Raw genomic sequence first — 112234 nt, 5'->3', positions numbered from 1 at the left:
TGGTCGGCTGATCGCCAGGCCTCGAAGAGGACGCCGGCGACCCAGCCGCCCGTCGCCTCGACGACGTCCTCTGCGGTGGTGTCGCCGCGGTTCAGCCCCTCGAGCACCTGCGCCGCCTCGGTCACGGTGAACGCGAGGTCGCGCTCGGCGACGTAGCCGATGCCGCCGACCTCACGCGTGCCGCCGAGGTGCAGCGACATGTCGCGCCGTGAGATGAGGACGACACGGACCGCGGGATCCAGCGCCCGCACGAACGCGGACAGGACGACACGAGCCGGCTCGGCGTCGGCGAGCTTCTCGACCTCGTCGAGCACGACGACGACCGGGCGGCCGGCGAGCGCCGCCGCGAGGTATCCGGCCGCCTCGATGTGGGGGACCTTGGCCGCGAGCGCCTGCGTGGCGACCGGCGGCAGCTCCGGCAGGGCCTCGTGCAGCGTCCGCTCGAGCTCGAGGAGCAGCCGGCCCGGGGCCGCGTCGGTGGCGTCGAGGGTGAGCCACGCGGTCGGCGGGCCGAGCGAGGCGACCGCGTCGGCGACGGCGGTCGTCTTCCCCGAGCCGGCGGAGCCGAGCACCCACACGACGCCGAAGCGACCGACGAGATCCGCGATCCGGCGGCGCAGGCGCGGCCGCGCGACGACCCACTCGTTGAGCGTCTGCGTCTGCGATCCGGGCGGCGACGCGACGGAGGACCTGTGCGGGGTGAAGGACATGGACGGGGACGCGGGCCACTCCGATTTCGATCGGATTTCGGCACCCAGCCTACGGTCCCCGACAGTCGCCGTCCAACCGGAGGCACCGGCTTCGAACAGCCGTCGTCTCCGGTCTCGACACCGACTGCACCTGTCCCTCCTCGCAGCCACCGCCCGGTCGCCGCGCGTCATGAAAGAGAACGCAATGTCCAAGAAGATCTGCGGGGCCCTGCTCGGCCTCTGCCTCGTCCTCGTGATCGGAGCGTGCGGCAGCAGCAACGACTCCTCCAGCGGCAGCTCCCAGGCCGCCGCGCCCACCGCCACCACCGGCGGCACGGCCGGCCTCGCGGCCATCAAGGCCCAGGTCGCCAAGGACAAGGCCGGCGCGGTGACCTGGCCGGCACCGACCGAGGCCTTCGATCCCGGATCGAAGAAGGCGATGATCATCGCCTGCGGCTTCCAGGCCCCGGTCTGCGTCGAGGCCGCCAAGGAAGGCGTGAAGGCCGTGAAGGCGATGGGCTGGACGACCCCGGCCCCGCAGGACGGGCAGCTCGCTCCGCAGACGCAGTCGGGTCTCGTCAACAAGGCCACGCAGCAGGGCTACGACGCGATCGTCATGTACGGCATCGACGTCAACAGCATCAAGGCCGCGATCGACCAGGCGACCGCCAAGGGCGTCGCGATCGGGTGCATCGTCTGCAACTCGGGCGCGCTGCGCGGCAAGGTCATCGACGCCACGCCCGACTTCGAGAAGCAGGGCGAGCAGATGGCGCGATACCTCATCGCCAAGAACGACGGCAAGGCGAAGGTCGCCGCCTTCCAGGACAGCGCGTTCCCGCAGACGTCGCTCCGGGTCAGCGGCGTGAAGAATGTCATGTCCTCCGACTGCCCCGCCTGCTCCCTGAGCGTCAAGCAGGAGTCCGTCGCGGAGACCGCGAAGCCGGGCCCGCCCGCCTTCACGGCCCTGCTCTCGGCGACGCCGACCGGCAAGCTCACCGACGTCGTCGCGCTCTACGACGGCATCGGCGTGCCGATGGCGACGACACTGAAGTCGCGTGGCCGCAAGGACATGGTCATCGACGGCTATGACGCTGAGCAGCCGGTCCTCCAAGCGCTGGCCGGCGGGACCCTGCCCTACGGCGCGACGATCGGCTCGCCGGTGAACTACGCCACCTGGGCGGCGGTCGACGAGGTCGGGCGCAAGGTCGCCGGCAAGCCCACCTGGGACGCCACCGCGCTGCCGACCGTCCTCATCACGAAGGACAACGCGAGCAAGTACATCGGCAAGCAGTTCCAGCCCGCCGGTGACTGGCAGAGCACGTTCACGAAGCTCTGGGGCAAGGGCTGAGCGACGCGACACCGGTCGGCCCGGGCGCCAGGCGCCCGGGCCGGCCGAGCCCGTGAGCGCTCCCACGACCATGACCCAGTCCATCGCCCCGGCCCCCCCGCTGAACATCCGCGGGCTGACCAAGACCTTCGGCAGCACCACGGTGCTGCACGGCGTCGACCTCCACATCGGCCCCGGCGAGTTCGTCGGGCTCATGGGGCCGAACGGCGCCGGCAAGTCGACGCTCATCAAGATCCTCGACGGCGTCCACACCGCCTCCGGCGGCACGATCCGCGTCGGTGACGAGACCGTGTCGTCGCTCGGCGGCCGCTCGGACGTCGGGTTCATCCACCAGGACCTCGGCCTCGTCGAGTCGATGTCCGTCCTCGACAACCTGCGTCTCGGCGAGCGGCCGCTGCGGACGTTCGGCCCGCTGCTCGATCACCGCGCCGAGCGCGCGGCGGCGCTCGCCGCCCTCGAGCGGGTCGGCCTCACCTGGGCCGTCGACGAGCTCGTCGCGGCCCTCGCCCCCGGCGAGCAGGCGCTCGTCGCGATCGCCCGGGCCTTCGGCCGCGGCGCCCGCATCCTCTTCGTCGACGAGGCGACGTCGACGCTCCCGGTCGCGGACGCGGCCCGCGTCATCGCCGCGCTGCGCGAGAACGCGGCGCAGGGCGCGACGATCGTCATGGTCACGCACAAGCTCCACGAGATCCTCGACGCGACCCACCGCGTCGTCGTCCTCCTCGACGGCCGCCTGGCCGCCGACCAGGTGACGGCCGGCATGGACCGCGCCGCCCTCGTCGACCTGCTCCTGCAGCACGAGGCGGCGAAGGTCGAGCGCGTGCCGCGCGGCGCGGACACGACCGCAGGCCGCGACGGCGCCGCCCCGGTCCTCGAGATCAGCGGCGCGTTCGCCGGCCGGGCGGGCCCGGTCGACCTCGTCCTCCGTCGCGGCGAGGTCCTGGGCCTCACCGGGCTGCCCGGCTCGGGCCTGCACGACATCGCCTTCCTCGCCCATGGCTCGCTGCGCCCGGCGCGGGGGACCGTGCGCCGCGGCGACGGCGTCCGCGTGGCGATCGTGCCGCCCCACCGCGAGACGCAGGGGGGCTTCGACCACCTCAGCGTCCACGAGAACATCACGCTCTCGTCGCTCGGGAACTGGACGACGAAGCTGCGCCTGCTCGCCCTCGGGCGTGAGAAGCGCGACAGCGCTGAGATGGTCGAGCGCCTGAACGTGCAGCCCCCCGGCATCGACACGCCCTTCGGCGTCCTCTCGGGCGGCAACAAGCAGAAGGTCATCTTCGGGCGCGCGTTGCTCCAGCGCCCCGCGGTCTACGTTCTGTGCGAACCGACCCGCGGGGTCGACGTCGGCACCCGGTCGGAGATCTACCGCCTCATCGAGGAGCTCCGCGACACCGATGCCGCCGTGCTCGTCGTGACGTCGGACTCGGAGGACCTCTTCGCCGTGTGCGACGCGGTCGCCGTGGTGGAGGACGGCCGGCTCTCGGAGAGCCGGCCCATCGAGCACATGCAACCCGCCGATCTGGAGGTGATGGTCTGATGGCCGCCCGAGGAATCCGTACCCCTGCCCCTGCCCCGGCCGGGGCCGCCCAGGCCCCCGCCCCGTCGCGCCCCGCGCGTCCCGCCCCGTCCCTGCGCCGGTTCCTCGCCCGGCCGGAGATCGAGGGGTCGGTCACGTTCGTCGCCTTCGTCCTGCTCTTCGCGGGCTACGGGATCTGGCTTGGCAGCTCGTTCCTGAACATCGACGACCGGCTGCTCGACGTCCACCAGAACGTGCCGATCCTCCTGCTCGGCCTCGCCGTCATGGTGACGCTCGTCGCCGGCGCGTTCGACCTGTCGGTCGCCTCGATGGCGACCCTGACGACGTTCCTCTCGATCGGGCTCGCGAGCAAGGACGGCTGGCCCTTCGGCCTCGTCCTCGTCGTCTGCCTGGCGGTCGGCGTTGCCGGCGGGCTCATCAACGGGTTCCTCGTCGAGCGCCTCGGCGTGAACACGTTCATCGCGACGCTCGGCACGTCCGGGCTCTTCGTCGGCGCGTCGAAGGTGTACTCCTCGGGGACGCAGCTCTCGCCGCTCCCCGGTCACGAGCTCCCGACGTGGTTCACGGACGTCGGCTCGTTCAGCCAGAAGCCCCCGGCCGCGGTCATGTGGGTCGCGGTCGCCCTGGCCGCCGTCGCCGCGTTCGCCGCGCTCGAGCGGCTGAAGCCGGCCGGGCGTGACGCGCGCAGCTGGACGGTGGCCCGCGTCGGCATCGTCGCCGTCGTCCTGCTCGTGCTGACGGTCGCGGCGAACCTGCCGAAGATCGTCGACCGCTGCTCCTATCTCGTCGCGGTGACGATCATCGTCGGGGCCGGGATGTGGATCCTCATGCGCTTCACGACGTACGGCCGCTACCTCCGGGCCGCCGGCGCGAACCGCGGCGCCGCCCGGCTCGCCGGGGTGCACGTGCAGCGCGAGGTCATGAAGGCCTTCGTCCTCGGCGGGGTGCTCGCCGCGCTGGCCGGGGTCCTCCTCGGCGCCTCCCAGGGGTCCGCCGCGCCGGACGTCGCCGCGGGCTTCCTCCTGCCGGCGTTCGCCGCCGCGTTCCTCTCCACCGTTGTCTTCTCGACCGGTCAGTTCACGGTGTGGGGCACGATCATCGGCGGCATCTTCGTCGTGTGGACGAGCCAGGGGCTCATCATCGGCGGCGTCGCGCCGCAGTGGACCGACGTCGTCAACGGCGTGGTCCTCGTCGCCGCCGTCGCGCTGTCCGCCCTCATGAAGCGGCAGAAGGCCTAGCGCCGCCACCCGCGCGGAAAGGACCACCGGGATGCTCTACGCCCGCCTCGGCACCACCGGCCTGATCGTCTCGCGCCTGTCGTTCGGCTCGATGACGTTCACCGACGGCGACACCTCGCTCGCCGGCCTCGCGAAGGTCGGGGCCGGCGCGGCCGACACCCTCGTCGGCCGCGCGCTCGACGCGGGCGTGACGCTCTTCGACACCGCGAACAACTACTCGGGCGGGGAGGCCGAGCGGCTGCTCGGCCGCGCGCTCCGCGGCCGTCGCGACGAGGTGGTGATCGCGAGCAAGGTCGGCTTCCGCACGGGGCCCGGGCTCACGCAGTCGGGGCTCTCGCGCGGCAACGTCCTGCGCTCGGTCGAGAACACCCTCCGGCGCCTGGACACCGACCACCTCGACGTCTACATCGCCCACCGGGAGGACCCGTGGACGCCGCTGGAGGAGACGCTCGCGGTGTTCGACGAGCTCGTCCGCTCCGGGAAGGTGCGGTACCTCGGCTTCTCGAACTGGTCGGCGTGGAAGGTCGCCGCCGCGGTCGAGCACCAGCGCGCGAACAGCCTGGCGCAGTTCACCCACGGGCAGATGTACTACTCGCTGCTCGGACGCGACATCGAGCGCGACGTCATCCCGATGATGGCGCGCTACGGCCTCGGCCTGACGGTCTGGAGCCCGCTCGCGTTCGGCTTCCTGTCGGGGAAGTACACGCGCGCGTCGCTCAGCGACCCCGACAACCGGTACGCCGCGATGGACATGCTCCCGTTCGACAAGGACGCGGGCTTCGCGCTCGTGGAGCGCATGCGCGCGATCGGCGAGGAGCGCGGCGCGAGCGTCGCGCAGGTCGCCGTCGCCTGGCTGCTGTCGCGGCCGGCGGTGACGAGCGTGACGCTCGGCGCGAGCAGGCCCGAGCAGCTCGAGGACACCCTCGGCGCGATCGGTCTCACGCTCGACGCGGAGAGCCTCGCCGAGCTCGACGCGGCGACCGTCCCGGCGCCCGTCTATCCCAACTGGTACGTCGCGGCCCTCGAGGACGCCGACACGGCCGCGGCCGTCGCGCGGCCGGCCGCATGACCCGTCACCGGCGATTTCGGCCCGATTACGGACCCCTCCGTAGCGTCGCCGTCATGGTCACCAACCCCGCAGCCCAGGAGGACCCACGATGATCAAGGCCGAGGACTTCGAGTTCCACGAGCGTGACCCCGAGACCTGGGACTGGACGGAGACGGTCGTGCTCATCTTCGCGGTGCCCGAAGCGAACATCATGGGCAACGCCTACATCCTGGCCCGCCCGAACCTCGGCGTCGTCTCCTCGTCGGTCATCGTCTTCCAGGGCTGGTGCGAGCACCCGTTCGAGATCGACTTCCTCGACTCGCGCATGCACCTGCCGTGCCCGGAGTCGTTCCTCGACCAGGAGCTCGCCAACGGCCTGCGCTTCCGCGCCATCGACTCCCCGCGCGAGTTCCAGGTCACCTACGAGGACACCCACGGCGCCTGCAGCTTCGACCTCAACTTCCGTGCGCTCCACGAGCCCTACGACACCCACGACCCGGCGCACAACCCGCTCATCGCCGCCGGCGAGACCGACACGGGTCTCGGGGACGCCTGGGCCAACGGGCACCTCGACGCGATCGGGCACATCACCGGCGAGCTCGAGCTGCGCGGCGAGCGCTACTCCGTGGACTGCTACGACGCGATCGAGCGGTCCTGGGGCCCGCGCGAGGAGTACGGCGGCAAGGCCGTCTCGTGGGTGCACATCCCCTTCGGGGAGCGCTTCGGCGCGCACGTCGCCGTCACGATGAAGATGGAGGACGGCGTCATCGTCTACGACGAGCTGCGCTTCGGCTACGTCCACGAGAACGGCGAGATGTTCGGCGTCACCGAGTGCCGGATGGAGGCCGAGCGCGTGGACATGATCCCGGTCAGCACGCGCATCTGGCTGAAGGACACCCGCGGGAAGGAATACGAGTTCTTCGGGACGGCCGCGGCCGGCTCGCCGTGGTACCAGTTCATCCCCGCCTACGTCTGCTACCACACGCTGATGCGCTACCAGCACCCCGAGTACGGGGTGGCGCATGCCGAGATGGGGGACATCTTCGGGATGGACTGGCTCGGCGATCGCTACTCGCGTCACGCCCGGCTCGGCGCCGGCGCGAAGGAGGCGCAGTGAACGTCGCGCCGGAGCGCCGGATGCCGACGGTCCTGCCCGCCCCGAGCCACCGCCCCTCGTCCTCACCATCCCCGACCGCCGGCACGCCGGCCTGGAGCCACTGAACCATGTCCACCACGTCCACCCATTCGATGGAGCGCACGATCGAGGCGACCCTCGAGCGCAAGATGGAGCGCCGCGGCGTCGTCGTCCACGAGGCGCCCGTCCTGTCCGTCGTCGACGAGCGCCTGCGCCACTTCCTCGCGTCGCGCATCGACGGCGACTTCACGATCTCGAACCTCGACCGCCTCCCGGGCGGGGCCTCCAAGGAGCAGTTCGTCTTCGAGCTCGCCTGGACCCAGGACGGCGTCGCCCGCCAGGACAAGATGGTCCTGCGGATGGACCCGCCGGCGTCGATGGTCGAGTCCCCGCGCTCGCGCGAGTTCGAGATGCTCCGCGCCCTCGACGGGACCCTCCCGGTGCCGAAGGTCTTCTGGGTCACCGAGGATCCGGCCGACCTCGGCGCGCCCGCGATGGTGTGCGGCTGGCTCACCGGCGTCGCGAGCCCGGCGGACGCGGCGAAGACCGCCTCGGGCCTCGGCACGACGTACGGCCCGCGCCTGCGCCCGCTGCTCGCCGAGCAGTTCGTCCGGTACCTCGCGGAACTGCACCGCTTCGACTGGAGCGGGAAGGACCTGCCGTCCTTCGACCGGCCGGAGGCCGGTACGACGCAGGCGGTCGACTGGCGCCTCGCGGCGTGGGACCGCGCGTGGGAGCAGGACGCCTTCGAGGCGCACCCGACGATGATGCTCACGCGCCAGTGGCTCTGGGAGCACCGGCCGGTCGTCGACCACGTCTCGGTCATCCACGGCGACTACCGCAACGGCAACTTCCTCTTCGACGAGGACAGCGGCCAGATCACCGCGCTGCTCGACTGGGAGATCACCTACCTCGGTGACCGCCACCACGACCTCGCGTACGTCATGACCGAGGGCTGGGGCCAGCGCGACGAGAACACGGGCGAGTTCTACTGCTGCGCGCTCGTCACGAAGGAGGACCTCATCGCGCAGTACGAGGAGATCTCCGGGCTCACCGTCGACCGTGAGCGGCTGCACTACTACGCGGTCATGAACCTGTACTGGGCGGCGGTCGCGCTCATCGCCACCGGCCCCCGCAACGCCGCCGAGCGCATGACGCACCTCGACGTCATGCAGAACTTCCTCTCGGGCCTCGGCGCCCTCTTCCTCGACCAGCTCAACGCCCTCGTGGGCACGGAGGACTGATCCATGGTTCCCACCGTCAGCCAGCAGCTCGCCGCCATTCGCCACACGATCGCGAAGACGATCATGCCGGCGCTCGACCCGTCCGCCGACTTCGCGCAGGAGCAGGCGGGGCTCGTCCTCGCCTCGCTCGACTGGGCGATGGACGTCGTGGAGTCCGAGCACCGCTACGAGCTCGTCGAGCACGCGGAGTACCGCACGCTCCTCGAGGCGCTGATCGCCCTCGAGCCGGGCGCCGGGGAGGACGAGGCCCGTCGCGCGATCGACGCGGCCGCCGCGCCGCCGGCGGACCTCGCGGCGCTGCGCGCGGCGACCGTCGAGCTCAAGGCGCTCGCGCAGGAGGCGTTCTTCGCGCTCACCGCGACGCCGGACGCGCCCGGCGCGCTCGAGGCCCGCCGGCTCGTCACCGCGGTCGCTCGCAGCCAGTCCAAGCGCGAGTCGGCGTGGGCGCGGATGACGGGCTTCCCGGCGAACGTCGACGGCAGCGTCGGCGAGGTCCTCGCCGCCCAGGCCGCCGCGTAGGTCGCCGCCGTGCCCGACCTGTTCAGCCCGCTCGCGCTCAAGGACGTCACGCTGCGCAACCGCATCGCGATGTCCCCGATGACGATGTACCAGTCGGTCGACGGCAAGCTCGACGACTACCACGTCATGTACCTCGGGGCGCGGGCGGCGGGCGGGTTCGGGCTCGTCTTCGCGGAGCAGCTCGCGGTCACGCCCGACGGCCGGACCGGCACGACATGCGGCGGGATCTACGACGACGACCAGCTCGAGGGGCTGCGGCGCGTGACCGGCATCGTGAAGCGCATGGGCGCGGTGCCGGCGGTCCAGCTCGGGCACACGGGCCGCAAGGGCAGCCGGGTGCGGCCGTGGGAGGGCGGGACGATGCTGGCCCCCGACGAGCCCGGCGGCTGGGAGACGCGCGCGCCGTCGCCCATCCCCTACGGCGGCAAGCGGAACATCGTGCCGCGCGCGCTCACCCGCGAGGAGATCAAGGACCTGCACCGCGACTACGCGGCCGCGGCGGTGCGCGCGCTCGACGCGGGCTTCGAGTGGCTCGAGATCCACTTCGCGCACGGGTACCTCGGCGCGAGCTTCTTCTCGCCGCTGTCGAACCGGCGGACCGACGAGTACGGCGGCTCGCTCGAGAACCGCGCGCGCTTCCTCCTCGAGACGCTCGACGCCGTCCGCGCGGTGTGGCCCGAGCGCCTGCCGCTGACGATGCGCCTCGGCTCCGAGGACTTCCACCCGGACGGCGTCCAGTTCGAGGACGCCGTCACGACGATCGGCTGGATGAAGGAGCACGGCCTCGACCTCGCCGACGTGAGCATCGGCTCGAACACCGACGACATGGTCGACCCGCCGTTCAACGAGCCGGGCTTCATGGTCGAGCGCGCGGCCCGGGTGCGCTCGGAGGTCGGCATCCCCGTCGGCGCGAGCTGGAACCTCGGGGTGCCCGCGGTCGCCGACGCGGCGATCCGCGACGAGCAGCTCGACCTCGTCTACCTCGGCCGGCCGGCGCTCGCGAACCCGCACTGGCCCGTGTGGGCCGCGCGCGAGCTCGGGCGCGAGGATCCCTTCGGCCTCGTCCCGGAGGACTGGGCGTGGTGGCTGCGCAACTTCCGCGGCGACGCGGCGAGCATCGGCTGGCCGGCCCCGGTCCCCCTGGGCTGAGGGCGCCGCCACCCGGCGAGGAGGAGCTCGAGGCCCCCGCGCCGATGGCGGCCCTGGCAATCGGGGCTTGCCCCACATATCAATATCTATTAGGATGATGATATGGCCGATCACGGGGAACTCCTTCACATCGACGAGCCGTCGGCGACGCGGATCCGCGCGGCGGGCCTGCCGGCCGGCGAGGCGGAGCGGATCGCCGGCGCGCTCAAGGGTCTCGCGGACCCGACGCGCCTCGGCCTCGCGATGGCGCTGCGCGACGGGCGGGAGCTCTGCGTCTGCGACCTCTCGTGGATCGCGCAGCGCGCGCAGAACCTCGTCTCCCACCACATGAAGGTCCTGCGGACCGAGGGCCTCGTGACCGCGCGCAAGGAGGGCAAGATGACGATGTTCACGCTGACCTCGGCGGGGCATGCGCTCGTCGCCGTCGCCGGTGAGCTCGCGGGACGGGACGCCTGATGCGCGGCGTGGCCGACGTGGTCTGGATGGGCCTGAAGGACAGCTTCCTCATGGCCTACGAGGTGTGGTGGGCGCTCGTCATCGGCTTCGCGATCTCGGCGATCGTCCAGGCGTGGGTCCCGCGGGAGCGGATCGAGGCGGCGCTGTCGGGGTCCGGCCTGCGCCCGATCGCGAAGGCGACGGGCCTCGGTGCCGCGTCCTCCTCGTGCTCCTACGCGGCGATCGCGATCGCGAAGTCGCTCTTCCAGAAGGGCGCGAGCGCCTCCTCGGCGCTCGCCTTCCAGTTCGCCTCGACGAACCTCGTGTGGGAGCTCGGGCTCGTGCTCTGGGTCCTCATCGGCTGGCAGTTCGCGCTCGCGGAGTACGTCGGCGGCCTCGTCATGATCGCCCTCATGGCGGTCGGGCTGCGGTTCTTCGTCAGCCGGGAGCTCGAGGTGGAGGCGCGGTCCCGCGCGCTCGCCGCCGACACCGGCCACCAGCATCACATGGCGGGCGAGGAGCTCACCTGGCGGGCGCGGCTGACGAGCGCCACGGCCTGGTCGGACGTCGCCCACAACTTCCGCGGCGACTGGCAGATGCTGTGGAAGGAGATCACCCTCGGCTTCCTGCTCGCCGGGTACGTCGCGCAGCTCGGCGACGGGTTCTTCAACGCGCTGTTCATCACCGACGCGCCCGCCGGGATCAAGACCGCCGAGAACGTCCTCGTCGGACCGGTCATCGCCGTGCTGAGCTTCGTCTGCTCGGTCGGGAACGTGCCGCTCGCCGCCGTGCTGTGGTCGGGCGGCATCTCGTTCGCGGGCGTGATGGCGTTCATCCTCGCCGACCTCATCGTCCTGCCGATCATCGCGATCTACCGCAAGTACTACGGAACCGCGTTCGCGCTGCGGATCGTCGCGCTGATGTTCGTGACGATGGTCGTCGCGGGCCTCGTCGTCGACGGCCTCTTCGGCGGGCTCGGGCTGCTGCCGTCCGGGCCGCGCCCGACGCGCGACGACGTCTTCGGGACGGTCGGGGTGAACTACAAGCTCGCGCTGAACGTCGTCGGCGTGGCGGTCTTCGGCGCCCTCTTCGCGCTCACGGCGCGGCGCGGCGTGACCGACCCGGTCTGCGGGATGAAGGTCGACCGCGCGAAGGCGCTGACCGCCGAGCGCGACGGGCACACGTACCACTTCTGCTCGGCGCACTGCCGGGCGACGTTCCTCGGCGAGGGACATGGCGGGCACGAGGGGGACGGCGGGCACGAGGGGGACGGCGGGCACGAGGGGGACGGCGGGCACGAGGGGGACGGCGGGGACGGCGGGCACGAGGGGCACGGCGGGCACGGGCCCGGGTGCGCCCACCGGGTGGCCCCGTCCGCCACTGAATGAAGGTTCACGGTGCTCAGGGCACCGTGAACCTTCATTCACCCGGCGCGAATCGCCGCGCGGGCCGCCCGCCCGTCTGACTTGTATTATTGGCTTTACATACTGTAAAGTCGATCGCGGCAGTCAGAAACCGGGAGGAGACCCTGATGTCCGCCGTGACCTCGCAGGACCTGAGCAACGTCGATCTCGCCGATCCGCGCCTGTGGGACGCCGGCGTGCCGTGGGACGTCTTCGGCGCGCTGCAGCGCGAGCAGCCGATCCACTTCAGCCCGCAGGCCAGCGCCCCGGGGGAAGGCGGCTTCTGGTCGGTCGTGAACCACGACGACGTGCACAAGGTCACGCGCGACTTCACGACCTTCTCCTCCGAGCTGCGCGGCGAGAACCCCCGACGAGGCGCTCCTGACCGCGCTCATGAACGCCGAGGTCGAGGGCGAGAAGCTGGGCGACCACGAGATCGCGCTCTTCTTCATCCTGCTGATGGCGGCCGGCAACGACTCCACCCGCGCGACGTACAGCGGCATCATGAAGTCGCTGCTGGAGGACCGCGAGCTGCTCGAGCCCGTCGCAGCCGACCCGTCGCTCATCCCGCACGTCGTCGAGGAGGGCCTGCGGATGTACCCCGCCTTCGCGTCCATGGCGCGCGCCGCGACCAAGGACGTCGAGCTCGGCGGACAGCAGATCAAGCAGGGTGACCGCCTGCTGCTCTGGTACCTCGCCTCCAACCGCGACGAGACGAAGTTCGAGCGCCCGCACGTCTTCGACATCGACCGCGCCAACCGCGGCGAGCATCAGGCCTTCGGCGCCGGCGGCCGGCACTTCTGCCTCGGCGCCGCGCTCGCCCGGCTCGAGCTGCGCGTGTGGATCGAGGAGACGCTCGAGCGCATGCCCGACCTCCAGCTCGACGGCGAGCCCAACCGGGTGCGGGCCCTCTTCCTCCACCAGTACAACCGCATCCCCGTGCGCCGGATCCCGGTGGCGGCATGACCACCCACGACCACGACTGGCTCGTCGTCGGCACCGGCTTCGGCGGAAGCGTCAGCGCGCTGCGGCTGGCCCAGAAGGGCTACCGCGTCGGGATGCTCGAGTGCGGCCGCCGCTTCCGCGACGAGGACTTCGCGAACACGACGTGGGAGGCCGCGAAGTACTACTGGTTCCCCAAGTTCGGCATGAAGGGCGTCTTCCGGACGACGCTCTTCAAGGACATCTTCGTCGTGTCGGGCAGCGGCGTCGGCGGCGGCTCGCTCGGCTACGCGAACACGCTCTACCGCGCGCGGCCCGGCTTCTACCGCGACCCGCAGATCGCCGGGCTCGCGGACTGGGAGCGCGAGCTGGCCCCGCACTACGACGAGGCCGAGCGGATGCTCGGCGTCGTCACGTACGACGAGGACGCCGGCCGACCTCCTGCTCAAGGAGTACGCGGAGTCCATCGGCCGCGGCGAGACGTACGCGAAGACGCGCGTCGGCGTCTACCTCGGTGAGGCGGGGAAGACCGTGCCCGACCCGTTCTTCGGCGGGGAGGGCCCGGACCGCACCGGCTGCATGCGCTGCGGGCAGTGCATGATCGGCTGCCGCTTCGGCGCGAAGAACACGCTCGTGAAGAACTACCTGTACTTCGCGGAGAAGCTCGGCGTCCGCATCACCCCCGAGCGGACCGTCACCGACATCCGGCCGATCGGCCCGGCCGACGGGTCCGGCGGCTACCGCGTCACGCACGAGCGCACCGGCGCGTGGCTGCGCCGCGACCGGCAGACGACGACCGCGAAGGGCGTCGTCCTCGCGGCGGGCGCCCTCGGCACGAACAAGCTGCTGGCGACGTGCAGGCTCCGCGGCTCGCTGCCGCGGATCTCCGACCGCCTCGGCCACCTCGTGCGGACGAACAGCGAGTCGATCCTCGCCGTCACGACGCCCGACGACACGCGTGACTTCAGCCGCGGCGTCGCGATCACGTCGAGCATCTACCCGGACCCCGACACGCACATCGAGCCGGTGACGTACGGCAAGGGCGCCGACTCGCAGTCGCTCCTCTACACGCTCATGACCGAGGCCGGGAAGCGGGGGACGCAGCCCGTCGCCCTCCTGCAGAACCTCGCCCGCCACCCCGTGCAGGCGCTCCGCGCCACGCGCGTCAGGAAGTTCTCCCAGCGCACGATGATCCTGCTCGTCATGCAGTCGCTCGACAACTCGATGCGGCTGAAGGTCAAGCGCCGCTGGCCCAACGGCAACGTCGTGCTGACGACCGAGCAGGACGCCGCGAACCCGAACCCGGACAAGATCCCCGCGGCCTACCGCGCGGCCGAGTGGATCCAGGCGAGGACCGGCGGGACCGCCCAGGCGATCGTCACCGAGGCGCTCCTGTCGATCCCGACGACCGCCCACATCCTCGGCGGCGCCGTCGTCGGCGCCACCCCGCAGACCGGGGTCGTCGACGAGCACCACCGCGCCTTCGGCTACGAGAACCTCCTCGTCTGCGACGGCTCCGCGGTCCCGGCGAACGTCGGGGCGAACCCGAGCCTGACGATCACGGCGATGACCGAGCGGGCGATGACGTTCGTGCCCGACGCGGGCGGGACGGCGGCGCAGCTCGGCGTGACGGCCGCCGCCTGAGGCCCGGGCTGCTACTTCCAGACGCGGACGTAGTCGATGCTTGTGGTGGCGGGCAGCGGGGTGGTGGCGGGGTCGAAGGCGTTGGTGCCGATGCCGAGTGCCTGGGTGAGGGCGATGATGAACGGCTGGTCGAAGGGCTGCGGCTTGACGAGCGGGGAGGCCGGGTTCCAGTCGTCGACGAGGCAGGTCTGCCCGTCGTAGATGACCTTCAGGGTGCTCGTCGTCCACTCGACCGCGTAGCTGTGGAACGCCGCGATGTCCGAGATGAAGCACGAGGTGTTCGTGACGTTCGGGTCGAAGGCGGCCGCGTTGTAGTGGATGTAGGGAATCGCGCGGTCGGCGTACTGGCTGTAGACCTCGGCCATGTCGATCTCGCCCGAGCCCGGCCACGGGCCGTAGAGGGCCGGGTTGGAGGGCCACAGCCAGAACGATTCCTGCAGGCCGGCGACGGTCGCCGCGGGGAGCTTGGCGCGGACCTCGAAGCGGCCGTAGGCCTGGGCGAAGCGGCCGTAGGTGGAGACCATGCCGCTGGTGTACTGCGTGGTGAAGTTCCCGTAGGGGTCGGTGCAGGTGAACGGCGCCGCCTCCTTGCGGGCGGTGAGGTTCAGCGTCCCACCCGCGACGGAGATGTTGTCCGGGGTGTTGACGAAGCATGCGGTCAGGCCGCTCGTGTAGCCGCTGTTCGCCGTCTGCTGGGCGATCCACTTGGACCCGTCGAGGCTCGTGCCGCTGAACTCGTCGTCGAAGGTGCAGGTCCACGGGACGCCCGCGCTCTTGTAGATCGTCGTTCCGCAGGACGGGCCGCCGGAGGCGGGCGGCCTGGCCTTCGCCGCGGCCGAGGCCGGGGCCGACGTCACGGCGCCGAGGGCGAGCGCGAGGACGGTGAGGAGCAGGCCGGCGAGCCGGGAGCGGGCGGGGGTGGTCATCGGGGGAAGGATCGGCGGCGGGGCCGCCGGACTTGAAGGATCGGCTCGGCGTCTGGCCGCTCCGGCCCCTCGGTAGGGTCGGCGCCATGACCCGGTCACGCCAGCTCCTCGCCGCCTTCTTCCTGTTCACCGGGGTGGCGCACCTGACCTTCGGGAAGCGCTTCTTCGAGGCGATCGTCCCCGGCTGGGTCCCCGGCTCGCCCGAGGCGGTGAACGTCGCCGCCGGCGTCGCCGAGGCGGCGGGCGGGGCGCTCGTCCTCGTGCCGCGCCTGGAGCGGCTGACGCGCCTCTACCTCGTCGGCCTGCTTCTCGCCGTCTACCCCGCGAACGTCCAGATGGCGGTCGCGCCGCAGACGATCCGCGGCGCGAAGGGCGTCCCGCGCTGGCTGCTCTGGGCCCGCCTGCCGCTGCAGGTGCTGCCGATCCTCTGGGTCCGCAGCGCCCTCCCGGACCGCGAGAGCTGAGTCGCGGCGCTCAGGCCGGCGCGTGCGCGTCGCGCCCGGGGGCCGGCCACCCGGGGAGCGACGGCACGGAGAGCAGCGCCACGAGCGCCAGCGCGAGCAGGACGACCCACGTGCCCGGCCAGCCGTCGGTGTGCGCGATCGACGCCCACAGCGCGAGCGGCAGGACCCAGGCGAGGCCGAAGCGCGGCCGGTGGAGCGCGAGCGGGACGGCGAGCAGCGCGTAGTAGTGCAGCCAGATGAGCGGGGTCGCGAGCAGCGTCACCGCGACGGCGAGCCCGAAGCACGTCGCGTCCCCGCCGCGGCGGCCCGCGCGGACGCACGCGACCGCGGCGGCGACCGCCACGACCGACGCGAGCGCGTAGGCCCCGCCCCGACCCAGGTCATGGTGCTCGGCGAGGGCGACGACGCTGTAGCTGTACTGCTCACGCGCGCGGGTGAGGCCGCCGACGACCCCGCGGTAGCGGCCGACCTCGTCGAAGCCGACGGTCGCCCAGGCCGCGAGGTTCAGGGCCGCGCCGGCGCCGAGCGCCCACGCCGCGGCCCGGTACCGGCGGGTCGCGAGCAGCCACAGGCCGAGCGGCCAGGTGAAGAGCTTCACCGACGCGAGCGCGCCGACGAGCACCCCGGCCACCACGGGGCGGTCGCGCCACCGCCACGCGCAGGCCACCCCGAGCAACAGCGGCAGCGTGACGTTCCCCGACTGCCAGCCGGACACGACCGCCGGCCAGAGCAGCACGACGCCGTACACCCGCCAGTCGCGCACGCCCAGGGCGCCGAGGGCGAGCAGCACCGACAGCAGGCAGACGCCGGTCCACACGGCGCCCGCGACGCCCTGCGGCAGCAGCGTGAAGGGCAGCGTGAGCAGGAGCGCCGGGGCCGGGTACACGAACGGCTCGCCCGTCGCGAGCTCCGGGGAGTCCCCGGCGACGTACGGGGTCAGGCCGTGCACGGCACGGTCCCCGCCGACCCACATCGAGTGGTCGAAGTCGAGCGCGAGCGACCCCGCGTGCGCGTACGCGTGGAGCAGGATGATCGTGCCGAGGACGGGGGTGACGCCGAGGGCGCCGTGCGTCACCGCCCGGGCGTAGAGCGCGCGCCGGCGCGCGTGGAAGAACCGCGGCTCGGCGCGCGGGCCGCGATCCACGCCGGCCGCCTCAGCCGCGCGGGGCGTAGCGGTGGTGGAGCATGAGCTCGTTGCCGTCGGGGTCGGCGAAGAACGCCATATGGCAGACGCCGGTGTCGAGCGTCTCGCCGAAGAACGTCACGCCCTTCGCCTCGAGCGCGGCGCGGCTGGCCGCGACGTCGTCGGCGCCGAGCGGCAGCGGGTTGCCCTTCTGCGGGACGAACGCCATGCCCATCTTCTCCGGCTCCCATGCGCCGAAGCACGTGTCGCCGGCCCAGCTCTCGTACGCCGCCTTCGCGTCGGGCCGCAGCCCGAGCACGTCGCGGTAGAAGGCCCGCGAGCGGTCGGCGTCCTGGGAGGGGACGCCGATGAAGTCCAGCCGCCTGATCTCGGTCATGGGCGCAGGGTCGCAGCCTCGCGGGGCGCGCGCCAGGGGCATGCGGTCAGCGGACGGCCGCCGCGCTCACGGTGCGCCCGCCGCGCAGCATGCCGTACGGCGGCCGGGTCATGGCGACGATGTCCAGGCGCGCGAAGATCGAGGCCCGCGCCGCCACCTCCTGGTCGTTCGCCGCGTGCGCGGCGTGGAGCGCGTCGAGGGCCAGCGCGATCTCGAACGGCTGCGACGTCGTGAGCGCGAGCTCGTAGGAGCGGCGGAAGGCCGAGCGGGCCGCTCCGGCGTCACCGCGCCGGAGCGCGACCCAGCCGGCGACGCGCTCGGCGGCGGCGCGCGTCCCCTCGGCGAGCTCCGCGTCGGCGAGGAGCTCCGCGGCGATCGCGGTCGCCTCGTCGCCCCGGTCGAGGAACAGGAGCCCTTCGGCGACCGACGCACGCGTCGCGGCGACGTCCGCGGTGAGCTTCAGCCGGCGGCCGATCGCGAGCGCCTCCTCGAGCGGGCCGAGCATCGCCTCCGTGCGGCCGGCGCGCATCGCGACGCGGCCGAGCTGGCGCAGCGCGAGCATCACGGAGAACTCGTCGCCGGTCGCGCGGAAGACCTGCAGCGACCGCTCGAGGCAGTCGGCCGCCTCGTCGAGCCGGCCCTGGTCCGCGCGCAGCTCACCGACGTTGTAGAGGCCGACCGCGGCCTCGTTCAGGTTGCCGCCGCGGCGGGCCGCGTCCGCGCCCTGCTCGTAGAGCTCGACGGCGCGCCGCCAGTCACCGCGCCAGTAGGAGATGCCGCCCGAGTTCGACAGCGCGGTCGCCTCGTCGAGGAGCAGCCCGTGCTCCCGGTAGATCGCGATGGCCTCACGCGAGTGGACCGCCTCGTCGTGGCGGCCCTGCATCGCCAGGGCCCAGTCGAGCAGGACGAACGCGCGCGCCTTCGCCGCCTCGGCCCCCTCGGCCGTCGCCTCGTCGACGACCTGGCGGGCGAGCCGGATCGCCTCGTCGAGGCGATCCTGCCGCTGGCGCACGAACGCCTCCACGGCGAGCAGCCGCGCGCGCAGCGCCGCCGCCTCGTCCCCCTCGGCGCCGTCGAGGGTCCGGCGGCCGCGCCGCGCCCAGCGGAGCGCCGTGCCGACGTGGCCCATCGTGCCCGCGAGCTGCGCCTGCCGCCACATGAGGCGGGCCTCGACGACCGGCGAGGTCGCGCGGCCGTACCGCCGGGCGGCGTCGAAGGCCGCCCGGGCCCGCACCGGCTCGCCGGCGTCCGCGAGCGCGACGCCGAGCTCCTCGTGCAGCTCCGCGAGGTCGGCCGCCGCGCGCCCGTCCGCCCGCGTCGCCTCGATCGCGCGGCGCAGCAGGCGCGCGGCGTCGTGGTTCGCCCCCAGCCGGCGCGCGCGCCGGGCGCCCTGGCGGGCGAACCGCGCCGCGCGCCGCGGGTCCCCGCCGAGGAGGAAGTGGAGCGACAGTGCGGGCGCGACGTCGTCGGTGCCGTCGCCGGCGAGCCGCTCCATCCGCGCGCCGATCCGGGCGTGCAGCTCGCGCCGGACCGCGAACGGCAGGCCGGCGTAGGCGGCCTCGCGGACCGCGGTGTGGGTGAAGTGGACGGTGCCGTCGGGCCGGGGTTCGAGCAGGCCCGCGAGCCGCGCCCACTGCGCGGCGCCGGGCTCGCCGCCGCCGACCCAGCGCAGCGACGCGGCCGCGAACCGCGGGCCGAGCACCGCGGCGCTGCGCACGAGCGCGCGGTCGGACGGGGCGAGCCGGTCGATGCGCGCCATCGCCGCGGCCTCCAGCGAGTCCGGCAGCGCGGTCTCGCCCGCGCGCGCCGCCCGGACGAGGTCGGCGACGAACTGCGGGTTGCCGCCGGCGCGCTCGACCGCGAGCCGCAGCGTGTGGGGGGCGAGCGGCTCCAGGCGCGTGAGCTGCTCGGCGAGCTCCTGGGCCTCCTGGAGGCCCAGCGGCGCGGGGCTCAGCGAGACGACGTACGGCGCGGGCTCGGGGCCGAAACCGCCCTCGACCTCCCGCCGCGTCGTGAGGATGAGACAGGGCACCTCGGGCAGCCGCGGCGCGAGCGCGGCGAGGAGGTCGGTCGACGCGCGGTCCATGAGGTGCGCGTCCTCGATCGTGACGATCGTGGGGATGTGCCGCAGGCGCGCGACGATGAACGCGGTGACGACGTCGTGCAGGCGCTCGCGCCGGAACGCGGGCGCGAGCTCGCGCACCTGTGGCGAGGGCTCGAGCTCGAGGCCGTAGGGGACGCCCAGCAGCGCGAGCCACGGCTCGAGCTCGGGCGTCTCCTCGCGGGCGACCGCGCGCAGCCGGGCCTCGACGTCGGCCGCCGGCGCGTCGGGCTCCTGACCGAGCGCCCGCCGCAGCAGCACGCGGAAGGTCGCGTACGGCGTGGACGCCGTGTACGCCTCCGCCTGGGCCATGAGGTGACGGAGATCCTGCGCGCGGTCCAGCAGCTCCTCGACGAGACGGGTCTTGCCGCTGCCCGGCTCGCCCCGGATGACGATGAGCGACCCGGTGCCGGCCTCGGCGAGATCGACCGCGGCCTGCAGCGCGGTGAGCTCGAGCTCGCGCCCGACGAGGGGGACGCGGCCGGCGCCGACGTGCCGCCGGCGGCCGGCGCGGGGCGCGCCGAGGGACCAGGCGCGCACCGGCTGCGTCTTGCCCTTGACGGTGAACGGCGCGAGCTCCTGCGCGTCGAACGGCGTGGGGGAGGCGTCGAGGACGTCGGCCGTCACGTACACCTCGCCGTCGGGGGCGCGGCTCATGACCCGGGCGGCGAGGTTCACCGCGTCGCCCATGACCGTGTACGTCCGGCGGTACCGCGGCCCGATGTCGCCCGCGAAGACGGGTCCGCGGTGCACCCCGATGCGGACGCCGAGCTCGAGCGGGGTGGCGATGATGCGGTGGAGCGCCAGCAGCATCCGCTCCTCGTCGTCGCTGTCGGTGCGCGGGACGCCGCTCGTGAGGATGAGCTTGCCGCCGTCGACGTCGACGTCGGAGGCGAGCAGGCAGATGCGGTGCTCGTCGGCGATGTCCGCGACGGTCCCGACGAGCTGCGTGAGCGCGGCCGCCGCGGCCCCGATCCCGGCTCGGGCGATGAGGGCGTCGGTGCCGCCGAAGCGCAGGAAGGCCACCGTCGCGAGGCGGTGCTCCGGCGGCTGCGCGCCCGCGAGCACGTGCGCCCGCAGGACGGTGGACAGGCACGCCGCCGCGGTGTCGGCGCCGGGCAGCGCGAGGTCCGGGTCCGGGGCGTCGCCCGGGTCCGGCGGCTCACGCAGCAGCAGGCGGCCGGGGCCGCACGGGGCACCGGCCGCCGTGCGCGGCAGCTCCGCCGCGACGGCGTCGCTCACGGCGATCTCGCCGGCGCTCGCCGCGTGCTCGAGGCGGAGCACGTCGCTCACGGTGTCACCGACGACGAGCAGCTCGCGGTGGGTCGTCCCGGCGAGGACGAGGTGGACCTCGCCGGTGTGGACGCCGACCGACATCCGCAGCTGGACGCTCGCGCCCCCGGCCGAGACGCGCCCCGCCGTCCGCAGCGCCCGCCGCATGCCGATCGCCGCCCGCCCGGCGCGCCGGGCGTGGCCGGGCCCCTCGAAGTGCAGCAGGAGCGCGTCACCGCCGAACTTCAGCAGGCCGCCGCCCTGCGCGTAGGCGACCGCGAGGACCGATGCGAACGACGTCTCGATCGCGTCGGCGAGGACCTCGGCGCCCTCGCGCCCCCGGCGCGCGAGCCGTTCGGAGAGCGCGGTGAAACCGGAGATGTCCACGAAGACGAGGGAGCCGGTCGCGCTGCGGACCGGGTCCCCGGGGTGGCGCGCGACGTGGTCGAGCACCACCCGTGGCACGTAGGGCCGCACCCGATCCAGGGCGGTCGCGCCGGGGATGATGGGGCCTGTCGCGGGCAATGACGGCTCATGGCCGCCCGGCACGAGCGCCGGGCGGCCACCTCGCATCAGCGCATGTTCGGGTCGGTCGAGTAGGCGGGGAACGCGACGGTGACGGTCGGGTTGCCGCCGGCGTCCGTGCCCTGCGCGGTCTGGCACGGCTGGGTCGTGAACGGGATGATCCCGAGCAGCGCGCACGGCTGGGCGATGCCCTGGTAGCCCACCTTGCCGGTCCGCGGGTCCGTCACCTGCGTGCTGCCCTGGAAGGACGCCGGCACGAAGATGCAGGCCCGCAGCCTGCCGCCGAAGAGCAGGTCCTGGACGAGGTTCGTCGGCCGCGTGAGCCGCTGGTCGAACGTCTGCGTCGCCTCCACGGCGCGGCCCAGGGCGGTGAAGGTCCCGTACACCGGGGCCGGCAGGTCGTCGCCGGAGCAGCCCGGGCCGGCGGCCGCCGGGTCCGGCGCGTAGAAGTGGTCGACGACGAGCTGCGGCGTCGGCTGCGCCGCCTTCGCGACGACGTGGAGCTTCTGCGTGTACTGCTGCCCGAGGTAGGAGTAGTTGTAGGCCTCGTCGCCGATGCAGTCGACGTCCGGCACGCACTGGGTCCGGTCGCCGTGCACGGTGACCGGCGTGGACGTCGCCGAGCCGTACCCCGGGCTCGACGCGGTGAGCGTCGCGGGCGTCGCGTCCGCCGTCGTCGTGAGGCTCATGCCCGCGAACGTCGCCAGGCCGCTGCTCGCGCTCACCGGCGTCGTGCCGGAGAGGGTCGCGCCGGTCGCGCTCAGGCTCACCGGCGCGCTCACCGCCGTCGCCCGGTTGCCGCTGCCGTCGACGAACTCCACCGAGGTCGTGAACGGGTCGCCGCTGCCGATGTCGGAGGGCGGCTGGGTGACGAAGCGCAGCCCGCACGCGCCGGACCGGTCGATGCTCAGGTCGCTGCCGGCGGTGTCGAGCGCGACGTCGTTGCCGGTCCCGTTGAAGTCGTTCGCCTGCTTGGCCACGATCGTGTAGAGGCCGGGCGTGCTGCCGCACGGCACCCGCGTGGCCATCGTCACCGCGGCGCTCTGACCGGGCGCGAGCGCGAGGTTGCGCAGCTGCACGACCTGCCCCGCGATCGTCGCGGTGCCCTTCGTCGTCGTGGCGCTCAGCGCGGTCCACCCGCTCGGGACCGTGAGGTTCGCCGAGCCGACGCCCTGCGGGTCGCTGTTGTTCGTCACCGTCGCGGTGATCGCCGACGTCGAACCCGCGGGCACGCTCGCCGGCGTGATCACCGCCTTGAAGGTCTTGCCGCCGCCGGCCGAGGCGACCGCAGCGAGCGCCCCGGTGGCCACCAGCATCGCCAGAAGCAGGCCCGCCGTCCGGCGGACGGTCTGATGCACGTTCATGAGTTGAACCCCCTGAGCAGCCCCCGCCGCTCGTCAGCCACCCGTGACTTGTCTGCCGGAGCCCGTGGGACGAACTCCGGCCTTCATGATGCCAAACGATGGACGTTGAATGGAGGTTTTTCGGTATTTCGGTGCTGACACTGAGAAACCGGGCACGTCGGCCGTCTCGATGTGCTACGCGGTGAAGCGCCTGGGGTGCCGTTCCCCGCGTCGCCGGTATCGTCCGCTCCGGGATGAGCGTCGACGCCGGGACGAGCCGCATTGCCCGCGCGCTCCGAGCCGAGCGCGACGAGCTCGTCGCGCTCCTGCTCCGGCGCGATGGCCACGGGCGGCGCCCCGGCGCCCTCGCCCCCGACGACGAGGCGGTCCTCGTCGAGGAGGCGGGGATGCTCGTCGACGCGCTGGCCGACGCGCTCGACCACGACCGCCCGCTCGACGTCCACGACGTCGACTTCCTCCGCCCGGCGATCGAGCGCCGCGCCGCCCGCGGGGACTGGATCGAGGACACGACCCGCGGCCTGCGCATCGTGCACCGGACGATCTACGAGCGCGTGGCGACCATCGCCGCGGAGACCGGCGACAGCGCCGGCGTCGTCGCGGTCGGCGCCCGCCTGCTCGAGCTCATCGACATCGCGTCGGCGCTCGCGGGGGAGGCGTGGATCGAGGCGCGCGAGCTCTCCCGCGACGGCGGGACGCGACGCCGGGCCGCGCTGCTCGACCTCCTCGTCGCCGGGGACGACCCGGGCGCCCACGGTCTCGGCGACCTCGCCGCTGAGCTCGGACTCGGGGAGGGGACGCCCGTCCTCGCCATCAGCGCCCGCGCCGTCCGCGGCCGTGATGTCGCCGGGGACGCGACGATGACCGCCGCGGTCGGTGCGCTCGCCCGCGCCGGGGGGCCGCCGGTCCTCCCGCTCGCGCGGCTCGCCGACGACGAGGTCGTCGTCCTGCGCCCGGTCGGCGCGGACGGCCCCGACCGGCTCGTCGGCGCGCTGGAGCGCACGTGGCGCCGCCTCGCAGACGGCCCGGTCCGGCTCGCCGTCGGCATCAGCGCCGTGCACGTCCTGCCGGGGGGCGCGCGCGAGGCGCTCGCCGACGCGCGTCGCGCCCGCGAGCGGGTGCCGACGGGCGGCGGCCTCCTCGCGCTCCCGTCCCTCGCCCCGCTGGACTGGATGACGCTGCGGGCGGGCGCGACGACGTGGACGCTCGTGCCCGAGCGCGTGCGGACGTTCCTCGAGGAGGACGCGCGCGACGGTGGCCAGCTCACCCACACGTTCCGCAGCTACCTCGCGAGCGACCTGAACGTGAAGCTCGCCGCCCGCCGGCTGCACCTCCACGCGAACACGACGCGCTACCGCCTCGGGCGCATCGCCGAGCGCACCGGGCTCGACCTCCGGCGCCTCGACGACGTCATCGCGCTGCACGTGGCGACGCTGCTGCACGACGGGCGCACCGCGGCCGGCTCCGGCGGCGAACCGGACGCGGGCCCGCGCTGATCGCGGGGCCGGTTTGTGCTCGGTGCACGACCGCGCCCCCCGCCGGTTCGTCGGCGCGCCACGTTGACCCGCGCGGGGAGACCGGAGAGGCTCGCTGGTATGGCGACCGTCACGCAGACCCCACCCGCGACGGGCGACCCCGTCGTCCTGCTCGTCGACGCGCGCACCGGGACCGAGCGCGAGCTCATCGACGCCTGGGCGCGGGAGCACCACCCCGGCGCCGAGACCCTCGACCGGGCCGCACCGGAGCTCCGTGGCCGGCTCGAGCGCGGTGACGACCCGCTCGTCCTGCCGGTCCGCGTCACGTGGCTCCCGCGTGAGCGCGACGGCGACCGCACCGTCCGGGTCGCCGACCTCCTCGCGCTGACGAACCCGCACCGGCCGTGGGGCGCGGTGCAGAAGGTCATCGCCCGGCGCGAGCCCGACCGCGCCCGCGTCACCGCCGGGGAGCCGGCGCACGCGCTCGAGCTGCGGCGCCGCTTCCGCGAGCACGCGGGCCGCACCGCCGGCGGCGAGGCGTTCGCCGCCTTCGTGGCCCGGCAGGCCGAGCTCGCGTGCGAGCGCGCCGAGCGCCAGATCGTCGGCGACCGCTACAAGGTCCCGCGGCTCGTCGCGGAGCAGATCACCGCGTCGCACACCTTCCGCACGAAGGTGTCCGTCCTCGCCGAGAAGCTCGATCGCCCGTTCGAGGAGGTGCTCGCCGAGGCGACCGACTGTCTGCAGGAGGTCGCCGCCGTCCAGAGCCGCCCGGCGATCGACGCCTTCCGCGCGGTCATGCGGCCGATGCACGCGAACGCCTGGGACGTCGACGTCGACTCCGAGAGCCTCGAGCGGCTGCGCGAGCTCAACCGCCGCCATCCGCTCGTCTTCCTGCCGTCGCACCGCTCCTACGCGGACCCGCTCGTCCTCGCCCAGGTCCTCCACGACCACGACTTCCCGCGCAACCACGTCCTCGGCGGCGCGAACATGGCGTTCTGGCCGATCGGCCCGCTCGGCAAGCGCGCCGGGATCATCTTCATCCGGCGGACGTTCGGCGACGACCAGGTCTACAAGCTCGCCGTCCGCGAGTACCTCGCGCACCTCGCGGCGAAGCGCTTCAACATCGAGTGGTACCTCGAGGGCGGCCGCACCCGCACCGGCAAGCTGCGCCCGCCGAAGTTCGGCCTCCTCGCCTATCTCGCGAAGGCGCTCGACGACCCGCGGGTCGACGACGTCATGCTCGTCCCCGTCTCGATGGTCTACGACCAGCTCCACGAGGTCGGCGCGATGGCCGCCGAGCAGGGCGGCGCGAAGAAGCAGAGCGAGGGCCTGAAGTGGTTCGCGAACTACATCAACGCCCAGCGCTCGAACTCGGGCACCGCGCAGGTCCGCTTCGGTGACCCGTTCTCGCTCAAGGGCGCGCTCGAGGAGGCCGGCGAGGGCCGCGCCCAGCTCGAGAAGGTCGCCTTCCGCATCTGCGACGGCATCAACCGGGCGACGCCGCTCGCGTCGACCTCGCTCGTGACCCTGGCGCTCCTCGGCGTGCGCGACCGCGCCCTGACGCTCGACCAGGTCATGCGGGTCCTCACGCCGCTCCTCGACCACGTCGCCTGGCGCCGCATCCCCGGCACCGTCGACGAGCTCCGCCGCCCGGCGTCGGTCCGCGGGGTCCTCGACGCGCTCGAGAACGCCGGCGTCGTCAGCTGCTACGAGGGCGGCACCGAGCCCGTCTGGCAGATCGCCGAGGGCCGTCACCACGTCGCCGCCTTCTACCGCAACGGCGCGCTGCACCACTTCATCATCCGCGCGATCGTCGAGCTCGCGCTCGTCCGGCTCTCCCAGCACCCGCCGGAGCCGGACGCGGCGCTCACCGTCGCGACGGACGACGCGCTCGCCCTCCGCGACCTCCTGAAGTTCGAGTTCTTCTTCGGGACCAAGCGCGCGTTCCTCGAGGAGATGAACCAGGAGCTCGAGAACATCGACCCCGAGTGGCAGCAGCGGATCGCCGAGCCCGGTGGGCCGGACCGGCTGCTCGCCGGCCGGCGCACGCTCGTCGCCGACCGGGCGCTGCGCTCGTTCTTCGACGCGCAGCTCGTCGTCGCCGAGCAGCTCGCCGCGACGCCGTCGCGCGAGGCCGTCGACCAGTCCGCGTTCATCGACCGCTGCCTCGGCGTCGGCCGGCAGATGGTCCTCCAGGGGCGCCTCCACGGGCCGGAGTCGGTGTCGCAGGAGCTCTTCGCCGCGGCGATGCGCCTGGCCGCCAACCGCGACGTCGTCGACCCCGGCCGGGACGACGTCCGCGTCGCCCGTGAGGCCTGGCGGGACGAGGTCCGCGAGATCCGCAGGCGCCTGGTCCGGATCGGCGAGCTCGACGCGAAGCTCCTCGAGGGGGTGCTCTATGCCGACGCCGCTTGACGAGCGCCTCGCCGCGATCGAGGCCGCGCCCGACGGCCCGCAGATCGGCGCGTTCTTCGACTATGACGGCACCGTCATCACCGGCTACAGCGCGCAGGCCTTCTACCGGCACCGGATCCTCGGCCTCGACATCGGGCCGATCGAGATCGCCAGGACGCTGCTCATGAGCGTGCAGGGGGTCGAGTCGCCCGAGGACTTCGAGCGCTTCCTCGGCCTCTCGCTCGCCGCCTGGAAGGGCAAGACGCAGGACGAGCTCGACGCCCTCGGCGCGAGCCTCTTCAAGCACGACATCGCCAGCCGGCTGCACGTCGAGGCGTGGGAGCTCATCCGGGCCCATCAGGCGAAGGGCCACACGGTCGCGCTCGCCTCGTCCGCCACCCGCTTCCAGGTCGTCCCGATGGCGAAGGAGCTCGGCATCGACCACGTCCTCTGCACGCCGATCGAGATCGCGGACGGCATCGTCACGGGCCGGCCCGGCGGCCCGCCGCTGTGGTCGCGGGGCAAGGCGGACGCAGTCCGCGCGATGGCCGCGGTCGAGGACCTCGACCTCGACGCCTCCTTCGCGTACTCCAACGGCGCGGAGGACATCCCGTTCCTCGAGGCGGTCGGCCACCCGGTCGCCGTCGCGCCGCACCGGGTCCTGCGCCGGGAGGCGACCCGGCGCGAGTGGCCGATCCTCGACTGCGTCTCGCGCGGGGGGACGCCCGGGGTCCGCGACGTCGCCCGGACCATCGGCTTCTACGGGGCGTTCGCCGCGTCGTTCGGCGCGGGCCTCGGCCTCTCGCTCCTCAACCGGGATCGCGAGCAGCTCCTGGAGATCACCGGCGGGGTCGGGGCGGACGTCGGCCTCGCGATCGCCGGCATCGACGTGAAGGTCGTGCGCGGCGCCGAGCACCTGTGGTCCGCGCGCCCGGCCGTCTTCGTCTTCAACCACCAGAGCAAGATCGACCCGATCCTCGTCATGAAGCTCCTGCGCGGCGGCTTCACCGGCGTCGCGAAGAAGGAGGTAAAGAACATCCCGGGCTGGGGGCAGCTCTTCCAGCTCGCCGGGGTCGCGTTCGTCGAACGCGGCAACACCGCGCAGGCCCGGCAGGCGATCCAGCCCGCGGTCGACAAGGTCCGGGGCGAGGGGATGTCCCTCGTCATCGCCCCGGAGGGCACCCGGTCGGCCACCCCACGTCTCGGGCGCTTCAAGAAGGGCGCCTTCCACATCGCCATGCAGGCGGAGGTCCCGATGGTCCCGATCGTCATCCGAAACGCCGGCGAGGTCATGTGGCGGGGGGCGCAGGTCATGCACCCCGGCACCGTCGAGGTCGTCGTGCATCCCCCGATCGACACGCGCCGCTGGACGGTGGGAACGATCGACGACCACGTCGAGGAGGTGCGCGGCCTCTTCCTCGAGACGCTCGCCGACTGGCCCGCCGGCCCGCGCCTGGAGCTGCGGCGATGAGTCGCCCGGTCCAGGTGGCCGTCCTCGGCGGCGGCTCGTGGGGGACGACGGTCGCCACGCTCGCGGCGGCGAACACGCCCACCCTCCTGTGGGCCCGCGACGAGAACACGGTGGCGGAGATCAACGAGCAGCACACGAACTCGCGCTACCTCGAGGACCGCCCGCTGCCCGAGTCGCTGCGGGCGACGTCCGATCTGCGCGAGGCCGCGGAGTGGGCGGACGTCCTCGTCGTCGGCGTCCCGACCCAGGCGATGCGCAGCGCGCTGGCGGAGGCGGCGCCGCACGTGCGCCCGTGGGTGCCGGTGCTCTCGCTCGCCAAGGGCCTGGAGATGGGGACGCGGATGCGCCCGACCGAGGTCATCGCCGAGGCGTTTCCCGGCCACCCCGTCGGGCTGCTCGCCGGGCCGAACCTCGCCCGCGAGGTCCTCGACGGCAAGGCCGCGGCCGCGGTCGTCGCGCTCCCGGACGCGGCGGTGGCGTGCGCCCTGCAGCCGCTCTTCTCCGGCCGGCGCTTCCGCGTCTACCGCAACGAGGACCTCCTCGGGTCCGAGCTCGGCGGCGTGCTGAAGAACATCATCGCGATCGCCGCCGGGATGTCCGAGGGCCTCGGGACCGGCGACAACACGCGCGCCATGGTCCTCACCCGCGGGCTGTCGGAGATCACCCGCCTCGGCGTCGCGATGGGCGCGCAGGAGCGGACGTTCGCCGGGCTCACCGGGCTCGGCGACCTCATGGCGACCTGCATGAGCCCCCTCTCGCGCAACCGGCGCGTGGGGGAGGAGCTCGCCCGCGACAAGTCCCTCGAGCAGATCATCGAGGAGATGAACCAGGTCGCCGAGGGCGTCAAGACGGCCGCGACCGTCATGGAGCTCGCGCGTGAGTACGACGTGATCATGCCGATCGCCGCCGAGGTCGACGCGGTCGTCAACGACGGGCGCCACCCGCGCGAGGCCTACCGCGGCCTGCTCCGGGCGGCCGCCGAACACGAGATCGACGAGGTCGCCTGACATGGCCGACGACGCTGCGCAGCCCGGGGTGTGGGGCCAGGCCCGCGAGATGAACGCGCTGGAGGCCCTCATGTGGCGGGCGGAGGCCGACCCGCGCCTGCGGTCGACGATCTGCTCGCTCGAGCTGCTCGACACGACGCCCGACTGGGACCGCTTCCTCGCCGCGGTGGACTGGGCGACGCGGCTCGTGCCGCGCTTCCGCCAGCGGGTCGTCGAGCCGGCGCTCGGGCTCGGGCATCCGGCCTGGGTCGTCGACCGGGACTTCGACCTGCACTACCACGTGCGACGCGTCCGCCTGCCCGGCGACGCCGACTGGGACGCCGCGCTGCGGCTCGCCGAGCAGCTCGCGATGGTGCCGTTCGACCGCTCCCGCTCGCCGTGGGAGGCGATCCTCATCGAGGGTCTCCCGGACGGGCAGGCCGCGTTCCTGCTCAAGCTCCACCACGCGACGACCGACGGCCTCGGCGCCGTGCAGCTGCTGGCGATGCTCCACTCGACGCGGCGCGAAACCAACCCCGACAAGCCGCAGCCGGCGCCGCTCCCGGCCGAGCGGACGACCCCGACCGACGTCCTCGTCCGCCAGGTTGAGCGGGACGTGCGCGGCCTGCCCGCGACGCTCGGCACCGCGGTGTCGGTCCTCGGCGCGGCGCGGCACCCGCGGCGGTCGGCGGTCGACGCCGCGAAGTTCGCCGCGTCGCTGCAGCGCGTCCTGGGGGACCCCGACGCGGTGGGCTCGCCGCTGCTCGCCGGACGCAGCCTGTCGTGGCGGTTCGCGACGCTCGACGTCCCCTTCGCCCCGCTGCGCGCCGCCGCGAAGTCCGTCGGCGGCTCGCTGAACGACGCGTTCCTCGCCGCGGTCCTCGGCGGCTACCGCCGCTACCACGAGGAGCTCGGCGTCCCCGTCGACCGCATCCCCTTCGCGATGCCGATCTCGGTCCGGCGCGCCGACGACCCGGACGGCGGCAACCGCTTCGTCGGCGCCCGCTTCGCCGGGCCGGTGTCGATCGCCGACCCGTCAGCCCGGATGCGGGCGATCGGCGCGATGGTCATCCGCGCCCGCGCCGAGCCGGCGGTCGCCGCGCTCGCGCACATGGCTCCCGTGCTCTCGCGGCTGCCCGGCCCGGTCATCTCGCAGGTCGCCGGCAACCTCACGAAGGCGAACGACCTGCAGGCCTCGAACGTCCCCGGCCTGCAGGAGCCCCGCTACCTCGCGGGCGCGAAGATCCTCAAGGCCTACCCGTTCGGGCCGCTCCCGGGGTGCGCGGCGATGATCACGCTCGTCTCCCACCTCGACGGCTGCTGCATCGGAGTGAACCTCGACCCGGCGGCGATCACCGACGCCCCGCGGTTCGAGCGCTGCCTGCGCGAGGGGTTCGACGAGGTCCTCGCCGTCGTGCCGCAGCACGTGGCGGCCGCGCCGGCCTGAGCGGCGCACCGCCCGCCGCTGCGCCCTCTCGTAGGGTGGGCGGCGCATGGCGGACCCCGCATCCACAGAGCCCGACCCCCACGCGGAGGGCTCGGCGGACGCGACCGCGGCCGGCGCCGGCCACGGCGGCGCCACCCGCGCCGGGATGGCCGCGCTCACGCTCGGCGCCCTCGGGGTCGTCTTCGGCGACATCGGGACGAGCCCGCTCTACGCGGTGCAGACCGTCTTCCACGCCGACCACCACGCGGTGAAGGCGACGAGCGCGGACGTCTACGGCGTCCTCTCGCTCATGGTCTGGTCGCTCACCGTCATCGTCTCGGTGAAGTACGTCCTATTCGTCATGCGGGCGGACAACGAGGGCGAGGGCGGCATCATGGCCCTCATCGCCCAGGTGCAGGAGCTGCGCCTCGGGGGACGGGCCCGCAACATGGTCCTCGTCGCGCTCGGCATCTTCGGCGCCGCGCTCTTCTACGGCGACGGGATGATCACGCCGGCGATCTCGGTCCTCTCGGCGGTCGAGGGGCTGAAGGTCGTCTCCCCGAGCCTGCACTCGGTCGTCATCCCGATCACGCTCGTCGTCCTCACGCTCCTGTTCTCGATCCAGCGCTTCGGGACCGGCGTCGTCGGCCGGCTCTTCGGCCCGGTCATGCTCCTGTGGTTCGCGATCCTCGCGGTGAGCGGCCTCGCGCAGATCGGGCAGCACCCGGGGATCCTCCGCGTGCTGTCGCCGACGTACGGCGCGCAATTCTTCCTCGACCACGGCGGCACGGCGTTCATCGCGATGGGGTCGATCGTCCTCGCGGTCACCGGCGCCGAGGCGCTCTTCGCGGACATGGGCCACTTCGGGCGCGAGCCGATCCGCCGCGCGTGGTTCGGGCTCGTCTTCCCGGCCCTGATGCTCAACTACATCGGGCAGGGCGCGCTCATCATCCACACGCCGTCGGCGATCGACAACCCGTTCTTCCTCCTCGTCCCGCAGTGGGGCCGGGTCCCGATGGTGCTGCTCGCGACCGTCGCGACGGTCATCGCGTCGCAGTCGATGATCTCCGGCGCGTTCGCCGTCACGCGCCAGGCGGTGCAGCTCGGCTTCCTCCCGCGGCTCACCATCCGGCACACGTCCGAGCACGAGGTCGGGCAGGTGTACGTCCCGGCGGTGAACTGGGGGCTGTTCGTCGCCGTCGTCGCGATCGTCGCCGGGTTCGGGAGCTCCGAGCACCTCGCGTCCGCGTACGGCATCGCGGTCACCGGCACGTTCGTCCTCACGACGATCCTCTTCTCGACGATCGCCGTCTCGAAGTGGCGGGTCTCCCCGCGCATCGTCGTCCCCGCGGCGGCCGCCATGCTCACGGTCGACCTGACGTTCTTCTCGGCGAACCTCACGAAGGTCGTCCACGGCGGCTGGCTCCCGCTCGTGATCGCCGCGCTCGTCTTCACGGTCCTCATCACCTGGCAGCGCGGCCGCATGATCGTCACCGACAAGCGCACGGAGATCGAGGGCCCGCTGCAGGCCTTCATCGACGAGATCCACGCGATGGACCCGCCGCCCCACCGGGTCGAGGGCACGGCCGTCTTCCTCAACGCGAACCTCCACACGACGCCGCTCGCGCTGCGGGCGAACGTCGAGCACAACCACACGCTCCACGCCGTCACCGTCGTCCTCTCGATCCAGACGCTGCGCGTCCCCTACGTCCACCCCGAGGACCGCATCACGATCGACGACCTCGGCTACGGCGACGACGGCATCACCCACATCACCGCGCGCTTCGGCTTCCAGGACGAGCCCGACGTGCCGGCGACGCTGCGCCTGGCCGCGGAGCTCGGGGTGGAGGGCGCGATCGACGTCGCCGAGGCGTCCTACTTCCTCTCCCGCATCACGATCCGGCGGACGCACGCCCCGGGGATGCGGCAGTGGCGCAAGCGCCTCTTCATCGGGATCTCGCGCAACGCGGCGAGCCCGGTCGCCTACTTCGGGCTCCCCGAGGAGCGCACGGTGACGATGGGCTCGGCCATCGACGTCTGAGCCGGACCTCGATCGATCGCGCGGTCGCCCGCCGGGTGGGCGGTCGACCGCACGAGCGCTGAGCGGCGCGCCGCTAGCGGATCAGGCCGAGCGGGCTGAGCAGCCCGGAGAGCCCGCCGAGGATGCCCTGCGGGAGCGAGAGCGGGAGCTGCAGCAGGCCACCGAAGAGCCCGCCGAGGCCGCCCGTCGCGGTGCTGCCGCCGGCGGGCGCCGTCCCGCCCGTCGAGCCGCCGGTGCCGCCGCCCGGGAAGTTCCCGAGGAGGCCGCCGAGCAGGCCCTGGATGAGGCCGCTCGCCTGCTGGATGCCGGCCGTCGCGGTGTCCGTCGCGATGCCCATGACCTGCTGGAGGAGCGGGAGGAGCTGCTGCATCGCCGCGGTGATCGAGCTCAGCGCGGTCGTGACCTGCGCCCCGGCCGGGGCCGGCAGGGCCGGGAGCGTCGCGGTCAGGCTCGACAGGCCGGTCTGCAGCGCCGTCGTGGCGGACGCGAGCGCCTGCTGGATGATCGTCGTGATCTGCGTCGGCAGGTCGGGGAGGCCGGCGACCGTCGCGATCTGCTGCACCTGGACGGGCGCGGCGGCCTGGAGGGCGGCGAGGGCCTGGGCGGCGAACGCCTGCGCCTGGCCGGAGAGCTCGTTCACGAGCGTCGTCAGCTCGGCGACGAGCTGGTCGTGCCCGGCGACGGTGCCCGGGAGGGCGCCGGCGAGGGACTGCTGCAGCGCGGGGCTGTCGGCGCTCGGGATGAGGCTCGAGAAGCGCTGCAGCGCGTCGCCGTAGGTCCCGGCGGCGGCGGCGAGCGACATGATCGCCGTGTTGGCGGCGGCCGGGCTGTCCTGGGCGTCGGCGGCGAGGACGCGGGCGCCGCGGGCGGCGGCGACGGCCTCGTGGCGGGCGCGCTTCAGCGCCTTGCGGGCGCCCGTCGCGTCACCGCGGCGGGTGAGGCGCGTGACCTTCTTCGCGTCGGCCTGCGCGTGCTTGAGGTGCGCGCCGACCTGCGACTGGACCGACGCGGGTGAGGCGGCGTGGGCGGCGGGAAGGCCCACCGTGAGCAGGGTGGCGCCGGCGAGCAGCGCGGCGATCGGGGTACGTCGGGGCATCTTGTGGTTCTCCTGTCGGGCAACTGGGCGGCCTACGGGGTAGGCCCCTGGTTTTGCGTCCCCGCCTCGCGGCGGGTTTGCCTTTTTCCGAGGCGATGCGCCTCTTGGGGGTACAGAGGCGCCGAGCGGCCGGTTCGTGAGGGGGTGGTTGCGGAAGTTCTCGTTGTTGGCGCGTAGGCGCTATGGCTGCGAGGTCGGGAAGAGCCGCTGCTGCAGGCCGGCGAGCTGGGTGCGGAGGGCGTCGAGCGCCGTCGTCGTCAGCTGCTGCACGGTCTGCCGGGTGGCGGCGAGGACCTGCTGCGTCGTCGCGGAGGCCTGCGCGAGCGTCTGCGCCACGGTCTGCTGCACGGCCTGCTGGACCGTCTGCGACGTCGCGGTCGACGGCGTCGTCGCCTTCGCGATCGCCTGCTGCACCTGCTGCTGGATCGCGGCGGCGAGCTGGCCGCTCGAGCTCTTGGCGCCGGTCGTGGGCGTGGCGGCGGGGTGCGGCGCCGGGGCGGGCGTCGTCGCGGGTGCCGCGGTGGTCGCGGCGGGGGCCGGCGCCGGCGCCGGGGTGCTCGTCGTCGCCGACGGGGTGGGCGCGCGCGCCGGGAGGGCCGAGCTCGCCTGGCGGGGGACGCTCGTGGCGTGCGTCGCGGCGTGGCGGGGCCTCGCCGGGGCCGTCCTGGCGACGCGGGGCCTCGCGACCGCGCGACGGGCCTTCGGGGCGGGCGTCGGCTGCGCGGTGGCGCTCGCGCTCACCGGCACCGCGGTCGACGGCTGCGGCACCTGCGCGATGACGTGGACGCGTGGGTGCCGCGCCGGTGGATGGGTGACGACCGTCTCCGCGAGGGCGCCGCCGCCCACGACGAGGGCCGTGCAGGCGATCGCGCACTTCGCGACCGTCGCGCCGCCGAGGCTGCCGAGCCCGAGCCAGCCGCCCGCCGCGGCCCCACCCGCGGCGACGCCACCGGCCGCCGCGCTGCCCCCGGTGATCGCGGCGAGCGCGCCGCCACCGGAGGCGAGCGCCACCGGGGCGAGCGGGAAGAGCAGGGCGAGGTCGCGCCGGCGGTCGTCGATGCGCTCGGCGTAGCCCCGGCACGCGGCGCAGTCGGCGAGGTGGGCGCGCACGCGGCGCCCGCGCACCCGGCGCCCGTCCCCGCCGTCCATGAGTCCACGGACGTCGGCGCAGGACGTGGCCCGTCCGGTCCCGGCCTCGGCGAGCGCGCCGCGGGCCTCGAGGACCGACTGGCGTGCCGCGGCGGGCGACGTCTCGAGCGTGATGGCGATGTCGGCGTAGCTCAGGCCGCTGAGCTCTCGGAGGATGAGGGCGCTGCGCTGGCGCAGCGGCAGCCGGGCGAGGTCGCCGAGGAGCTCGCGCAGGCGGTCGCGGGTCGGCTCGTCGCACGGGGCGGCGACCGACAGCAGCGTGTCCTCGCCGTCGGCGGCGGAGTGGCGGCGCGCGACGTCGGCGCGGCGCCGGCGGGCGAGGTCGACGGCCTCGCGCTGCGCGATGCGGTAGAGCCACGGCCCGAGGACGTGCGGGGTGCTGCGGCCGCCGCGCAGGGCGCGCAGGGCACTCGTGAGGGCGTTCTGCGCCGCGTCCTGGGCGAGGTCGTCGTCGAGCAGGATCCCGCGGCAGTACCGGACGAGGGGCGCGTGGTAGCGGGCGAAGATCTCGTCGAAGGCCCCGTCGGCGTGGTGCACGACGCCGCGGACCAGGGCATCGTCGCTCGCCGACGGCCAGCGGGTCGCCCGGGAAGGTGAGCGCGGGTCGTCGAGCAGGGCCACGGCCGATCTATCGGCAGCTCGCCCGCGAGGCTGCAGTCCGGCGCGGCGCGCTGCGGACCGCCCGACCCCCCCCACATGACGCGTCCGGGTGGGCCGGGGCGTCCGGGGCTGGCACACTGGCCGTCGATGGCGGAGCCGCCCCCCACCCCCGCCCCGCGGCGCCAGCGCCGCGGCCGCGAGCGCCGCGACGCGATCATCGCGGCGACGCTCGTCATCCTCGAGGCCGAGGGCCTGGAGGGCATCACGCACCGGCGGGTCGCCGACGCCGCCGGGGTCCCGCTCGCGGCGACGACGTACTACTTCGCCTCCAAGGACGACCTCATGCAGGCCGCCATGGGGCGCCTCATCGAACGCGAGGCGACGGTCTTCCGCGGCATCGCGGACGCGGTGACGTCGGCCGGCGCGATGACGGTCGACGAGGGGGTCGAGGCCCTCGTCGAGTACCACCGCTACCTCCTCCGCGAGCGGCGACCCGCGATGTTCGCGGAGTTCGAGCTCTACCTGCGGATCGCGCGCACGGCCCCCGGCACCCAGGAGCTCCGCGGCTGGCCGCAGGCCTTCCGGGAGGTCGCCGAGGCCGCGCTCGAGGCGCTCGGGGCCGCCGAGCCGCGCCGCGACGGGCAGGCCCTCGTCGCCCTCATCCACGGCCTCATCCTCCATGCGCTGACGGCGCCCGACCCGGCGCGATTCACCGACGAGGTCATGACCCCGGTGCTGCACGCCTGGTTCACGCAGGTCCTCGCGGGCGCCGTCGCCTGACCGGCGCGGCGCGGGCGCGGGAGCGGGGACCCACCGGTCAGACGGTCACGGGACGGCGGGCAGCTCCCGGCGGATGCGGACGTCCCCGATGAACGAGCCGGGAGGGCCCGCCGTCGCGAGCACGATCGCGGGGAACCACCAGCCCCAGCGCTCCTCGACTGCGCCCTGCCCGCAGAGGTAGAGCAGCGCGAGGAAGCCGACGCCGTGGATCGGCCCGAGGACGTGGACGGCGCCCGAGCCGGCGATCGCGCAGCCGATGAGGACGACGAGCAGGACCGCGTCGGCGATGGCGATGATCCGGATCCGCCCGAGGAGCTTCAGGGTGTCGGCCGTGGTGTTCATGGCGGGCATCATGGCGGACGGCGCCGCTCACCAGCCCCAGGTGCCGGGGCCGCCCTTGAACGGCCCGACGATCTCGTCGGTGATCCAGCCGCCGTAGAAGTCGCCCTCCTGCGAGCGGACGACCTCCTCGTCGAGGAGGCAGCGGTCCATCCGTCCGGGGTAGAAGGCGAGGTGGTCGCGGAGGCCGGCGAAGCCCGCGGTCGGCCGCGGGTAGGCCCAGGCCGCGGCCTCCTCGCGCCGGTCGCCGCCGTGGACGTCGTAGTACGTCGCGCTGCCCTTCCACTCACAGAACGTCGAGCGGGCCCGCGACGGCGTGATGCAGGCGGGGTCCACGTCGGCGGGCGGGATGTAGATCGACGGCGGGTGGCTCGTCTCGAGCACCCGCAGCGCGCGCGTCGAGTCGGCGACGAGGACGCCGCCGAGCTCGATCCGGACCCGGCGGGTGCACGGGACGAGGGCGGGTGGGCGCGGGTAGTCCCAGACGTTCTCGGTGGGGGCGGAGGCCATCGTCCGCATGATGCCCCGCGGGGCCCCGGCGCCGCGCGAGGTGGCACGGCGGCGCTGATTCCCTTTAGGTTGGGGACACGCCGGGTTGACGGGACCTTCAGGCAGCCGCCCTACGCTGCCGCCGAGACCCGCGGAGCATCGGAGCAGACGTGAGCCAGGATCAGCCGAGCAAGAAGGAGCGCAAGGACGCCGCCCGCGCCGAACGCCAGGCGGCCGAGGCAGCCGCCGCCGCGGGCGCCGCCCGCCGTCGCCGGCTCTCGATCCTCGGTGGCGTCGTCGCCCTCGTCGCGGTCGCGGTCGTCGCGATCGTCCTCGCGACGGGCGGCAGCGACAAGAAGCCGACCGCGGCCGCCGGCGCGGCGGTCGCCGGGGTGAGCGAGTCGCGGGCGATGCTCAACGGCATCCCGCAGTCGGGCAAGACGCTCGGCAACCCGAAGGCGCCGGTGACCCTCCTCGAGTTCGCCGACCTGCAGTGCCCGTACTGCCGGCAGTACTCGCTGCAGACGCTGCCCCAGGTCGTCCGCGACTACGTCCGGGGCGGCAAGGTGAAGCTCGAGCTGCACCTCCTGAGCTTCCTCGGCCCCGACTCGGTCCGGGGCGCCCAGGTGGCGGCCGGCGCGGAGGCGCAGGACCGCCTGTGGAACTTCGCCGACCTCTTCTACTACAACCAGGGCGAGGAGCAGACCGGGTACGGCACCGACGCGTTCCTCAAGCGCCTCGCGGCGGCCGTGCCCGGGCTGCGCACCGCCCCGCTCTTCGCCCGGCCGATCACGGCGACGCCGACCGCGGCGGACAGGGCGGCGGACGCGCTCGCCCGGCGCTACGGCGTCAACGGCACCCCGAGCTTCGTCGTCACGAAGCAGGGCGAGACCGGGAAGCTCGTGAGCGGCTTCGACTACGCGAGCATCTCGAGCGCCCTCGACGCCGCCCTGGCCCTCTGAGGTGACCGACGCGCGCCTCCGCAAGGCGGTGCTCGTCCTCGGCCTCGCCGGCCTGGGCATCGCGTCGTGCCTCACGTACGTCCACTACGCGCACGTGAAGTCGCTCTGCGAGATCGCCCACGGGTGCGAGCGCGTGCAGAAGTCCGAGTGGTCCGAGCTCGCCGGCGTCCCGGTCGCGCTGCTCGGCCTCATCGGGTACGCGGGCATCCTCGCGTCGCTGTGGATCCCAGGGGAGACCGGGCTCATCGCGGGGGCCGCCCAGGCGCTCGTGGGCTTCGGGTTCAGCGCCTACCTGACGACGCGCGAGATCTGGTCGATCCACGCGATCTGCATCTGGTGCGTCGGGAGCGCGATCGTCCTGACGCTCCTCGCGATCGTCACGACGATCCGCCTCGTCAGCGCACCACCAGGAAGTCACATGGCGGCGACGTAGGGTGTTACCCTACGTCGCGTGGCGCTGAAGAAGACGAGCATCTACCTCGACGACGCGCTCGACCGCGTCCTCGCGCAGCGCGCGGCGGACGAGGGCCTGACGAAGGCCGAGTGGATCCGCCGCGGCCTCGAGGGCCTCGCGACCCGCCCGCAGCGCGCCAAGCCGACGGTCGGCGTCTTCAGCAGCGGCATCCCCGACCTCGCGTCGAACGACGAGAAGTACGCCGCCGAGACGGACTGGAACGACTGACGGCGCATGGCCGTCGTCCTCGACACGTCGGTCGTCCTCGCGACGTACGACACCTCCTTCGCCGGGCACGAGCGCGTCAGCCGCTGGATCGACACGCTCGACGACGAGCTCGTCACGACCCCGCTCATCGTGACCGAGCTCGACCACCAGCTGCCGCGCTACGGCGGGAAGGTCGCCCAGCAGGCGCTGTGGTCCGATCTCGAGCGCGGCGCCTACAACGTCCGCTGGTGGTCGACCGCGATGGCCGAGACGCTCGTCGTCGCCCGCGAGCGTCCCGCCATCGGGCTCGCGGACGCGTCGCTGCTCGCGCTCGCGCGGCTGCTCGGCACCGACCGGATCGCGACCCTCGACCTGCGCCACTTCCGCCGCGCCCGCACCGTGGACGGCACCCCCTTCATCCTGCTTCCCCAAGACGATCACCTCACCTCGGAGACGACGACATGACCAACCCGAACTCCTTCGACGCCAAGGCGACGCTCAGCGCCGGTGGCAAGGACCTCACCATCTACCGCCTCGACGCGCTCCAGGCGAAGTACGACGTCGCGCGGCTGCCCTTCAGCCTCAAGATCCTGCTCGAGAACCTCCTCCGTACCGAGGGCAACGGGTCGGTGACCGCCGAGGACATCGTCGCGCTCGCCTCGTGGGACGCGAAGGCCAAGCCCTCGCAGGAGATCGCGTTCACGCCCGCGCGGGTCGTCATGCAGGACTTCACCGGCGTGCCGGCCGTCGTCGACCTCGCCGCGATGCGCGACGCGATGGCCGACCTCGGCGGCGACCCGGCGAGGATCGAGCCGCTCGTCCCCGCCGAGCTCGTCATCGACCATTCCGTCCAGGTCGACCACTTCGGCACGCGCGAGTCCTTCGGGCAGAACGCGGCCCTCGAGTTCGAGCGCAACCGCGAGCGCTACCAGTTCCTGAAGTGGGGCCAGCAGGCGTTCGACACCTTCAAGGTCGTCCCGCCGGACACCGGCATCGTCCACCAGGTGAACCTCGAGTACCTCGCGCGGACGGTCTTCGTGAACGACCGGACGGGCGAGGCCTACCCCGACACGCTCGTCGGCACCGACTCGCACACGACGATGGTCAACGGCCTCGGGGTGCTCGGCTGGGGCGTCGGCGGCATCGAGGCCGAGGCCGCGATGCTCGGCCAGCCGATGCCGATGCTCATCCCGCAGGTCATCGGCTTCAAGCTCACGGGCGCGCTGCCCGAGGGCGCGACCGCGACCGACCTCGTCCTGACGATCACCGAGATGCTCCGCGCCAAGGGCGTCGTCGGCAAGTTCGTCGAGTTCTACGGCGCGGGCGTCGGCCGCCTGCCGCTCGCCGACCGCGCGACGATCGGCAACATGTCGCCGGAGTTCGGCTCGACCTGCGCGATCTTCCCGATCGACGCGGAGACGGTCCGCTACCTGAAGTTCTCCGGCCGCCCGGCCGAGCTCTGCGAGCTCGTGGAGGCGTACGCCCGCGAGCAGGGCCTGTGGCACGACGAGGACGCCGAGGAGCCGACCTTCACCGACACGCTCGAGCTCGACCTCTCGACGGTCGTCCCGTCGATCGCCGGCCCGAAGCGCCCGCAGGACCGCATCGCACTGACCGACGCGGCCTCCGCGTTCGGCGAGGCGATCAAGACCTACCAGCCCGAGGGCAACGGCGCGGGGCAGCAGCCCGGCGAGCGCGCCGTCGAGGACGAGGCGCCGGTCGCCACCGCGACGCGCAACAGCGCCGAGGTGAAGATGCCGAACGGCACCGCGTGCTCGCTGAAGGACGGCGCCGTCGTCATCGCCGCGATCACGTCGTGCACGAACACGTCGAACCCGAGCGTCATGCTCGCCGCCGGCCTGCTCGCCCGCAACGCCGTCGCCAAGGGCCTCGTCGCGAAGCCGTGGGTGAAGACGTCGCTCGCGCCCGGGTCGCTCGTCGTCACCGAGTACCTCGAGCGCGCCGGCCTCATCGAGGACCTCGAGGCGCTCGGCTTCCACAACGTCGGCTACGGCTGCACGACGTGCATCGGCAACTCCGGCCCGCTGCCGGACGAGATCAGCGCGGCGATCAACGAGCACGACCTCGTCGCGGTGTCGGTCCTCTCGGGCAACCGGAACTTCGAGGGGCGCATCAACCCCGACGTGAAGATGAACTACCTCGCGTCGCCGCCGCTCGTCGTCGCCTACGCGATCGCCGGCTCGATGGACGTCGACCTCTACACCGACCCGCTCGGGCAGGACTCCGACGGCAACGACGTCTTCATGAAGGACATCTGGCCGTCGACGGACGAGATCGCCCGGACGGTCGAGGAGGCCGTGCAGAGCGACATGTTCCGCCAGTCCTACGCGACGGTCTTCGACGGCTCCAAGGACTGGCAGGACCTCGACGTCCCGACCGGTGACCGCTTCGCGTGGGACCCGGACTCGACGTACGTCCGCAAGGCGCCGTACTTCGACGGGATGCCGGCCGAGCCCGAGCCCGTCACGGACATCACGGGGGCGAAGGTCCTCGCGAAGCTCGGCGACTCGGTGACGACCGACCACATCTCGCCTGCGGGCGCGATCAAGAAGGACGGGCCGGCCGCCGCGTACCTCGAGGCGCACGGCGTCGAGCGCAAGGACTTCAACTCCTTCGGCTCGCGGCGCGGCAACCACGAGGTGATGATCCGCGGCACCTTCGCGAACATCCGCCTGCGCAACCAGCTCGCGCCGGGCACCGAGGGCGGCGTGACGAAGAAGGACGGCGAGGTCACCTCGATCTACGAGGCCTCCGAGGAGTACATCGCGGCCGGCGTCCCGCTCGTCGTGCTCGGCGGCAAGGAGTACGGGTCGGGCTCGTCGCGCGACTGGGCGGCGAAGGGGACGAACCTCCTCGGTGTCCGCGCGGTCATCGCCGAGTCCTTCGAGCGGATCCACCGCTCGAACCTCGTCGGCATGGGCGTCCTCCCGCTGCAGTTCCCGGAGGGCGAGAGCGCCGACTCGCTGGGCCTCACCGGTGAGGAGGAGTTCGCGATCACGGGTTTCGCCGACGTGCTGAACGACGGCGGCCTGCCGCAGACCTGCCAGGTCAAGGCCGGCGACGTCGAGTTCGAGGCGACGGTCCGGATCGACACGCCCAAGGAGGGCGACTACTTCCGCCACGGCGGCATCCTGCAGTACGTCCTGCGGCAGATCGTCGCGAGCTGACGGGGGTCCCAGGTCTGGGCGGCCGCGCGCCGCCCGGACCGGGGAACAGTCTTAGCTGGCGCATTGCCGCTCGTGAGACTGATCCGGTTCGGGCACCCGCCCGCTACGACACATAGGGACCCGAACTTTTGCGGTCATAAAACGAGAATCCGCCCGGCTTTCCCTCCGGTGCGGAGGAGGTGTGCTGTGCCTGACTCTGAGAAGACGACGTCTGCGCTTGATGAGCTGCGTGACGATCCGACGTCGCGCAAGAAGTTCCTGACCCGTGTCGGTGGCACCGGCGGCGTCGCCGCCATGGCCGTCCTGCTGGGCGCCTGCGGCAGCAGCAACAACAGCAGCAGCACGTCGACCCCGGCCGCGGCCGGCACGACGGCTGCGGCCGCGTCCGGCGGCAGCGAGCAGGGCGACCTGGACATCCTGAACTACGCCCTGACGCTCGAGCACCTCGAGACCGACTTCTACAACAAGGTCATCGCGGCGGGGCTCTTCAAGGGCGCGCAGGCCGACCTCCTGAAGCACTTCGGCGAGTCCGAGCAGCAGCACGTCGACGCGCTCACTGCGACGATCAAGAAGCTCGGCGGCACGCCCGTCGCCGCGCCGAAGTCGAAGTTCCCGATCAAGGACGCGATGTCCGTCGCGAAGCTCGCCGCGACCGTCGAGAACCTCGGCGCCGCCGCGTACCTCGCGCAGGCCCCGAAGATCAAGAACGCCGAGGTCCTCGCGGCCGCGCTCTCGATCCACTCCGTCGAGGCCCGTCACGCCGCGACGCTCAACACCCTCATCGGCAAGAAGATCACGCCCGACGGCGCGTTCGGCAAGCCCGCAGAGATGAGCACCGTCCTGGCCGCCGTCAAGCCCTTCATCGTGGCGTAGCCCGAGCGATCAAAGAGGAACTGAACTGATGACCAACACCATGAACAACGCTGCGCCCGAGCTCGACCTCATCGACGTCGGCGGCATGAACCGCGCGAGCTTCATCCTGAAGAGCGCGCTCGCCATCGGGACCACCGCCGGCGCCGCCGCGGTCGGCCCGTTCGTCACGAACGCCCTCGCGGCGACGGCGAGCAGCGACATCGACATCCTGAACTTCGCGCTCACGCTCGAGTACCTGGAGACGCGGTTCTACAAGGAGGCCACGAAGCTCAAGCTGAGCTCCAAGGTCGCCAAGCTCGCCAAGCAGTTCGCCGACGAGGAGCAGCAGCACGTCAACGCCCTCAAGGGCGCGGTGAAGCAGTCCGGCGGCAAGCCGGCGGCGAAGCCGACGTTCGCCTTCGGCGTCACCGACGAGAAGAGCTTCCTCAAGCTCGCGCAGACCCTCGAGGACACCGGCGTCTCCGCCTACAACGGCGCCGGCCCGCTCCTGAAGAACAAGGACCTGCTGCTCGCGGCCGGCTCCATCGTCCAGGTCGAGGCGCGCCACGCGGCCGCCATCCGCCTCCTCAACGGCGTGAACCCCGCCCCGGACGCGTTCGACAAGTCGCTCGACAAGGCGGCCGTGCTGAAGGCCGTCACGCCGCTGATCAAGGGCTAGGCGAAAGCCACATCCCTGCAGGACCGGAGCGGCGCCGAGAGGCGCCGCTTCGTCGTTGGTGGGGGACGGTGGCGCTGACGCGACCGAGCCCTACGGGCGCGGACGTCTGAACAGCGGGCTGGTTACGAGGGCGGGGAGGCTGCCCGGGTGCTCGGTGGTGGATCGCGGTTGCTCAGCAACCGCGATCCACCACCCAGCTGGCCAGTTCGCGAGGTGTGTCCTCCCAGGTCGACTGAACCCGACTGGGAGGACACACCTCCCCAGCCGCCCGGCTACTGCGGCTTCGCCGCGCCCCGCCGCGCCGGGAAGGCGTGCGCGTCGGCGGCGAGGTCCGCGTGCGGGGCGCGGACGATGTAGCGCGTGATGCGGCGGTCCTCCGCGGCGACGATGACGCGCAGCGGCCACTGGTAGCGCACGCCGTCGGTGCCGGTCGCGGCGGCGAGGCAGGCGAGGATGACGAGGTCGCCGACGACCTCCGCGCGCTCGAACTCGATGCGCAGATCGGGCGCGACCGCGAGCGCGTTCGCGAGCGTCGCGCGGAGGGCGGCGAGGCCTTTCTCGCCGGTCGGGCGCAGCCCGAGCGACAGCGGCAGGAAGAGGTCGACGTCCTCGTGCATGAAGAGCTCGAGCTCGTCGAGGCGGCGCTCGTTGAACGCGGTGTGCGCGGCCACGATGACCTCGATCGAGGCAGGCTCCACCCGTCCGGCCGTTTCGTCCCCTGCCATGTTCGCCTCCCGGCGGATCCGGCTCCGTGCCTGCCTGCACAGAAAGACGCTCCGCGCCTTCTCCTGCCCGGAGTCTAGTCCCGGGACGGGGGTCCCGGGGCCGGTTGGCGCAGTCGCGGCGGGGCGGCGTCACGCCGGCCGCCGCCCCGCCGGCCCCGGACAGGCCGCCCGGCCCCGCTCGGTGGCGACGCCGCGGCGGCGTGGCGTTCGCGGGCGATAGCCTCACCCGCATATGGCGATCCCTCCCGTCCTGCACGCCCTCCTCTCCGCCCACGGCCCGTCCGGCTACGAGACGGCCCCCGCCCAGGTGTGGCGCGAGGCGGCCGGGGAGTTCGCCGCCGTCGAGGTCGACCACATGGGGACGTCGACGGCGACGGTGAAGGGGACGGCCGGCGGCCCGACCGTCGCGATCGTCGGCCACGTCGACGAGATCGGCCTCATCGTCACGCACGTCGACGAGAAGGGCTTCCTCTACTTCGCGCAGGTCGGCGGGTGGGACCCGCAGATCCTCGTCGGCCAGCGGGTGACGGTCCACACGAAGGGCGGCCCCGTCCCCGGCGTCGTCGGGAAGAAGCCCATCCACCTGCTCGAGCCCGACGAGCGCAAGAAGGTCACCGAGCTGAAGGACATGCACATCGACATCGGCGCCGAGGACGGCGACGAGGCCAAGGGCGTCGTCCGGATCGGCGACGTCGCGGTCATCGACGCCGAGCCGATCGAGCTGCTCGCGGGCCGCGCGGCCTCCCGTGCGATGGACAACCGCCTCGGCGCCTTCGTCGCCTACGAGGTCGCCCGGCTCGTCGCCGAGGCCGGCGGCGCGCCCGGTGACGTCGTCGCCGTCGCGGCCGTCCAGGAGGAGATCGGGCTCTTCGGCGCCGCGGCCGCCTCGTACCGCATCAAGCCGGACGCGGCGATCGCGGTCGACGTGACGTTCGCGACCGACACGCCCGGCAGCGACGTGAAGAAGCTCGGCGAGCACCCGCTCGGCTCCGGGCCCGTCCTCGAGCGCGGCGCGACGCTCAACCCGCGCCTCTTCGAGCTGCTCCACGACGCCGGCGAGGCGGCCGGGATCGCGTTCAGCGTCTCGGCGAACGGGGGCCGGACCGGGACCGACGCGGACGCGATGCACCACAACCGGGGCGGCATCCCGACGACGGTCGTCGGCCTGCCGCTACGGTACATGCACTCGCCGGTCGAGGTCGTCCAGGTCTCCGACGTCCTCGACGCCGCGAAGCTCATCGCCGCCGCGTTGCAGACGCTCTCCTCCGACACCTCCTTCGCCCGCTAGATGGTTCGTTCCACGGATCGGTCAGGCGTAGTAGGCAGTGAGGTTGCGTGGTGGGCGGCCGAGGCGTTCGTTGAGAGCGATCGCGGCGGTGAGAGCGAGGAACTTGGCGGCCAGGCGGGTGCGGAGCGTGTGGAGCTCGCGGGCGCGGTGGTCCTCGAGGTTGAGCATGTCTTTGCATGTCCAGAAGATCGATTCCACGCATTGCCGGATCGGGGCCAGGTGCGGCTCTTTGCCGGCCTCGTCCTTGCGTCGGGGGCGGACGATCGTGGCGCCGAGCGCGGAGGCTTGGGCGTGGAAGTCGCGGCCGGAGTAGCCCTTGTCGCCGATGACGGTGACCGGGCCGTTGCGGTGGCAGCGGGCGAGCATGTCCAGCGCGACGTCTCGTTCGCCCGTTTTCGGGGAGGTCAGGGCAAGGGCGCGTGGAGTGCCGTCGGTCGCGAACAGGCCGTGCAGGCGGAAGCCCCAGAAGAAGCGGGAATGGCTGGCGCAGTAGCCGTACTCCGCGGCGTTGCCCAGGGCGCTGCGGCGCGTCGTTTCGACCGAGCGACCGCATTCGACCGGTGTGCTGTCGACCACGAGCAGGTCGTCGTCAAAGCCGTTGGTGTGGCGGGCGAACTCGAGGATCAGCGCTTCGATTTTGTCCGACAGGCGCTGGCGGCGTTTGACGAAACCCGGGCGCTTGGGCAGTCGCGGGAACAGGTGCCCCAAGCGATGCGGTGCCATCGCCCAGAACTGCTCGTCAGAGCTGATCCGCAGTACCTGCTGAGCCACGCTCAACGTGACGACCTCCGCGTCGGTCAAGATCCGTTTGGCGTTCTTGCCCTTCGCAGGCAGGAGATCGTCGCAGGTGCAGTAAACAGCGATCAGCAGCAGGTCGAGGTCGGCGTCCATCGAGGCCCCCAGGGTCGGCGTTGGCGAGATAGCACCGCCGACTTCGACCTGCCTGCTTATGTCACCTGCCTACCCGACTCCTCCGCCCCCGCCGTGGAACGAACCATCTAGCGGCGCCGCCCGCGACGCGCCGTCCCCGCCATGCTCCTCCTCTTCGACATCGACGGGACGCTGCTGGTGCGGGCGGCCGACGCGCACCGGCGCGCGCTGCACGCGGGGATCGAGGAGGTGCACGGCGTCCAGGCGCCGGACGACGACATCCCGACCGCGGGCCGGACCGACCTCGCGATCATGCGCTCGCTGCTGCTCCTCTGCGGGGTCGACGCCCGGGCGATCGACGACGGGGTGGAGGCGACGGTGAGCGCCGCCTGCACCGCGTACGCGCGCCTCTGCCCTCCCGACCTCTCGCAGACCGTCGCGCCCGGTGTCCCCGAGGCGCTCGCGGGCCTCGTCGCGGCGGGCCACACGCCCGCGCTCGTCACCGGCAACCTCGAGCCGATCGCGCGGCTGAAGCTCCGCCGCGCCGGCCTCGGCGAGTGGTTCGCCTCCGGGCCCGGTGGGTTCGGCTCCGACCACGAGGACCGCTCGGAGCTCCCGGCCCTCGCGCGCCGCCGCGCCGGGGACGGCCGCCCCGTCCCGCGCGAGGCCGCGGTCGTCATCGGCGACACCCCGCTCGACGTCGCCTGCGCCCAGGCCGACGGCGTCCGCTGCGTCGGGATCACGACCGGGCCGCACCCGGCGGCCGACCTCGCCGGCGCCGACGTCGTCATCGACGCGATGGCCGACCTCGCCGGCGTCCTCGCCGCGTGGCACGCCTGAGCCCACCGCGCGGCCGCTGCGTCATCTGACGCGCGGCGCCCCCCGGTCGCGACCGGGAGGTGTTCAATCGGGCGCGGGGCACCGGTCTGGGGAGACCGGCCCGCGCTCATCCGGGCGCGGGGAGGAGCAGGCAAGCCGGGACGGCCGCGCGCGGGCAGGGCGCGCGGCCGATCCGGCCTGATCCGTCCGGGCGCCTCGCCCGAATACAAAGGTGCCAGGACCGACGCGCCCGACCCCTCCCGCCTGGCCCCCCGACCGCATGAACATCGCCATCATCGGCGCCGGTATCGCGGGCCTTACCGCCGCCCACCGGCTCCATCCCGATCACGACATCACGGTGTTCGAGGCCAACGACTACGTCGGGGGTCACACGAACACGATCGACGTCTCCACCGCGTCGGGCGACTGGGCGGTCGACACGGGCTTCATCGTCCTCAACGACCGCAACTACCCGAACTTCACGCGCTTCCTCGGGGAGCTCGGCGTCGCGATCCAGCCGACGCACATGGGCTTCAGCGTCGCCTCCGACCACGAGGACTTCGAGTACGCCGGCACGCCGAGCGGCCTCTTCGCCCAGCGCGCGAACCTCGCGCGGCCGCGGTTCCACGGGATGATCCGCGACCTGCTGCGCTTCAACCGCGAGATGCGGGCGCTGCTGGCCACGGACGCGCCCGGCCCGTCGCTCGGCGAGTACCTCGACGCGGGCGGGTACGGCGAGTGGTTCGTCCACCGGCTCATCGTCCCGCAGGCGAGCGCGGTGTGGTCGGCGGACCCGGCCGGCATGTGGGCCTTCCCCGTCCGCTTCCTCGCCGAGTTCTTCCGCAACCACGGGATGCTGGGGTTCAAGGACCGCCCGCAGTGGCAGACCGTCGTCGGCGGGTCCGCCCGCTACGTCGACGCCGTCGTCAAGCCATTCTCAGACCGCATCCACACGAGCTCCCCGATCGAGGCCGTCACCCGGCACTCCGACCACGTGGCCGTCACGCCGCGCGGCAGCGAGTCGCTGCGCTTCGACGAGGTCGTCATGGCCTGCCACGGCGACCAGGCGCGGGCGATGCTCACGAACCCGTCCGACCTCGAGGACGAGTTGCTGGCGACCTTCCGCTTCCAGTCGAACGAGGCCGTCCTCCACACCGACTCCACGCTGCTGCCGCGCCGCCGCGCCTGCCACCAGGCCTGGAACTTCCACCTCCTGGCCGAGCCGAAGCCGCTGACGACGATCACGTACGGGATGAACCACCTGCAGTCGCTCGCGGCGCCCGAGGACTTCCTCGTCACGCTCAACCTCACCGAGCGGATCGACCCGGCGAAGATCATCGAGACCGTCCAGTACAGCCACCCGATCTTCACGCGCGAGTCCGTGGCCGCGCAGGAGCGCCACGGCGAGATCAGCGGCGTGGACCGGATCCACTACGCGGGCGCGTACTGGCGCTGGGGCTTCCACGAGGACGGCGTCGTCAGCGCGATCAACGCCCTCGCCGCCCGCGAGCGCCACGTCCGGGAAGGCACGACGGTCGCGTGAGCACGCAGCTCGCCCACCGCCCGGCCGCCCGCCCGGCCACCCGCGCGCGCCCGGGACGGCCCGCCGCGACGCGCTCGGCGATCTACGTCGGCACGGTCCGCCATCGCCGGCACGCGCCGGTCGAGCACGCCTTCACTCACGCCGTCGGGATGCTCTACCTCGACCTCGACGAGCTCGACGGGCCGGCCGGGATCCTCGAGCACCGGCCGCTGTGGTCCGCGACGCGGCGGGCGATCGGCCGCTTCCGCCGCGAGGACTACCTCGGCGATCCCGACGTCCCGCTCAAGCACGCGGTCGCCGCCGAGATCCGCCGCCAGACCGGCGCCAACCACCGCGGGCCCGTCCGGCTGCTCACGACCCCGCGCACCTTCGGCCGCGCCTTCAACCCGGTGAGCTTCTACTACTGCTTCGCGCAGGACGGCGAGCGCGTCGAGTTCGTCGTCGCCGAGGTGACGAACACGCCGTGGGGCGAGCGCCACTGCTACGTCCTCGACGCCCGCGCGCCGTCCGCCTCGCCGGTCATGCGCGAGACGTTCGCGAAGGTCTTCCACGTCTCCCCGTTCATGGGGATGGACCACACGTACGGCTGGTCGCTCACCGTCCCGGGCGACACGCTGAGCGTCCACATCGACTCCGCCTACGACGACACCGCGGCCGAGCCCGGCCGCCACGCCTTCGACGCGACGCTGCGCCTGCACCGTCGCGAGCTCACCGCCGCCGGCCTGCGGGGCCTGCTCGCGCGCTTCCCGGTCCAGACGCTGCGGACCGGGTTCTACATCTACGCCCACGCCGTGCGCCTGAAGCTCAAGGGCGCACCGTACTTCGCCCACCCCGAGGGCGCCAAGCCCCCGCTGCTCACCCTGTCCCGCCGACCGAAGAGTTCCCCGCGATGAACGACAAGCACGCACGCTTCCTGCTGACCCAGCTCCTCTCCCGCACGCAGGACGGCCAGCTCATCCTCGACGAGGGTGGCGTCGCCCGGACCTACGGGACGCCCACCGGCGCCGAGCCGCTGCGCGCCCACATCACCGTCAACGACCCGGCCTTCCACCGCTCGATCCTCAAGGGCAGCCTCGGCCTGGGTCAGTCCTACATGGACGGCGTCTGGGACGTCGACGACCCGGTGAAGCTCATCCGGATCGCCGCCCGCAACGTCCACCGCTTCGACGAGCTGCGCCGGACGTTCCGGCCCGTCCTCGCCCCGGTCCAGACCGCGGTGAGCTACGCGCGCCGCAACACGATCGAGCGCTCGCGCGAGCAGATCGCCGCGCACTACGACCTCGGCAACGACCTCTACGAGCTCTTCCTCGACGAGACGATGATGTACTCGGCCGCGGTCTTCCCGACGCCCGAGACGTCGCTCCACGACGCCCAGGTCCACAAGCTCGACCGCATCTGCCAGAAGCTCGACCTCAAGCCGGGCGACCGCCTGCTCGAGATCGGCACCGGCTGGGGGGCGCTCGCCGTCCACGCCGCCGGCAAGTACGGCGCGCGCGTCACGACGACGACCATCTCGACCGAGCAGCACGCGCTCGCCGTCGAGCGGGTGCGGGCCGCCGGCCTCGAGGACCAGGTCACCGTCCTGCTCCAGGACTACCGGACGCTCACCGGCACGTACGACAAGCTCGTGTCGATCGAGATGATCGAGGCGGTCGGCTGGCGCGACTTCCCGACGTTCTTCCGCGTCTGCGGCGAGCGCCTCGCGACCGACGGCGTGATGCTCCTGCAGGCCATCACGATCGACGACCGCGCGTACGACGTCGAGAAGGCCGTGAAGTCCTTCATCAACCAGCTCATCTTCCCCGGCGGCTGCCTGCCGTCGGTCGAGATCATCTCGCGCAACACCGCCCGCCAGAGCGACATGCGGATCGTCCAGCTCGAGGACATCACCGCGCACTACGTCACGACGCTGAAGCACTGGCGCGAGACCTTCCAGGCGGCGACGACGCAGCTCGAGGAGCGCGGGTACGACGAGCGCTTCCGCCGCCTCTGGGTCCTCTACCTCGCGTACTGCGAGGCGGGCTTCGCCGAGCGCCGCATCCAGGTCGGGCAGCTGCTGCTCGCGAAGCCCGGCTACCGGGCCGAGCCCCAGTGGGAGCTCGCCGGCGCGCCGGACCCCGGCACGGGCGCCCGCCGCGGCCCGCGCGCGGTGTCCGACCCCGAGGGCGACGTCGTCGCCGCCTAGGCCGGTTCGGTGAGCGTCGCCTACGACCGCGACGGCCGCGGTGAGCCGCTCGTGCTCATCCACGGCCTCGGCGGCGAGCGCCACATCTGGGAGCCGACGCTCGAGCACCTCACCGGCGAGCGGGACGTCATCCGCGTCGACCTGCCCGGCTTCGGGGCGTCGCCGACCGTCCCCAAGGGCGAGCGGGCGACGCCGTGGGTGCTCGCGGCTCAGGTCGCCGCGCAGCTCGACGAGCTCGGCCTCGACCGCGTCCACGTCGCGGGCAACTCCCTCGGCGGGTGGGTCGCGCTCGAGCTCGCGAAGGCCGGCCGCGCGCTGAGCGTCACCGGCATCGCGACCGCGGGCCTGTGGAGCGGGCCGCTCGTCCGCAAGCCGTACCTCATGCGCGGCGTGGCGAAGGGGCTCATGCCGGTCCTGCCGCTCCTGCTCGCGGCGGGCGGGGTGCGGCGGGCCGCCCTGCTCGGCTCGGTCGCGCACCCCGAGCGCATCCCGCGCGCGGCGGCGACGCGGATCGCGCTCGCCTACGCGAGGTCGCCCGGCTTCGTGAACGCGAGCGAGAACATGCGCGCCAACCACTTCACCGGCGGGGACGAGGTCCACGTCCCGGTCACGATGGCCTGGTGCGAGCACGACCGCCTCATCGCGCGCCCGCGCACCCTCCCGTTCCCCGCGCGGGAGACGCTGCTGGCGGGGTGCGGCCACGTCCCGATGTACGACGATCCGCGCGCGGTGGCGCAGGTCATCCTCGCCGGGAGCGCCGCCCGGTCGACGGCGGCGACGGGCCGCTCGGCGTAGCCCGCGGCGGCGAAGGGGTACCGTTCAGGCGATGCCCGCCCTGCTCGTCCGCCTGCCGCGCCCCGCGTGACGGCCACCGCACCGGCCCTTGTCGTCGAGGGACTGACCAAGGTCTACAAGGGCCGCACCGTCGTCGACGCGCTGACGTTCGACGTGCAGCCCGGCCGCGTGACCGGCTTCGTCGGCCCGAACGGCGCCGGCAAGACGACGACGCTGCTCATGGTCCTCGGCCTCGCGACGCCCGCGGCCGGCTCGGCGCGCTTCGCCGGGAAGGCGTACCGCGAGATCGACCACCCGCTGCGCGCCGTCGGCGCCGTCCTCGAGATCGCGAAGGGCCACCCCGGCCGCAGCGGTCGCGACGAGCTGCGCTGCCAGGCCGCGACCCACGACATCCCCGACAGCCGCGTCGACGAGCTGCTCGACCTCGTCGGGCTCGCCGACGCGAAGGGGCGCCGCAGCGCGGAGTACTCGCTCGGCATGCGCCAGCGCCTCGCCCTCGCCGGCGCGATGCTCGGCGACCCGCCGATCCTCATCCTCGACGAGCCGCTCAACGGCCTCGATCCGCAGGGCATCCGCTGGATGCGCGGCTTCATGACCGAGCAGGCCGCGGCCGGCAAGGCGATCCTCGTCTCGAGCCACCAGCTCACCGAGCTGCAGCACGTCGCGACCGACATGGTCGTCATCCACAAGGGCAAGGCGATCGCGCAGGGCCCGGTCGCCGATCTCATCGCGAGCTCGCAGGCGGGGACGTGGGCGCGCTCCGCCGACCCGGCGACGCTCGAGCGGGCGCTCGTCGCCGCCGGGTTCTCCGTCCTGCGCCAGGACGGCGACGGCATGCGCGTCACCGGCGCCACCGGCGCGCAGGTCGCGCAGATCGCGCTCGAGGAGCGCGTGCTCGTCACCGAGCTGTACCCGCTCGTCGCCAACCTCGAGCAGGCCTTCTTCGACCTCGTCGACGGCCCCGGCGACACCGGAGGCATCGCATGATCCGCCTCGTCCGCGTCGAGCTGCTGAAGCTCGTCACGACCCGCCGCACGACGGCGATCTTCCTCGGCGTCTCCGCCGGGCTCTGCCTCCTCATCACGCTGCTCACGCTCCTGGCGAGCAACAGCGTCAACACGAGCAAGGACGTCCTCGACGTCCTCGCCTCCGCGCAGATCGCGGCCCTCGTGATGCTCATCCTCGGCGCGGTGAACATGGGCGGCGAGGCGCGCCACGGCACCCAGGTGGCGACGTTCCTCGCGACCCCGGTCCGCTGGCGTGTCGTCGTCGCCAAGTCGCTTGCCCACGCGATCGCCGGCCTCGTCGCGGGCACGCTCAACGTCCTCTCGGCGCTCCTCTGCGTCGCGCTCTTCGCGTCGGCGCCGTGGCCGTCGGGCAGCGACATCCTGCTCCAGGCGATCGGCGGCATCGCGGTCGGCGGGCTGCTCGCGTCCTTCGGCGTCGCGATGGGCGCGCTGCTGCGCAACCAGGCCGCGGCGGTCGCGGGCACCCTCGTCTACCTCCTGGCGATCGAGCCGATCCTCTCCGTCTACATCACGTTCTTCGAGAAGTACGGCATCAACGCCAGCCAGCTCACGGTCTCGACCGTCGGGGGCGACCACGGCGTGCCGCAGGGCGTCGCCGGGCTCATCCTGCTCGCGTGGGTCGTCGCCTTCACGGTCGCCGGCGCGGCCGTCGTCGAGCGGCGGGACGTCCGCGGCTGATCAGCCCGCGGGCAGGGCGCCGGCCGCGGCGTCCTGCAGGGCCCGGCGCACCGCGGCGAGCGCCGGGCGCGCGGCGCCGGTCGTCCGCGTCAGCGCGTGGACCTCGCGGTGCAGCGGGCCCTCGGCCGGGGTGCGCGCGACGACCGACGGGCCCCGGGCCGGGCCGACAAGGTCGGGGAGGAGGGTGATCGCCCCGGTCGTGCGGACGAGCTCGAGCAGGATGAGCAGGTCGTTCGAGTGGTGGCGCAGGTCGGGCTCGAAGCCCGCCGCGCGGCAGGCGCTCAGGACGAGCGCGTGGTGCCCGGTGCCGGGGAGGGCGGCGGCCCACGGCGCGTCGCCGAGGGCGGCGAGCGACGGGCGGCGCCGCACGCGGGCGAGCGGGTGCGCGGCGGGGAGGAAGAGCCGCACCTGCTCGCGCAGGAGGGTCTCGCGGCTCAGGTCCGGGTGCCGCGCGCGGGGCAGCCCGTCGTACTCGTCGGCGAGGAGGACGTCGACGCGGCCGCGGCGCAGCGCTCCGAGCGCCTCCTCGACCTCGGCCTCCTCGACCTCGACGCGGACCTCGGGGTGGGCGGCCGCGAGCGCGGCCACCGCGGGCAGGACGAGGCGGAGCATCGCGGTCTGGAACGCGGCGATCCGGACGGTGCCGGCGACGGTCCCCGAGCGCCGGGCGAGGTCCGCCTCCGCCTCCTCGGCGGCCGCGAGGAGCGTCGCCGCGTGGCCGGCGAGCAGGCGGCCCGCGTCGGTGAGCCGGACGCCGCGGCCCGCTTTGACAAGCAGCGTGGCGCCGGTCTCGCGCTCGAGGACCGCGAGCTGCTGCGAGACGGCGGAGGGCGTGTAGCCGAGCGCCTCGGCGGTCGCGGCGACCGTGCCGCGCGCCTCGAACTCCCGCAGCAGGTGCAGGCGGTGCAGGTCGAGCATCGTGAAGCAACGCTACCGGGTCACCTGCGGGAATCGGCGCTGGACGTGAACGGTCATGCCTGTGATCGTGGGGCGGGCGAATGGGCGTCCTCCTCTGTCTCCTTGCCTCGGCCGGCTTCGCGACGCTCGGCATCTTCGGCACGCTCGCCTACCAGGCCGATGTCGGCGTGCTCACGCTCCTCACCGTGCGCTTCGCGATGGCGGCGGGCGGGTTCTCGCTCCTCACGTTCCTCGTGCCCGGCGCCCGGCAGGGCATGGACCGCCGCGTCGTCCTCACCGCGCTCGGCCTCGGCTGCGTCGGCTACACGACGCAGGCCGGGCTCTTCTTCGGCGCGCTCTCGCACGTCGACGTGTCGCTCCTCTCGCTGCTCCTCTACACGTACCCGGCCTTCGTCACCGTCGCGGCGATCGCCCTCGGGCGGGACGCCGCCACCCCGCGGCGGCTCGCGGCGCTCGGCGCGGCGTCGGCCGGCGTGGCGCTCGTCCTCGCGGGCGGGGGCGGCGGGGCGGACGCCGTCGGCGTCGCGATGGGCATCGGCGCCGCCGTCGCCTACACGACCTACATCCTCGTCGCGGACACCGTCGTCGCGGACGCGCCGCCGCTCGCGTTCAGCGCCGTCATCGCCTGCGGCGCGTTCGCGACGTTCCTCGTCGTCTCCCTCGCGACCGGGTCGCTGCACCTCGGCTTCGCCCCGATCGGCTGGCTGTGGCTCGCGGCGATCGCCGTCCTCTCCACGATCGTGCCCGTCCTCGCGTTCTTCGCGGGCCTCGCGCGCGTCGGGCCGTCGACCGCGTCGATCCTCTGCACCGTCGAGCCGCCGATCACCGTCGCGCTCGCGCTCGTCGTCTTCGGGCAGGGGCTCGGGCCGCTCCAGCTCGCGGGCGGCGCGCTCGTGCTCTCGGCGGTCGTCCTGCTGCAGGCGGGCGCGCGCCGGCCGCTACCGGTGACCGGCGACCCGGCGGCGGACGGTCAGCTCCGCGCCGGTGACGAGCCTCACGCGGGCCTGGACGACGACGGCGCGGCGCGGGGCGCGCAGCCGGCGGGCGTAGCCGGGGCCGCGGTCTGAGCGCGGCAGCGTCCCGCCGACGCGGTAGGCGACGCTCGAGACGTCGCGGGTGTCCCCGGCCAGCGCGAGGCGCAGGGTGCCGGGCGTCGGCCGGGTGACGAGGACGCGCAGCGGCGGCGGGGCGACCGCGGCGGACGGCGGCGGCGTGCGGTCGCGCAGCGCGACGAGGCCGCCGAGCGTCCCGACGTACGCCGTGCCCTCGTGGCCGAACGTCACCGGCGCGTAGTTGTTGTTGAAGCCGAGGCCGGTACCCGCCAGGAGCTGGAACACGAGCCGGCCCGTGCGGACGTCGACGGCGCTGAGCCACCACGGGTCGCTCGTCGCGTGGTCCTTCGTGTACGTGTAGACGAGCCCGCTCGCGAGCGAGAGCTTCGAGACGACCGTCGGCACGCTCAGCGTGTCGTTCGCCCACACCCGGTGACAGCCGCGGCCGTCCGGATCGATGTCGATGCGCACGATCCCCGGCACGGTCGTGGCGCCGCCCTCGGTCGCCGCCGGCCCGTCGTAGCCGTAGTTGTTCTCGACGACGATGAGGCGCCCGATGCCGATGAGCGAGTTCTCCGTCGAGCCGGTGCCCTTCCCGAACACCGGCACCTGGCACACGACGCCGCCGTCGGTGCGCCGCACGACGACGACCTGCATCGGGTCGGCGTTGTCGGTGAACGTCACCCAGCGGCCCTGGACCGTCGGCGTCGTCCCCGAGCCGGCGTTCACCTGGCCGGGCTTCGTCACGCCGCTGTTGGCGTAGGACCTGCGCCAGACGACCTCGGGCGTCCCGTCGGCGCCCGCCCGCAGCTTGTAGAGCGCCTTCGTCGAGATGACGAAGACGGCGCCCGTCTCGTCGATCGCGAACGAGTTCTCCGTGGGCTCGCCGAGGGCGAGCCGGTGCAGCGCGCCGGTGCGCGGATCGATCGTGACGAGCGTGCCGCCGCCCGTCTCCGCCCACAGCCGCCCGGACCAGTCCGGCAGGACGGAGGTGATCGGGTCGCCGGCCGCCGTGACGCCCGTGAGGTCGTGGTCGGCGACCGTCGTGAGCGTTGCGCGCCGTCCGTCGCCGCCCACCGCGATCACGCGCACGTGGCCGTCGGTCGTGGGGATGACGGCGCGGTCCTGCTCGTCGAGGAAGAAGTACCCACCGCCCCCGAAGCTCTGGAAGAGCGAGCCGCCCAGGGAGGTCGGCTGGCGCGGGGGCAGCGGCATCGAGGCGAGCGTCGCGAGCGTGTGCGGGTCCAGGACGTAGAGCGTGGGGCCGGTGGGCGTGACGCAGACGGTGACGATGCGACCGTGCCGGTCGAAGGTGACGCTCGCGCAGACGCCGCCGAAGAACGCCGAGGTGACCGTCGTACCGCGGCCGAGCGGGCCCTGCAGCGGCGAGGTGTCGCTCTGGTACGCGTCGTCGTGGATGCCGGAGCGGCCGTCCGGCGCCTGGAACGGGTGCTGGGGCAGCGCGGGGGCGAGGAGGCCGTCCGGCGTGCCGGGCGCGCCGACGATCGCGGGCAGCGTGCTCGGCGGCGTCACCTGGGGGATCGGGACGGCGACGGCGGGGGCCGCGGTGGCGGCGCTCGCGCCGAGCACGGCGACCGCCGCCGCGGCGGCGCGCAGGAGAGACGGGGACATGGCGCGCGACGCTACCGCCCCGCGGCGCGCCGCGGCGGGCCATGGTGCGCGTGCCGTCCGCGTGCGCCGGGTAGGGTCGCCCCATGGGCAAGCTCGGAGGCACCGCCTCGGCCATCGTGGACGCGCCGATCGACGCGGTCTACGCGTTGCTGGAGGACGTCGCGATCGCGCCCGAGTGGCAGGCCGGCCTCGACGAGATGACCGTCCTGGAGCGCGACGCGCAGGGCCGGCCGTCCCTCTGCGACACCGCGAGCGACGCGAAGGTCCGCGTCATCCGCACGCGGGTGCGCTTCTCCTACGAACCGGGCCGCGCCGTCCGCTGGGAGCAGGTCCGCGGGGATCCGAAGTCGCTCAAGGGCGCCTGGGAGCTCGAGGATGCCGGCGACGGGCGCACCCGCGTCACCTACCTGCTCGACGGCGACCCCGGGCGCGTGCTGGGCCTCCTCGTCCGCGGCCCGGTCGAGGACCGCCTCCGCGAGAAGATGGTCGACCCGCGCCCCGCCGAGGTGGCCGCGGCGCTGGCGAAGCGCGGGTAGCCGCCGCTCAGCCGAGCGCCGCGGGCCGGTAGGTCCCGAACGACCAGTGGTTGCCGTCCGGGTCACGCACGCTGAAGTGGCGCCCGCCGTACTCGGCGTCGTAGGGCGGCCGCTCGTCCGTGGCCCCCGCGGCGATCGCCATCTGGTACAGCGCATCGACCTCGGGGCCGGCCTGCAGCACCCAGTAGATCGCCGAGCCGCCGGGCTCCTGCTCCATGCCGTCCTCCTGGCCGGTGCCGCACATGAACATCGAGCCGCCGATCGTCAGCTCGGCGTGGTGGACCTCGTCGCCGCTCTCCGGCGTGATGAACGCGACGGTCGCGCCGAAGGCCCGCTCGTAGAAGTGGACGGTCTCCCGCGAGGAGATCCGCAGGGCGGGGATGGCGATGGCGGTCATGGGCCAACCGTACGCCGCCCCGGCCCCGCCCTCGGCCTCAGTTCCGCGTGAGCTTCTTGTACGTCAGGCGATGCGGGCGGTCGGCGGCGTCGCCGATGCGCTCGCGGCGCGCGGCCTCGTAGGCCTCGAAGTTCCCCTCGAACCACGTCACCTGCGAGTCGCCCTCGAAGGCGAGCACGTGGGTGGCGATGCGGTCGAGGAAGAACCGGTCGTGGGAGATGACCACCGCGCAGCCGGAGAAGGCGAGCAGCGCCGACTCGAGCGCGGACAGCGTCTCGACGTCGAGGTCGTTCGTCGGCTCGTCGAGGAGCAGGAGGTTGCCGCCGCGGCGCAGGAGCTTGGCCAGCTGGACGCGGTTGCGCTCACCGCCGGAGAGCTTGCCCACCTTCTTCTGCTGGTCGGACTTCTTGAAGTTGAAGCCCGCGACGTACTGGCGGGAGTTCAGCTCGCGCTTGCCGACCGCGATGTAGTCGTGGCCCTCGGAGATCTCCTCCCAGACCGTCTTGTTCGGGTCCAGCCCGTCGCGCGACTGGTCGACGTAGGCGAGGTCGACGGTCTCACCGACCTTGATCGAGCCGGACGACGGCTCCTCCTCCCCGGTGAGCATCTTGAAGAGCGTCGTCTTGCCCGCGCCGTTCGGCCCGATGACGCCGACGATGCCCGCGGGCGGCAGCGTGAACGAGAGGTCGTCGATGAGCAGCCGGTCGCCGAAGCCCTTGCTGAGGTGCTTGGCCTCGATGACCACGTCGCCGAGGCGGGGCCCCGGCGGGATGTGGATCGTGATCTCCTCGAGCTTCTGGTTCTGCTCCTCCGCGACGAGCTCCTCGTAGCGGGAGAGGCGCGCCTTGGACTTCGTGCGGCGGCCCTTCGGGTTCGTCCGCACCCACTCGAGCTCGGCGGCGATCTGGCGCTGGCGGGACTTGTCCTGGCGGTCCTCCTGCTCCAGGCGCTTCTGCTTCGCCTCGAGCCACTGCGTGTAGTTGCCCTCGTACGGGATGCCGCGACCGCGGTCGAGCTCGAGGATCCAGCCCGCGACGTTGTCGAGGAAGTAGCGATCGTGGGTCACGGCCACGACGGCGCCCTTGTAGTCGGCGAGGTGCTGCTCGAGCCAGGCGACGGAGTCGGCGTCGAGGTGGTTCGTCGGCTCGTCGAGGAGCAGCAGGTCGGGGGCGCTCAGGAGCAGCCGGCAGAGCGCGACGCGGCGGCGCTCACCGCCGGAGAGGCCGACGACGGAGGCGTCGGCCGGGGGGCAGCGCAGCGCGTCCATCGCGTACTCGAGCTGGGTGTCGAGGTTCCACGCGTCGGCGGCGTCGATCTTCGCCTGGAGCTTCGCGAACTCGTCGGCGGTCTCGTCGGAGTAGTTCGCGGCGAGCTCGTTGAAGCGGTCGAGCAGCTCCTTCGTCTCGCGCACGCCGTCCTCGACGTTCTCCTTCACCGTCTTCTCGGGATCCAGCTGCGGCTCCTGCTGGAGCATCCCGACGGACGCGTTCGGCGCGAGCTCGGCCTCGCCCCGGTAGTCGTCGTCGACCCCGGCCATGATCTTCAGCAGAGACGACTTGCCCGCGCCGTTGTAGCCGAGCACGCCGATCTTCGCCCCGGGGAAGAACGACAACGAGAGGTTGTCGAACAGGAGCTTGTCCGGGGGCACGCGCTTGGTGAGCTTGTGCATGGTGAAGATGTACTGGCTTGACATGAATCCTCAAGGATACCGGCGTGCCAGTGCGCTCCGGGGCTCCACCCGCGCGGTACCCTGACCACCGGCGTGGCTCAGATCCTCGACATCGAACAAGCGATCCTCCTCCTGGAGATCGAGCCGCCCTTCGGCCAGCGCGAGGTGCAGCTCGCCCGGCGGCGCCTCGCGAAGATCTGGCACCCCGATCTCGCGCCCCCGGGCAAGCAGTACGAGCACGAGCGCCACCTCAAGGCGATCAACGAGGCCGCGGACACGCTCGAGCGGATGGCGGAGGACTCGCGCGGGGGGTTCGTCTCCCGCAACGCGGTGAAGGTCAGCGCCCAGGCGGCGCGCCGCGCCCGCGAGGAGGCGGGACGTCGCAACTACGAGGCGCAGGAGCGCGAGCGCGCGATGGCGAAGGACCGCGCCGAGAACGACCCGTTCGGCGCGCAGGTCCCGACCCACTCCGTCGTCCACCGCTACTGCCGCTGCCTCTCCTACCCGGAGTGGGGTGTGGGGTCGGTGACCGGCATCTACTTCACCGGCGAGGAGGACGACGTCCAGCAGTGGGCACGCGTGAAGTTCCAGGTCGGCGTGCGGACGGTGCCCGCCGGCTCCCTGCAGTTCGTCGACTTCTCCAAGCCCGACCCGGGCGCCGAGCGCGTACAGCGCTTCCTCACCGCCGCGCAGCACGCGATGGCCGAAGGCAAGTACGAGCTCGCGGCGCAGCGGCTCATCTACGCCCGCGACGCCGAGCCGGACAACATCCCCGTGCTGCGGCTCATGACGCTCGCCTTCTGGCAGGGCGGCAACCTCCCCGCCGCGGGGCGCGCCGTCCGCGACTGGGCCCGCGTCGACGGCGAGCGCCCGGCGCCGCACCGCTTCGCGAGCCGCATCTACGAGGACATGCGCGCCTACGACCTCGCCGCCGAGGCCGCGGACCGCTCGGCCTCCCGCGGCGAGCCCGACGCGTCCGCCTACGCCCGCGTCGGCCGCCTGCGGCTGCGCCTCATGCAGCGCGAGGCGGCCGTCACCGCGCTCGAGCAGGCGCGGCGCCTGGGCCCGTCCGTCGACGCGCTCCTCGACCTCGCGCTCGCGCACCACCTCGGCGGCGACATCGGCGGCGAGGTGACCGCGACCGAGCAGGCCGTCCACCTCGACGGCGAGGACCCGGTGGCCTGGTCGCGCCACGCGCACGCGCTCGCCCGCACCGACCGCACGACCGACGCGATGCGGGCCGCGGGCCGCGCGCTCGAGCTCGCACCCGACGACGCCGAGGTCGCCGCGCTCCTGCAGCAGCTCCGGGACGCCGTGCCGCGCGCCCTCCCGGCCGCCTGAGGCGGGCCTCCGAGAACCGGTAGGCGGCGTCTCGGCCGTTCGTCCGGGCGCAGACGCCCGCGCTCTGTCGTCGGGCCGTTCCGGCCGACTCAGGTCCTGAACATGCTTCGTGCCCGCCCCGTCCTCCGCCTCGCGCGGCTCACCACCATGCTCTGCGCGGCGCTCGCGCTCGGCGCCCCGGCCGCCGCCCACGCCGCGGCGCCCGCGGTGAACATCGACGCGCCGAGCGACCAGCGCGTCGATCAGGCGCTCGCGACCGGCGCGAAGATCGTCCGGCTGTTCGTGAACTGGAACCAGCTCGAGCCGAACGGGCCGGGCCTCCCGAGCACCGACCCCGGCGCGGCGAGCGCCCTCTCGCAGTACGACACGGCGATCCGGCGGCTGAACGCGGGCGGCGCGAAGCCGATGTTCGTCGTCCTCGGCACGCCCTCGTGGGCGAGCGGCTCGACGGACGACCTCGTCCCGCCGACCGACCCGCAGACCTACGCGAACTTCTTCGGGAAGTTCGTGCGCCACACGCAGAGCGTCGGCTCCGTGGCCGCCTACGAGGTGTGGAACGAGGAGGACGCCGCCGAGTTCTGGCACGGCCCGAACCCGGGCGCCGCGGCGTACGCGCCGATGCTCCGGGCCGCCTACGCCGCCGCCAAGCCGGTCGCCGGCGACGCCGCGATCCTCGTGGGCCCGACCACCGGCAACAACGCGTCGTTCGTCCAGGGCCTCTACGACCTCGGCCTGAAGGGCAGCTTCGACGGCGTCGCGGTCCACACCGACACCGCCTGCCTGTCGCTCGGCCCGGACTTCTACTACCGCGAGGATCCGGGCGCCCGGCTCGGCCAGTACACGTTCCTCGGCTACCGCGCGATCCGTGATGTCATGGTCGCCAACAACGACCCGGGCCCGCGCATCTGGATGACCGAGATGGGCTGGAGCAGCACGAACGGCGGGCCGACCTCGTGTCAGCGCGGCACCGGGGCCGGCAACCGCCCTAGCGGCGTCTCGGAGGCGACGCAGGCGTCCTTCCTCACGCAGGCCTACGGCTGCCTCGCCCGTGACCCGTACGTGGTCGTCGGCGCCTGGTTCACCCTCAGCGACGCGCGCCGTTACACCCCGGACGAGATCAACCACTACGGCCTGCTCGACGTCTCCGGCGCGCCGAAGCCGTCCTACGCCGCCTTCAGGCAGGTGGCCGCCGCGGGCGGCGGGGCCGCCGGCCCGTGCGGCGACTTCACGCCGCCGACCGTGAGCTTCATCTCCCCGGCGCCGAACCAGGGCTTCACCGGCAGCCTCCTCATCCAGGTGACCGCGACCGACGGCGCCGACCCCGGGGTCACGCCCGCGGGCCTGAACCGGATCAGCTACCTCGTCGACGGCCAGCCCGCCTTCTACCGCTTCAGCGACCTGCCCGCGGTCGGTGACACCGTCTCCCTCAACTGGCTGCGGGCGGCCGACCTCAGCGACGGCCTGCACACGATCAGCGCCGAGGCGACCGACAAACTCGGGAACGTCGCGCGGACGACCGTGACGGTCATGAAGGGCGCGCAGTACGTCGGCAACGTGAGCTACGCGACGGCGTTCGAGATCGCCTCGGCGAAGGGACGCCCGTCCTGCCGCGGCCGCCTCTGCTCGCTCAAGGGCCGGCTGACCGGCCCGGCGAACCAGTCGCTCTCCGGGCGCGTGCGCATCGAGTGGCAGCTGCTCGTGCGGATGCGGGTCAAGAGCCACGTCAAGGGCCGCAAGCGCTACGTCATGAAGTGGGTCACCTTCCACAAGGGCGGCTCCTCGGCGATGAAGCCGTTCACCTTCACGCAGCGGCTGAAGCGCGGGGGGAAGTGGCGCGTGCACGTGTACTACGAGGGCGCGCCGCCGCTGACGGCGTCGAAGACCCCGTGGATCACCCTTTCGGCCTGATGCGCTCCGGGATGTCGTTCGCGATGGCGCGGGGGGTTCAGACCCGGCGTGTCCGGCCGGGGCCGTGGTCCTCGGCGGGGGCGGCCGGCATTCGACGATCGTGAGGCTGCGGGCGTCGATGTCGGCCTCGATGCGGGGTTCGCGGATCACGTCGGACGGGACCTGCGGGCGATCGGTTCTCCGCAAATAGCGGTGAGGATCGAGGGAGGCGTCAGGTGGCGCCGGTACCGTCTGGCGGGATGCGTCTCATCGTCGCCCGCTGCGAGGTCACGTACACCGGCCGCCTGACCGCCGTCCTGCCGGAGGCGCTGCGCCTGCTCATGCTCAAGAGCGACGGGTCGGTGCTCGTGCACGCGGACACCGGCGGGTACAAGCCGCAGAACTGGATGACGCCACCGACGGCGCTCGAGTTCGAGGGCGAGCCGCTCGAGCGGATCGTCGTGCGCAAGTTCGCCGGGAAGACGGAGGACCGGCTCGACATCCGGATCGCGGAGATCGTCTCCGACGTCACGCACGACATGGGCGAGGCCGCGGAGCTCGAGAAGGACGGTGTCGAGAAGCACCTGCAGGAGCTGCTCGCGGGCCAGCCGCACTGGTGCGGCGAGGGCTTCCGCCTCGTCCGCCGCGAGTGGCCGACGGACATCGGCCCGGTCGACCTCATGTGCCGCGACGAGGAGGACGGCTGGATCGCGGTCGAGATCAAGCGCGTCGCGACCATCGACGCGGTCGAGCAGCTCACCCGCTATCTCGACTTCATCCGTCGCGACCCCGCGATGGCGGACTGCACCGGCGTCCTCGCCGCGCAGCAGATCAAGCCGCAGGCGCGGACGCTCGCGGAGTCCCGCGGGCTGCGCTGCGTCGAGGTCGACCTCATGGTCCTCCGTGGCGAGCGCGAGCCCGAGCTGACGCTCTTCGTCTGACCCGTCGCTGGGTGCGGCGGGCGGACCACGCGCGCGGCCAGGATCGCGTGGCGCAGCCCGCGTACCTCCGCGCGGGCGGCGCTGCCCTCGACGGTCTGGGCGGACCCGTCGCGGCGCCTGGGGCGCGGGGAGAGGCCGGCGCCTGCGCGCAGGGCGCCCGCCGTCGACGCGCTGCACGGCCTTCCGCGCCCCGCCACGCCCGCCTCCGCGCGGTGAATGAAGGTTCAGGGTGCTGAGAGCACCCTGAACCTTCATTCACCCCTGCGGTCGCGCGGGCGGGCGCGCGGGGGACGCGGGCGCGCGGGGGACGCGGGCGCGCGGGGGACGCGGCCGCGCCGATGGACGCGGGCGCGCCGGGGACGCGGGCGCGCCGGGGACGCGGGCGCGCCGGGGACGCGGGCGCGCCGGGGACGCGGGCGCGCCGGGGACGCGGGCGCGCGGGGGACGCGGTCGCCGCGGGTCAGGCGGGCGGGCCGCCGAAGAGTGCGGCCGTGGCGGGGTCCATGTAGTAGTCGGTCCCGCCGTCCTCGCGCCCCTCGGTGAGGATCGGGAGCTCGCGGTCGAGCTTGCGCGAATAGCGCCCCGGCCAGGCGAGGATGCCCGCCACGCCGTGCGCGCCCTTGTCGAGCTGCAGCCGCGCGGCGATGTCGTTGCCGGAGAACCGCTCGCCGGGCGACCCCGCGAGGAGGTCGAAGAGCGCCCGCGCCGGCGGCGCGAGCTTGCCGAGGAGCCACGTGGCCTCCTCGGTGTCCTCCGGCGTCCAGGCATGCGCCTCGCCGTGGTGGCCGCGCCCGCGGCCGCCGGGCCCGCCGAAACCGAAGTCCGGACCAGGCCCGAACCCGCGGCCGCCCGGCCCGAAGCCGGGGCCGCCGCGACCGCGCCCGGGGCCGCGCGCGCCGGTGTCCTCGGCCCGGTCCGCCGCGAGGAACGCGGCGAACCAGGCGTAGAACTCCGGCACGCGGTCCTCGGGGACCGCGACGGTGATCTGCTTGTCGGCCATCAGGCCGCCGGCGGGGCGTCGGCCGGGACGTCGTGGTGGTGATGCTCGTGCTCGGCGTCGTGGTGGTCGTGGCGCCCGCGGCAGCCGTGCCCGCGGTGGCCCGGGCCGTGCCCGGGGCCGTGCCGGTCCGGGCCGCGGCGGCGGCCGCGCCGACCGGGGCCGTCACCCGCGAGGAACCGCGCGAAGAACGCGTAGAACTCGGGGAGCCGGTCGGCCGGCACGTCGACGGTGATCTGCTTGTCGGTGCTGGTGGGGTCTGTCGTGATGGTGCTCATGTGACGTCTTTCTGTCGGTTGCTGGGTACAAGCTAGCACAAGTAAATACATAAGTAAAAGCAAGCACATCCGCGGGTGCTCGGACGGGCGTAGACTGCCCCCGCTCCGGAACGGGTCGACAAGGAGGGCGGTCGGGGTGCAGCGGACACGGAGAGAGGTGCTCGAGGCGTGGGCGGCGACGGTGGCGGCGGCGTCGCTCACCGGGCCCACGGCGGCCGCGGCGGCAAGGGCGCGGCGGCGCCCGAAGCTGCCCTCCGGCCACGGGACGACGCTCCGCGCGACGATCGTCCGCGGTCCCGTCGTCAACGGCGGGGGCTACCGGCGCCTCGCCTCGGGCCCGGGCGAGCCGTTCGTCGTCCGCGAGGAGCTCGGCGCCGCCGCGCGCCCCGGGCGCGCCGCCCGCCGGCGCGGACTGCTGTCGCTCGTCCAGTTCACCGACACCCACATCGTCGACGCCCAGTCGCCCGCCCGCGTCGAGTACACCGACCGCTACAACGACGGCGTCGGCTCCCCGCTCATCTTCGCGAGCGCCTACCGCCCGCACGAGATGCTCACCGCGCAGGTGACCGACACGCTCGTCCGCGCGGTCAACGCCGTCGGGAAGGGCCCCGCCTCGGGCCGGGCCTTCGACTTCGCGATCTGCACCGGCGACACCGTCGACAACTGCCAGCACAACGAGCTGCGGTGGGTCACCGACCTGCTCGACGGCGAGCCGGTCACGCCCGACTCGGGGGCCACGGACCGCTGGGAGGGCGTCCACGACCAGGACCCGGTCTTCTACGACCCGCACTACTGGCACCCGGACGGGACGCCCGCCGGTCACGTCGACGACATCGCCCGGGCGACGTACGGCTTCCCGACCGTCCCCGGCCTGCTCGACGCGGCGCGCCGCCGCTTCGTGCCCGCCGGCCTGAAGATGCCGTGGCTCACCGCCTACGGCAACCACGACGGGCTCGTGCAGGGCAACTTCCCCAGGAGCTTCCCGCTGTCGCCGCTCGCGACCGGCGGCGCGAAGATCATCAGCCTGCCGGCGGGCGCCTCGCCGCAGGACCTCCTGTCGGGGGACGCCGCCGCGCTCGCCACCCTCACGACGGCCCCGATCCGTCCCGTCACGGCCTCGCTCGGCCGGCGCATCCTCTCGCGGGCGGAGACCGTCGCCTCCTACTTCCAGACGACCGGCACGCCGCACGGCCACGGCTTCACCGACCGCAACCTGCGCGACGGCACGGCGTACTACGCGTTCAACAAGGGGCGGACGCGGTGCATCGTCCTCGACACGGTGAACCCGAACGGCGAGGCGGACGGCTCGCTGGACGAGGCGCAGTTCGCCTGGCTGAAGGCACAGCTCACCGCGCACCCGAGACGGCTCACCGTCCTCTTCAGCCACCACACGCTCGGGACGATGACGAACGGCCTGCGCGCCACCGACGACCCGCAGGCACGTGTCCTCGGCCCGGCCGTGCTCGCGCTGCTGCTCGCCCACCCGCAGGTCGTCCTCTGGGTCGACGGCCACACCCACGTCAACCAGGTCACGCCCCACCGCCGCCCGGCGGGGAGCGCGAAGCCGGGTGGCTTCTGGGAGGTCAACACGGCGGCGCACATCGACTTCCCGCAACAGGCGCGGATCGTCGAGCTCGCCGACAACGGCGACGGGACGCTCTCGGTCTTCGGGACGATCGTGGACTCGCTCGCGCCGCTCAGCCCGCCGTCGGCGCTCGGCGACACCGCGGCCCTCGCGTCGTGGGCCCGCGAGCTCAGCGCGAACGACTGGCAGGAGCGGCCCGCGGCGACCGGCGTCGCGGGCGGTCCCGACGGGCGCCGCGGCCGGGTCGAGGACCGCAACGTCGAGCTCATCGTCCCGGCGCCGTTCCCGATCCCGCGCCCGCGGACGGCAAAGCGGCCGACGGCGGCGTAGCCTCCCGGGCCCGCGCCGCGCCCGGCGCCTCAGCGCCCGGCGCCCCGGCGCGCCCGCCCCGGCGGTCAGGCGTGCCGGGCGGCGAACGCGCGGAGCCGGCCCGCGGCGTCGTCGCGGAGGACCGGCCCGTGCCCGAAGCCGACGACCTGAGGCTCGAGCGCGGCGAGCCGGCGGGCGGACTCGCGGTTCGCGGCGACGTCGATCGTCTGCACCTTCGGCGGCTCGCGCAGGCCGGCCCGCGTCGTCTTCATGTTCACGTTGAAGAAGACGTCGCCGCAGAGGAGGACGCGGTCCTCCTCCCGCCACAGCGCGATGTGCCCGGGGGTGCGGCCCGGCGTCTCGAGGACCGTGAAGCCCGGGCCGACGACGTCGCCCTCCGTCAGCACGCGGTCGACCTTCACGCCGGTGAAGTTGCCCATCATCCGCATCGCGGGCGCGAGCACGCCGGTCGCCTCCGGCCGGCCGCTCTCGATCGCCTCGACGTCGCCGGCGCCCGCCCAGACCGGCACCGAGCACTCCTCGACGATCCGGTGTGAGCCGCCCGCGTGGTCCCCCGGCCGTGGGTGATGACGTGCGCGGCGATCGGGTGCTGCTCGTGGCGGAGCTCCTGCGCGATGCGCCGGCCGAAGGGCGGGCCGCCGGCGTCGACGAGGACGTCCCCGATGACGTACGCGTTGACCCCGTGCCGGAGCATCATCGAGATCTGGAAGACGTCGGCGGCGACCCGGTCCATGCGCCGCAGGCTAATAGGCTGCGCCCATGTCCGATACCAGCACCGACACGCCGCCCGTCCTCACCGAGCGGAGGGGGAGCGTCCTCGTCATCACGCTCAACCGCCCGGAGGTCCGCAACGCGGTCAACAAGGGCCTCGCGGAGGGCGTCGCCGCCGCGCTCGACGAGCTCGACGCCGACGACGGCCTCACCGCGGCGATCGTCACCGGCACCGGCGGCTACTTCTGCGCGGGCATGGACCTCGGGGCGTTCGCGAAGGGCGAGTCGCCGTGGATCGACGGCCGCGGGTTCGCCGGGATCACCCAGCGCGCGTCCGCGAAGCCGGTCATCGCGGCGATCGAGGGCTTCGCCGTTGCCGGCGGCCTCGAGATCGCCCTGAGCTGCGACCTCATCGTCGCCGCCAAGGGCGCGAAGATGGGCATCCCGGAGGCGAAGCGCTCGCTCGTCGCCGCGGCCGGCGGCCTCCTCCGCCTCCCGCGCCGGATGCCGTACCACGCGGTCATGGAGCTCGCGCTCACCGGCGACCCGATGCCCGCCGAGCGCTTCCACGACTTCGGCGTCGTCAACCGCCTGGCCGAGCCCGGGGAGGCGCTCGACGTCGCCCTCGGCCTCGCCGAGCAGCTCGCGAAGAACGGCCCGCTCGCGCTCATCGCCTCCAAGCGGATCATCGAGGAGCAGGTCGACTGGTCGCTCGAGGAGATGTGGCAGAAGCAGGGCGAGATCGCGGGGCCGGTCCTCACGTCGGAGGATGCGCGCGAGGGGGCCGTCGCCTTCAAGGAGCGCCGCGACCCCGTCTGGAAGTCGCGCTAGGACCTGTACGCGCGGTCCAGGCCCGATCGCCCCGAGGCTGAAATTCGCTCGGCCGGGGCCCTTCGTCCCTACCGTGATGGGGCATGGAGATGAGGGTCCCCCAGATCATGGCGTTCGGCGGCGGCGGCTTCTCGATGGAGCCGTCGAACACCCTGATGGACGACCACGTCCTGAGGCTCACCGGGAAGGCGAGACCGAAGGTGTGCTTCATCCCGACGGCGTCGGGCGACGCGGACCACTACGTCGTCCGCTTCTACCGCCGGTTCGCGGCGGTCGCCGACGCCTCGCACGTCTCGCTCTTCCGGCGGGACACGGGCAGCGGGGCCGTCGAGGGCGACCTCGAGGCGCACCTCATGCAGCAGGACCTCATCTACGTCGGCGGGGGCAGCGTGCTGAGCCTGCTCGGCGCCTGGCGGGCCCATCGCCTCGACACGATCCTCGAGCGCGCGTGGCTCGGCGGCGTCGTCCTCTGTGGTCTGTCGGCCGGCTCGCTCTGCTGGTTCCAGGAGGCGGTGACCGCGTTCCACGGGCCGCCCGAGCCGCTCGCCGGCCTCGGCCTGCTGCCGTACTCCAACTGCGTGCACTACGACGCCGAGCCCGAGCGGCGCGTCGAGTTCAGGCAGTTCATCGGCGCGGGCATGACCGCGGGCTACGGGGTTGACGACGGCGCGGCGCTGCACTTCCGGGGCACCGAGCTGTTCGACGTCGTGACCTCGAAGCCGAACGCCGGGGCGCACTTCGTGGCCGCGGTCGGCGGCGAGGTCGTGGAGACCCCGCTGAACGCCCGCTACCTCGGGATGGCGGCTCCCGCGCTGGCGGCCTGACGGGCGGTCCGGTCGCCGGCCGCCAGGTCAGCGCCCTAACCTGTGGCGATGGAGCACCGCACCCCCACGATCTTCGCCATGGGTGGCGGCGGGTTCACGATGGAGCCGGAGAACCCGGCGCTCGACGAGTTCGTCCTCTCGCTCGCGACGACGCAGATCCCGAAGATCCTGCTGCTCCCGACCGCGTCCGGCGACGCGGGGAGCCAGGAGGCGCAGTTCCGGGCGACCTACGGCGACCGGCCCTGCGAGCCGTCCGTCCTCTCGCTCTTCCGCCTCGGCGAGGGCGGCCCGATCGACCTGCGCGCGACGATCCTCGCGCAGGACATCGTCTACGTCGGCGGCGGCTCGATGCGCAACCTCCTCGCGATCTGGCGGGTCCACGGGATGGACGACATCCTCCGCGAGGCGTGGCAGGCCGGCGTCGTGCTCGCCGGGCTCAGCGCCGGCGCGATGTGCTGGTTCGCGGGGGGCGTGACGACGTCCTCCGGCGAGCCCGAGGTGACGAAGGGCCTCGGCCTGCTGCCGGGCTCGCTCAGCGTCCACGCCGACGGCGCCCCCGGCCGGCTGCCCGTCTACGAGCAGGCCGTCGCCGCGCGGCGACTGCCGGCCGGCTGGGCGGCGGACGACGGCGTCGGCCTCCTCTTCCGCGGGCTTGACCTCACGCGTGTCGTCACCTCGCGCCCGCGCACGAAGGCCGTCTGGGTCGAGCAGACGCCGACCGGCCTGCGCCGCGACGTCCGCGAGCCGGAGCTCCTGTCGAGCGTCGGCCACGTGAGCGACGAGGGCTCGCGGATCGTCCCCGCCGACGTCCTCGAGTTCCGCCGCGCGCGCCGTCAGGGCGCGGCGAACCGCCGCGGCGCCTGAGCACGTCCTCCGGCCGCCGGAAGGCGGGGACGGTCAGCGCTCGCCGACGAGCACGACCTGCAGCGCGAAGAGCTCGGGGCGCAGTCGCGTCGCGAGCCCCTCGAGGCGGCCGAGCGACGGCCAGTGCGCCTGCAGCGGGAGCGGGGCGGGGGAGAAGCGCTCGCCGGTGACGCGCAGCCCGGCGGCCGTGACGAGGTCATGGGCGCTGGACCGGGTGAACCAGCGCAGGTGGGTCGCGTCGAAGAGCCCGTGCTCGGCGCGCGGGAAGCGGCCGCGCACGAGCGCCCGGCGGCCGGTCCAGTGGGCGATGTTCGGGACCGAGACGACGACGCGACCGCCGGGGGCGAGCTGGGTGGCGAGGGCCCGGAGCGTCGCCTCGGGATCGGGCAGGTGCTCGAGGACGTCACCGCAGACGATCGCGTCGTACGGGCCGTGCTCGGCGGCGCGGGCGCGGACGTCCTCGTCGTCGACGGAGCCGGTGAGGACGGCGCTGAGCGCGTCGCGCGCGCGGGCACGCCCGGCGGCGCCCTCGTCCTGCTCGATCCCGACGACCTGGCAGCCCGTCGCGCCGAGCACGGCGGCGAGATAGCCGGTCGAGCAGCCGACGTCGAGGACCCGCGATCCGGGCGGCACGGCGTCCGCCATGAGGCGGTGGGCGGCCGAGAGCCCGTAGGAGGCGACGAGGGCGTCGTAGGGCGCCGTCGTCACCGCGGCTCCCCGTGCACGGTCGCGCAGACCGTGCGGGCGCCGCCGGCGTCGCGGTGCTCGCAGAGGTAGAGGCCCTGCCACGTCCCGAGGACGGGGGCGCCGTGCCGTAGCGGGAGCGTGAGCGACGGGCCCATGAGCGACGCCTTGACGTGCGCGGGCATGTCGTCGGGGCCCTCGAGGGTGTGCGTCCAGGTGAAGTCCTCGGGCACCGCGGCCCCGAACCAGGTCTCGAGGTCCCGCCGCACGTCCGGGGACGCGTTCTCGTTCACCGTGAGGGACGCCGACGTGTGGAGCAGGAGGAGGTGCAGCAGGCCCACGCCGACCTCCTCGAGCTCGGGCAGCGCGCCGAGCACCTCGCCGGTGACGAGGTGGACGCCGCGCGCCCGGGGCCGCAGGGTGATGTCGCGCTGGAGCCACATGCCGTGCCCTCAGTCTGGCGCTTCCGGCACGCGCGCGCTGCGCAGGTCGACGCGGCCGGCCCGCGTGAACGGGACGCCCTCGGCGAGCAGGAGCGCGCGCTGGCGGTCGCCCTTGGCCAGCGAGCCGTCGGCCCGCACGACCCGCCACCACGGCACGTCCTCGTCCGTCAGGCGCAGGACGGTGCCGGCGAGCCGCGGCGCGCCGGGCGTCAGGTCGCCGTACGTCCGCACCCAGCCCTCGGGGATCGCGCGGACGCGGGCGAGGACGGCGTCGTGCTCGGGGCGCCGGGGCATCGGCGGAGCTTGGCACGGGCCCACCCGGGGCTGCGTGCGAGCGGCCGCGGCGAGTGGAATCCCGGTGCTCCCTGAGGGCACCGGGATTCCACCCACCGCTCGCGGGGCGGCGCCTAGCGCTCGCCCGGGGTCTTCTGCGGGTACTGCGTCACCGGGATCGACAGGTCGAGCGCGGTGGAGATGATCCGGTTCTGCTCGACGTTGTGCGCGGCCGGGTAGCCCTCGCCCGGTGAGGCGCGCTCCGGGCGGCCGACGTAGCCGAACGCGAGCCGCTCGGGCAGGCACTGCATGAGGCGCGGGCCCATGTGCGCGCGGGCGCCCATGTTGCGCGGCTCCTCCTGCACCCACACGACCTCCTTGAGGTTCGGGTAGGTGTCGACGAGCTCGAGAATCTGTCCCTCGGGGAAGGGGTAGAGCAGTTCGACGCGGCCGACCGCGACGCCCTCGTTGTCCTGACGGTCCGGGTGGCCCACGAGGTCGTAGTAGATCTTGCCCGTGCAGAGCACGAGGCGGGTGACCTTGTCGATCGGGACGCGCGGCTCGCCGAGCACCGGGAAGAACTGCGTCTCCGCGAGGTGCTCGATCCGGTTCGTCGCCTGCGGCAGCCGGAGGAGCGACTTCGGCTGCATGACGACGAGCGGGCGCTGCTTCGCGATCCGGGCCTGACGGCGGATGAGATGGAAGTACTGCGCCGGCGTCGTGACGTTCGCGACGCGGATGTTCCCCTCGGCCGCGAGCTGGAGGAACCGCTCCAGGCGCGCGGAGGAGTGCTCCGGGCCCGAGCCCTCGTAGCCGTGCGGGAGCAGGAGCGTCAGGCGGGAGGACTGGCCCCACTTCGCGAGGCCCGATACGATGAACTGGTCGATGATGACCTGCGCGCCGTTGGCGAAGTCGCCGAACTGCGCCTCCCAGATGACGAGCGTCTCCGGAGCCTCCTGCGAGTAGCCGTACTCGAAGCCGAGGCAGGCGGTCTCGCTGAGCGGCGAGTTGTGCAGCTCGATCGGGGCCAGGGCGCCGGGCAGGTTCTGGATCGGCGAGATCCGCTGCCCGTTCTTCGCGTCGTGCAGCACCATGTGGCGGTGGCTGAACGTGCCGCGCTGGACGTCCTGACCCGTGAGGCGGATCGGGATGCCCTCCGTGAGGAGCGACGCGTAGGCAAGGGCCTCGGCGTGGCCCCAGTCGATCCCGCCGTCGGGGCCGACGGCCTTGCGGCGGCGCTCGAGCTGCTTCACGAGCTTCGGATGGACCGTGAAGCCCTCGGGCGTGGAGAGCAGCTCCTCGTTGAGCGACAGCAGGCGCGCGGCGGAGACGGCGGTCTTCACCTCGGGCGACGGGGAGCGGTCGAGCGTGTACTCGCCCGTCTGCTGCGTCGGCGAGCCCGAGTCGGCCGCGTCCTTGATCTGGGCCTTGAGATCCGCGTGCAGCTCGGACATCTCGTCCCAGACCGCGCTCTTCGCGGACTCGACGTCCTCGGTGGTGATGACGCCGGAGGAGATGAGGGACTCGGCGAACAGGTCGCTGACGCGCTGCTTCTTCTTGATGACCGCGGTCATCTCCGGCTGCGTGTACGCGGGCTCGTCCGCCTCGTTGTGACCGAAGCGGCGGTAGCCGATGAGGTCGATGAGGACGTCGTGGCCGAACTCCTGGCGGAACGCGAAGGCGAGCCGGACCGCGCTGATGCAGGCGGCGACGTCGTCGGCGTTCACGTGGATGATCGGGACGTCGAAGCCCTTCGCGGGATCCGAGGCCCACCGGGTGGAGCGCGAGTCCTCCGGATCGGTGGTGAAGCCGACCTGGTTGTTCGTGATGATGTGCAGCGTGCCGCCGACCTGGTAGCCGTCGAGCGCCTGCAGGTTCATCGACTCCGCCACCACGCCCTGGCCGGGGAAGGCCGCGTCGCCGTGGAGGACGATCGGGACGGCCGCCGCGGTGTCGCGGTGGGCGTGCGGACCCTGGCGGGTGGTCTGCGCGGCGCGTGACGCGCCGACGACGACCGGGTGCACGAACTCGAGGTGCGAGGGGTTCGACTCGAGGTTCACGAGGATCGATGAGCCGTCGGGCAGCTGGTAGGAGCCCTGCGCGCCGTGGTGGTACTTCACGTCGCCGGTCCCGCCCTGCGGGATCGTCGTGATCGCCTCGAGCGTCGAGGCGCCCTCGAACTCCGCGAAGATCGACGCGTACGGCCGCCCGAGGTTGTGCGCGAGGACGTTGAGCCGGCCGCGGTGCGCCATGCCGAGGACGACCTCACGGGCCCCGTGCGCGGCGGACAGCTGGATCATCTCGTCGATCATCGGGACCGTCATGTCGAGGCCCTCGACGGAGAACTGCTTCTGCCCGAGGTAGGCCTTGTGCATGAAGCGCTCGAAGGCGTCGACCTCGATGAGGCGCTTGAGCAGCGCCTGCTGCTCCTCGGAGGTCAGCGGGCTGCGGAAGGCGCCCGACTCGACCTTCTCGCGCAGCCAGACGCGCTGGCGGTGCGAGGCGATGTGCTCGATCTCGTAGGCGATCGTGCCGCAGTACGTCTCCTTCAGGTGCGGGAGCGCGTCGGCGAGCGTCGCGCCCGGCACGTGCATCCGGAGGATCTTGGCGGGGATCTTCGCCATGAGCTCCGGCGTGAGGCCGAGGGGCTCGGGGTCGAGCGCGGGGTCGCCCTCGGGCTCGGACCCGAGCGGGTCCAGGCGGGCGGCCAGGTGGCCGTGCGTGCGGTGGGCCTTGACGAGTGAGACCGCAGCCTGCACGGCCTGCAGGAGCTCCTCGTCGACGACCCCGGGCGTCGCGGTCGCCGGACTCCCGGTGGCGCTGTCCCGCGCCGCGGCCGCCGCGGCGGCGGGCGCCGGCGGCTGCGGCGGGGCGCCGAGCTCGGCGTCGAGCGCGTGGAAGACGCCCTCGTAGAAGCCGTGCTCGCCTTGGAGGTACTCCTCGACCGTCTTCAGGAACTGGCCGGACTCGGCGCCCTGGATGATGCGGTGGTCGTACGTCGAGGTCATGGTCATGACCTTCTCGGCGCCGATCATGTCGCCGATGTTCCCGAGGCCGACCGGGTAGGCGATCGAGCCCGTGGCGATGATCGTGCCCTGGCCCGTCATGAGGCGCGGGACCGAGGCGATCGTGCCGATGCCGCCGGGGTTCGTCAGCGAGACGTTGGCGCCCTGGAGGTCGTCCGCGGTGAGCGAGTTCGTGCGGGCCTTCTCGATGAGCTCGTCGAAGGCGGCCTTGAACCCGGCGAACGAGAGGCGGCCCGCGTCCCGGATGACCGGGACCATCAGCGTGCGCTCGCCCTTCTTGTTCGTCACGTCGACGGCGATGCCGAGGTTGACGGCGCCGTCGTCGATGCGGTGCGGCTTGCCGTCGATCTCGTCGAAGTGGTGCGCCATCACCGGCATGTCCTGCGTCGCCGCCAGCGCGATCGCGTAGGCGATGAGGTGCGTGAAGGAGACCTTCTGGCCGGCGGCCTTCAGCTCCTTGCGGCGGGCGTCCATCACCGTGACGGTGATCGTGCGGAACGAGGTCGCGGTCGGGATCGCGCGGGACTCGTCCATGTACCGCGCGAGCATCGCCGCGGCGCCCTTGATCGGCTTCGCGCCGGCAGGCTTGGCGGCCGCCGGGGCGGGGGCCGCGGCGGCGCCGTTGGAGCCGGAGCCGTTGCCGGAGAGGACGTCGGCCTTCGTGATGCGGCCCTGGGGGCCGGACCCGGTGAGGGCACCGAGGTCGACGCCCTTGGCCGCCGCGACGCGCGCGGCGACGGGGGTGACCTTGGTCCCCTCCGGCACGCTGCCGTTGCCGCCGGCGGGCTTCGTCGCCGGCGCCTCGGGGGCGGCGGACGCGTCGAGCGCGGACGGGGCCGGGTCGGCGGCCTTCGCGGCCCCCGCACCGACCTGCAGGCGCGCGATGACCTGGCCGACGGTGACCGTCTCGCCCTCCTCGGCGAGGATCTCCGCGATCGTGCCCGCGGCGGGGGACGGCAGCTCGACGTCGACCTTGTCGGTCGAGATCTCGACGATCGTCTGGTCGGCGTCGACGGTGTCGCCGACCTTCACGTGCCACTCGAGGATGTCGCCCTCGGTGACGGACTCGCCCGCGCCGGGGGTGACGATGTCGAGCAGCTCGCCGCTGCCCGCGTCGGCCGCGACGCCGCCCCCGCCGGCGCTGTCGGAGGAGCTGTCCTGGCGCTCGTCCTGGTCGGCCTCGGTGTCGGCCGGGTCGAACTCGCCGTCGGACTCGGGGTCGATGTTGCCGGTGGGCGGCGGGCTCGCGTCGCCGCCGTCGGCGGGCGCGTCCGGCGTGGCCGGGGCCGAGCCGTCGTCCGGCTGGATCTCCGCCAGGAGCTGGCCGACGGTGATCGTCTCGCCCTCCTCGGCGTGGAGCTTGACGATCGTGCCGGCCGCCGGCGACGGCACTTCGACGTCGACCTTGTCGGTCGAGATCTCGACGAGCGTGTCGTCGAGGCCTACGCGATCCCCCTCCTTCACGTGCCATTCGAGGATTTCGCCCTCGGTGACCGACTCGCCCGCCCCGGGCGCGACCACCTGAATCGTCGTGTTAATCGCCATAAGTTGTCTAGCCGTCGACTCTAGCGCGCAGGACCCCCACGCGGGCTCCGGTGAGACGCGTCTGTCATGTCTTCGTCAGGTGGATCTCCCCCGCCGGGAGGAGACCGGTCAGACCGCGTGCGAGCGGGCACGCTCCTGGCGCACGAACTCGGCTCGGAGTCGTGCCTCAGTGGGTGCGGGCCCGGGCACGCTCCTGGCGCACGAACTCCGCACTTCCGATGAACGGCCCCACCGCTCCGAGCACCGCGACCGCGGTCGCGAGGCGGATGTTCACGATCCGCTGCTTGAGCGCCGCGAGCATGAGCGCGCACATGACGAACCAGCCGAGCCCGTGGAGGAGGCCGAAGACGAACTCGACGCCGTGCAGGCCGGGGATCGCCCAGGCCGTGAGCAGGACCAGGTAGATGGTGGAGTGGGTGAAGGACGCCCACTTCAGGCGCTTCCAGGTGAGCACGGGGCGCTAGATGGTTCGTTCCACGGCGGGGGCGGAGGAGTCGGGTAGGCAGGTGACATAAGCAGGCAGGTCGAAGTCGGCGGTGCTATCTCGCCAACGCCGACCCTGGGGGCCTCGATGGACGCCGACCTCGACCTGCTGCTGATCGCTGTTTACTGCACCTGCGACGATCTCCTGCCTGCGAAGGGCAAGAACGCCAAACGGATCTTGACCGACGCGGAGGTCGTCACGTTGAGCGTGGCTCAGCAGGTACTGCGGATCAGCTCTGACGAGCAGTTCTGGGCGATGGCACCGCATCGCTTGGGGCACCTGTTCCCGCGACTGCCCAAGCGCCCGGGTTTCGTCAAACGCCGCCAGCGCCTGTCGGACAAAATCGAAGCGCTGATCCTCGAGTTCGCCCGCCACACCAACGGCTTTGACGACGACCTGCTCGTGGTCGACAGCACACCGGTCGAATGCGGTCGCTCGGTCGAAACGACGCGCCGCAGCGCCCTGGGCAACGCCGCGGAGTACGGCTACTGCGCCAGCCATTCCCGCTTCTTCTGGGGCTTCCGCCTGCACGGCCTGTTCGCGACCGACGGCACTCCACGCGCCCTTGCCCTGACCTCCCCGAAAACGGGCGAACGAGACGTCGCGCTGGACATGCTCGCCCGCTGCCACCGCAACGGCCCGGTCACCGTCATCGGCGACAAGGGCTACTCCGGCCGCGACTTCCACGCCCAAGCCTCCGCGCTCGGCGCCACGATCGTCCGCCCCCGACGCAAGGACGAGGCCGGCAAAGAGCCGCACCTGGCCCCGATCCGGCAATGCGTGGAATCGATCTTCTGGACATGCAAAGACATGCTCAACCTCGAGGACCACCGCGCCCGCGAGCTCCACACGCTCCGCACCCGCCTGGCCGCCAAGTTCCTCGCTCTCACCGCCGCGATCGCTCTCAACGAACGCCTCGGCCGCCCACCACGCAACCTCACTGCCTACTACGCCTGACCGATCCGTGGAACGAACCATCTAGGCGTCCGCGGCGTCGAGCAGGCGCGCCATGTGGCGCAGCGGCGCGTCGGCCTCGTCGGGCCAGGCGTCGATCTCGGCGGGCCACCAGGCGTACTCGTCGTGCTCGGCGTCCGGGACGATGTCGTCCTCGACGCCGGGGGCGAGCCACGCCTGCCCGACGAACATGACCATCTGGTGGGGCAGGCGGACGAGGGCCTCGCCGCGCACGCGGGCGGGGGCGACCGACCACTCCTCGCGCAGCTCCCGGACGAGCGTGTCGGCCGGGGACTCGCCGAGGTCGACCGCGCCACCGGCGCCGAGCGCCCAGCGGCCGGCCCAGCTCGACAGCCACGCGGCGCGCCGCCCCGCGAGCCAGCGCCCGCCGGAGTCGCGGATGACGCAGAGCGAGGCGATCGAGGCCGACGCGTCGTCCTCGACGAGGCGCAGCGCCCAGCGGATCGGCTGCAGGCGCATCGTCAGCACGCCCGCGTCCGTGACCTCCCAGTCCACGAGGCGCGCGGCGTGGCCGTCGTGGCTCGGCGATCCGCGCTCGGCCAGCGCGGCGATCGCCGCGTCGGCGGCGTCGGTCGCGTGGGTGGGCGGGTCGTAGTGGTCCGCGTCCCAGGTGGCGACGATCTCCTCCATCGCCCACGGGCCGCGCGCCAGGATGCCGGACGGCTGGCTCATCGGTCCGGTCAATCCTAGGGGGCGGGGTCGCGCGGCGACGAGCCCGCGCGCGCCGACAACGGTGCCGTCGTGTGCGTCGGGCAAGCTGCCGGGCATGGAGTCCCCCGCACGCACCTTCGCCGGCCACGCCTCCCGCGGGGAGCTCGCCTACCAGGTCGACGCCGCGGGCCTGCCGCTCTGGCCCCCGCAGGTGCGCGGCGCCGGGTGGCGCGTGAGCGACGGCCTCGGCACCGTCCACGCGACGACGACGATCCGCCGCGCAGGCGAGGACCCGTACGACCTCTCGCTCGTCGACCTCGACGAGGGCGTGCGCCTCATGAGCCGGATCGTCGGCATCGCGCCCGACGCCGTTCGGGTGGGGATGCGCGTCCGGCTGGCCTGGGACGGGGAGGTCCCCGTCTTCGTGGAAGACCTCGCGCAGGGCGCTCGGGCTCCGTCGCCAGGGGCTCCTTCGCCCGGCTCCGATGGGCTGTGATGCGGCCTGCGGGCGTCGCCATCGCCGGCGCCGCCGAGTCCGACCTCGGGCAGGTCGCGCCCGGGCTGACGCCGACCGACCTCATGGCGCAGGCGTCGCTGCGGGCCCTGGAGGACTGCGGCCTCGGGCTCGCGGACGTCGACGGCCTCTACGCGGCGTCGACGCAGCTGCCGTGGGCGTCGCTGAACCTCGGCGAGGCGCTCGGGATCCGGACGGCGCGGACGTTCGACTCCACGCAGGTCGGCGGGGGCTCGCCGCTCGCGCACCTCGCCCACGCTCGCGCGGCCATCGAGCGCGGGGACTGCGAGGTCGCGCTCATCGCCTACGGCTCCACGCAGCGCTCGGTGGGCCGCGACAAGGCGTCGGTGCAGGAGGTGTCGGAGTGGGAGGCGCCGTACCGCCCGATGCTGCCGATGACCGCCTACGCGCTCGCGGCGTCCCGGCACATGCACGAGTTCGGCACGACCCCGGAGCAGCTCGCGGCGGTGGCGGTGAGCGCCCGCGAGTGGGCGTCCTCGAACGAGCGCGCGTGGACGTACGGCAAGGGCCCGCTCACCGTCGCGGACGTGCTCGCCGCCCCGCGCCTCTGCGACCCGCTCGGCGTGAAGGACTGCTGCCTGCTCACCGACGGCGGCGGCGCGCTCGTCGTCACGGGCGCCGAGCGCGCGCGGACGCTCCGGCAGCCGCCCGTCCACCTGCTCGGCGCGGGGGAGGCGTCGACCCACCGCCACCTCTCCTCGATGCCGTCGCTCGTCGAGACCGCCGCGGTGCAGTCCGGCGCCCGCGCCTTCGCCCAGGCGCGTCTCACCGTCGCCGACGTCACGGGCGTCCAGCTCTACGACGCGTTCACGATCACGCCGATCCTCTTCCTCGAGGACCTCGGCTTCTGCGCGAAGGGGGACGGCGGCCCGTTCGTCGCGTCGGGGGCGATCGCGCCCGGCGGGTCGCTGCCGGTGAACACGAACGGCGGCGGGCTGGCCTACCAGCACCCGGGGATGTACGGGTTGCTGCTGCTCGTCGAGGCGGTCCGGCAGATCCGCTCGGGCGCGCACGACGTCGTCCTCGGCCACGGCAACGGCGGCGTCTTCTCGGGGCAGAACACCGTCATCCTCGGCTCCGCCGCGACCGTCTGAAGCCGCCCCCGCACGCGCCGCCCCCGACGCTGCGAGCATCGGCGCATGAGCACCACGGCGCGCGTGAGGAACTGGTGGGGCTGGGGCTACGAGGACGCGCGGATCGACCCGCACGCCGTCGCCGCCCTCGCGACGGCCACCCTCGGCTTCGGGGACCTCGGCCCCGTCGAGGACCCGGCACGCCCGGAGGACATCGCCCTGCCGGCGCCGCGGCTCGACGTCGCCGGCCTGCCGAGCGCGAGCACCGACGCGCTCGACCGCGTGCACCACTCGCTCGGCAAGTCCTATCCGGACATCATCCGCGCGTTCCGCGGCCGGATCGATCACGCGGTGGACGCCGTCACGCGCCCGGCGGACGAGCGGGAGCTCGAGGCGGTCCTCGCGTGGGCCGACGGCGCGAACGCCGCGCTCGTCCCGTACGGCGGGGGGACCTCGGTCTGCGGCGGGGTCGAGCCGCGCGTCCCGGCCGGCTTCGACGGGGTCGTGAGCGTCGACCTCGGGCGGCTGGACCGTGTCCTCGAGGTGGACGCCGTCTCCCGCAGCGCCCGCATCCAGGCGGGCGCGAGCGGGCCTGCGCTCGAGGCGCAGCTGCGCGAGCACGGCCTCACGCTGCGCTTCTTCCCGCAGTCCTTCGAGCTCGCGACGCTCGGCGGCTGGATCGCGACCCGCGCGGGTGGCCACTTCGCCACCGCGCGCACCCACATCGACGACCTCGTCGAGTCCGTGCGGGCGATCACGCCGGTCGGCGCGTGGGAGTCCCGGCGCCTGCCCGGGAGCGGGGCGGGCGTGTCGCCCGACCGGCTGCTGCTCGGCTCCGAGGGGACGCTCGGCGTCATCACCGAGGCGTGGATGCGGGTGCAGCCGCGGCCGGCGCACCGCGCGTCGCAGGCCGTCCGCTTCCCCGACTTCGCGACCGGCGCCGAGGCGGTGCGCGCGGTGGCCCAGTCCGGCCTGACCCCGGCGAACCTGCGGCTCCTCGACGAGGTGGAGGCGCAGAGCACCGGCGCCGGGGACGGGACGCACGCCGTCCTCGTGCTCGGCTTCGAGTCGACGGCGGCCGCGGTCGACGTCGGCGACGACCTGCGGCGCGGGCTCGCCCTCTGCCGCGCGCACGGCGGGGCGTGGGACGACCCGGCGCCCCGCGACGGGGCGGGGACGCCAGGTGGGGCCGTGGACACCTGGCGGGACGCGTTCCTCGCGATGCCCTACCTCCGCGACGCGATGGTCCGCCTCGGGGTGCTGACCGACACCTTCGAGACGGCGATCACGTGGGAGCGCTTCCCCGCCTTCCACGCCGAGGTCATGGGGGCCGTGCGGGCGGCGGTCGGCGAGCCGTGCCGCCTCTCCTGCCGGTTCACCCACGTCTACCCCGACGGCCCGGCGCCGTACTACACGATCGTGGCGCCGGCCCGGCGCGGCGACGAGCTCGCGCAGTGGGCGGCGATGAAGCAGGCGGCGGGCGACGCGATCATCGGCGCGGGCGGCACGATCACCCACCACCACGCCGTCGGCCGGGACCACCGTCTCTGGTACGACCGGCAGCGGCCGGACGTCTTCGCCGCGGCGCTCGCGGGGGCCAAGGCGGCGGTCGACCCGCACGGGCGCCTGAACCCGGGCGTCCTGCTCGGCGGTGAGTGACAGCTCGGCCGCGCAGAGCGGCGGTGAGCTGTCACCGGCGGGCGGGGCCGCAGGCCGAGGGTGCCATCATGGGCCGACGATGTCTGCTGAGGGTAAGAACTTCGAGGCGATCACGAAGGCGAAGGCGCAGCACAACAAGTCCTGCCCCTTCCCGCCCCACACGGTCCGCATGCACCCGTACGAGATCGAGCGGATGCAGTGGGAGGAGGGCGACACGATCGCCGGCCTCCTGCTCGAGGCCGACCCGAAGCTCGGGACGGGCGCCTTCCGGCTCATCTGCGACGGGATGGAGCCGCCGGAGCTCGAGCTCGAGGAGACGGACGTCATCACCGCCCCCGCCGAGCCGATCTACGTGCCGGTCGGCCCGGCCCGCGAGGACGAGCGGACGTTCGACCCGCTCGACCCGCGGGGCTGACGGCGGGCCGCCGGCGCGCCGCCGGCGCGTGCCGCGGCCGCGCCAGGTCGCGACCGCCTGTCGCGCGGGGTGAACCACGCGCCGGGAGTTTTCAGAAGAGTTCTCTTAGGTTCGCTCCCCGTGTGGGGGGCGGGACCGTTCTGCGGGATCAACACGAACGGGGAGAGACCTCCACATGAAGCGCATCAGCAGGAGCACGGCGTCCACGGGCATCGCGGTGACGTCGCTGTTCATCGCCCTCGGCGGGCCGGCCGAGGCCGCCCACCTCATCACGGGCGCGAACATCAAGAACAACTCGGTCACGACGTCGGACATCAGGAACAACTCGCTGACGACGTCGGACATCCGGACGGGCACGCTGCGCAGCAGCGACGTCAAGGACGGCTCGCTCCTCGGCCGGGACTTCGCCGCGGGTCAGCTCCCGAAGGGCGCGACCGGGGCCACCGGGGCCACCGGCGCGAAGGGCGACAAGGGCGACATCGGGCCCGAGGGTCCGTCGCGCTGGGTGCTCGTGAACCGGGCGGGCGCCATCGAGGCGCAGTCCGGCGGCTTCCGCATCGCGAACGCCTACCCGGCGGGCTCCGCGGGCGAGGGCAACGTGTACATCGACTCCGGGGACACCGACCTCTCCGACAACGCCGTCGTCGCGACGATCGCGCCGGAGAACCAGTACTCGCTCAAGGGCGACGGGCTCGCGTCGGACAACGCCACGGACGGCACCCGGGTCAACGGCCGCAACACCGGCGCCGACCTGAACCCGGAGTTCTCGGGGGAGATCACCGCGACGCGGTGCGCGATCCCGAACGTCGTTGCCTGCGCGCCGGTCGACACCGTCGCGAACGGCGGCACGGGCCTCTCGACGAACACGGGCCGCTACTTCGTCGTCAGCCCGCGCAACAGCGACGGGACGGTCACGGTCAACGACGACCCGATGGCCGGGGGCGACACCAGCACCCACAAGCGGTTCTACGTGATCTTCTCGGGCCCGAAGGACTGACGCGGGGGGCGGTCACGCGTCGAGGTCCGCGGCCCGTAGCATCGGCGCCGTGGATCTCGACGAGCGCGTGGCCTCATACCTCGAGCAGGCGGAGCAGCTCGCGCGGGACGGCGAGTACGGCCGCGCCGAGGACTTCGAGCGGGTCGCGGGCCAGCAGGCGGCGGGCCTGGGCTACGGCCGGGCCGAGCAGCTCGCGCTGTGCCGGGTCCGGGCGACGCGCCTGCGCCTCCAGCAGCGCGACGCCGAGGCCGTCGTCCAGCTCCGGGACGCCGTCGCGATCGCCGACGGCCTCGGCGACGTCCTCCCGCTGCCCGAGCGGTGCGCGCTGCTCGCCGAGCTCGGCGTCGCGCTCCATCACGCGGGCGACCACGCGGCGGCCGTCGGGGCCTTCCAGCAGTCGCTCGCGGTCGCGTTCCAGATCAGCCCGAGCTACTGGCCGGCGGCGCAGACGCGGCTGCTCATGAGCTTCCCGCTGCGGCGGCTCGGCCGGCGCGGCGAGGCGGACGCCGCGCTCCGCGAGGCGCTGACGCTCGCCCGGGAGCTGCGACCGCCCGGGGCCGACAAGCTCATCGCCCAGATCGAGGCCGAGCTCGGCGAGGTCCGCACCTCGCACGGCCCGCCGCTCGCCGGGCCCGCGCCGGCCCCGCCGCGCTTCCCGCCCGCGACGTTCGCGCCGGAGCCGCAGGCGCCGTCCGGCTTCGACGAGGTCGCCTACCGCGCGGCGCTCGCCGACCTCGACGCGCTCATCGGCCTCGCCGAGGTGAAGGCCGAGATGAAGCGGATGGCCGAGCTGCTGCGCGTGGGCGCGCTGCGCGCCGCCGCCGGGCTGAGGCGCGCCGACGTCAGCCTGCACCTCGTCTTCGTCGGGGCGCCGGGCACGGGCAAGACGACGGTCGCGCGGCTCTTCGGCCGGCTCTACCACGCGCTCGGCCTGCTCGGGACCGACCGCGTCGCCGAGGTCACCCGGGCCGACCTCGTCTCCGGCTACGTCGGGCAGACGGCGGCGCTCGTCAACAAGGTCGTCGACGGCGCCCTCGACGGCGTCCTCTTCATCGACGAGGCCTACTCGCTCGTGCGGCCCGACAGCCCGGGCGACTTCGGGCCCGAGGCGGTGACCGAGCTGCTGAAGCGGATGGAGGACGACCGCGACCGCCTCGCCGTCATCGTCGCCGGGTACCCGAAGGAGATGGGGGAGTTCCTCGCGACGAACTCCGGCCTCGCGAGCCGCTTCTCGGAGACGATCACCTTCGCCGACTACGCGCCCGACGAGCTCGTCGCGATCTTCGCCGCCTTCGCCGCGCAGGCCGACTACGCCCTCGACGACGCGGCGCGCGCCGCGCTCCGCGAGGTGCTCGCCGACCTGCACGCCCGCCGCGACCGCTTCTTCGCGAACGCCCGCGTCGCGCGCAACCTCTTCGACGACGTCATCGGGCACCAGGCCGAGCGGCTCATGGCGGGCGGGCCGGGGGCCGCGCCGACCCGCGAGCAGCTCATGGCGATCACGGCCGGCGACGTGCGAGCGGCCGCGGCGGGCTGAGCCGCGGCGCGGGGCGGGCGGTCGCGGGACGTCTCAGCGGACGACGAGGTCGCGGCCGAAGGCGCGGGCGAAGAGGTCGACCTCGCGCTCGGCCGCCCACCGCGGAAGGGCCGTGGCGTCCTCTGCCTCGAGCCGCAGCCGCACCTCGCCGGGGCGGACCGTCACGTGCGCGGCCGTCACCGCCTGGTCGCGGGCGCGCTCGAGGTCCTCGGCGAGGCGGAGGAGGACCGCGCAGCGGTCGAGCCGTGCGCGGCCGACGGCGTTCAGCAGCGGCGCCATCGGCCCGGGGTCCGGCATCCCCTTGCGGTGGTAGCGCGCGGCCTGGGCGATGATCGCGAGCTCGGCGGGCGTGAAGCCCGGCAGGCCCGCGTTGAGGATGAGGTACTGCGAGTGCTTGTGGTGGTCGTCGTAGTCGACGGACATCCCGATGTCGTGCAGGCAGCACGCGGCCCACAGCAGCTCGCGCTCGATCGGGTCGCCGTCGTGCAGGCCGGCGGCGGCGAGCTCGTCGAAGAGCCCGAGGGCGAGGCGCGCGACGTGCTCGGTGTGGGCCGGCTCCACGCGGTAGCGCGCCGCGAGGTTCAGGACGCTCGCCCGGCGGACGTCCTCCAGCAGCGGCGGGTCGCCCTCGTCGCGCAGGAGGCGCTCGAAGAAGACGCCCTCGCGCAGGCCCGCCTCGGTCGCCTCGATCCCGGCGAAGCCGCCCGTCTCCAGCACGCAGCGGACGACGACGGCGCCGGCGAGGATGACGTCGGCGCGGCCGGGCTTGATGCCGGGGACCGAGCGGCGCTCGGCGGCGGGCAGGCCGGCGAGCCGCTCGACGAGGGCGTCGAGGGCGTCGAGGGTGATGACCTGGCCCTGGACGCCGATCGACGGCAGGCCCTCGGCCCGCTGGACGGCGGCGGCGAGGTTGCGGACCGTGCCGCCGGTGCCGACGATGCGGTCGCCGCAGCGGGGGAGCCACTCCGCCTTCTCGAGGCGCCCCGTGACGTGCGCGCGCAGCTCGTCGAGCGCCTTGCGCTTCTGCGGGCCGCCCCCGGGGAGGAAGCGCTCCGTCATCCGCACGGCGCCCATCCGCCACGAGCTCGTCTCGCGGGCGTGGCGCCCGACGACGTGCACGAGCTGCATCGAGCCGCCGCCGAGGTCGAGGACGCCGCCGTCCGCGAGCGTCGTCGAGTTCACCGCGGCGAGGTAGCCGTAGTGCGCCTCCTGCTCCTTCGAGAGCACCCGGATCGCCAGGCCGGTGAGGCCGCGCGCGCGCGCGAGGAACGTCGCCGAGTTCGCGGCCTCGCGGATCGCGCTCGTCGCGACGACGTCGAGCTCGCCGGCCCCGAGCCCGCTCGCCCGGGCGAAGTGGGCGAAGACGTCGAGGGTGTCGAGGGCGCGGGCGATCGGCGGCTTCCCGAGCTCGCCGCTGGCGCCCATGCCCTCGCCGATGCGGACCGGCTCGTAGATCTCGTCCGTCCGCCGCCACGTCCCCTGCCCAGCCTCGAAGACGACGAGGCGGAAGGAGTTGGACCCGAGATCGACGACCGCGAGGCGCAGGTCGGGCGAGTCGGACGGGGCGGCCACGGGCGCATCCTCGCGCATCCGTCGCGGTCACGTAGGACGCCACGCGCGGTCGGTGGAAAACCCCGTCACCATCGCGCGCGGTGCTCGTTACGTTCGCATCATGCGCACTCGAGCCCTCCTTCCCCTGGCGGTCGCCGCGGCGGTCGCCCTCGTCCCGTCCACCGACGCGTCCGCGTCCACGAAACGCTGCAACCAGACCCACGGCCCGGAGCTCGCCCACAGCACCGTCGTGAAGGTCTACAAGGTGAGGACCGGCAGCTCCTACCGCTTCTACGGCTGCGCGAAGCCGCGCGGTCCGGTCGTCGCGCTCACGCAGCCGTTCAAGGCCGGCGCGGTGAAGCTCGTCGCGGCGAAGGGCGCGTACGTCGCCTTCACCCGGACGATCTCCGCCCAGGACACGATCGCCGTCGTCGACGCCCGCACCGGCCGCAAGCGCCACGGCCTCTACCCGCCGTACGACATCGAGTTCGACGTCGACCCCGTGACCCCGCAGATCGGCGCGGCCCGCATCAACAACCTCGGCGAGCTCGCCGTCGCCTACGTCGGCCTCGGCTCAGGCAACAGCACCGACTCGACGGTCTACGTCTACGCGTTCGACGCCCACGGCAACCAGCAGCTGCTCGACAGCGGCCCGTCGTCGAAGCTCAGGCCGTCGTCGCTGCGGATGAGCGGCGAGACGATCGCCTGGACGCACTCCGGCGCGAAGCGCACCGCGAGCATCGGCGAGTTCAGCCTCGCCGTCATCACCGGCGGCGGCGCGCTCGAGGGTGACGTCACGACCTCGCCCGAGGGCGGCATCGCGTGCCATGTCACCCGCACCGGCGTCGTCGGCAACTGCATCGGCTCGTTCTCGCCGAACACCCCGGTCACCGTCACGGCGACCGGCGCGCCGAACGCGACCGTCACGATCAGCGGCGCCTGCTCCGCCGTCCACGCGCCCGTCGCCGGGCAGGCGACGAGCGTCGCGACGTGCGTGACGACGATGAGCCGCGCGCAGACGGCGAAGGTGACGTTCGGCTAGCGCGGGGCCGGCGTGCGGTCGCGTGGGGGATATCCCCCGGCGAGACCGCACGCCGACCCGCGGCGTCGCTTACGAGGCGGTCTCGGGGCCGTGCTCGATGAGCTCGATCCGGTACTCGTCGGGGTCGCGGACGAAGCAGAGCCGCGACCCCCCGTCGCTCACCGTGTACGGCGCGCGCTCGGGGGTGATGCCCTGCTCGGCGAGGTTCGCGAGGGTGGCGTCGAGGTCGTCGACGGTCACGGCGATGTGGCCGTACCCGGTGCCGAGCTCGTAGCTCTCTACGCCCGGGTTCTTCGTGAGCTCCAGGCGCGCGCCGTCGCCGGGCAGGCCCATGAAGACGTTGATGGCGCCGTCGGGGAGGTCCATGCGGCGCAGCTCGTCGAAGCCGAGCGCCTCGTAGAAGGCGACGGACCGGTCGATGTCGCCGATGCGGTAACAGGTGTGGATGAGCTCTGAAGGCATGGGACGGAACGTAGCGCGGCGCGAGTGACCCCGTGTGGTCTGGGTAGCATCGGGCGCGTGATCATCGAACGCTCCATGAACGACGACTTCCTCTCCAACACGTACCTCGTGGGGGAGGCGGGCGGCAGCGGCTTCTTCGTCGACGCCGGCGGGCCGGTCGCGCCGCTGCTGAAGGCCGCGAAGGAGCAGGACGTCGACGTCACGCACGTCCTCCTGACGCATCACCACTGGGACCATGTCAGCGAGCTCGCCCAGATCCTCGAGGCGTTCCCGGACGCCGAGGTGCTCATCCATCCGCAGGAGCGCCCGCTCGTCGCCGACGAGTTCTCCGGCCACATCACCGGGACGATGGAGCCCGGCGACGAGATCGCCGTCGGCGGCCTCACCGTCAAGACGCTCCACACCCCCGGGCATACGCTCGGGATGCTCTCGCTGCTCGTCGACGGCAACGTCTTCACCGGCGACACGCTCTTCAAGAACTCGGTCGGCGGCGTGCGCGCGCCCGGTCACACGACGTTCGCCGACATCAAGCACTCGATCATGGACGTCCTGCTCGCCCTCCCCGGCGAGACGGTCATCCGCCCGGGGCACACCGATCCGACGACCGTCGCGGACGAGCTGGAGACGAACTCCTTCGTGCGGATCTGGCGAGGGGTCGACCCGGAGGGCGACGAGACGTGCACCGCCCTCGACGAGCAGGCGACGCTCGTCCACCTCGGGGACGACTACGACGGCGGCCACAAGGCCTGGGTCCGCTGGCCCGACGGCTCCGACGACATCGTCCCGGGGTCGAAGGTCGTGCGCGGCTAGATGAGTGATTCCACGCCTGGGTTGGGGGCGTGGGTTTGAGGGGACATAAGCAGGCAGGTCGAAGTCGGCGGTGCTCACAACACCCATCGCCGACCCTGGGGGCCTCGATTGGACGCCGACCTCGACCTGCTGCTCATCACAGTGTTCTGCATCGCCGACGATCTCCTTCCTGAGAAGGCGGCGAACGCCAGGCGCAGGCTCAGCGACGCGGAGGTCATCACGTTGCTCGTCGCACAGTCGATGATGGGCATCACCTCCGACCGGCGGTTCTTGCGCGCCGCCGGCCGGCAGCTCACCGGCTTGTTTCCGTCGTTGATCGGCCAGTCGGGCTGGCACAAACGCCGCGCCCGGCTGGTCGATGAGCTGGAACACGTCCTCTCCGTGCTCGCCCGCGAGTGCCCGGGGTACTGGGATGACGTCGTCGTCATCGACTCAACCCCGGTGGAAACCGCGCGCTCGCGCGAGACCGTCAAGCGCGCCGGCGCGGGCCGCCTCGGTGATGCGATCGCCGACGCTGCCGCCTACGGCTACTGCCCCAGCCACTCCCGCTGGTTCTTCGGCATGCGCCTGCACGGCGTCTTCGGCCTGGACGGCACGCCCAGAGCGCTACGGCTGCTCGGGGCCGACCGGCCCGAACGCGACGTCGCCCTCTCGATGCTCCCCGGCGCGCTCCGTGGCGGCGAGACGATCATCGGCGACAAGAACTACTCCGGCCGCGACTTCGCCGCCGCGATCGGGCAGATGGGAGCCCTGCTACTACGGCCCCCACGCAAAGACGAACCCCAGACCGCGCCACGGCTGGCCAAGGTCCGCCAACGCGTGGAGTCGATCTTCTGGACCTGCAAAGACCTGCTCAGCCTCGAACGCCATGGCGCCCGGACCCTGCACAACCTCCGCGGCCGCGTCCTGCAACGCATGCTCGCCCTCACCGCCGGCATCTACCTCAACAGCCACCTCGGCCGCCCGACCCGCGCCCTGGCCAACTACACCAGCTGACCAGACCGCGGAATCAATCATCTAGCCACGCTGCTGCGCGGGGACCGCGCTTCGAGCCGGTCCCCTGCGCGTCTTGGCGTGGCGGCACCCTCCGCCTGCGACACTCCCCGGATGGCGAAGAAGGACCAGCCCATGCCCACCTCGCGACTGCGGCGCACCGCGGTCGTCGGGCGCCTCGCGGCCGAGCAGGCCGCGCGGCAGTACGGCACCCGCGCGGCGAACCTCACGCGGTCGGAGGAGGAGGCGCGCGCGGCGATGGCGCGGCGCCAGCTCGAGTCGGCCGAGCAGATCGTCACCGCCCTCGGGACGATGAAGGGCGCCGCGATGAAGCTCGGCCAGGTGCTGAGCTTCCTCGACGTCGGCCTCGTCCCCGAGGAGCACCGCGAGGAGTTCCAGCTCAAGCTCGCCGCCCTGCGCGACGCCGCCCCGAACGTCGCCTTCAAGGACATGAAGAAGGTCATCGAGTCCGACCTCGGCGAGAAGCTCAAGGACGTCTTCAGCGAGTTCGACGAGACGGCGATCGCCGCCGCCTCGATCGGGCAGGTCTACCGCGCCCGCCTGCGCGAGGACGGCCGCGAGGTCGCCGTGAAGGTCCAGTACCCGGGCATCAGCGCGGCGGTCCGGGCGGACATGCAGAACCTCGGCATCATCATGCGGCTCATCAAGCGGATGGTGCCGGGCATCGACGCGGGCGAGCTCGCCGACGAGATCCGCGAGCGCGTCGGGGAGGAGCTCGACTACGAGCTCGAGGCGTCCAACCAGCGGCGGCTCGCGCGGATCTACCGCGGCCACCCGTTCATCGTCATCCCCGAGGTCATGACCGACCTCTGCCGCGAGCGGGTCATCGTCTCCGAGTTCGTCGAGGGCGAGGGCTTCGACGAGATCAACGAGCACGCGACCGACGCCGAGCGCGACCGCCTCGGCGAGATCGTCTTCCGCTTCTACTTCGGCTGCATGTACCGCCACCACCAGTTCAGCGGCGACCCGCATCCGGGCAACTTCCTCGTCATGAAGGACGGCCGCGTCTGCTTCCTGGACTTCGGGCTCTTCAAGGTCATCGACCCGCGGATCGCCGAGGTCGAGCTCGAGACCCAGCGCCTCGTCGACAAGGGCGACGCCGAGGCGCTGCACGCGCTGTGGGCGCGGGAGGGCTTCCTCAACGACGCGACGCGGATGGACCCCGAGCGGCTGCTCGAGTTCGCCCGCTACTCGACGTGGTGGTACACCGACGACGCCGAGGTCCGCCTGACCCCGCAGATCGCCAGCGAGATCGTCCTCGGCATCTCGACGCCCATGGGCGAGCACTTCGCCCGCATGCGGCACGAGAACTTCCCCCGCGAGTACCTCTTCGGCCGGCGCCTCGAGCACATGACGCTCGCCGTCCTCGGCCAGCTCGGCGCGAGCGCGAACTGGCACCGGATCGCCCGCGAGTGGACCTTCGGCGACGCGCCGGTGACCGAGCTCGGCGAGGCCGAGGCCGCGTTCTACGCACGCCGCGGCCGCTGATCGGCGCGCGGCCCGCCCGGTCCCGGAGGCCGTCCCCGGTGGGCCCGCGCCTGCGGATCCTCTCGCTCACCGCGTTCGTCGCGGCGTGCATCGTCGTCCTCGCGCTCAGCGGGGCGATCTCCGTGCACCGCGTGCGGGACGCCGCCGAGGGCCACGGCGTCCTCGGGCCGCTGCTCTTCATCGCGGCCTCGTCGCTGCTCACCGTCGCGTTCTTCCCGGGCCCGATCCTCTCGGGCGCGGCCGGGCTCGTGTTCGGGACGGCGCTCGGCTTCCCGGTCTCGCTCGTCTCGGCGGTGCTCGGCGCGTCGCTCGCCTTCGCGCTGGCGCGCTGGTGGGCGCACGACGCCGTCGTCGAGGTCGCCGGCCCGCGCGTCAGCGCCTTCCGGGAGTTCGTCGGCCGCAAGGGCTTCCTCGCGATCTTCACCGCGCGGCTCGCCCCGGGCCTGCCGTACAACGCGGTGAACTACGGCGCCGGGCTCACCCCGATCCGCCTGCCGGTCTTCGCGGCCGCGACCGCGATCGGCGCCGCCCCGCGGGCCTTCGCCTACACGGCCCTCGGCGGGAACCTCGGGAACCTCGGCTCCTGGCAGGCGATCGTCGCGCTCGCGGTCCTCGTCGTCATGGCCCTCGCCGGGCTGGCGGTCGCCGCGCGCGACCCGGAGATCACGGCGGCCGTCCGGTCGCTCGGAGGACGCCCTAGCCGGCGATGACGCGGGTGGGCGCCCACGTGTCACCCGGCTGCGGCAGCTCCTGGACCTGCATGAGCGACGTCGACCCGGGGCGCCCGCTCGGCAGGCCGGCGGTGATGCCGACGCGCATCCCCGGCCGGCACCACCCGAGCTCGACGACCCGCGCCGCGGCGCCCGCGATGAGCTCCTCCGTGATCTCGTACCGCGCCATCGACGCCGCCTGCACGCCCCACATCAGGCCGCAGCGGCGGACGGTCTCGCGCCCCGGCGAGAGCGCGAAGATCGGCACGCTCGGCCGGTGCGCGGACACGAGCCGCGCCGACCGGCCCGAGAGCGTCGGGATGACGAGCGCGTCGAGCTCGAGGTCGTGCGCCGCTTTGCAGGCCGCGTGCGCGACGGTGTACGAGGGGTCGCGGCTGTCGCGCACGACGCGGCTCTCGTTCCACTCGCGGTAGGGCGCGTAGCGCTCGGTGTGGAGCGCGACCGAGGCCATCATCTCGACGGCGAGGACCGGGTACGCGCCGACGGCCGTCTCCTGCGAGAGCATGATCGCGTCGGTGCCGTCGAGGATCGCGTTCGCGACGTCGGCGACCTCCGCACGCGTCGGCCGCGGCGAGGAGATCATCGAGTCGAGCATCTGCGTCGCCGTGATGGACGGGCGGGCCATCGAGCCCGCGAGCGCGAGCAGGCGCTTCTGCACCATCGGCACCTCCTCGATCGGGAGCTCGATGCCGAGGTCGCCGCGGGCGACCATGACGCAGTCCGCGACGCGGAGGATGTCCTCGGCGCGCGCGACCGCCTGCGGCTTCTCGATCTTCGCGATGAGCGGCGCGCGGGTGTGCTCGCGGACGAAGGCGACGTCCTCCGGGCGGCGGACGAAGGACAGCGCGACCATGTCCACGCCGATGTCGATGCCCGCGCGCAGGTGGGCGAGGTCCTCCTCGGGGACCGCCGGCAGCTCGTCCGCGGGGCCGGGGATGTTCAGGCCCTGACGGCTCGCGACCGCGCCGCCGACCTCGACGACCGCGTCGATCTCGCCGGCGTCGGCGCGCACGGCGGTCGCGCGCAGGCGCACGCGCCCGTCCGCGAGGTACATCGACTCGCCGACCTCGATCGCCCGCGCGAGGCCCTCCCAGTCCATGTAGAGGACGGACTCGTCGCCGATGCGGCCCTCGACCGGGCCGCAGACGACCGTGAGCTCGCTGCGGGCGGGGAGGACGACGGTGCCGTCCCGCACGGCGCCGATGCGGAGCTTCGGGCCCGGGAGGTCCTGCAGGATCGCGACGGGTCGCCCGGCGCGGTTGGCCGCCTCGCGGACGAGGTCGGCGGTCTCCTGGTGCTCCTCGTGCGTGCCGTGGCTGAAGTTCAGCCGCGCGACGTCCATCCCGGCGTGGATGAGCTGGACGAGGGTCTCGGGGTCCCGGGAGGCCGGGCCGATGGTGGCGACGATCTTCGTGCGGCGGGTGGTCACGGCCTGCAACCTACCGAGGCCGCGGCCGCGTCCTGTGATTCTGCCGTCAGCGCGTGAGGTTCACGCCACGCGGGAGCGTGTACGTGGGGGACGTCGTGTGGCTCCGCGTCGTCCGGCGCACGACGGTGCTCATGCGATAGACCGCCGCGGTCGCGTCGTCCGGCGCGTCGACCGTCACCTTGAAGGTGCCGTCCGCGGCGGGCCGGAAGCGCTTGACGACCTCGCTGCGCCGGCAGGACAGGCGGCGGGTGAGCGTGATGTTCGCCCGCGGGCTGGCGAGCGGGAGGATGACGCGGCCGGCGATCGTCACCCTGCCGCCGCGCGCGCTCACCGCGGAGACGACCATGCGCCGGGCGAGTTTGAGATCGAGCGACTTCTCGCGGCCGATGGCGGCCTGGTAGCGGGCCCGGTTCGTGCCGCGGATCCTCGCCGGCGGCAGCGGGGCGGTCGCGCTGAAGCTGCCGTCCGTCGCGACCTTCGCGGTCGCGACGGTCCGTCCGGTCGCGGCGAGGCGGAGGGCGACGGTGCGCCCGGCGAGCTTGCGATCGGCGGCGCCGAGGAGCTTCACGCGCCTGCCCTTCTGCAGGACGTCGACGAGGACGAGGCGCCGGCTCGTGCACGCGAGCGCGAGGTCGGCCGCGCTCTCGGGGACGGCGGGCTCGACGGGCGCGGCGGCGGCGGGGACCGTGCAGTCGACGCCGCTCGCGCTGACCGTCGCCTCGCCGAGGACGACGTCGACGATCCGCTGTCCGGCGACGGAGACCTGCAGGTGCGGGCCCTGCTGGACGAGGCGGCCGGTCGCGGAGGTGCTCTGGCTGCTCGGCGTGAGCTTCACCTCGGCGACCGCGACGGGCAGCGGGACGTCCGGGAGGGCCACGACGAGCGGCTTGAGGACGACGGTCTGGATCGTCGAGAGCAGCGGGCTGAGCAGGCTCGTCAGAGCGGCGGGGAGGCCGGTCGGCAGCGGGATCTCCGTGACGTCGAGCGAGCTGAGGATCGCCTTGCCCGTGTCGAGGTCGAGCGTCTGGTCGACGATCGCCTCGGTCGGCAACTGCTGACCGAGGACGGTGATGTCCGCGGTCTGGGCGAGGCCGAAGGTCCGCGCCCGGCCGCCGCTGCAGTTCGCGCCGGCGTAGGCGGTCGCCGCCCCGACGGAGAAGAGGTCGACGTTCGGCAGCTGCCCGTTCGGCAGGATGCCGTCGATCGCGGCGGTGAGGTCGAAGGTGAGGTTCGCCGGAAGACCCGGGATGAGCGCGAGCACGAGCGGGCTGATCCCGAGCGCGCTCGTCACGGTGCCGAGGGGCACCGTGATCGACTGCAGGTTCGCCGGGATCGTCGCGGTCGGCAGCGCGATCGGGAGCGTCGGCAGCGCCTTGACGGTGAGGCTGCCGAGGCCGCCCTGGGCGAGCACGGCCTGCTTGTCGTTCGCGGTCCCCGCCGGCGTGACGTACGTGCTCGCGCCGAGGACGCTCGCGTTGAGCGGCAGGGCCGAGAGGGCCGCGCCCGCGGCGGCGCCGCCGGCGCTCTGGCTCGTGCAGACGGTGCCGGTGCGGTTCGCGGTGACCGGCTCGAGGGCCGGCGCGCCGAGGACCGAGCCCCGCAGCGCGCTCGCGTCGCACTGGAACGCGGCCGAGGCGCCGGCGGGTGCGGCGAGCGCGACGAGGCCGGCGCCGAGCGCGACGGGCAGCAGGGCCGTGCGGACGCGCCGGCGGAGACGGAGGAGGGGGGTGGACGGCATGGCGGGGGGGACGACAGGAGGGCTATCGGCAGACGCGGCGCGTCGCTTGAGCGTTCCTGCGGCGCGTTGACGCAGTTCCGGTGCGAGCGGACACCGCCGACGTGAGACATCCCGCCCGTCCAGGGCGTACTCTCAGGTTCCTACGGTGAGCACGGTCGGGGACATCCCAGGGACGGGTCAGATCGCGGACGACCCCCACGCCGGGGCGCCGCAGATGACGACCGGCTGGCGGCGCTGGCTGCTGCGCGGCTTCGTCATCGCGATGCTCGTCGCCGGGGCCGCCGTCGTCACCGCCGCCGCCGTGACGATCGCCGGTGACCAGGGCGCCACCGCCGGCGGGCGCAAGGCGGTCGGGGGCGTCCTCATGCCCGACGACGCGCACTTCCGCGACATCGCCGGCCAGCTGCTGGCCCGCCCGACCCCGGAGCGGCTCGCCGGCATGACGATCGTCGGCGCGAGCGGCACGGTCGCCGTCCAGCGCCACCGCCCCGGGTCGCCGTCCTTCCTCTCGTCCTATCTGAACCCGAACGCCCTGTCGGTCATCGCCCGGGCGATCGCGGCCCGCGGCGACCCGCCCGTGACCGTCGACGAGCTGCGCCTCGAGGTCCTCCGCGCGACCGGCCGCCAGCGCTGGCGGCTGCACGGCAGCCAGGGCGGCGCCCTCTGGCGGGCGACGATCAACCCGAACGGGACCGACCTGCGCATCGTCACCGCGCCGCCGCCCGCGGCGAGCTGACGCCGGCGCGCCCGGCGCTCAGACGAAGCGCCCGTCCTCCTGGATCACGACGCCGTCGGCGGTCAGGCGGCCGCCGCCGCGCAGGTCGCAGATCATGTCCCAGTGCACCGCGGACTCGTTCCGGCCGCCCGTCTCGGGGTAGGAGCGGCCGAGGGCGACGTGGACGGTCCCGCCGATCTTCTCGTCGAAGAGGATCGCGCCGATCGGGCGGGTGATGCCGAAGTTCGTGCCGATGCCGACCTCGCCGACGCGGCGCGCGCCCTCGTCGGTCTGCAGGACCTGCTGCAGGTAGTCGTCGCCGACCTCCGCCTGGGCGTGGACGACGACGCCATCCTTGAACTCGAGCTCGACGCCCTGCACGTCGACCCCCGACGGCGAGGACGGGATCGTGTAGCGGATGCGGCCGTTCGCGCTCGTCTCGAGCGGGCCGGTGAAGACCTCGCCGGAGGGCATGTTGCGCCTGCCGTCCGAGTTCACCCACGTCCGCTTGCGGACGTCGAGCCGCAGGTCCGTCCCCGGCGCCTCGATCCGCAGCTCGCGGGCGCCCTTGAGCCGCTCGATGAGGTCCGCCTGGAAGCGGCCGAGCTCGCCCCACGCCGCCTGGGCACCCGCCGGCCGGTCGAGGAACTGGGCGGCGGACACGAAGCGCTCGAACTCCTCGAGCGACATGCCGGCGTGGGCGGCACCCGCGGGCGTCGGCCACAGGGTCGAGCACCAGCGCTTCTTCATCGTCCACTCGCGCAGCGGGCGGCGGGCGATCTGGGCGCGGGCGAGGCGCCGCGGGTCCACCCCGGCGAGGGCGTGGACGTCGTCCGGCGCCTGGATGCCGAGCTGGGCGTGGCACTTCTTCGCCTCGGCGAGCGTGACGTCGGGGAACTCGTCGAGCATCCAGTCCTGGGCGTGCTCGTAGTAGCCGCGCGTCTGGCCGGGCAGCTCGACGCGGAGGATCGGCCACGCGCTGCGCTGCAGCACGGCGCGCTGCAGCTCGAGCAGGAGCGGCGCGGCGAGCGTCGTCGAGCGGATGAGGACGGACTGGCCGTGCTGGACGTCGAGGCAGTACCCGGCGAGGAGGTCGGCCATCGCCGCCGGGTCCGGCGTCGGCGGCAGCACGTCGTGGGGGAGCTCGGCCTCGGTCGTCACGCCGCCGCCCAGCCGGCCTTCAGCGCGCCCACCGCGCCGTCGACGTCGCCGCCGAGCCGCGCGCCGAGGGCGCGGACGAGGCGTTCCTGCGGCTCGAGGCGGGCGCCCTCGCCCATGACCCCGATGCGCCAGGTGCGGCCGGCGAGCGGCCCGAGGCCGCCGGAGATCTCGATGCCGTCCTCGGTGAGCAGGGGGCCGCGGACCTTCGCGTCCTCGACCCCGTCGAGCAGCCGCACCGCGAGCAGCGGGTGGAGCTGCTCGCCCTCGGGCGCGAGGCGCTCGAGCCCGAGGACCGCGAGCGCGTCGCGGAGCGCGTCGTGAGCCACGGCGTGGCGGTTCCAGCGGGCCTCCAGCCCCTCCTCGGCGACGATCGCGAGCGCCTCGGCGAGCGCGTAGACGAGGTTGATCGGCGCGGTGTGGTGGTAGGCCCGGGGCGCACCGTCCTCCTTGAGCCAGTAGCCGAGGACGAGCGAGAGGTCGAAGTACCACGACGGCACGCGGCCGTCCTTCACCCGTCCGAGCGCACGCTCGCCGACCGTCAGCGGCGCGAGGCCGGGCGGGGCGTTGAGGCACTTCTGCGTCCCGCTGAAGGCGGCGTCGACCCCGGAGGCGTCGAGGTCGAGCGGGTGGCCCGCGAGCGAGGTGACGCAGTCGACGAGCAGCAGCGCGTCCTTGTCGCGGCAGGCGTCCGCGAGCCCGTCGAGCGGCTGCGCGACCCCGGTCGAGGTCTCGCCGTGGACGACGAACATCGCCGCGAACGGCTCGGCGGCGGCCTCGAGCAGTCGCTCGGTCGGGATCGCGCGGCCCCACTCGGCCTCGACGCGGACGACCTCGGCGCCGTGCCGCGTGAGCTCGTCGGCCATCCGCTCCCCGAACAGGCCGTGCACCCCGCAGATGACGCGGTCGCCGGGGCGGACGAGGTTCGCGACCATCGCCTCCATGCCCGCGCTGCCGGTCCCGCTCACGGGGATAGCGACGGCGTTCTTCGTGCGGAAGGTCGCGCGCAGGCCGGCGGCGACGTCGTCCATGAGCGCGCCGAACGCGGGGTCGAGGTGGCCGATGGTCGGCTGGGCCAGCGCCTCGAGGATCCGCCGCGGGACCGGCGAGGGCCCGGAGCCGAGCAGCAGCCGGTCGGGGACCGAGATCGTGGCGCGGGTGGTCGCGGTGCTCATGGGGCAGGGCTCCTCGGGGCGGGTTCAGGGACGGCGGTGGGGACCGCGACGGCGGCGCTCACGGCGCCTCGACGTCGGGCAGGTGGACGGCGAGGTGCGCGCGGAGGGCGTCGCGGATCGCGGATCGCTCGGCGGGGGTGGCGACCCGGAGCCGCTGCAGCAGCGCCTTCTGGCCGGTCGTCGGGACGCCCGCGACGGCCCAGCCGACGACGAGCCGCTCGTAGAGGAACTCGACCGCCCGGTGCCAGGCGTCCTCACGGGCGGCGGACGGGGAGGAGCGCTCGCCCCGGCGCACGGCGGCGTACTCGGTGCGCGTGCCGGGGCTCATCGCGGTCTTCAGCGTCAGGACGCCGAGGTCGCCGGTGAGCTCGGCGTCCACCGTCGGGCCGGGGACGCCCGCGTCGGTCGCCCCGACGTCGAGGTCGAGGTCGAGGTCCAGGCCGAGGTCGGCGAACGAGGACGGCCCGCCCGGCGCGGCCGGGGAGCCGCCCGCCTTCCCGCGGCGCCGGGCGCGCTTGCCCACCGGCTAGACCGCCTGCGCGGCGCGCCGGAGCTGGCCGGCGACGTCGCCGGTGACCGGCTCGGCGTGGCCCGGCCAGGCGACCGACGGGCCGATGTCCGCGAGCTTGAGGATCGACTGGCGCGCCTGCTCGGTGTCGAGGTTGAAGGCGGCGTGGGGGACGCGGGCCGTGGGTGGGTGGGTTCGACGTCCCGTGGTCGGGTCGATCGTGTAGAAGCAGTCGCTCGTCAGCGCGACGCCGTCGGACTCGCGGTACAGCGCGATGAGGCCGTCCGCATGGCCGGGCAGGTGGACGACGCGGAAGCCCGCGACGTCGTCGCCCTCCTGCACGGTGCCGGTGACCGGGGTGGGGCCGCCGTCCCAGTGGTGCAGCAGCGCCGGGTAGACCGCCCGGCCGAGCGCGTGGAGCCGGTCGAGGTGGAAGCCCGCGAACCCGCCGTCCCCCTCGGTGATCGCCACGTCGGCCGGGTGGCAGTGGACGGGGGCGCCGAGCCCGGGTGCGGCGCCGCGGTGGTCCTGGTGGCCGTGGCCGAGGACGACGCGCGTGAGGCCGCCGAGCGCGCGGGCCGCCTCGGCGATCCCGTGCGTCATCGCCTTGATCCCGGCGTCGAAGGCAAGCACGCCGTCCCCGTCCCGCACGAGGTACACGTTCATCGTCTTCATCGGGAAGCCGCCGCGGACGATCCACACGCCGTCGGCGACCTGCTCGGGGGCGGCGGTCTGCGCGGCGGCGACCCGCCGGCCCATCTTCGTCTTCGCGTTGAAGGCGGCGAGCATGCGGGTGTCGGCCTTGGACCCGGCGGGCGGAAGGACCCCGAGCTGGCGGGCGAAGGTCATGCCGTCGCTGAAGGCGTTGTTCTCGACGATGAGGCCGTCGCGGACGGTGAGCTCGTCGATGCCCTCGATGTCGACCGACGCCCCGGTCGCCACGAGGCCGGCGAGGTCGGCGCCCGTGAACGTGCCGGTCGCGCGCCAGCGGACGACGGCCCGGTCCTTGCCCGACGTCGTCGAGAGGACGGCGAACGTGAAGTCCGGGATCGCCGCGAACAGCTCGGTGAAGTACGCGCGGACCCCCTCGGGGGCGGTCGTGTCGACCTGGCCGCGGATGTGCTCGCGGCCTCCTGGGGCCCAGCAGGCGACCATCGCGTCGACGTCACGGGCGGTGACGGCGGCGAAGTACGCCTTGGCGACAGCGGCGGGGGTGGCGGCCATGGCGCCCATCGTATCCCGGCGCCGCCGCGCCGCCCGCCGCAGGCGCCGCGCCCCCGCGCGAGGTCCCCGCGCTCATAGACTCCGAGGCCGATGACTGCCCCCGCCCACAAGCGCGAGGTCGGCCGGGGTGAGCGCGTGCTCCCCGGCGTCTGGCGCCTCCGCCTCCCGCTGCCCTGGCCCGGCGTCCCCCACTGCAACGCGTGGGCCGTCGCGCGCGGCGACGGGATCGTCCTCTTCGACACCGGCATGCACGGCCCGGGCTCCATGGCCCAGCTCGAGCGGGCGCTGAAGCAGGTCAACCTCCGCCTCGAGCACGTGCGGCTGCTCGTCGTCACCCACGCGCACTCCGACCACTACGGCCAGGCGGCGACGATCGTCGAGCGGGCGGGCTGCGAGCTGTGGATGAGCCCGCACCACCAGCACCAGACCCAGTTCGGGTCAGACCAGGAGGCCGCGCTGTCGCGGCGCATCGAGATCGCGCGCCAGTCCGGGGTGCCGGCCGAGCCGCTCGCCGCCTACGAGGAGGCGGCGAAGGACCGCGAGACGGGCGTGGCCGGGATCGTGCTGCCCGACCGCGAGCTCGTCGACGGCGTGCGCATCGAGACCGACCTCGGGGTGCTCGACGTCGTGGAGACGCCGGGCCACGCGCCGTCGCACGTCTGCCTGCACCAGCCCGAGCGACGGCTGCTCATCAGCGGCGACCACCTCCTCGGCCGCGTGAGCATCTACTTCGAGCACGGCTGGTCGCCCGACCCCGTCGGCGAGTTCCTCGCCTCGCTCGACAAGGTCGAGGCGCTCGACGTCCGCCTCTGCCTCTCCGGGCACGGCCGCACCTTCACCGACGTGGAGGCCCACATCGACGCGAACCGCAGGCTCGTCGCCGAGCAGGTCGAGCGCCACCACCGCCAGCTGCAGGACGGGCCGCTGACGGCCTTCGAGATGGTCGCGCGGGTGCACGACGAGGCGATCAACCTCTCGAACGCGAGCTGGTGGATGGCCGAGACGCGCTGCTACCTCGAGCACCTCGAGGCGCTCGGCCGCGCCACCCGGGCGGTGGACGACGAGGACGTCACCCGCTGGACGGCGGCCTGACGCGCCGTCGGCCCGCCGAACCTTGACACGATCGTGTTAGGGTTTGCCGGCGATGCGCATCGACGAGATCCTGGCCCGGAGCGACGATCCGCTCTTCTCCTTCGAGTTCTTCCCGCCCAAGACGCCGGAGGGCGAGGAGAACCTGCAGCGCGCCCTGCGCGAGCTCGAGCCGCTCGCGCCCGACTACGTCTCCGTGACCTACGGGGCCGGCGGCACCACCCGCGAGCGGACGATCGACATCGTCAAGGGCCTCAAGCGCGACTTCGGCATCGAGGCGATGGCGCACTTCACCTGCGTCAACGCGACGACCGACGAGCTGCGGGCGACGCTCGACCAGATGCGCGACGCGGGCATCGAGAACGTCCTCGCCCTGCGCGGGGACCCGCCGGCCGGCCAGGAGCGGTGGACGAAGACCGACGGCGGCCTCGAGTACTCGCGCGAGCTCGTCGAGCTGCTGCGCGCCGAGTACCCCGAGTTCGTCATCGGCGGCGCGGCCTTCCCCGAGACGCACATCCACGCGACCTCGCCCGAGGACGACATCCGCTTCCTGAAGGCGAAGGTCGACGCGGGCATGAAGTTCCTCATCACCCAGATCTTCTTCGACAACGCGCACTACTTCGACTTCGTGGACCGCGCGCGGGCGGCCGGGGTCGACGTGCCGATCATCCCGGGCGTCATGCCGATCACGAACATCGACGGCGTCAAGCGGATGACGCAGCTGTCGGCGGCCTCGCTCCCGCCCGGGCTCGAGCGCGAGCTCGAGGCGCGCCGGGGCGATCCGGAGGCGGTCGCGGAGTTCGGCGTGAGCTACGCGACGCTGCAGTGCGCCGAGCTCCTCGCCGGCGGCGCCCCCGGCATCCACTTCATCACGCTCAACCGCTCGCCGGCGACGCGGGCGATCCTGAGCGCGCTGCGGCTGCACGCGCCGTGGCGCGCCGCCGTCAGAGCTAGGGCTGGCCGGGGCCAGGCTGCGACCCGGGCTCCGGGGCGCGCGGCCCCGCCTACTCCTCGACGGCGCTGATCGTCAGGCCCTCGGCGAGGGTCGGACGGCCGGCGACCTCGTAGCGGATGTCGATCGAGTCGTTCTGACGGTAGGTCCCGACGCCCCAGGCGCCGAGGAACCAGCGCCAGCCGGAGATCCGGTCCTTCCGCAGGACCTGGGGGAAGACGAGCGTCCGGCCGTCGACCTCGTAGTCCGTGCCCGGGGTCTGCAGCACGCCGTTGAGGAAGACCTGGAACGGGCCGTCCACCTGAGGCGGCAGCGGGACGAGCGAGCGCGGCACGATGCGCGATCCTACCCGGGAGGCCGGTCGTCGCCGCTCCGCCCTCCGGAGGATCGCCGCCGCGGCGCGTACTAGCCTCGTCCCGTGCCCGCCGCACCCCTCATCGCCTACCGCGTGCGCCGCTCCCCCCGGGCGCGGCGGGTCCGCGTGCTCGTCCATCCGGACGCGAGCGTCGAGGTCGTCCTCCCCGCCCGCGCCCGCGAGCAGGACGCCGCCGCCGCGATGGCGGAGCTGCGCCCGTGGGTCGAGCGCCGGGTCGCCGAGGCGCGCGCGCTCGCGGCGCGCACCGCGCCGCCGGCCGGGACCGTCCCGTACCTCGGCGTCCTGCTCGCGCTCGCGCCGGAGCCCGGCCGCACGCGGGTCCGGCGCGAGGCCGCCGTCCTCCGGGTCCCGCCGGGCGATCCGCGGCCGGCGCTCGAGACGTGGTTCCGGCGCCAGGCGCGCCTCGAGATCACGCCGCGCCTGGACGCCGCCACCGCCGCGCTCGGCCGTCCGTACACCGGCCTGAGCATCCGCAACCAGCGCACCCGCTGGGGCTCGTGCTCGTCGTCGGGGGCGCTGAGCTTCAACTGGCGGCTGCTGCTCGCCCCGCCCGCTGTCCTGGACTACGTCGTCTGGCACGAGGCCTGCCACCTCGTCCACCTCGACCACTCGGCCCGCTTCTGGGGCCTCGTCGCGCACCATTGCCCCGGGTACCGCGAGCCGCAGCGCTGGCTCACGCGCAACGGCGCGGGGCTGCAGCTCCCGCCCCCGCCCTCGCCCCCGCCTGACCGCCGAGACCCGATAACCGCCCAACTGGGGGACAGCGGACGGGTTTCGGCGCCGTCAGGGGGCCTCGAGGACGCGGGCGAGGGCCGAGTACGCGTCCTCGCCCCGCTGCCGCTCGACGACGCTGCGACGCCAGCGGCCGGTCCACGCCTCGGCCGAGCCGTCGCCGCGCACGTCGACGCCGGCGGCGAGCCCGCCCGGGCCACGCAGCTCGCCCCGGGCCGCGACCTGCGCCGCCGCGCTGATCTCCCGGCCGAAGAACGCGGTGTCCTCACGCGTGGCGCCGAGGTCGGAGAGGCGCTCGCGCAGCGCGAGCAGCGCGCTGAGCACGTCGGCGTGCTCGGCGTGCTCGACCTTCGGGCCGATGCGGATCGTGCTGCGGACCTTCCGGCGGGACGCCACGACGCGGCAGGCTAACGCGCGCCGCCGCGCCGGGTCGGGTCCGCGGCGGTGTCAGGGCGCGCCGCCGGGGGCAGACCGATCCAGGGTCCATGGGCATCGACCACCTCGTCACCTCGATCATCGCCGGCTGGGGCGCCCTCGGCGTCTTCGTCCTCATGGTCCCCGAGAGCGCGGGCATCGTCGTGCCGAGCGAGGTCGTCCTCCTGCTCGCCGGCGTCACCGCCGGCCGCGGCCAGATGGACCTCGTGACCGCGATGGCCGCCGGGACCGCCGGCAACGTCGTCGGCTCGTGGGTCCTCTACGCGGTCGGCGCCCGCACGGCGGATCGCCCGCCGCCGTCCGGCTCGCACGCCGCGCGTGCGCTCGAGCGCTGCGACGCGCTGCTCGCCCGCCACGGCGCCTCGCGCGCCGTCTTCCTTGCGCGCCTCATGCCGCTCGCGCGCTCGTTCGTCTCGCTCCCCGCGGGGCGGGTGCGGATGCCGCTCGTCCGCTTCACGCTCCTGACGACCGCCGGCTGTGCGCTGTGGGCGATCGCCTTCGTCGGCGCCGGCGCGCTCGCCGGGGACTCGTGGAGTCGCGTCGGCGCCGGCGTCCGCGACGTCACCGCGGCCGCGCTCCTCGCCGCCGCCGCCGTGTGGCTCGTGCGCCGCCGGCGGCGTGCGGCCACCCCGGCCTGAGCACCGCCCCCGGCGGATCGGCCCGTCGACGAGGACGGGCCGATCGCGGCGAGGTCGTGCGGGTGGCCCTGCGGCTAGCTCCGCTTGGCGATCGGCACGTAGGAGAGCTCGCGCTCGCCCGTGTAGATCTGCCGCGGGCGGGCGATCTTCTGCTCCTTGTCCTGCACCATCTCGAGCCACTGGGAGATCCAGCCGCTCGTGCGCGGGATGGCGAACATCACCGGGAACATCTCGACCGGCAGGCCGAGTGCCTCGTAGATGAGGCCCGAGTAGAAGTCGACGTTCGGGTAGAGCTTGCGCGAGATGAAGTACTCGTCCTCGAGCGCGATCTTCTCGAGCTCGACCGCGATCGCGAGCAGCGGGTTGACCCCGGTGACCTCGAAGACGTCGTCGCAGGCCTTCTTGATGATCGTCGCGCGCGGGTCGAAGTTCTTGTAGACCCGGTGCCCGAAGCCCATCAGGCGCTCACTGCCGTCCTTCACGCCCTCGATGAAGGCGGGGATGTTCTCGACCTTCTCGATCCGGCGCAGCATCCGCAGCACGGCCTCGTTCGCGCCGCCGTGGAGCGGGCCGTAGAGGGCGGCGATGCCGGCGGCGACCGCCGAGTACGGGTCGACCTGCGAGGACCCGACCGCGCGTACCGCGCTCGTCGAGCAGTTCTGCTCGTGATCAGCGTGGAGGATGAAGAGGATGTCCAGGGCCCGGGCCAGGCGCGGGTCGGCCTGGTACTTCAGCTCCGTCATCTTGTAGATCATCCCGAGGAAGTTCTCGGGGTAGGTCAGGTCGTTGTCGGGGTAGACGTACGGCTGCCCGCGGGTGTGGCGGAAGGCGAACGCGGCGAGCGTCGGCATCTTCGCGATCAGGCGGATGGTCTGGATGTCGCGGTTGGCCTCGTCCTGGATCTCGTTCGCGTCCGGGTAGAACGTCGAGAGGGCCCCGACGCCGCCGAGCAGCATGCCCATCGGGTGCGCGTCGTGGCGGAAGCCGCCCATGAAGTCCTTGACGTTCTCGTGCACGAACGTGTGCATCGTGATCGCCTCGGTCCACGTGTCGAGCTCGGCCTGGGTCGGGAGCTTGCCGTGGACGAGGAGGTAGGCGACCTCGACGTACGTCGAATGCTCCGCGAGTTGCTCGATGGGGTAGCCGCGGTACTCGAGGATGCCCGCGTCGCCGTCGATGAAGGTGACGGCCGAGCGACACGCCGCGGTGTTCGTGAACGCCGGGTCGTAGGTCATCAGCCCGAAGTCCTCTTCGGACACCTTCATCTGCCGGAAGTCCATCGCACGGACCGTGCCATCAGTGATCGGGACCTCGTAGGTCTCTCCGGTCCGGTTGTCGGTCACGGTCAGGGTGTCGCCCATGCTCTTCTGTCTCCTGTGCAGACTGGGGTGTGTCGTTCGCGGCAACCCTAGCGTTCTCGGGCGGGCGTGCCGCGCTTGTGTGCGCAGGGTGGCGGGTGGGCGCGCAGACGCCGGCGTTCAGCCGAGCGGCCGGGCGCGCACCGCGGTGTGGGGGATCCCCTTCACGCGGGTGACGATGCGCTCGCGTCCGCGGGCGCTGCCCAGCGACCGCCACGCGGTGTGGAGTGGCGGCTTCGGGTGCGCCTCGCCGAGCGGGAGGAAGTAGATGCCGGTGCGGTCGATGATCTCGAACCCGGCCGAGCGGACCATGCGGCGGAAGCCCGCCGCGTTCGGCTGCCACCACCAGGACTCGTCGAGCCCCTCGAGCCGGGCGACCGCCGTGCGCGGGTGCGTGAGCGACGGGATGAGCTCGATCGACTCGGCGAAGACGGCCTCGCCGCCGCAGACGCCGCGGACGCGGTCGAGCGCGAGGACCGGGTCGCGGAGGTGCAGCAGGAGCGACCCGAGGAAGACGAAGTCGAACGTCCCGTGGACGGCGGGGTCGAGGTCGTAGACGGAGCAGTCGAGGCGCTTGACGGACGAGCCGAGCGTCTCCTTCGCGAACGCGAACGAGGCGGCGCCGGACTTGAACTCGCGCAGGTAGCCGAGGCGCGCCTGGCCGGCGGGCCCGAACGTCGACTGCGGCGGCCAGTCCCAGCGGGTCGGGTCCTCGATGTCGATCGCGGTGACCGACGCGGCGCCCCGGCGCTCCATCTCGAAGGCCCAGAAGCCGTCCCACGTCCCGACGTCGAGGCAGCGCTTGCCGGTGAGGTCCGCGGGCAGGGGGACCTTCGCGACGGTCGGCCGCGTGTCGAAGAAGCCGGGGGTCACGACGCCGGGGGCGAGCTCGAGCGAGTGGTACCAGCTCAGCTCGCGCGCGCGGGCGTCGAGGTCGGTGGTGGACAGCGTGGGCTGGGTCATCGTGGTCTCTCGGGAGGTCATCTAGCGGCGGTCCCAGCGGTCCTTCAGGTCCCGGCCGAAGCGCTGGGCGCGGCGGGCGGTCCTCGACATCTTCACGCGTTCGGCGACGGGGTTCTGCGAGCGGGGCAGGTCGGCGACGGCCGCGGCGTCGATCGTCAGCTCGACGGCGCGCTCGTAGATGCGGTGGACCTCGGGGGCGTCGACGAAGCGGGTGCCGTCCGGGGTGTCCACGTCGATGCCGTCGAAGATGTTCTCGCGAACGGCGATCGACACGCGGCGCACCTTGCCGACGACGACGCCGTCGGCGCTGCGCACGGGGGTGCCCCGCTTGAGCGCGTGGTAGGCGATCGCGTGCCCGTCGTCGTCCGTCACGACGGGAAAGGAAAGCAGGCGGCGGGCTGGCGCGGCGCCGGGGGGCTACTTCGCGGTCGCGAGGACCGTGACCATCGCGGCGATCGTCAGCAGGACGCTGATCGCCATGACGCCGCGGGCGGCGCCCTCGGACTTCGGGAAGTCCGGCGCGGTCATGCCGATCGCGCCGAGGATGACCGCCCACGCCGTGAGCGCGCCGCCGCCGATGTAGAACGCCGTCTTGTCGGGCTCGACGTGCTCGGCGGCGATGGTGAGGAACGCGTGCAGCATGGCGACGACCCTAGTGCCCGCGGCGGGCGGAGGGCAAGCCCGCGCGGGTAGGCCGGGTTCAGCGAGCCGGGCCGCCCTCGTACCGGGACTCGGTGGCCTCGACCTGGCCGTGGTAGTGGCTTCCGAGGTCCGGATGGCCGTAGGGGCGCTCCGCCGGGGCGTCGAGCGTCATGAACGAGAGCTGGGCGATCGGCTTGCCGGGCCACAGGATGATCGGGACGCGGGTGAGGTTCGTGATCTCGAGCGTCAGCGTGCCCTTGAAGCCCGGGTCGACGAAGCCGGCCGTCGCGTGGACGATGAGGCCGAGGCGGCCGAGGGAGGACTTGCCCTCGATGCGCGCGACGATGTCGTCCGGGATCTCGACGTACTCCTCGGTGCGCCCGAGGACGAACTCGCCCGGGTGGATGACGAACGACTCGCCGTCGGCGAGCTCGACGTGCTCGGTGAGGTTCGTCGGCGGATCCGCGAGGTCGATCGCCGGGACGCGGAAGTTGTGGAAGACGCGGAAGGACGGCCCGAGGTTCAGGTCGACGCTCGCGGGCTGGACCATCGAGGGGTCCCACGGCTCGATCGAGATCCGGCCCTCGTCGACGAGGCGGCGGATCGTGCCGTCGGACAGGACGGAGGTCGGCATGGGGCGGGAGTCTGCCACGAAATCCCGGCGGCACGGACCGCCCGCCCCCGCCGGGCGGGCGACGCGGCCGTCGCTCCCGGCCGCGACCGGGCGACGGCCGGTGTACGGCTACGGCTGCTTGCTGCGGCTCGGCGAGCGCAGGGGGCTGCGCGAGCGGGCCGGGGCGGGCGCCGGCGGGGTGCCGGGGTGCGGGCCGCGACGGGCGGGGCGCGGCTTCGGTCCGCGAGGGTGGGCCGGCTTGCCGATGCCGCCGTCGTCGTCGCCCTCCTGGCGGTCGGTGACCGCCTCCTCGTCGACGTTGTGGATGGCCCACCAGACGATCCAGCCGAGCAGCAGGATGGGGATCTTCAGGAAGACCATGAGGTAGACGAAGGTCCAGTCCACACGAGGACCCTACTCCGGTCGACCGGAGCCTGCACGCCTATTTGGCCGCGATCGCACGGCCGCCGGGGACCCGCCAGGCGCGCGCGCGGGGGACCCGCTAGGCGCGGGCGGCGCGGGCCCTGGCCCGGGCCGCGCGGACCCGTGCGGCACGTGCGTGAGCGGCACGAACGCGTGCGGCACGTGCGCGGGCCGCCTTCGCCCGGGTGGCCGCGGCGCGGCGCTGCCTCGCCCGCGACGAGGCGGAGCGCGCCGTCCTCCTCGACCTCGCCTTCGCGCTGGCCTTCGTCTTCTTCTTCGCCTTCGCCGCCGCGGGCCGGGCGACCGGGGCCGGCGCCGGGACGGCGGCCGGCGACCCCGAGGCCGCGACCGGACCGCCGAGCGCGGCACCGATGTCGAGGGCGCCGGTGGCGACGGGCAGGCCGGTGCGGCGGGTGTTCGCGAGCAGCGTGCCGGCGAGCGCGTTGGCGTCCGCCTGCGGGTTGGCGGCCAGGAGGAGCGCCGCCGAGCCCGCGACCATCGGCGCCGCCATCGACGTGCCGGTGCGGTACTCGTAGCCGCCGCCGAGCGCGGTCGAGAAGATGTCCTCGCCCGGCGCGGCGATGTCGACGCCGGCGCCGAAGTCGCTGATCGAGCTGAGGAGCGAGTCCTCGCGGGTCGCGGCGACGCCGAGGACGTTCGGCTCCGGGTACGAGGCCGGGTAGGAGGGCGTGAGCCCGAGGTCCTGGTGGTCGTTCCCGGCGGCGACGACGACGAGCACGCCCGCCTGCTGCGCGTCGACGATCGCGGCCTCGAGCCCGGCGCTGCGGCCCGCGCCGGCGAGGGAGAGGTTGATGATGCGGGCCCCGTGGTGGATCGCGTACTCGATGCCGTCGGCGACCGTCCCGGTGTTGCCTGCGGCGTTTGCGTCGAGGGCCTTGACGGCCATGAGCTTCACGTGCCAGGCGATGCCCGCGGCGCCGATGCCGTTGCCGCCGGCCGCGCCGATGATGCCGGCGACGTGGGTGCCGTGCCCGTTGTCGTCCTGCGGGTTGCCGTCGTGGTTCACGAGGTCGACGCCGTGGACGTCGTCGACGTAGCCGTCGTGGTCGTCGTCGATGCCGTTGCCGGGGATCTCGCCCGGGTTCGTCCAGAGGTTCGGCGCGAGGTCGGGGTGCGTCTGGTCGATGCCCGTGTCGATGATCGCGACCGTCACGTCGCCGCCGGTCGTGTGGTCCCACGCCGTGCGCACACCCATCGGCCCGTCCCCCGCGAGGTGCCACGCTTCGCCGTCCCGGGGGTCGGGGCCGGAGACGGCACGCAGCGCGTGCGTGGGCGCGGCGGCCGGGCGGGACGCGAGCCCGTCGGTGCCGACACGGGGCACGGCGGCCTCGGCGGCGGGCACGGCGAAGATGAGGCTCGCCAGCAGGGCAGCGGCAAGCGTCCGGGGTCGGGGGTGCAACGGGGTGGCCTCCTTGGCGATTCGTCAGGCGGTCGTCCCTCGCCGCACCCCGTTGATCGGCCTGCCTCGCCCTGCCCGCGAGCAGGCTGGCCGAGTGGCCTAGCAGGAACATCAAGTAGTGGGGATACCTCTCTGGGTCCTTCGTGGAGTACCGTTGATCCATGACTGCGAAGCAGCCGCTCATGGATGCGCCCGACACCGGGGCCGACCGCGTCCGCCGCATCGACGCGCGCCGCAACCTCGAGGCCATCATCGACGCGGCCATTCCGCTTCTCACCGAGCGCCCGCGGGCGTCGATGCAGCAGATCGCCGCCGCCGCCGGGCTCCATCGCGCGACCGTCCATCGCCACTTCCCGAGCCGTGACGACCTGCTCGACGAGCTGCGCCGCCGCGCCTTCGTCGCGTCCATCGAGGGCGTTCGCGAGACCCTGTCGTCGCCGTCGGACTCGCCGGGCGACGCGCTCGAGCGGGCGACCGCCGCGATGATCGCCGTCGGCGACCGCTACCGCCTGTACCGCTTCACGACGTGGCGCAACCCGGAGAGCGAGGCCAGCGTCAGCGAGCTCTTCACGCTCCTGAACGGGCTCCTCGTCGAGGCGCAGGCCGCGGGCGACGTCCGCACCGACCTGCCGCTCGAGCAGATCGGCGCCGCCCTCGGCGGCCTCGTCTGGGCGATGCTGCCGCCCGTGGGCGACGGCACCCTCACGGCCGAGCAGGCCGCCCGCACCGTGCGGACGCTGCTCGCCGCCCCGCAGGCCTGACCCCCGCGGCGGCGCCAGGCCGCCGTCCGCCGTGATCTGCGGCGGCGGAGTGCGCGAAGGTACCTGCATGCCCACCACCACCACCATGAAGCGCACCGTCGCCGCCATCGGCGTCGCCGCGCTCCTCGCCCCCGCCGGCTACATCGCCGCCGCGGACGCCTCCACCACCGCCACCATCAAGCTCAAGGGCGTGCAGTTCACGCCCCGCAGCGTCACCGTCAAGAAGGGCAACGCCGTCAAGTTCGTCTGGGCCGGCGGCACCCACAACCTCGTCGGGCCGGGCGTGCGTGTCGGCGCGAAGAGCTCCGGCTCGCGTGTCGTGACCTTCAGGAAGAAGGGCACCTTCAAGTTCGTCTGCCAGCTGCACGCGAACATGACGACGAAGGTCATCGTCAAGTAGGACGCGCTGCGGCCGCCGGCCGCAGCCGCTGGAACGACGAAGGGCCCCGGGACGATCGTCCCGGGGCCCTTCGTCGTTCCGGGCGCCGTGTGCGGCGCGGGCAGTGCCTACTTCACGATGATGGTGCCCTTCATGGCCGCGACGTTCGGGTGGACGAGGCAGTGGTACCGGTAGGTGCCGGGCTTCCTGAAGGTGACCTTGTAGGTGCCGTTCATCTTCTGCGGGGAGCTCTTGAAGCGCTTGGAGCCGGTCGAGGTGACGGTGTGGGCGACGATCTGGTCGTCGAACGACCACTTAACCGTCGTGCCCCGGCGGATCGTGAGCTTCCTCGGCTTGTAGGCGATGTCGACGATGTGGACGGTCTTCGTCGACGCGGCCCGCGCGCTGACGGCGGACGCCGCGCTGGGGATCGCGACGGCGGCGGCGGAGGCCGCGAGGACGGCGAGGCCGGCCGCGCGCTTCGTGGTGGTGGTCATGCGGATGTCTTCGCTCGCGGCGCCGCCACCGGATCACCCCGGTGGCGCCGGATCACGCCGGCGGCGCCGGATCGTCCCCGGCGGCGCCGGATCACGCCGGCGGCGGCCCGGTCGCCCCCGGGAACGACGAAGGCCCCGGGGGATGTCCGGGGCCTTCGCGGGTGCTGCGGTCCGGCGGGCGCATCTCGGCGCCCGCCGAAGATGACTACTTCTTCTTCTGGTACGTCCCGACCGTCTTGATGACGGCGTCGAGGGACTTCGCGGCCTTCGGGACCGTCGGGGCGACGGCGACCTTGCCGGACGCGCCGGTGAAGAAGCCGAGGTGCGAGCCCTCGTTGGCGCCGATCGCCGCAGCGGTCGAGCGCAGCTCGGGGGTCGAGAGGACACCGGCGGCGAGGACGTACGCGCCGACGAACGCGGTCTCGAGGGCGACGGCGAAGTTGACGACGTCCTTCGCGCTCTTGAACTTCGGGTACTTGTACTTGTAGTCGGAGGCCTTCGGCGGGGTCGCGCCGTTGTCCTTCAGCAGCTGCGCGAGCGCGTTGTAGTGGCCCTGCTCCTGCTTGCGAGCGGTCTTCAGGTAGGTCAGCGCGCCGCCCTTGAAGAGCTTGGAGTTGATGGCGACGGTGTACGTGTTGACGGCGAGCAGCTCGGCAGCCGCAGCGGCGGTCGCGATCTGGCCGTCGAGGTCGGTCACGGCCGCGTTCGCGGAGCTCGTGATCGTGGCGAGGATGGTGCCGCCGGAGGCGAGGGCGATGCCGGAGACGCCGGCGCGACGCAGGAACTGCGCGCGGTTGGTGCCATCGGTGCTGTCGACATCGCGGAAGACTTCGGTGATCAAGGGGGTGACCCTCCAGTTCGTGGAACCCAGGCCGATCCCGGGCTGCCGTCTGGTCCGCTTGTTCGCGGGCTCCGGCGGTCTGGGTCACACAGATGGCGCGTCAGGAGTCGCACACGGGTTTCGGACGCGCCTGGGCCCGGAGCACCCGCGTCGCACCCGCCGCTTGACGCCGCCCGCCCCCAGCCGCGAGGGTCGGCCCATGAGCGCCATCCCGACGACGGCCGGTCCGCGTGAGCTTGACGACTTCGGCCGCATCCTCGTCCACGAGCACCTGCTCACCGCGCACGAGGGCATCCGCTTCCAGTGGCCGCACCTCGTCGACGCCCGCGCCGAGCTCGACGCCGCCGTCGCGCAGGTGCGCGCCGCACAGGCCCAGGGCGTGGAGCTCATCTGCGACCCGGCCGTCCTCGACCTCGCGCGGGACGTGCGGCTGAACATCGCGGTGACCGAGGCGACCGGCCTGCCGCTCGTCATGGCGACCGGGATCTACGGACAGCACTACACGTTCCTCCCGCACTACTTCCAGACCCGCGAGGTCTCGGCGATGGTCGACTGCTTCGTCCACGACCTCGAGGTCGGCATCCAGGGGACGGACGTGCGTGCCGGCTTCCTGAAGTGCGCCGCCGACGAGCCCGGGTTCACCGACGACGTCGAGAAGGTCCACCGCGCCGTCGCCCAGGCCTCGCTGCGCACCGGCGCGCCGATCATGGCCCACTCGCACCCCGCGACGAGGACCGGCCTGCGGTCGCTCGAGATCTTCGTCGAGGAGGGCGTCGACCCGGCGAAGGTCATGATCGCCCACACGGGCGACACCGACGACCTGGACTACATCGAGGCGCTGCTCGCGGGCGGCGCGACGATCGGGATGGATCGCTTCGGCCTCGACCTCTTCTTCCCGGAGGACCGCCGCGTGGCGGCGCTCATCGAGCTCTGCGCGCGCGGTCACGCGGGCCGCATG

The 112234-nt window shown here is 73.4% G+C and carries 107 protein-coding genes and 1 riboswitch (2 of these 108 cut by a window edge); of the genes, 65 read left to right on the top strand and 42 right to left on the bottom strand.

Annotated features, from left to right (window positions below; translation table 11 throughout):
• On the bottom strand, window positions 1–710 hold the beginning of the coding sequence (locus tag NBH00_RS23485; RefSeq protein ID WP_254571000.1) for an AfsR/SARP family transcriptional regulator. 2311 nt of this gene lie to the left of the window's left edge; only the first 710 of its 3021 coding nucleotides appear in the window; it begins with the start codon at window positions 708–710; the stop codon falls past the left edge of the window.
• A 184-nt stretch (window positions 711–894) separates the two neighbouring features.
• Between NBH00_RS23485 and NBH00_RS23480 the strand changes: the two genes are divergently transcribed.
• The 13 genes from NBH00_RS23480 (at window position 895) to NBH00_RS23420 (ending at window position 14334) form a co-directional block, all read left to right on the top strand.
• Complete coding sequence (locus NBH00_RS23480) at window positions 895–2037, top strand: sugar ABC transporter substrate-binding protein (protein ID WP_254570999.1); 1143 nt, start codon at window positions 895–897, stop codon at window positions 2035–2037.
• Window positions 2038–2107: 70 nt separating this feature from the next.
• On the top strand, window positions 2108–3577 hold the full coding sequence (locus NBH00_RS23475; protein WP_254570998.1) for an ATP-binding cassette domain-containing protein: 1470 nt from the start codon (window positions 2108–2110) through the stop codon (window positions 3575–3577).
• Complete coding sequence (locus tag NBH00_RS23470; RefSeq protein WP_254570997.1) at window positions 3577–4815, top strand: ABC transporter permease; 1239 nt, start codon at window positions 3577–3579, stop codon at window positions 4813–4815. The genes NBH00_RS23475 and NBH00_RS23470 overlap by 1 nt, the downstream gene beginning before the upstream one ends.
• 31 nt (window positions 4816–4846) lie before the next feature.
• Window positions 4847–5884: an aldo/keto reductase gene (locus NBH00_RS23465; RefSeq protein WP_254570996.1), complete on the top strand. Its 1038-nt coding sequence runs from the start codon at window positions 4847–4849 to the stop codon at window positions 5882–5884.
• Window positions 5885–5972: 88 nt separating this feature from the next.
• Window positions 5973–6980, top strand: coding sequence for a DUF7064 domain-containing protein (locus NBH00_RS23460; protein ID WP_254570995.1), 1008 nt, complete (start codon window positions 5973–5975; stop codon window positions 6978–6980).
• A gap of 107 nt (window positions 6981–7087) precedes the next feature.
• The gene (locus NBH00_RS23455; RefSeq protein ID WP_254570994.1) at window positions 7088–8242 is read left to right on the top strand and encodes a phosphotransferase family protein; all 1155 of its coding nucleotides are present in this window, start codon (window positions 7088–7090) and stop codon (window positions 8240–8242) included.
• A 3-nt stretch (window positions 8243–8245) separates the two neighbouring features.
• The gene (locus NBH00_RS23450) at window positions 8246–8761 is read left to right on the top strand and encodes a hypothetical protein (RefSeq protein WP_254570993.1); all 516 of its coding nucleotides are present in this window, start codon (window positions 8246–8248) and stop codon (window positions 8759–8761) included.
• A gap of 9 nt (window positions 8762–8770) precedes the next feature.
• Window positions 8771–9910, top strand: a complete 1140-nt coding sequence (locus NBH00_RS23445) for an NADH:flavin oxidoreductase/NADH oxidase (RefSeq protein WP_254570992.1) — start codon at window positions 8771–8773, stop codon at window positions 9908–9910.
• Between the two features lie 102 nt (window positions 9911–10012).
• Window positions 10013–10366: an ArsR/SmtB family transcription factor gene (locus tag NBH00_RS23440; RefSeq protein WP_254570991.1), complete on the top strand. Its 354-nt coding sequence runs from the start codon at window positions 10013–10015 to the stop codon at window positions 10364–10366.
• Window positions 10366–11733, top strand: coding sequence for a permease (locus NBH00_RS23435; RefSeq protein ID WP_254570990.1), 1368 nt, complete (start codon window positions 10366–10368; stop codon window positions 11731–11733). Before NBH00_RS23440 ends, NBH00_RS23435 begins: the two co-directional genes overlap by 1 nt.
• Window positions 11734–12141: 408 nt before the next feature.
• Window positions 12142–12714, top strand: a complete 573-nt coding sequence (locus NBH00_RS23430; RefSeq protein ID WP_254570989.1) for a cytochrome P450 — start codon at window positions 12142–12144, stop codon at window positions 12712–12714.
• Window positions 12711–13208: a hypothetical protein gene (locus NBH00_RS23425; RefSeq protein WP_254570988.1), complete on the top strand. Its 498-nt coding sequence runs from the start codon at window positions 12711–12713 to the stop codon at window positions 13206–13208. Before NBH00_RS23430 ends, NBH00_RS23425 begins: the two co-directional genes overlap by 4 nt.
• A 13-nt stretch (window positions 13209–13221) precedes the next feature.
• Window positions 13222–14334 carry a GMC oxidoreductase gene (locus tag NBH00_RS23420; RefSeq protein WP_254570987.1) on the top strand — a complete coding sequence of 371 codons (1113 nt, stop codon included), beginning with the start codon at window positions 13222–13224 and terminating at the stop codon, window positions 14332–14334.
• Between the two features lie 11 nt (window positions 14335–14345).
• Here NBH00_RS23420 and NBH00_RS23415 read toward each other — a convergent pair whose 3' ends face one another.
• A complete protein-coding gene (locus tag NBH00_RS23415; RefSeq protein ID WP_254570986.1) occupies window positions 14346–15260 on the bottom strand; it encodes a glycoside hydrolase family 16 protein in 915 nt (304 codons plus the stop codon).
• 86 nt (window positions 15261–15346) lie between these two features.
• On the opposite strand from NBH00_RS23415, the gene NBH00_RS23410 reads away from it, so the two are divergent.
• Window positions 15347–15724 (top strand): DoxX family protein, encoded by a 378-nt coding sequence (locus NBH00_RS23410; protein WP_254570985.1) that lies wholly within the window; start codon window positions 15347–15349, stop codon window positions 15722–15724.
• Between the two features lie 10 nt (window positions 15725–15734).
• Here the strand turns inward: NBH00_RS23410 and NBH00_RS23405 are convergent, their stop codons facing one another.
• The 4 genes from NBH00_RS23405 to NBH00_RS23390 form a co-directional block, all read right to left on the bottom strand.
• Complete coding sequence (locus NBH00_RS23405) at window positions 15735–16868, bottom strand: glycosyltransferase family 87 protein (protein ID WP_254570984.1); 1134 nt, start codon at window positions 16866–16868, stop codon at window positions 15735–15737.
• Window positions 16869–16878: 10 nt separating this feature from the next.
• Window positions 16879–17244 carry a VOC family protein gene (locus NBH00_RS23400; protein WP_254570983.1) on the bottom strand — a complete coding sequence of 122 codons (366 nt, stop codon included), beginning with the start codon at window positions 17242–17244 and terminating at the stop codon, window positions 16879–16881.
• 46 nt (window positions 17245–17290) lie between these two features.
• A complete protein-coding gene (locus NBH00_RS23395) occupies window positions 17291–21073 on the bottom strand; it encodes an AAA family ATPase (protein WP_254570982.1) in 3783 nt (1260 codons plus the stop codon).
• Window positions 21074–21189: 116 nt separating this feature from the next.
• Entirely contained in the window at window positions 21190–22506 is a 1317-nt protein-coding gene (locus tag NBH00_RS23390; protein WP_254570981.1) for a hypothetical protein, read from the bottom strand.
• 233 nt (window positions 22507–22739) lie between these two features.
• Here NBH00_RS23390 and NBH00_RS23385 point away from each other — a divergent pair, with 233 nt between their 5' ends.
• The 6 genes from NBH00_RS23385 to NBH00_RS23360 all read left to right on the top strand — a co-directional run bounded on the left by NBH00_RS23385 (window position 22740) and on the right by NBH00_RS23360 (window position 32296).
• Complete coding sequence (locus NBH00_RS23385) at window positions 22740–23999, top strand: PucR family transcriptional regulator (RefSeq protein ID WP_254570980.1); 1260 nt, start codon at window positions 22740–22742, stop codon at window positions 23997–23999.
• A gap of 99 nt (window positions 24000–24098) precedes the next feature.
• Window positions 24099–26393 (top strand): glycerol-3-phosphate 1-O-acyltransferase, encoded by a 2295-nt coding sequence (locus tag NBH00_RS23380; RefSeq protein ID WP_254570979.1) that lies wholly within the window; start codon window positions 24099–24101, stop codon window positions 26391–26393.
• Window positions 26377–27843, top strand: coding sequence for an HAD-IB family hydrolase (locus tag NBH00_RS23375; RefSeq protein ID WP_254570978.1), 1467 nt, complete (start codon window positions 26377–26379; stop codon window positions 27841–27843). Before NBH00_RS23380 ends, NBH00_RS23375 begins: the two co-directional genes overlap by 17 nt.
• Window positions 27840–28850: an NAD(P)H-dependent glycerol-3-phosphate dehydrogenase gene (locus NBH00_RS23370; RefSeq protein ID WP_254570977.1), complete on the top strand. Its 1011-nt coding sequence runs from the start codon at window positions 27840–27842 to the stop codon at window positions 28848–28850. Before NBH00_RS23375 ends, NBH00_RS23370 begins: the two co-directional genes overlap by 4 nt.
• Before the next feature lies 1 nt (window position 28851).
• Window positions 28852–30276, top strand: a complete 1425-nt coding sequence (locus tag NBH00_RS23365; protein WP_254570976.1) for a wax ester/triacylglycerol synthase family O-acyltransferase — start codon at window positions 28852–28854, stop codon at window positions 30274–30276.
• 46 nt (window positions 30277–30322) lie between these two features.
• A complete protein-coding gene (locus NBH00_RS23360) occupies window positions 30323–32296 on the top strand; it encodes a potassium transporter Kup (protein ID WP_254570975.1) in 1974 nt (657 codons plus the stop codon).
• 73 nt (window positions 32297–32369) lie between these two features.
• On the opposite strand, the gene NBH00_RS23355 is transcribed toward NBH00_RS23360, so the two are convergent.
• A complete protein-coding gene (locus NBH00_RS23355) occupies window positions 32370–33392 on the bottom strand; it encodes a hypothetical protein (RefSeq protein WP_254570974.1) in 1023 nt (340 codons plus the stop codon).
• A gap of 15 nt (window positions 33393–33407) precedes the next feature.
• Window positions 33408–33484: riboswitch (cyclic di-GMP riboswitch) on the bottom strand.
• A gap of 88 nt (window positions 33485–33572) precedes the next feature.
• Window positions 33573–35162 carry an RNA polymerase sigma factor gene (locus NBH00_RS23350; protein ID WP_254570973.1) on the bottom strand — a complete coding sequence of 530 codons (1590 nt, stop codon included), beginning with the start codon at window positions 35160–35162 and terminating at the stop codon, window positions 33573–33575.
• Window positions 35163–35288: 126 nt separating this feature from the next.
• Between NBH00_RS23350 and NBH00_RS23345 the strand changes: the two genes are divergently transcribed.
• The gene (locus tag NBH00_RS23345) at window positions 35289–35921 is read left to right on the top strand and encodes a TetR/AcrR family transcriptional regulator (RefSeq protein WP_254570972.1); all 633 of its coding nucleotides are present in this window, start codon (window positions 35289–35291) and stop codon (window positions 35919–35921) included.
• Between the two features lie 45 nt (window positions 35922–35966).
• Here the strand turns inward: NBH00_RS23345 and NBH00_RS23340 are convergent, their stop codons facing one another.
• Entirely contained in the window at window positions 35967–36263 is a 297-nt protein-coding gene (locus NBH00_RS23340) for a DUF3817 domain-containing protein (RefSeq protein WP_254570971.1), read from the bottom strand.
• 27 nt (window positions 36264–36290) lie between these two features.
• The gene (locus NBH00_RS23335) at window positions 36291–36779 is read right to left on the bottom strand and encodes a DUF427 domain-containing protein (protein ID WP_367401272.1); all 489 of its coding nucleotides are present in this window, start codon (window positions 36777–36779) and stop codon (window positions 36291–36293) included.
• A gap of 140 nt (window positions 36780–36919) precedes the next feature.
• Here NBH00_RS23335 and NBH00_RS23330 point away from each other — a divergent pair, with 140 nt between their 5' ends.
• The 7 genes from NBH00_RS23330 (at window position 36920) to NBH00_RS23300 (ending at window position 43091) form a co-directional block, all read left to right on the top strand.
• Window positions 36920–37711, top strand: a complete 792-nt coding sequence (locus NBH00_RS23330) for a DsbA family protein (RefSeq protein ID WP_254570969.1) — start codon at window positions 36920–36922, stop codon at window positions 37709–37711.
• 1 nt (window position 37712) lies between these two features.
• Entirely contained in the window at window positions 37713–38144 is a 432-nt protein-coding gene (locus NBH00_RS23325) for a vitamin K epoxide reductase family protein (RefSeq protein ID WP_254570968.1), read from the top strand.
• Window positions 38145–38162: 18 nt separating this feature from the next.
• Window positions 38163–38393 carry a ribbon-helix-helix domain-containing protein gene (locus NBH00_RS23320; protein ID WP_254570967.1) on the top strand — a complete coding sequence of 77 codons (231 nt, stop codon included), beginning with the start codon at window positions 38163–38165 and terminating at the stop codon, window positions 38391–38393.
• A 6-nt stretch (window positions 38394–38399) separates the two neighbouring features.
• Entirely contained in the window at window positions 38400–38837 is a 438-nt protein-coding gene (locus tag NBH00_RS23315) for a PIN domain-containing protein (RefSeq protein ID WP_254570966.1), read from the top strand.
• Window positions 38834–41560: an aconitate hydratase AcnA gene (gene acnA, locus NBH00_RS23310; RefSeq protein WP_254570965.1), complete on the top strand. Its 2727-nt coding sequence runs from the start codon at window positions 38834–38836 to the stop codon at window positions 41558–41560. The genes NBH00_RS23315 and acnA overlap by 4 nt, the downstream gene beginning before the upstream one ends.
• Before the next feature lie 186 nt (window positions 41561–41746).
• Window positions 41747–42433, top strand: coding sequence for a ferritin-like domain-containing protein (locus NBH00_RS23305; RefSeq protein ID WP_254570964.1), 687 nt, complete (start codon window positions 41747–41749; stop codon window positions 42431–42433).
• Window positions 42434–42461: 28 nt separating this feature from the next.
• On the top strand, window positions 42462–43091 hold the full coding sequence (locus tag NBH00_RS23300; protein ID WP_254570963.1) for a ferritin-like domain-containing protein: 630 nt from the start codon (window positions 42462–42464) through the stop codon (window positions 43089–43091).
• Window positions 43092–43363: 272 nt separating this feature from the next.
• Here the strand turns inward: NBH00_RS23300 and NBH00_RS23295 are convergent, their stop codons facing one another.
• Window positions 43364–43789 (bottom strand): nuclear transport factor 2 family protein, encoded by a 426-nt coding sequence (locus NBH00_RS23295; RefSeq protein WP_254570962.1) that lies wholly within the window; start codon window positions 43787–43789, stop codon window positions 43364–43366.
• A 259-nt stretch (window positions 43790–44048) separates the two neighbouring features.
• Between NBH00_RS23295 and NBH00_RS23290 the strand changes: the two genes are divergently transcribed.
• Complete coding sequence (locus NBH00_RS23290; protein WP_254570961.1) at window positions 44049–45104, top strand: M42 family metallopeptidase; 1056 nt, start codon at window positions 44049–44051, stop codon at window positions 45102–45104.
• Between the two features lie 21 nt (window positions 45105–45125).
• Here NBH00_RS23290 and NBH00_RS23285 read toward each other — a convergent pair whose 3' ends face one another.
• A complete protein-coding gene (locus tag NBH00_RS23285) occupies window positions 45126–45995 on the bottom strand; it encodes an IS982 family transposase (RefSeq protein WP_254569017.1) in 870 nt (289 codons plus the stop codon).
• Between the two features lie 141 nt (window positions 45996–46136).
• Between NBH00_RS23285 and NBH00_RS23280 the strand changes: the two genes are divergently transcribed.
• The 7 genes from NBH00_RS23280 to NBH00_RS23250 all read left to right on the top strand — a co-directional run bounded on the left by NBH00_RS23280 (window position 46137) and on the right by NBH00_RS23250 (window position 53022).
• Window positions 46137–46814, top strand: coding sequence for an HAD family hydrolase (locus tag NBH00_RS23280; RefSeq protein WP_254570960.1), 678 nt, complete (start codon window positions 46137–46139; stop codon window positions 46812–46814).
• 259 nt (window positions 46815–47073) lie between these two features.
• Window positions 47074–48336: an NAD(P)/FAD-dependent oxidoreductase gene (locus NBH00_RS23275; protein ID WP_254570959.1), complete on the top strand. Its 1263-nt coding sequence runs from the start codon at window positions 47074–47076 to the stop codon at window positions 48334–48336.
• Window positions 48333–49229 carry a DUF1365 domain-containing protein gene (locus NBH00_RS23270; protein WP_254570958.1) on the top strand — a complete coding sequence of 299 codons (897 nt, stop codon included), beginning with the start codon at window positions 48333–48335 and terminating at the stop codon, window positions 49227–49229. The genes NBH00_RS23275 and NBH00_RS23270 overlap by 4 nt, the downstream gene beginning before the upstream one ends.
• Window positions 49226–50521: an SAM-dependent methyltransferase gene (locus NBH00_RS23265; RefSeq protein WP_254570957.1), complete on the top strand. Its 1296-nt coding sequence runs from the start codon at window positions 49226–49228 to the stop codon at window positions 50519–50521. The genes NBH00_RS23270 and NBH00_RS23265 overlap by 4 nt, the downstream gene beginning before the upstream one ends.
• Before the next feature lie 9 nt (window positions 50522–50530).
• Entirely contained in the window at window positions 50531–51316 is a 786-nt protein-coding gene (locus tag NBH00_RS23260) for an alpha/beta fold hydrolase (RefSeq protein ID WP_254570956.1), read from the top strand.
• Window positions 51317–51382: 66 nt separating this feature from the next.
• A complete protein-coding gene (locus NBH00_RS23255; protein WP_254570955.1) occupies window positions 51383–52303 on the top strand; it encodes an ABC transporter ATP-binding protein in 921 nt (306 codons plus the stop codon).
• Window positions 52300–53022: an ABC transporter permease gene (locus NBH00_RS23250; protein ID WP_254570954.1), complete on the top strand. Its 723-nt coding sequence runs from the start codon at window positions 52300–52302 to the stop codon at window positions 53020–53022. The genes NBH00_RS23255 and NBH00_RS23250 overlap by 4 nt, the downstream gene beginning before the upstream one ends.
• Here NBH00_RS23250 and NBH00_RS23245 read toward each other — a convergent pair whose 3' ends face one another.
• Window positions 53023–53940, bottom strand: a complete 918-nt coding sequence (locus NBH00_RS23245; RefSeq protein ID WP_254570953.1) for a LysR family transcriptional regulator — start codon at window positions 53938–53940, stop codon at window positions 53023–53025.
• Between the two features lie 80 nt (window positions 53941–54020).
• Between NBH00_RS23245 and NBH00_RS23240 the strand changes: the two genes are divergently transcribed.
• Both NBH00_RS23240 and NBH00_RS23235 read left to right on the top strand, forming a co-directional pair.
• Complete coding sequence (locus NBH00_RS23240) at window positions 54021–55007, top strand: DMT family transporter (RefSeq protein ID WP_254570952.1); 987 nt, start codon at window positions 54021–54023, stop codon at window positions 55005–55007.
• Window positions 55008–56707: 1700 nt separating this feature from the next.
• Window positions 56708–57160 carry a type II toxin-antitoxin system RatA family toxin gene (locus tag NBH00_RS23235; RefSeq protein WP_254570951.1) on the top strand — a complete coding sequence of 151 codons (453 nt, stop codon included), beginning with the start codon at window positions 56708–56710 and terminating at the stop codon, window positions 57158–57160.
• Window positions 57161–57167: 7 nt separating this feature from the next.
• Here NBH00_RS23235 and NBH00_RS23230 read toward each other — a convergent pair whose 3' ends face one another.
• Both NBH00_RS23230 and ettA read right to left on the bottom strand, forming a co-directional pair.
• On the bottom strand, window positions 57168–57557 hold the full coding sequence (locus NBH00_RS23230; RefSeq protein WP_254570950.1) for a VOC family protein: 390 nt from the start codon (window positions 57555–57557) through the stop codon (window positions 57168–57170).
• A 37-nt stretch (window positions 57558–57594) separates the two neighbouring features.
• A complete protein-coding gene (gene ettA, locus NBH00_RS23225; protein WP_254570949.1) occupies window positions 57595–59250 on the bottom strand; it encodes an energy-dependent translational throttle protein EttA in 1656 nt (551 codons plus the stop codon).
• 69 nt (window positions 59251–59319) lie between these two features.
• On the opposite strand from ettA, the gene NBH00_RS23220 reads away from it, so the two are divergent.
• The 3 genes from NBH00_RS23220 (at window position 59320) to nucS (ending at window position 63395) form a co-directional block, all read left to right on the top strand.
• Entirely contained in the window at window positions 59320–60567 is a 1248-nt protein-coding gene (locus tag NBH00_RS23220; protein ID WP_254570948.1) for a hypothetical protein, read from the top strand.
• A 102-nt stretch (window positions 60568–60669) separates the two neighbouring features.
• Window positions 60670–62475: an Ig-like domain-containing protein gene (locus NBH00_RS23215; RefSeq protein ID WP_254570947.1), complete on the top strand. Its 1806-nt coding sequence runs from the start codon at window positions 60670–60672 to the stop codon at window positions 62473–62475.
• Window positions 62476–62714: 239 nt separating this feature from the next.
• On the top strand, window positions 62715–63395 hold the full coding sequence (gene nucS, locus NBH00_RS23210; protein ID WP_254570946.1) for an endonuclease NucS: 681 nt from the start codon (window positions 62715–62717) through the stop codon (window positions 63393–63395).
• A gap of 460 nt (window positions 63396–63855) precedes the next feature.
• Here the strand turns inward: nucS and NBH00_RS23205 are convergent, their stop codons facing one another.
• Together NBH00_RS23205 and NBH00_RS23200 are read right to left on the bottom strand one after the other, a co-directional pair.
• The gene (locus NBH00_RS23205; RefSeq protein ID WP_254570945.1) at window positions 63856–64395 is read right to left on the bottom strand and encodes a DUF6416 domain-containing protein; all 540 of its coding nucleotides are present in this window, start codon (window positions 64393–64395) and stop codon (window positions 63856–63858) included.
• A complete protein-coding gene (locus NBH00_RS23200) occupies window positions 64395–64670 on the bottom strand; it encodes a hypothetical protein (protein ID WP_254570944.1) in 276 nt (91 codons plus the stop codon). Before NBH00_RS23200 ends, NBH00_RS23205 begins: the two co-directional genes overlap by 1 nt.
• Before the next feature lie 136 nt (window positions 64671–64806).
• Between NBH00_RS23200 and NBH00_RS23195 the strand changes: the two genes are divergently transcribed.
• Window positions 64807–66585 (top strand): TIGR03767 family metallophosphoesterase, encoded by a 1779-nt coding sequence (locus tag NBH00_RS23195; RefSeq protein WP_254570943.1) that lies wholly within the window; start codon window positions 64807–64809, stop codon window positions 66583–66585.
• Between the two features lie 65 nt (window positions 66586–66650).
• Here NBH00_RS23195 and NBH00_RS23190 read toward each other — a convergent pair whose 3' ends face one another.
• Window positions 66651–67094 (bottom strand): MBL fold metallo-hydrolase, encoded by a 444-nt coding sequence (locus NBH00_RS23190; protein ID WP_254570942.1) that lies wholly within the window; start codon window positions 67092–67094, stop codon window positions 66651–66653.
• Window positions 67095–67344: 250 nt separating this feature from the next.
• Between NBH00_RS23190 and NBH00_RS23185 the strand changes: the two genes are divergently transcribed.
• The 3 genes from NBH00_RS23185 (at window position 67345) to NBH00_RS23175 (ending at window position 69815) form a co-directional block, all read left to right on the top strand.
• On the top strand, window positions 67345–68127 hold the full coding sequence (locus NBH00_RS23185; protein ID WP_254570941.1) for a crotonase/enoyl-CoA hydratase family protein: 783 nt from the start codon (window positions 67345–67347) through the stop codon (window positions 68125–68127).
• A gap of 83 nt (window positions 68128–68210) precedes the next feature.
• On the top strand, window positions 68211–68951 hold the full coding sequence (locus tag NBH00_RS23180) for a Type 1 glutamine amidotransferase-like domain-containing protein (protein ID WP_254570940.1): 741 nt from the start codon (window positions 68211–68213) through the stop codon (window positions 68949–68951).
• Window positions 68952–68999: 48 nt separating this feature from the next.
• On the top strand, window positions 69000–69815 hold the full coding sequence (locus NBH00_RS23175; protein ID WP_254570939.1) for a Type 1 glutamine amidotransferase-like domain-containing protein: 816 nt from the start codon (window positions 69000–69002) through the stop codon (window positions 69813–69815).
• Window positions 69816–69848: 33 nt separating this feature from the next.
• Here NBH00_RS23175 and NBH00_RS23170 read toward each other — a convergent pair whose 3' ends face one another.
• The 5 genes from NBH00_RS23170 to NBH00_RS23150 form a co-directional block, all read right to left on the bottom strand.
• A complete protein-coding gene (locus NBH00_RS23170; RefSeq protein ID WP_254570938.1) occupies window positions 69849–70523 on the bottom strand; it encodes a class I SAM-dependent methyltransferase in 675 nt (224 codons plus the stop codon).
• Window positions 70520–70942: a secondary thiamine-phosphate synthase enzyme YjbQ gene (locus NBH00_RS23165; RefSeq protein ID WP_254570937.1), complete on the bottom strand. Its 423-nt coding sequence runs from the start codon at window positions 70940–70942 to the stop codon at window positions 70520–70522. Before NBH00_RS23165 ends, NBH00_RS23170 begins: the two co-directional genes overlap by 4 nt.
• Window positions 70943–70951: 9 nt before the next feature.
• Window positions 70952–71236, bottom strand: a complete 285-nt coding sequence (locus NBH00_RS23160) for an MGMT family protein (RefSeq protein WP_254570936.1) — start codon at window positions 71234–71236, stop codon at window positions 70952–70954.
• Window positions 71237–71349: 113 nt separating this feature from the next.
• Entirely contained in the window at window positions 71350–75786 is a 4437-nt protein-coding gene (locus tag NBH00_RS23155) for a multifunctional oxoglutarate decarboxylase/oxoglutarate dehydrogenase thiamine pyrophosphate-binding subunit/dihydrolipoyllysine-residue succinyltransferase subunit (protein ID WP_254570935.1), read from the bottom strand.
• A gap of 166 nt (window positions 75787–75952) precedes the next feature.
• Window positions 75953–76240 (bottom strand): hypothetical protein, encoded by a 288-nt coding sequence (locus tag NBH00_RS23150; protein WP_254570934.1) that lies wholly within the window; start codon window positions 76238–76240, stop codon window positions 75953–75955.
• Between the two features lie 117 nt (window positions 76241–76357).
• Here NBH00_RS23150 and NBH00_RS23145 point away from each other — a divergent pair, with 117 nt between their 5' ends.
• Window positions 76358–77227, top strand: a complete 870-nt coding sequence (locus NBH00_RS23145; RefSeq protein ID WP_254569017.1) for an IS982 family transposase — start codon at window positions 76358–76360, stop codon at window positions 77225–77227.
• Window positions 77228–77248: 21 nt separating this feature from the next.
• On the opposite strand, the gene NBH00_RS23140 is transcribed toward NBH00_RS23145, so the two are convergent.
• A complete protein-coding gene (locus tag NBH00_RS23140; RefSeq protein ID WP_254570933.1) occupies window positions 77249–77917 on the bottom strand; it encodes an NUDIX hydrolase in 669 nt (222 codons plus the stop codon).
• A 94-nt stretch (window positions 77918–78011) separates the two neighbouring features.
• Here NBH00_RS23140 and NBH00_RS23135 point away from each other — a divergent pair, with 94 nt between their 5' ends.
• The 6 genes from NBH00_RS23135 (at window position 78012) to NBH00_RS23110 (ending at window position 84112) form a co-directional block, all read left to right on the top strand.
• Window positions 78012–78392 (top strand): Zn-ribbon domain-containing OB-fold protein, encoded by a 381-nt coding sequence (locus NBH00_RS23135; protein ID WP_254570932.1) that lies wholly within the window; start codon window positions 78012–78014, stop codon window positions 78390–78392.
• Complete coding sequence (locus NBH00_RS23130; protein WP_254570931.1) at window positions 78392–79525, top strand: acetyl-CoA acetyltransferase; 1134 nt, start codon at window positions 78392–78394, stop codon at window positions 79523–79525. The genes NBH00_RS23135 and NBH00_RS23130 overlap by 1 nt, the downstream gene beginning before the upstream one ends.
• Before the next feature lie 45 nt (window positions 79526–79570).
• The gene (locus NBH00_RS23125; RefSeq protein ID WP_254570930.1) at window positions 79571–81163 is read left to right on the top strand and encodes an FAD-binding oxidoreductase; all 1593 of its coding nucleotides are present in this window, start codon (window positions 79571–79573) and stop codon (window positions 81161–81163) included.
• Window positions 81164–81242: 79 nt separating this feature from the next.
• A complete protein-coding gene (locus tag NBH00_RS23120) occupies window positions 81243–81578 on the top strand; it encodes a hypothetical protein (protein WP_254570929.1) in 336 nt (111 codons plus the stop codon).
• 175 nt (window positions 81579–81753) lie between these two features.
• The gene (locus tag NBH00_RS23115) at window positions 81754–82575 is read left to right on the top strand and encodes a hypothetical protein (protein ID WP_254570928.1); all 822 of its coding nucleotides are present in this window, start codon (window positions 81754–81756) and stop codon (window positions 82573–82575) included.
• A 49-nt stretch (window positions 82576–82624) separates the two neighbouring features.
• Window positions 82625–84112, top strand: coding sequence for an AAA family ATPase (locus tag NBH00_RS23110; RefSeq protein ID WP_254570927.1), 1488 nt, complete (start codon window positions 82625–82627; stop codon window positions 84110–84112).
• A gap of 33 nt (window positions 84113–84145) precedes the next feature.
• Here the strand turns inward: NBH00_RS23110 and NBH00_RS23105 are convergent, their stop codons facing one another.
• Window positions 84146–85684 (bottom strand): Ppx/GppA phosphatase family protein, encoded by a 1539-nt coding sequence (locus tag NBH00_RS23105; RefSeq protein WP_254570926.1) that lies wholly within the window; start codon window positions 85682–85684, stop codon window positions 84146–84148.
• Window positions 85685–85784: 100 nt separating this feature from the next.
• Between NBH00_RS23105 and NBH00_RS23100 the strand changes: the two genes are divergently transcribed.
• Complete coding sequence (locus tag NBH00_RS23100; protein WP_254570925.1) at window positions 85785–86705, top strand: hypothetical protein; 921 nt, start codon at window positions 85785–85787, stop codon at window positions 86703–86705.
• Window positions 86706–86774: 69 nt separating this feature from the next.
• Here NBH00_RS23100 and NBH00_RS23095 read toward each other — a convergent pair whose 3' ends face one another.
• Window positions 86775–87167 carry a VOC family protein gene (locus NBH00_RS23095; RefSeq protein ID WP_254570924.1) on the bottom strand — a complete coding sequence of 131 codons (393 nt, stop codon included), beginning with the start codon at window positions 87165–87167 and terminating at the stop codon, window positions 86775–86777.
• A gap of 57 nt (window positions 87168–87224) precedes the next feature.
• Here NBH00_RS23095 and NBH00_RS23090 point away from each other — a divergent pair, with 57 nt between their 5' ends.
• From NBH00_RS23090 to NBH00_RS23075, 4 genes are all read left to right on the top strand, one after another.
• Complete coding sequence (locus tag NBH00_RS23090) at window positions 87225–87977, top strand: MBL fold metallo-hydrolase (RefSeq protein WP_254570923.1); 753 nt, start codon at window positions 87225–87227, stop codon at window positions 87975–87977.
• 108 nt (window positions 87978–88085) lie between these two features.
• Window positions 88086–88973, top strand: coding sequence for a transposase (locus NBH00_RS23085; protein ID WP_254569811.1), 888 nt, complete (start codon window positions 88086–88088; stop codon window positions 88971–88973).
• 132 nt (window positions 88974–89105) lie between these two features.
• The gene (locus NBH00_RS23080; RefSeq protein WP_254570922.1) at window positions 89106–90479 is read left to right on the top strand and encodes an ABC1 kinase family protein; all 1374 of its coding nucleotides are present in this window, start codon (window positions 89106–89108) and stop codon (window positions 90477–90479) included.
• Between the two features lie 38 nt (window positions 90480–90517).
• Window positions 90518–91189: a TVP38/TMEM64 family protein gene (locus tag NBH00_RS23075; protein WP_254570921.1), complete on the top strand. Its 672-nt coding sequence runs from the start codon at window positions 90518–90520 to the stop codon at window positions 91187–91189.
• Here the strand turns inward: NBH00_RS23075 and pyk are convergent.
• A complete protein-coding gene (pyk, locus tag NBH00_RS23070) occupies window positions 91176–92639 on the bottom strand; it encodes a pyruvate kinase (protein WP_254570920.1) in 1464 nt (487 codons plus the stop codon). The genes NBH00_RS23075 and pyk overlap by 14 nt on opposite strands.
• Window positions 92640–92685: 46 nt before the next feature.
• A complete protein-coding gene (locus NBH00_RS23065; RefSeq protein ID WP_254570919.1) occupies window positions 92686–94377 on the bottom strand; it encodes a hypothetical protein in 1692 nt (563 codons plus the stop codon).
• A 145-nt stretch (window positions 94378–94522) separates the two neighbouring features.
• Between NBH00_RS23065 and NBH00_RS23060 the strand changes: the two genes are divergently transcribed.
• Entirely contained in the window at window positions 94523–95113 is a 591-nt protein-coding gene (locus NBH00_RS23060; RefSeq protein ID WP_254570918.1) for a hypothetical protein, read from the top strand.
• A gap of 18 nt (window positions 95114–95131) precedes the next feature.
• Here NBH00_RS23060 and NBH00_RS23055 read toward each other — a convergent pair whose 3' ends face one another.
• From NBH00_RS23055 to NBH00_RS23040, 4 genes are read right to left on the bottom strand one after another with little or no spacing between them, the layout of a single operon-like run.
• Window positions 95132–96193 (bottom strand): aminopeptidase, encoded by a 1062-nt coding sequence (locus tag NBH00_RS23055; protein ID WP_367401356.1) that lies wholly within the window; start codon window positions 96191–96193, stop codon window positions 95132–95134.
• A gap of 56 nt (window positions 96194–96249) precedes the next feature.
• On the bottom strand, window positions 96250–97425 hold the full coding sequence (locus NBH00_RS23050; RefSeq protein ID WP_254570916.1) for a pyridoxal-phosphate-dependent aminotransferase family protein: 1176 nt from the start codon (window positions 97423–97425) through the stop codon (window positions 96250–96252).
• Window positions 97426–97483: 58 nt separating this feature from the next.
• Window positions 97484–97948, bottom strand: coding sequence for a hypothetical protein (locus NBH00_RS23045; protein ID WP_254570915.1), 465 nt, complete (start codon window positions 97946–97948; stop codon window positions 97484–97486).
• A 3-nt stretch (window positions 97949–97951) separates the two neighbouring features.
• A complete protein-coding gene (locus NBH00_RS23040) occupies window positions 97952–99157 on the bottom strand; it encodes an ester cyclase (protein ID WP_254570914.1) in 1206 nt (401 codons plus the stop codon).
• Window positions 99158–99247: 90 nt separating this feature from the next.
• Between NBH00_RS23040 and NBH00_RS23035 the strand changes: the two genes are divergently transcribed.
• Together NBH00_RS23035 and metF are read left to right on the top strand one after the other, a co-directional pair.
• Window positions 99248–100249 (top strand): MBL fold metallo-hydrolase, encoded by a 1002-nt coding sequence (locus tag NBH00_RS23035; RefSeq protein WP_254570913.1) that lies wholly within the window; start codon window positions 99248–99250, stop codon window positions 100247–100249.
• Window positions 100250–100301: 52 nt separating this feature from the next.
• The gene (gene metF, locus NBH00_RS23030) at window positions 100302–101270 is read left to right on the top strand and encodes a methylenetetrahydrofolate reductase [NAD(P)H] (RefSeq protein WP_254570912.1); all 969 of its coding nucleotides are present in this window, start codon (window positions 100302–100304) and stop codon (window positions 101268–101270) included.
• On the opposite strand, the gene NBH00_RS23025 is transcribed toward metF, so the two are convergent.
• Window positions 101251–101532 carry a hypothetical protein gene (locus tag NBH00_RS23025; RefSeq protein WP_254570911.1) on the bottom strand — a complete coding sequence of 94 codons (282 nt, stop codon included), beginning with the start codon at window positions 101530–101532 and terminating at the stop codon, window positions 101251–101253. The genes metF and NBH00_RS23025 overlap by 20 nt on opposite strands.
• 84 nt (window positions 101533–101616) lie before the next feature.
• Between NBH00_RS23025 and NBH00_RS23020 the strand changes: the two genes are divergently transcribed.
• Both NBH00_RS23020 and NBH00_RS23015 read left to right on the top strand, forming a co-directional pair.
• The gene (locus NBH00_RS23020; RefSeq protein WP_254570910.1) at window positions 101617–102717 is read left to right on the top strand and encodes a M48 family metallopeptidase; all 1101 of its coding nucleotides are present in this window, start codon (window positions 101617–101619) and stop codon (window positions 102715–102717) included.
• Between the two features lie 74 nt (window positions 102718–102791).
• Window positions 102792–103379, top strand: coding sequence for a DedA family protein (locus NBH00_RS23015; protein ID WP_254570909.1), 588 nt, complete (start codon window positions 102792–102794; stop codon window positions 103377–103379).
• Between the two features lie 74 nt (window positions 103380–103453).
• Here the strand turns inward: NBH00_RS23015 and NBH00_RS23010 are convergent, their stop codons facing one another.
• The 7 genes from NBH00_RS23010 to NBH00_RS22980 form a co-directional block, all read right to left on the bottom strand.
• Complete coding sequence (locus NBH00_RS23010; RefSeq protein ID WP_254570908.1) at window positions 103454–104740, bottom strand: citrate synthase; 1287 nt, start codon at window positions 104738–104740, stop codon at window positions 103454–103456.
• 117 nt (window positions 104741–104857) lie between these two features.
• Entirely contained in the window at window positions 104858–105721 is an 864-nt protein-coding gene (locus NBH00_RS23005) for a class I SAM-dependent methyltransferase (protein WP_254570907.1), read from the bottom strand.
• Window positions 105722–106072: a hypothetical protein gene (locus NBH00_RS23000; protein ID WP_254570906.1), complete on the bottom strand. Its 351-nt coding sequence runs from the start codon at window positions 106070–106072 to the stop codon at window positions 105722–105724. It lies immediately after the preceding gene.
• 45 nt (window positions 106073–106117) lie between these two features.
• Entirely contained in the window at window positions 106118–106342 is a 225-nt protein-coding gene (locus tag NBH00_RS22995; protein WP_254570905.1) for a hypothetical protein, read from the bottom strand.
• A 58-nt stretch (window positions 106343–106400) separates the two neighbouring features.
• A complete protein-coding gene (dcd, locus tag NBH00_RS22990; RefSeq protein WP_254570904.1) occupies window positions 106401–106976 on the bottom strand; it encodes a dCTP deaminase in 576 nt (191 codons plus the stop codon).
• 108 nt (window positions 106977–107084) lie between these two features.
• Window positions 107085–107360, bottom strand: coding sequence for a hypothetical protein (locus NBH00_RS22985; RefSeq protein WP_254570903.1), 276 nt, complete (start codon window positions 107358–107360; stop codon window positions 107085–107087).
• Window positions 107361–107457: 97 nt separating this feature from the next.
• Complete coding sequence (locus tag NBH00_RS22980) at window positions 107458–108798, bottom strand: S8 family serine peptidase (protein ID WP_254570902.1); 1341 nt, start codon at window positions 108796–108798, stop codon at window positions 107458–107460.
• Between the two features lie 161 nt (window positions 108799–108959).
• Between NBH00_RS22980 and NBH00_RS22975 the strand changes: the two genes are divergently transcribed.
• Window positions 108960–109559, top strand: a complete 600-nt coding sequence (locus NBH00_RS22975) for a TetR/AcrR family transcriptional regulator (protein WP_254570901.1) — start codon at window positions 108960–108962, stop codon at window positions 109557–109559.
• Window positions 109560–109626: 67 nt separating this feature from the next.
• Window positions 109627–109959, top strand: coding sequence for a cupredoxin domain-containing protein (locus NBH00_RS22970; protein ID WP_254570900.1), 333 nt, complete (start codon window positions 109627–109629; stop codon window positions 109957–109959).
• Between the two features lie 107 nt (window positions 109960–110066).
• Here the strand turns inward: NBH00_RS22970 and NBH00_RS22965 are convergent, their stop codons facing one another.
• Window positions 110067–110435 (bottom strand): cupredoxin domain-containing protein, encoded by a 369-nt coding sequence (locus NBH00_RS22965; protein WP_254570899.1) that lies wholly within the window; start codon window positions 110433–110435, stop codon window positions 110067–110069.
• Window positions 110436–110640: 205 nt separating this feature from the next.
• Entirely contained in the window at window positions 110641–111276 is a 636-nt protein-coding gene (locus NBH00_RS22960; RefSeq protein WP_254570898.1) for a ferritin-like domain-containing protein, read from the bottom strand.
• 199 nt (window positions 111277–111475) lie between these two features.
• Between NBH00_RS22960 and NBH00_RS22955 the strand changes: the two genes are divergently transcribed.
• Window positions 111476–112234, top strand: the 5' portion of a protein-coding gene (locus NBH00_RS22955) for a phosphotriesterase family protein (protein ID WP_254570897.1). 189 nt of this gene lie beyond the right edge of the window; 759 of the gene's 948 nt are visible here — the first part of the coding sequence; it begins with the start codon at window positions 111476–111478; the stop codon falls past the right edge of the window.

This window comes from Paraconexibacter antarcticus (assembly GCF_024220175.1).
Classification (GTDB): Bacteria; Actinomycetota; Thermoleophilia; order Solirubrobacterales; family Solirubrobacteraceae; genus Paraconexibacter; species Paraconexibacter antarcticus.
The sequence above is the reverse complement of the archived record's forward strand: the minus strand, read 5'-3'. Positions and strand labels throughout refer to the sequence as shown.

What these genes read in the sequence shown, in the direction of transcription:
- NBH00_RS23155 (WP_254570935.1), bottom strand. Translation starts at nt 75,786, where the DNA reads ATGGCGATTAACACGACGATTCAGGTGGTCGCGCCCGGGGCGGGCGAG.
- NBH00_RS23460 (WP_254570995.1), top strand. Translation starts at nt 5,973, where the DNA reads ATGATCAAGGCCGAGGACTTCGAGTTCCACGAGCGTGACCCCGAGACC.
- acnA (WP_254570965.1), top strand. Translation starts at nt 38,834, where the DNA reads ATGACCAACCCGAACTCCTTCGACGCCAAGGCGACGCTCAGCGCCGGT.
- NBH00_RS23245 (WP_254570953.1), bottom strand. Translation starts at nt 53,940, where the DNA reads ATGCTCGACCTGCACCGCCTGCACCTGCTGCGGGAGTTCGAGGCGCGC.
- NBH00_RS23010 (WP_254570908.1), bottom strand. Translation starts at nt 104,740, where the DNA reads ATGGGCGACACCCTGACCGTGACCGACAACCGGACCGGAGAGACCTAC.
- NBH00_RS23480 (WP_254570999.1), top strand. Translation starts at nt 895, where the DNA reads ATGTCCAAGAAGATCTGCGGGGCCCTGCTCGGCCTCTGCCTCGTCCTC.
- NBH00_RS23410 (WP_254570985.1), top strand. Translation starts at nt 15,347, where the DNA reads ATGACCCGGTCACGCCAGCTCCTCGCCGCCTTCTTCCTGTTCACCGGG.
- metF (WP_254570912.1), top strand. Translation starts at nt 100,302, where the DNA reads ATGCGCATCGACGAGATCCTGGCCCGGAGCGACGATCCGCTCTTCTCC.
- NBH00_RS23175 (WP_254570939.1), top strand. Translation starts at nt 69,000, where the DNA reads ATGGAGCACCGCACCCCCACGATCTTCGCCATGGGTGGCGGCGGGTTC.
- NBH00_RS23335 (WP_367401272.1), bottom strand. Translation starts at nt 36,779, where the DNA reads ATGCGGACGATGGCCTCCGCCCCCACCGAGAACGTCTGGGACTACCCG.
- NBH00_RS23080 (WP_254570922.1), top strand. Translation starts at nt 89,106, where the DNA reads ATGCCCACCTCGCGACTGCGGCGCACCGCGGTCGTCGGGCGCCTCGCG.
- NBH00_RS22995 (WP_254570905.1), bottom strand. Translation starts at nt 106,342, where the DNA reads ATGCTGCACGCGTTCCTCACCATCGCCGCCGAGCACGTCGAGCCCGAC.
- NBH00_RS23425 (WP_254570988.1), top strand. Translation starts at nt 12,711, where the DNA reads ATGACCACCCACGACCACGACTGGCTCGTCGTCGGCACCGGCTTCGGC.
- NBH00_RS22970 (WP_254570900.1), top strand. Translation starts at nt 109,627, where the DNA reads ATGCCCACCACCACCACCATGAAGCGCACCGTCGCCGCCATCGGCGTC.
- NBH00_RS23180 (WP_254570940.1), top strand. Translation starts at nt 68,211, where the DNA reads ATGGAGATGAGGGTCCCCCAGATCATGGCGTTCGGCGGCGGCGGCTTC.
- ettA (WP_254570949.1), bottom strand. Translation starts at nt 59,250, where the DNA reads ATGTCAAGCCAGTACATCTTCACCATGCACAAGCTCACCAAGCGCGTG.
- NBH00_RS23375 (WP_254570978.1), top strand. Translation starts at nt 26,377, where the DNA reads ATGCCGACGCCGCTTGACGAGCGCCTCGCCGCGATCGAGGCCGCGCCC.
- NBH00_RS23380 (WP_254570979.1), top strand. Translation starts at nt 24,099, where the DNA reads ATGGCGACCGTCACGCAGACCCCACCCGCGACGGGCGACCCCGTCGTC.
- NBH00_RS23230 (WP_254570950.1), bottom strand. Translation starts at nt 57,557, where the DNA reads ATGACCGCCATCGCCATCCCCGCCCTGCGGATCTCCTCGCGGGAGACC.
- NBH00_RS23450 (WP_254570993.1), top strand. Translation starts at nt 8,246, where the DNA reads ATGGTTCCCACCGTCAGCCAGCAGCTCGCCGCCATTCGCCACACGATC.
- NBH00_RS23415 (WP_254570986.1), bottom strand. Translation starts at nt 15,260, where the DNA reads ATGACCACCCCCGCCCGCTCCCGGCTCGCCGGCCTGCTCCTCACCGTC.
- NBH00_RS23385 (WP_254570980.1), top strand. Translation starts at nt 22,740, where the DNA reads ATGAGCGTCGACGCCGGGACGAGCCGCATTGCCCGCGCGCTCCGAGCC.
- NBH00_RS22975 (WP_254570901.1), top strand. Translation starts at nt 108,960, where the DNA reads ATGACTGCGAAGCAGCCGCTCATGGATGCGCCCGACACCGGGGCCGAC.
- NBH00_RS23205 (WP_254570945.1), bottom strand. Translation starts at nt 64,395, where the DNA reads ATGGCCGACAAGCAGATCACCGTCGCGGTCCCCGAGGACCGCGTGCCG.
- NBH00_RS23475 (WP_254570998.1), top strand. Translation starts at nt 2,108, where the DNA reads ATGACCCAGTCCATCGCCCCGGCCCCCCCGCTGAACATCCGCGGGCTG.
- NBH00_RS23185 (WP_254570941.1), top strand. Translation starts at nt 67,345, where the DNA reads ATGTCCGATACCAGCACCGACACGCCGCCCGTCCTCACCGAGCGGAGG.
- NBH00_RS23360 (WP_254570975.1), top strand. Translation starts at nt 30,323, where the DNA reads ATGGCGGACCCCGCATCCACAGAGCCCGACCCCCACGCGGAGGGCTCG.
- NBH00_RS23265 (WP_254570957.1), top strand. Translation starts at nt 49,226, where the DNA reads ATGAACGACAAGCACGCACGCTTCCTGCTGACCCAGCTCCTCTCCCGC.
- NBH00_RS22965 (WP_254570899.1), bottom strand. Translation starts at nt 110,435, where the DNA reads ATGACCACCACCACGAAGCGCGCGGCCGGCCTCGCCGTCCTCGCGGCC.
- NBH00_RS23165 (WP_254570937.1), bottom strand. Translation starts at nt 70,942, where the DNA reads ATGTGGCTCCAGCGCGACATCACCCTGCGGCCCCGGGCGCGCGGCGTC.
- NBH00_RS23005 (WP_254570907.1), bottom strand. Translation starts at nt 105,721, where the DNA reads ATGACCTCCCGAGAGACCACGATGACCCAGCCCACGCTGTCCACCACC.
- NBH00_RS23285 (WP_254569017.1), bottom strand. Translation starts at nt 45,995, where the DNA reads ATGGACGCCGACCTCGACCTGCTGCTGATCGCTGTTTACTGCACCTGC.
- NBH00_RS23115 (WP_254570928.1), top strand. Translation starts at nt 81,754, where the DNA reads ATGAAGCGCATCAGCAGGAGCACGGCGTCCACGGGCATCGCGGTGACG.
- NBH00_RS23455 (WP_254570994.1), top strand. Translation starts at nt 7,088, where the DNA reads ATGTCCACCACGTCCACCCATTCGATGGAGCGCACGATCGAGGCGACC.
- NBH00_RS23400 (WP_254570983.1), bottom strand. Translation starts at nt 17,244, where the DNA reads ATGACCGAGATCAGGCGGCTGGACTTCATCGGCGTCCCCTCCCAGGAC.
- NBH00_RS23100 (WP_254570925.1), top strand. Translation starts at nt 85,785, where the DNA reads ATGCGCACTCGAGCCCTCCTTCCCCTGGCGGTCGCCGCGGCGGTCGCC.
- NBH00_RS23365 (WP_254570976.1), top strand. Translation starts at nt 28,852, where the DNA reads ATGGCCGACGACGCTGCGCAGCCCGGGGTGTGGGGCCAGGCCCGCGAG.
- NBH00_RS23065 (WP_254570919.1), bottom strand. Translation starts at nt 94,377, where the DNA reads ATGCCGTCCACCCCCCTCCTCCGTCTCCGCCGGCGCGTCCGCACGGCC.
- NBH00_RS23050 (WP_254570916.1), bottom strand. Translation starts at nt 97,425, where the DNA reads ATGAGCACCGCGACCACCCGCGCCACGATCTCGGTCCCCGACCGGCTG.
- NBH00_RS23135 (WP_254570932.1), top strand. Translation starts at nt 78,012, where the DNA reads ATGGAGTCCCCCGCACGCACCTTCGCCGGCCACGCCTCCCGCGGGGAG.
- NBH00_RS23240 (WP_254570952.1), top strand. Translation starts at nt 54,021, where the DNA reads ATGGGCGTCCTCCTCTGTCTCCTTGCCTCGGCCGGCTTCGCGACGCTC.
- NBH00_RS23430 (WP_254570989.1), top strand. Translation starts at nt 12,142, where the DNA reads ATGAACGCCGAGGTCGAGGGCGAGAAGCTGGGCGACCACGAGATCGCG.
- NBH00_RS23200 (WP_254570944.1), bottom strand. Translation starts at nt 64,670, where the DNA reads ATGAGCACCATCACGACAGACCCCACCAGCACCGACAAGCAGATCACC.
- NBH00_RS23125 (WP_254570930.1), top strand. Translation starts at nt 79,571, where the DNA reads ATGAGCACCACGGCGCGCGTGAGGAACTGGTGGGGCTGGGGCTACGAG.
- NBH00_RS23300 (WP_254570963.1), top strand. Translation starts at nt 42,462, where the DNA reads ATGACCAACACCATGAACAACGCTGCGCCCGAGCTCGACCTCATCGAC.
- nucS (WP_254570946.1), top strand. Translation starts at nt 62,715, where the DNA reads ATGCGTCTCATCGTCGCCCGCTGCGAGGTCACGTACACCGGCCGCCTG.
- NBH00_RS23055 (WP_367401356.1), bottom strand. Translation starts at nt 96,193, where the DNA reads ATGGCCGACCTCCTCGCCGGGTACTGCCTCGACGTCCAGCACGGCCAG.
- NBH00_RS23130 (WP_254570931.1), top strand. Translation starts at nt 78,392, where the DNA reads ATGCGGCCTGCGGGCGTCGCCATCGCCGGCGCCGCCGAGTCCGACCTC.
- NBH00_RS23440 (WP_254570991.1), top strand. Translation starts at nt 10,013, where the DNA reads ATGGCCGATCACGGGGAACTCCTTCACATCGACGAGCCGTCGGCGACG.
- NBH00_RS23160 (WP_254570936.1), bottom strand. Translation starts at nt 71,236, where the DNA reads ATGCCCCGGCGCCCCGAGCACGACGCCGTCCTCGCCCGCGTCCGCGCG.
- NBH00_RS23345 (WP_254570972.1), top strand. Translation starts at nt 35,289, where the DNA reads ATGGCGGAGCCGCCCCCCACCCCCGCCCCGCGGCGCCAGCGCCGCGGC.
- NBH00_RS23120 (WP_254570929.1), top strand. Translation starts at nt 81,243, where the DNA reads ATGTCTGCTGAGGGTAAGAACTTCGAGGCGATCACGAAGGCGAAGGCG.
- NBH00_RS23465 (WP_254570996.1), top strand. Translation starts at nt 4,847, where the DNA reads ATGCTCTACGCCCGCCTCGGCACCACCGGCCTGATCGTCTCGCGCCTG.
- NBH00_RS23145 (WP_254569017.1), top strand. Translation starts at nt 76,358, where the DNA reads ATGGACGCCGACCTCGACCTGCTGCTGATCGCTGTTTACTGCACCTGC.
- NBH00_RS23315 (WP_254570966.1), top strand. Translation starts at nt 38,400, where the DNA reads ATGGCCGTCGTCCTCGACACGTCGGTCGTCCTCGCGACGTACGACACC.
- NBH00_RS23035 (WP_254570913.1), top strand. Translation starts at nt 99,248, where the DNA reads ATGACTGCCCCCGCCCACAAGCGCGAGGTCGGCCGGGGTGAGCGCGTG.
- NBH00_RS23340 (WP_254570971.1), bottom strand. Translation starts at nt 36,263, where the DNA reads ATGAACACCACGGCCGACACCCTGAAGCTCCTCGGGCGGATCCGGATC.
- dcd (WP_254570904.1), bottom strand. Translation starts at nt 106,976, where the DNA reads ATGCCGACCTCCGTCCTGTCCGACGGCACGATCCGCCGCCTCGTCGAC.
- NBH00_RS23140 (WP_254570933.1), bottom strand. Translation starts at nt 77,917, where the DNA reads ATGAGCCAGCCGTCCGGCATCCTGGCGCGCGGCCCGTGGGCGATGGAG.
- NBH00_RS23235 (WP_254570951.1), top strand. Translation starts at nt 56,708, where the DNA reads ATGGGCAAGCTCGGAGGCACCGCCTCGGCCATCGTGGACGCGCCGATC.
- NBH00_RS23215 (WP_254570947.1), top strand. Translation starts at nt 60,670, where the DNA reads ATGCTTCGTGCCCGCCCCGTCCTCCGCCTCGCGCGGCTCACCACCATG.
- NBH00_RS23095 (WP_254570924.1), bottom strand. Translation starts at nt 87,167, where the DNA reads ATGCCTTCAGAGCTCATCCACACCTGTTACCGCATCGGCGACATCGAC.
- NBH00_RS23435 (WP_254570990.1), top strand. Translation starts at nt 10,366, where the DNA reads ATGCGCGGCGTGGCCGACGTGGTCTGGATGGGCCTGAAGGACAGCTTC.
- NBH00_RS23370 (WP_254570977.1), top strand. Translation starts at nt 27,840, where the DNA reads ATGAGTCGCCCGGTCCAGGTGGCCGTCCTCGGCGGCGGCTCGTGGGGG.
- NBH00_RS23390 (WP_254570981.1), bottom strand. Translation starts at nt 22,506, where the DNA reads ATGAACGTGCATCAGACCGTCCGCCGGACGGCGGGCCTGCTTCTGGCG.
- NBH00_RS23040 (WP_254570914.1), bottom strand. Translation starts at nt 99,157, where the DNA reads ATGGCCGCCACCCCCGCCGCTGTCGCCAAGGCGTACTTCGCCGCCGTC.
- NBH00_RS23275 (WP_254570959.1), top strand. Translation starts at nt 47,074, where the DNA reads ATGAACATCGCCATCATCGGCGCCGGTATCGCGGGCCTTACCGCCGCC.
- NBH00_RS23470 (WP_254570997.1), top strand. Translation starts at nt 3,577, where the DNA reads ATGGCCGCCCGAGGAATCCGTACCCCTGCCCCTGCCCCGGCCGGGGCC.
- NBH00_RS23250 (WP_254570954.1), top strand. Translation starts at nt 52,300, where the DNA reads ATGATCCGCCTCGTCCGCGTCGAGCTGCTGAAGCTCGTCACGACCCGC.
- NBH00_RS23280 (WP_254570960.1), top strand. Translation starts at nt 46,137, where the DNA reads ATGCTCCTCCTCTTCGACATCGACGGGACGCTGCTGGTGCGGGCGGCC.
- NBH00_RS23290 (WP_254570961.1), top strand. Translation starts at nt 44,049, where the DNA reads ATGGCGATCCCTCCCGTCCTGCACGCCCTCCTCTCCGCCCACGGCCCG.
- NBH00_RS23355 (WP_254570974.1), bottom strand. Translation starts at nt 33,392, where the DNA reads ATGCCCCGACGTACCCCGATCGCCGCGCTGCTCGCCGGCGCCACCCTG.
- NBH00_RS23015 (WP_254570909.1), top strand. Translation starts at nt 102,792, where the DNA reads ATGGGCATCGACCACCTCGTCACCTCGATCATCGCCGGCTGGGGCGCC.